The organism is Ktedonospora formicarum (assembly GCF_016587355.1).
Lineage (GTDB): Bacteria > Chloroflexota > Ktedonobacteria > Ktedonobacterales > Ktedonobacteraceae > Ktedonobacter > Ktedonobacter formicarum.
Genome location: NZ_BNJF01000009.1, coordinates 173,015 through 288,357, shown reverse-complemented (window position 1 = coordinate 288,357; position 115,343 = coordinate 173,015). Strand labels below are relative to the sequence as shown.

The 115,343-nt window shown below is 52.0% G+C and carries 100 protein-coding genes and 9 pseudogenes (1 of these 109 cut by a window edge); 49 read left to right on the top strand and 60 right to left on the bottom strand.

The genetic code is table 11. The features are described 5' to 3' along the window. The 5 genes in view from K3T82_RS44295 to K3T82_RS44275 are tightly spaced (at most 51 nt apart) and all read right to left on the bottom strand, a layout consistent with a single transcriptional unit that may run on beyond the window. Window positions 1-505, bottom strand: partial view of an ABC transporter permease gene (locus tag K3T82_RS44295; RefSeq protein WP_220199839.1) — the 5' portion only. The gene continues 281 nt to the left of window position 1, outside the view; the window shows 505 of its 786 coding nt (coding positions 1-505); the start codon lies at window positions 503-505; its stop codon lies beyond the left edge, outside the window. Next, a complete protein-coding gene (locus K3T82_RS44290) occupies window positions 506-1,267 on the bottom strand; it encodes an ABC transporter ATP-binding protein (RefSeq protein ID WP_220199838.1) in 762 nt (253 codons plus the stop codon). A gap of 11 nt (window positions 1,268-1,278) precedes the next feature. After that, window positions 1,279-1,617 (bottom strand): DUF1048 domain-containing protein, encoded by a 339-nt coding sequence (locus K3T82_RS44285; RefSeq protein ID WP_220199837.1) that lies wholly within the window; start codon window positions 1,615-1,617, stop codon window positions 1,279-1,281. 9 nt (window positions 1,618-1,626) lie between these two features. Next, the gene (locus K3T82_RS44280) at window positions 1,627-1,974 is read right to left on the bottom strand and encodes a DUF1048 domain-containing protein (protein WP_220199836.1); all 348 of its coding nucleotides are present in this window, start codon (window positions 1,972-1,974) and stop codon (window positions 1,627-1,629) included. A gap of 51 nt (window positions 1,975-2,025) precedes the next feature. Next, complete coding sequence (locus K3T82_RS44275) at window positions 2,026-2,358, bottom strand: PadR family transcriptional regulator (RefSeq protein ID WP_307811400.1); 333 nt, start codon at window positions 2,356-2,358, stop codon at window positions 2,026-2,028. Between the two features lie 323 nt (window positions 2,359-2,681). Between K3T82_RS44275 and K3T82_RS44270 the strand changes: the two genes are divergently transcribed. The 3 genes from K3T82_RS44270 to K3T82_RS44260 all read left to right on the top strand — a co-directional run bounded on the left by K3T82_RS44270 (window position 2,682) and on the right by K3T82_RS44260 (window position 5,003). After that, a complete protein-coding gene (locus K3T82_RS44270) occupies window positions 2,682-2,918 on the top strand; it encodes a transposase (RefSeq protein WP_307811402.1) in 237 nt (78 codons plus the stop codon). Between the two features lie 276 nt (window positions 2,919-3,194). Continuing rightward, window positions 3,195-3,653, top strand: a complete 459-nt coding sequence (locus tag K3T82_RS44265) for a hypothetical protein (protein ID WP_220199835.1) — start codon at window positions 3,195-3,197, stop codon at window positions 3,651-3,653. 120 nt (window positions 3,654-3,773) lie between these two features. Then, window positions 3,774-5,003: an ISAs1 family transposase gene (locus tag K3T82_RS44260; protein WP_220191658.1), complete on the top strand. Its 1,230-nt coding sequence runs from the start codon at window positions 3,774-3,776 to the stop codon at window positions 5,001-5,003. 56 nt (window positions 5,004-5,059) lie between these two features. On the opposite strand, the gene K3T82_RS44255 is transcribed toward K3T82_RS44260, so the two are convergent. Further along, window positions 5,060-5,428: a hypothetical protein gene (locus K3T82_RS44255; protein WP_220199834.1), complete on the bottom strand. Its 369-nt coding sequence runs from the start codon at window positions 5,426-5,428 to the stop codon at window positions 5,060-5,062. A gap of 10 nt (window positions 5,429-5,438) precedes the next feature. On the opposite strand from K3T82_RS44255, the gene K3T82_RS44250 reads away from it, so the two are divergent. Then, window positions 5,439-5,738 (top strand): transposase, encoded by a 300-nt coding sequence (locus K3T82_RS44250; protein ID WP_268886742.1) that lies wholly within the window; start codon window positions 5,439-5,441, stop codon window positions 5,736-5,738. Between the two features lie 90 nt (window positions 5,739-5,828). Here K3T82_RS44250 and K3T82_RS44245 read toward each other — a convergent pair whose 3' ends face one another. Together K3T82_RS44245 and K3T82_RS44240 are read right to left on the bottom strand one after the other, a co-directional pair. Beyond that, window positions 5,829-6,293: a hypothetical protein gene (locus K3T82_RS44245; protein ID WP_220199832.1), complete on the bottom strand. Its 465-nt coding sequence runs from the start codon at window positions 6,291-6,293 to the stop codon at window positions 5,829-5,831. 630 nt (window positions 6,294-6,923) lie between these two features. Continuing rightward, window positions 6,924-8,057, bottom strand: a complete 1,134-nt coding sequence (locus tag K3T82_RS44240) for a hypothetical protein (RefSeq protein ID WP_220199831.1) — start codon at window positions 8,055-8,057, stop codon at window positions 6,924-6,926. 265 nt (window positions 8,058-8,322) lie between these two features. On the opposite strand from K3T82_RS44240, the pseudogene K3T82_RS44235 reads away from it, so the two are divergent. After that, a pseudogene (locus tag K3T82_RS44235) lies at window positions 8,323-9,485 on the top strand (RNA-guided endonuclease InsQ/TnpB family protein). 377 nt (window positions 9,486-9,862) lie between these two features. On the opposite strand, the gene K3T82_RS44230 reads toward K3T82_RS44235, so the two are convergent. Continuing rightward, window positions 9,863-11,716 (bottom strand): tetratricopeptide repeat protein, encoded by a 1,854-nt coding sequence (locus tag K3T82_RS44230; protein WP_220199829.1) that lies wholly within the window; start codon window positions 11,714-11,716, stop codon window positions 9,863-9,865. Then, a complete protein-coding gene (locus K3T82_RS44225) occupies window positions 11,713-12,717 on the bottom strand; it encodes a toll/interleukin-1 receptor domain-containing protein (RefSeq protein ID WP_220199828.1) in 1,005 nt (334 codons plus the stop codon). Before K3T82_RS44225 ends, K3T82_RS44230 begins: the two co-directional genes overlap by 4 nt. 843 nt (window positions 12,718-13,560) lie before the next feature. On the opposite strand from K3T82_RS44225, the gene K3T82_RS44220 reads away from it, so the two are divergent. Then, window positions 13,561-13,968 (top strand): hypothetical protein, encoded by a 408-nt coding sequence (locus K3T82_RS44220; RefSeq protein WP_220199827.1) that lies wholly within the window; start codon window positions 13,561-13,563, stop codon window positions 13,966-13,968. A gap of 225 nt (window positions 13,969-14,193) precedes the next feature. Beyond that, window positions 14,194-14,349, top strand: coding sequence for a hypothetical protein (locus tag K3T82_RS44215; protein WP_220199826.1), 156 nt, complete (start codon window positions 14,194-14,196; stop codon window positions 14,347-14,349). Between the two features lie 392 nt (window positions 14,350-14,741). On the opposite strand, the gene K3T82_RS44210 is transcribed toward K3T82_RS44215, so the two are convergent. Further along, complete coding sequence (locus K3T82_RS44210; protein ID WP_220199825.1) at window positions 14,742-15,278, bottom strand: hypothetical protein; 537 nt, start codon at window positions 15,276-15,278, stop codon at window positions 14,742-14,744. A gap of 221 nt (window positions 15,279-15,499) precedes the next feature. Here K3T82_RS44210 and K3T82_RS44205 point away from each other — a divergent pair. From K3T82_RS44205 to K3T82_RS44195, 3 genes and pseudogenes are all read left to right on the top strand, one after another. Further along, window positions 15,500-15,994: pseudogene (locus tag K3T82_RS44205) on the top strand (RNA-guided endonuclease InsQ/TnpB family protein); the annotation flags it as partial. 1,057 nt (window positions 15,995-17,051) lie between these two features. Further along, window positions 17,052-18,914, top strand: a complete 1,863-nt coding sequence (locus K3T82_RS44200; protein ID WP_236031734.1) for a reverse transcriptase/maturase family protein — start codon at window positions 17,052-17,054, stop codon at window positions 18,912-18,914. 838 nt (window positions 18,915-19,752) lie between these two features. Continuing rightward, window positions 19,753-20,418, top strand: a pseudogene (locus tag K3T82_RS44195) (RNA-guided endonuclease InsQ/TnpB family protein); the annotation flags it as partial. Between the two features lie 516 nt (window positions 20,419-20,934). Here the strand turns inward: K3T82_RS44195 and K3T82_RS44190 are convergent. Then, a complete protein-coding gene (locus K3T82_RS44190; RefSeq protein WP_236031926.1) occupies window positions 20,935-21,867 on the bottom strand; it encodes a pentapeptide repeat-containing protein in 933 nt (310 codons plus the stop codon). 221 nt (window positions 21,868-22,088) lie between these two features. Next, complete coding sequence (locus K3T82_RS44185; protein ID WP_220199823.1) at window positions 22,089-24,059, bottom strand: hypothetical protein; 1,971 nt, start codon at window positions 24,057-24,059, stop codon at window positions 22,089-22,091. A 288-nt stretch (window positions 24,060-24,347) separates the two neighbouring features. Here K3T82_RS44185 and K3T82_RS44180 point away from each other — a divergent pair, with 288 nt between their 5' ends. Continuing rightward, the gene (locus tag K3T82_RS44180; protein WP_220199822.1) at window positions 24,348-24,548 is read left to right on the top strand and encodes a hypothetical protein; all 201 of its coding nucleotides are present in this window, start codon (window positions 24,348-24,350) and stop codon (window positions 24,546-24,548) included. An 18-nt stretch (window positions 24,549-24,566) separates the two neighbouring features. On the opposite strand, the gene K3T82_RS44175 is transcribed toward K3T82_RS44180, so the two are convergent. From K3T82_RS44175 to K3T82_RS44160, 4 genes are all read right to left on the bottom strand, one after another. Continuing rightward, window positions 24,567-24,800, bottom strand: coding sequence for a carbon storage regulator (locus K3T82_RS44175; RefSeq protein ID WP_220199821.1), 234 nt, complete (start codon window positions 24,798-24,800; stop codon window positions 24,567-24,569). Between the two features lie 44 nt (window positions 24,801-24,844). Beyond that, window positions 24,845-25,312 carry a hypothetical protein gene (locus K3T82_RS44170; protein ID WP_220199820.1) on the bottom strand — a complete coding sequence of 156 codons (468 nt, stop codon included), beginning with the start codon at window positions 25,310-25,312 and terminating at the stop codon, window positions 24,845-24,847. A 176-nt stretch (window positions 25,313-25,488) separates the two neighbouring features. Then, window positions 25,489-26,664: a DNA polymerase III subunit beta gene (gene dnaN, locus K3T82_RS44165; RefSeq protein ID WP_220199819.1), complete on the bottom strand. Its 1,176-nt coding sequence runs from the start codon at window positions 26,662-26,664 to the stop codon at window positions 25,489-25,491. A gap of 136 nt (window positions 26,665-26,800) precedes the next feature. Beyond that, window positions 26,801-27,178: a hypothetical protein gene (locus tag K3T82_RS44160; RefSeq protein ID WP_220199818.1), complete on the bottom strand. Its 378-nt coding sequence runs from the start codon at window positions 27,176-27,178 to the stop codon at window positions 26,801-26,803. A gap of 425 nt (window positions 27,179-27,603) precedes the next feature. Between K3T82_RS44160 and K3T82_RS44155 the strand changes: the two genes are divergently transcribed. After that, complete coding sequence (locus K3T82_RS44155; protein WP_220199817.1) at window positions 27,604-28,002, top strand: hypothetical protein; 399 nt, start codon at window positions 27,604-27,606, stop codon at window positions 28,000-28,002. Between the two features lie 143 nt (window positions 28,003-28,145). Here K3T82_RS44155 and K3T82_RS44150 read toward each other — a convergent pair whose 3' ends face one another. The 13 genes from K3T82_RS44150 to K3T82_RS44090 all read right to left on the bottom strand — a co-directional run bounded on the left by K3T82_RS44150 (window position 28,146) and on the right by K3T82_RS44090 (window position 40,016). Continuing rightward, window positions 28,146-28,739, bottom strand: coding sequence for a hypothetical protein (locus K3T82_RS44150; protein ID WP_220199816.1), 594 nt, complete (start codon window positions 28,737-28,739; stop codon window positions 28,146-28,148). Between the two features lie 119 nt (window positions 28,740-28,858). Next, on the bottom strand, window positions 28,859-30,211 hold the full coding sequence (locus K3T82_RS44145) for a hypothetical protein (RefSeq protein ID WP_220199815.1): 1,353 nt from the start codon (window positions 30,209-30,211) through the stop codon (window positions 28,859-28,861). 135 nt (window positions 30,212-30,346) lie between these two features. After that, window positions 30,347-32,266, bottom strand: coding sequence for an ATP-binding protein (locus K3T82_RS44140; RefSeq protein WP_220199814.1), 1,920 nt, complete (start codon window positions 32,264-32,266; stop codon window positions 30,347-30,349). Between the two features lie 25 nt (window positions 32,267-32,291). Then, window positions 32,292-32,579 (bottom strand): hypothetical protein, encoded by a 288-nt coding sequence (locus tag K3T82_RS44135; RefSeq protein WP_220199813.1) that lies wholly within the window; start codon window positions 32,577-32,579, stop codon window positions 32,292-32,294. Then, complete coding sequence (locus K3T82_RS44130) at window positions 32,576-32,818, bottom strand: hypothetical protein (RefSeq protein WP_220199812.1); 243 nt, start codon at window positions 32,816-32,818, stop codon at window positions 32,576-32,578. Before K3T82_RS44130 ends, K3T82_RS44135 begins: the two co-directional genes overlap by 4 nt. Continuing rightward, window positions 32,811-33,290 (bottom strand): hypothetical protein, encoded by a 480-nt coding sequence (locus tag K3T82_RS44125; protein WP_220199811.1) that lies wholly within the window; start codon window positions 33,288-33,290, stop codon window positions 32,811-32,813. Before K3T82_RS44125 ends, K3T82_RS44130 begins: the two co-directional genes overlap by 8 nt. Window positions 33,291-33,405: 115 nt before the next feature. Continuing rightward, window positions 33,406-33,600, bottom strand: a complete 195-nt coding sequence (locus tag K3T82_RS44120) for a helix-turn-helix domain-containing protein (RefSeq protein ID WP_220199810.1) — start codon at window positions 33,598-33,600, stop codon at window positions 33,406-33,408. Between the two features lie 63 nt (window positions 33,601-33,663). Beyond that, window positions 33,664-33,906 (bottom strand): hypothetical protein, encoded by a 243-nt coding sequence (locus tag K3T82_RS44115; RefSeq protein WP_220199809.1) that lies wholly within the window; start codon window positions 33,904-33,906, stop codon window positions 33,664-33,666. A 120-nt stretch (window positions 33,907-34,026) separates the two neighbouring features. Further along, window positions 34,027-34,638: a hypothetical protein gene (locus K3T82_RS44110; RefSeq protein WP_220199808.1), complete on the bottom strand. Its 612-nt coding sequence runs from the start codon at window positions 34,636-34,638 to the stop codon at window positions 34,027-34,029. Window positions 34,639-34,770: 132 nt separating this feature from the next. Then, window positions 34,771-35,739, bottom strand: coding sequence for a bifunctional DNA primase/polymerase (locus tag K3T82_RS44105; protein ID WP_220199807.1), 969 nt, complete (start codon window positions 35,737-35,739; stop codon window positions 34,771-34,773). A gap of 1,381 nt (window positions 35,740-37,120) precedes the next feature. Continuing rightward, entirely contained in the window at window positions 37,121-37,951 is an 831-nt protein-coding gene (locus tag K3T82_RS44100; protein WP_220199806.1) for a hypothetical protein, read from the bottom strand. Window positions 37,952-38,092: 141 nt separating this feature from the next. Further along, window positions 38,093-38,377: a hypothetical protein gene (locus tag K3T82_RS44095; RefSeq protein ID WP_220199805.1), complete on the bottom strand. Its 285-nt coding sequence runs from the start codon at window positions 38,375-38,377 to the stop codon at window positions 38,093-38,095. A 910-nt stretch (window positions 38,378-39,287) separates the two neighbouring features. Further along, window positions 39,288-40,016 (bottom strand): hypothetical protein, encoded by a 729-nt coding sequence (locus K3T82_RS44090; RefSeq protein WP_220199804.1) that lies wholly within the window; start codon window positions 40,014-40,016, stop codon window positions 39,288-39,290. Between the two features lie 293 nt (window positions 40,017-40,309). On the opposite strand from K3T82_RS44090, the pseudogene K3T82_RS48775 reads away from it, so the two are divergent. The 3 genes and pseudogenes from K3T82_RS48775 to K3T82_RS44075 all read left to right on the top strand — a co-directional run. Further along, window positions 40,310-40,582, top strand: a pseudogene (locus K3T82_RS48775) (hypothetical protein); the annotation flags it as partial. Between the two features lie 420 nt (window positions 40,583-41,002). Further along, window positions 41,003-42,718, top strand: coding sequence for an AAA family ATPase (locus K3T82_RS44080; protein WP_236031919.1), 1,716 nt, complete (start codon window positions 41,003-41,005; stop codon window positions 42,716-42,718). A 196-nt stretch (window positions 42,719-42,914) separates the two neighbouring features. Beyond that, the gene (locus K3T82_RS44075; RefSeq protein WP_220199802.1) at window positions 42,915-43,997 is read left to right on the top strand and encodes a DUF4241 domain-containing protein; all 1,083 of its coding nucleotides are present in this window, start codon (window positions 42,915-42,917) and stop codon (window positions 43,995-43,997) included. 306 nt (window positions 43,998-44,303) lie between these two features. On the opposite strand, the gene K3T82_RS44070 is transcribed toward K3T82_RS44075, so the two are convergent. From K3T82_RS44070 to K3T82_RS44060, 3 genes are all read right to left on the bottom strand, one after another. Next, window positions 44,304-45,266, bottom strand: a complete 963-nt coding sequence (locus tag K3T82_RS44070) for an aldo/keto reductase (protein ID WP_220199801.1) — start codon at window positions 45,264-45,266, stop codon at window positions 44,304-44,306. A gap of 322 nt (window positions 45,267-45,588) precedes the next feature. Next, window positions 45,589-45,789 (bottom strand): zinc ribbon domain-containing protein, encoded by a 201-nt coding sequence (locus K3T82_RS50745; RefSeq protein ID WP_420799414.1) that lies wholly within the window; start codon window positions 45,787-45,789, stop codon window positions 45,589-45,591. Next, window positions 45,692-46,729 (bottom strand): RNA-guided endonuclease InsQ/TnpB family protein, encoded by a 1,038-nt coding sequence (locus tag K3T82_RS44060; RefSeq protein WP_220199799.1) that lies wholly within the window; start codon window positions 46,727-46,729, stop codon window positions 45,692-45,694. The genes K3T82_RS50745 and K3T82_RS44060 overlap by 98 nt, the downstream gene beginning before the upstream one ends. A gap of 195 nt (window positions 46,730-46,924) precedes the next feature. Here K3T82_RS44060 and K3T82_RS44055 point away from each other — a divergent pair, with 195 nt between their 5' ends. The 7 genes from K3T82_RS44055 to K3T82_RS44025 all read left to right on the top strand — a co-directional run bounded on the left by K3T82_RS44055 (window position 46,925) and on the right by K3T82_RS44025 (window position 56,671). Beyond that, the gene (locus tag K3T82_RS44055; protein ID WP_220199798.1) at window positions 46,925-47,128 is read left to right on the top strand and encodes a hypothetical protein; all 204 of its coding nucleotides are present in this window, start codon (window positions 46,925-46,927) and stop codon (window positions 47,126-47,128) included. Window positions 47,129-47,188: 60 nt separating this feature from the next. Next, a complete protein-coding gene (locus K3T82_RS44050) occupies window positions 47,189-48,046 on the top strand; it encodes a conjugal transfer protein TrbL family protein (RefSeq protein WP_220199797.1) in 858 nt (285 codons plus the stop codon). Window positions 48,047-48,082: 36 nt separating this feature from the next. Beyond that, entirely contained in the window at window positions 48,083-48,343 is a 261-nt protein-coding gene (locus K3T82_RS44045) for a hypothetical protein (protein ID WP_220199796.1), read from the top strand. Between the two features lie 91 nt (window positions 48,344-48,434). Beyond that, the gene (locus K3T82_RS44040; protein WP_220199795.1) at window positions 48,435-49,682 is read left to right on the top strand and encodes a hypothetical protein; all 1,248 of its coding nucleotides are present in this window, start codon (window positions 48,435-48,437) and stop codon (window positions 49,680-49,682) included. Next, complete coding sequence (locus K3T82_RS44035) at window positions 49,669-51,510, top strand: VirB4 family type IV secretion system protein (protein WP_220199794.1); 1,842 nt, start codon at window positions 49,669-49,671, stop codon at window positions 51,508-51,510. The genes K3T82_RS44040 and K3T82_RS44035 overlap by 14 nt, the downstream gene beginning before the upstream one ends. Before the next feature lie 62 nt (window positions 51,511-51,572). Beyond that, window positions 51,573-54,671 carry an ATP-binding protein gene (locus K3T82_RS44030; protein ID WP_220199793.1) on the top strand — a complete coding sequence of 1,033 codons (3,099 nt, stop codon included), beginning with the start codon at window positions 51,573-51,575 and terminating at the stop codon, window positions 54,669-54,671. After that, window positions 54,671-56,671 carry a hypothetical protein gene (locus K3T82_RS44025; RefSeq protein ID WP_220199792.1) on the top strand — a complete coding sequence of 667 codons (2,001 nt, stop codon included), beginning with the start codon at window positions 54,671-54,673 and terminating at the stop codon, window positions 56,669-56,671. Before K3T82_RS44030 ends, K3T82_RS44025 begins: the two co-directional genes overlap by 1 nt. Window positions 56,672-56,764: 93 nt before the next feature. Here K3T82_RS44025 and K3T82_RS44020 read toward each other — a convergent pair whose 3' ends face one another. Beyond that, window positions 56,765-57,607, bottom strand: coding sequence for a helix-turn-helix transcriptional regulator (locus K3T82_RS44020; protein WP_220199791.1), 843 nt, complete (start codon window positions 57,605-57,607; stop codon window positions 56,765-56,767). Window positions 57,608-57,719: 112 nt separating this feature from the next. On the opposite strand from K3T82_RS44020, the gene K3T82_RS44015 reads away from it, so the two are divergent. Together K3T82_RS44015 and K3T82_RS50740 are read left to right on the top strand one after the other, a co-directional pair. Beyond that, complete coding sequence (locus tag K3T82_RS44015) at window positions 57,720-58,040, top strand: hypothetical protein (protein ID WP_220199790.1); 321 nt, start codon at window positions 57,720-57,722, stop codon at window positions 58,038-58,040. Between the two features lie 205 nt (window positions 58,041-58,245). Then, window positions 58,246-59,459, top strand: a protein-coding gene (locus K3T82_RS50740) for an ISAzo13 family transposase (RefSeq protein ID WP_420799412.1) whose coding sequence is annotated in 2 segments (ribosomal slippage) — window positions 58,246-58,717 and window positions 58,717-59,459 — 1,215 coding nt in all. Because the reading frame shifts where the segments join, the coding sequence is not laid out codon by codon here. A 252-nt stretch (window positions 59,460-59,711) separates the two neighbouring features. Here K3T82_RS50740 and fxsT read toward each other — a convergent pair. After that, window positions 59,712-62,546: an FxSxx-COOH system tetratricopeptide repeat protein gene (gene fxsT, locus K3T82_RS44005; protein WP_220199789.1), complete on the bottom strand. Its 2,835-nt coding sequence runs from the start codon at window positions 62,544-62,546 to the stop codon at window positions 59,712-59,714. A gap of 1,046 nt (window positions 62,547-63,592) precedes the next feature. Then, window positions 63,593-64,051 (bottom strand): DUF6884 domain-containing protein, encoded by a 459-nt coding sequence (locus K3T82_RS44000; RefSeq protein WP_220199788.1) that lies wholly within the window; start codon window positions 64,049-64,051, stop codon window positions 63,593-63,595. Window positions 64,052-64,207: 156 nt separating this feature from the next. On the opposite strand from K3T82_RS44000, the gene K3T82_RS43995 reads away from it, so the two are divergent. From K3T82_RS43995 to K3T82_RS43980, 4 genes are all read left to right on the top strand, one after another. Next, window positions 64,208-64,504: a GIY-YIG nuclease family protein gene (locus K3T82_RS43995; RefSeq protein WP_220199787.1), complete on the top strand. Its 297-nt coding sequence runs from the start codon at window positions 64,208-64,210 to the stop codon at window positions 64,502-64,504. Further along, window positions 64,504-65,091 (top strand): GIY-YIG nuclease family protein, encoded by a 588-nt coding sequence (locus K3T82_RS43990; protein WP_220199786.1) that lies wholly within the window; start codon window positions 64,504-64,506, stop codon window positions 65,089-65,091. The genes K3T82_RS43995 and K3T82_RS43990 overlap by 1 nt, the downstream gene beginning before the upstream one ends. An 85-nt stretch (window positions 65,092-65,176) precedes the next feature. Continuing rightward, the gene (locus K3T82_RS43985; protein WP_220199785.1) at window positions 65,177-65,428 is read left to right on the top strand and encodes a hypothetical protein; all 252 of its coding nucleotides are present in this window, start codon (window positions 65,177-65,179) and stop codon (window positions 65,426-65,428) included. A gap of 866 nt (window positions 65,429-66,294) precedes the next feature. Continuing rightward, complete coding sequence (locus K3T82_RS43980) at window positions 66,295-66,585, top strand: hypothetical protein (protein WP_220199784.1); 291 nt, start codon at window positions 66,295-66,297, stop codon at window positions 66,583-66,585. 76 nt (window positions 66,586-66,661) lie between these two features. Here the strand turns inward: K3T82_RS43980 and K3T82_RS43975 are convergent, their stop codons facing one another. Continuing rightward, window positions 66,662-66,799: a hypothetical protein gene (locus K3T82_RS43975; protein WP_220199783.1), complete on the bottom strand. Its 138-nt coding sequence runs from the start codon at window positions 66,797-66,799 to the stop codon at window positions 66,662-66,664. 664 nt (window positions 66,800-67,463) lie between these two features. Further along, window positions 67,464-67,766 carry a hypothetical protein gene (locus tag K3T82_RS43970; RefSeq protein ID WP_220199782.1) on the bottom strand — a complete coding sequence of 101 codons (303 nt, stop codon included), beginning with the start codon at window positions 67,764-67,766 and terminating at the stop codon, window positions 67,464-67,466. 607 nt (window positions 67,767-68,373) lie between these two features. On the opposite strand from K3T82_RS43970, the gene K3T82_RS43965 reads away from it, so the two are divergent. The 4 genes and pseudogenes from K3T82_RS43965 to K3T82_RS43945 all read left to right on the top strand — a co-directional run bounded on the left by K3T82_RS43965 (window position 68,374) and on the right by K3T82_RS43945 (window position 74,544). Further along, window positions 68,374-69,009, top strand: a complete 636-nt coding sequence (locus tag K3T82_RS43965; RefSeq protein WP_220199781.1) for an RNA polymerase sigma factor sigma-70 region 4 domain-containing protein — start codon at window positions 68,374-68,376, stop codon at window positions 69,007-69,009. 48 nt (window positions 69,010-69,057) lie between these two features. Then, window positions 69,058-72,632, top strand: a pseudogene (gene rpoC, locus K3T82_RS43955) (DNA-directed RNA polymerase subunit beta'). Between the two features lie 145 nt (window positions 72,633-72,777). Further along, complete coding sequence (locus K3T82_RS43950) at window positions 72,778-72,990, top strand: hypothetical protein (RefSeq protein WP_220199778.1); 213 nt, start codon at window positions 72,778-72,780, stop codon at window positions 72,988-72,990. A 57-nt stretch (window positions 72,991-73,047) separates the two neighbouring features. After that, window positions 73,048-74,544, top strand: a complete 1,497-nt coding sequence (locus tag K3T82_RS43945) for an AfsR/SARP family transcriptional regulator (protein ID WP_220199777.1) — start codon at window positions 73,048-73,050, stop codon at window positions 74,542-74,544. A 330-nt stretch (window positions 74,545-74,874) separates the two neighbouring features. Here K3T82_RS43945 and K3T82_RS43940 read toward each other — a convergent pair whose 3' ends face one another. The 3 genes from K3T82_RS43940 to K3T82_RS43930 form a co-directional block, all read right to left on the bottom strand. After that, window positions 74,875-75,183 carry a hypothetical protein gene (locus K3T82_RS43940; protein ID WP_220199776.1) on the bottom strand — a complete coding sequence of 103 codons (309 nt, stop codon included), beginning with the start codon at window positions 75,181-75,183 and terminating at the stop codon, window positions 74,875-74,877. Between the two features lie 605 nt (window positions 75,184-75,788). Beyond that, window positions 75,789-76,928: an RNA-guided endonuclease InsQ/TnpB family protein gene (locus tag K3T82_RS43935; RefSeq protein ID WP_220199775.1), complete on the bottom strand. Its 1,140-nt coding sequence runs from the start codon at window positions 76,926-76,928 to the stop codon at window positions 75,789-75,791. An 81-nt stretch (window positions 76,929-77,009) separates the two neighbouring features. Continuing rightward, window positions 77,010-77,453, bottom strand: coding sequence for a phospholipase D-like domain-containing protein (locus tag K3T82_RS43930; RefSeq protein WP_220199774.1), 444 nt, complete (start codon window positions 77,451-77,453; stop codon window positions 77,010-77,012). Between the two features lie 338 nt (window positions 77,454-77,791). On the opposite strand from K3T82_RS43930, the gene K3T82_RS50735 reads away from it, so the two are divergent. The 3 genes and pseudogenes from K3T82_RS50735 to K3T82_RS43915 all read left to right on the top strand — a co-directional run bounded on the left by K3T82_RS50735 (window position 77,792) and on the right by K3T82_RS43915 (window position 78,989). Beyond that, window positions 77,792-78,034, top strand: a complete 243-nt coding sequence (locus K3T82_RS50735) for a helix-turn-helix domain-containing protein (protein ID WP_220199773.1) — start codon at window positions 77,792-77,794, stop codon at window positions 78,032-78,034. 141 nt (window positions 78,035-78,175) lie between these two features. Next, window positions 78,176-78,295 (top strand): annotated as a pseudogene (locus K3T82_RS50730) (N-6 DNA methylase); the annotation flags it as partial. Between the two features lie 133 nt (window positions 78,296-78,428). Beyond that, complete coding sequence (locus tag K3T82_RS43915; protein ID WP_220199771.1) at window positions 78,429-78,989, top strand: hypothetical protein; 561 nt, start codon at window positions 78,429-78,431, stop codon at window positions 78,987-78,989. Window positions 78,990-79,559: 570 nt separating this feature from the next. Here the strand turns inward: K3T82_RS43915 and K3T82_RS43910 are convergent. Beyond that, complete coding sequence (locus K3T82_RS43910; RefSeq protein WP_220199770.1) at window positions 79,560-80,288, bottom strand: hypothetical protein; 729 nt, start codon at window positions 80,286-80,288, stop codon at window positions 79,560-79,562. Window positions 80,289-80,501: 213 nt separating this feature from the next. Here K3T82_RS43910 and K3T82_RS43905 point away from each other — a divergent pair, with 213 nt between their 5' ends. The 7 genes and pseudogenes from K3T82_RS43905 (at window position 80,502) to K3T82_RS43875 (ending at window position 85,968) form a co-directional block, all read left to right on the top strand. Further along, window positions 80,502-80,654, top strand: a complete 153-nt coding sequence (locus K3T82_RS43905) for a DUF2809 domain-containing protein (RefSeq protein WP_220199769.1) — start codon at window positions 80,502-80,504, stop codon at window positions 80,652-80,654. A gap of 338 nt (window positions 80,655-80,992) precedes the next feature. Next, entirely contained in the window at window positions 80,993-81,520 is a 528-nt protein-coding gene (locus K3T82_RS43900) for an HNH endonuclease (protein ID WP_220199768.1), read from the top strand. A 469-nt stretch (window positions 81,521-81,989) separates the two neighbouring features. Then, window positions 81,990-82,409, top strand: coding sequence for a hypothetical protein (locus K3T82_RS43895; protein WP_220199767.1), 420 nt, complete (start codon window positions 81,990-81,992; stop codon window positions 82,407-82,409). Beyond that, window positions 82,364-83,407, top strand: coding sequence for a WD40 repeat domain-containing protein (locus tag K3T82_RS43890; protein WP_220199766.1), 1,044 nt, complete (start codon window positions 82,364-82,366; stop codon window positions 83,405-83,407). Before K3T82_RS43895 ends, K3T82_RS43890 begins: the two co-directional genes overlap by 46 nt. 25 nt (window positions 83,408-83,432) lie before the next feature. Continuing rightward, a pseudogene (locus K3T82_RS43885) lies at window positions 83,433-83,873 on the top strand (hypothetical protein); the annotation flags it as partial. A 23-nt stretch (window positions 83,874-83,896) separates the two neighbouring features. Continuing rightward, entirely contained in the window at window positions 83,897-84,583 is a 687-nt protein-coding gene (locus K3T82_RS43880) for a type 1 glutamine amidotransferase family protein (RefSeq protein ID WP_220199764.1), read from the top strand. Between the two features lie 107 nt (window positions 84,584-84,690). After that, entirely contained in the window at window positions 84,691-85,968 is a 1,278-nt protein-coding gene (locus K3T82_RS43875; RefSeq protein ID WP_220199763.1) for a DMT family transporter, read from the top strand. Between the two features lie 245 nt (window positions 85,969-86,213). Here the strand turns inward: K3T82_RS43875 and K3T82_RS43870 are convergent, their stop codons facing one another. Both K3T82_RS43870 and K3T82_RS43865 read right to left on the bottom strand, forming a co-directional pair. Then, on the bottom strand, window positions 86,214-87,179 hold the full coding sequence (locus K3T82_RS43870) for an aminoglycoside phosphotransferase family protein (RefSeq protein WP_220199762.1): 966 nt from the start codon (window positions 87,177-87,179) through the stop codon (window positions 86,214-86,216). Between the two features lie 222 nt (window positions 87,180-87,401). Beyond that, window positions 87,402-88,562, bottom strand: a complete 1,161-nt coding sequence (locus K3T82_RS43865) for an RNA-guided endonuclease InsQ/TnpB family protein (protein WP_220199761.1) — start codon at window positions 88,560-88,562, stop codon at window positions 87,402-87,404. 463 nt (window positions 88,563-89,025) lie between these two features. Here K3T82_RS43865 and K3T82_RS43860 point away from each other — a divergent pair, with 463 nt between their 5' ends. Further along, on the top strand, window positions 89,026-89,223 hold the full coding sequence (locus K3T82_RS43860) for a hypothetical protein (protein WP_220199760.1): 198 nt from the start codon (window positions 89,026-89,028) through the stop codon (window positions 89,221-89,223). 68 nt (window positions 89,224-89,291) lie between these two features. On the opposite strand, the gene K3T82_RS43855 is transcribed toward K3T82_RS43860, so the two are convergent. From K3T82_RS43855 to K3T82_RS43845, 3 genes are all read right to left on the bottom strand, one after another. After that, window positions 89,292-91,928, bottom strand: a complete 2,637-nt coding sequence (locus K3T82_RS43855) for a tetratricopeptide repeat protein (RefSeq protein ID WP_220199759.1) — start codon at window positions 91,926-91,928, stop codon at window positions 89,292-89,294. 23 nt (window positions 91,929-91,951) lie between these two features. Then, window positions 91,952-94,489 (bottom strand): helix-turn-helix domain-containing protein, encoded by a 2,538-nt coding sequence (locus K3T82_RS43850; RefSeq protein ID WP_220199758.1) that lies wholly within the window; start codon window positions 94,487-94,489, stop codon window positions 91,952-91,954. Between the two features lie 255 nt (window positions 94,490-94,744). After that, window positions 94,745-95,632, bottom strand: coding sequence for a GNAT family N-acetyltransferase (locus K3T82_RS43845; RefSeq protein WP_220199757.1), 888 nt, complete (start codon window positions 95,630-95,632; stop codon window positions 94,745-94,747). 585 nt (window positions 95,633-96,217) lie between these two features. Between K3T82_RS43845 and K3T82_RS43840 the strand changes: the two genes are divergently transcribed. Then, window positions 96,218-96,799, top strand: a complete 582-nt coding sequence (locus K3T82_RS43840) for a hypothetical protein (protein ID WP_220199756.1) — start codon at window positions 96,218-96,220, stop codon at window positions 96,797-96,799. A gap of 369 nt (window positions 96,800-97,168) precedes the next feature. On the opposite strand, the gene K3T82_RS43835 is transcribed toward K3T82_RS43840, so the two are convergent. The 5 genes and pseudogenes from K3T82_RS43835 to K3T82_RS43815 form a co-directional block, all read right to left on the bottom strand. Further along, window positions 97,169-98,362 carry a hypothetical protein gene (locus tag K3T82_RS43835; protein WP_220199755.1) on the bottom strand — a complete coding sequence of 398 codons (1,194 nt, stop codon included), beginning with the start codon at window positions 98,360-98,362 and terminating at the stop codon, window positions 97,169-97,171. Between the two features lie 1,559 nt (window positions 98,363-99,921). Then, entirely contained in the window at window positions 99,922-100,224 is a 303-nt protein-coding gene (locus K3T82_RS43830; protein ID WP_220199754.1) for a hypothetical protein, read from the bottom strand. A gap of 570 nt (window positions 100,225-100,794) precedes the next feature. After that, window positions 100,795-101,220: pseudogene (locus K3T82_RS50725) on the bottom strand (ParM/StbA family protein); the annotation flags it as partial. A gap of 506 nt (window positions 101,221-101,726) precedes the next feature. Further along, window positions 101,727-102,314, bottom strand: a complete 588-nt coding sequence (locus K3T82_RS43820) for a transposase (RefSeq protein ID WP_220198502.1) — start codon at window positions 102,312-102,314, stop codon at window positions 101,727-101,729. Beyond that, the gene (locus K3T82_RS43815; protein ID WP_220199752.1) at window positions 102,311-102,859 is read right to left on the bottom strand and encodes a helix-turn-helix domain-containing protein; all 549 of its coding nucleotides are present in this window, start codon (window positions 102,857-102,859) and stop codon (window positions 102,311-102,313) included. Before K3T82_RS43815 ends, K3T82_RS43820 begins: the two co-directional genes overlap by 4 nt. A gap of 195 nt (window positions 102,860-103,054) precedes the next feature. Between K3T82_RS43815 and K3T82_RS48760 the strand changes: the two are divergent. Both K3T82_RS48760 and K3T82_RS43805 read left to right on the top strand, forming a co-directional pair. Continuing rightward, a pseudogene (locus K3T82_RS48760) lies at window positions 103,055-103,240 on the top strand (IS630 family transposase); the annotation flags it as partial. Between the two features lie 29 nt (window positions 103,241-103,269). Next, complete coding sequence (locus tag K3T82_RS43805) at window positions 103,270-104,172, top strand: transposase (protein ID WP_236031917.1); 903 nt, start codon at window positions 103,270-103,272, stop codon at window positions 104,170-104,172. Between the two features lie 383 nt (window positions 104,173-104,555). Here the strand turns inward: K3T82_RS43805 and K3T82_RS43800 are convergent, their stop codons facing one another. From K3T82_RS43800 to K3T82_RS43790, 3 genes are all read right to left on the bottom strand, one after another. Continuing rightward, window positions 104,556-105,152, bottom strand: coding sequence for a metal-dependent hydrolase (locus K3T82_RS43800; RefSeq protein ID WP_220199751.1), 597 nt, complete (start codon window positions 105,150-105,152; stop codon window positions 104,556-104,558). A 165-nt stretch (window positions 105,153-105,317) separates the two neighbouring features. Next, a complete protein-coding gene (locus K3T82_RS43795) occupies window positions 105,318-105,905 on the bottom strand; it encodes a transposase (protein ID WP_236031924.1) in 588 nt (195 codons plus the stop codon). Continuing rightward, window positions 105,896-106,447 (bottom strand): helix-turn-helix domain-containing protein, encoded by a 552-nt coding sequence (locus K3T82_RS43790; RefSeq protein WP_220199750.1) that lies wholly within the window; start codon window positions 106,445-106,447, stop codon window positions 105,896-105,898. The genes K3T82_RS43795 and K3T82_RS43790 overlap by 10 nt, the downstream gene beginning before the upstream one ends. Window positions 106,448-106,932: 485 nt before the next feature. Between K3T82_RS43790 and K3T82_RS43785 the strand changes: the two genes are divergently transcribed. After that, window positions 106,933-107,301: a hypothetical protein gene (locus K3T82_RS43785; RefSeq protein ID WP_220199749.1), complete on the top strand. Its 369-nt coding sequence runs from the start codon at window positions 106,933-106,935 to the stop codon at window positions 107,299-107,301. Between the two features lie 380 nt (window positions 107,302-107,681). On the opposite strand, the gene K3T82_RS50720 is transcribed toward K3T82_RS43785, so the two are convergent. Together K3T82_RS50720 and K3T82_RS43780 are read right to left on the bottom strand one after the other, a co-directional pair. Continuing rightward, entirely contained in the window at window positions 107,682-107,786 is a 105-nt protein-coding gene (locus K3T82_RS50720; RefSeq protein WP_420799419.1) for a zinc ribbon domain-containing protein, read from the bottom strand. A 69-nt stretch (window positions 107,787-107,855) separates the two neighbouring features. Further along, window positions 107,856-108,191: a transposase gene (locus tag K3T82_RS43780; RefSeq protein ID WP_220199748.1), complete on the bottom strand. Its 336-nt coding sequence runs from the start codon at window positions 108,189-108,191 to the stop codon at window positions 107,856-107,858. Window positions 108,192-108,296: 105 nt separating this feature from the next. On the opposite strand from K3T82_RS43780, the gene K3T82_RS43775 reads away from it, so the two are divergent. Both K3T82_RS43775 and K3T82_RS43770 read left to right on the top strand, forming a co-directional pair. Next, window positions 108,297-110,141 (top strand): ATP-binding protein, encoded by a 1,845-nt coding sequence (locus K3T82_RS43775; protein WP_220199747.1) that lies wholly within the window; start codon window positions 108,297-108,299, stop codon window positions 110,139-110,141. 277 nt (window positions 110,142-110,418) lie between these two features. Further along, window positions 110,419-111,375, top strand: coding sequence for a TIGR03621 family F420-dependent LLM class oxidoreductase (locus tag K3T82_RS43770; RefSeq protein WP_220199746.1), 957 nt, complete (start codon window positions 110,419-110,421; stop codon window positions 111,373-111,375). 102 nt (window positions 111,376-111,477) lie between these two features. Here K3T82_RS43770 and K3T82_RS43765 read toward each other — a convergent pair whose 3' ends face one another. Genes K3T82_RS43765 through K3T82_RS43755 form a run of 3 tightly spaced genes read right to left on the bottom strand, consistent with a single transcriptional unit; the run spans window position 111,478 to window position 114,711 of the window. Further along, window positions 111,478-113,526 carry a hypothetical protein gene (locus K3T82_RS43765; protein WP_220199745.1) on the bottom strand — a complete coding sequence of 683 codons (2,049 nt, stop codon included), beginning with the start codon at window positions 113,524-113,526 and terminating at the stop codon, window positions 111,478-111,480. A 1-nt stretch (window position 113,527) separates the two neighbouring features. Continuing rightward, window positions 113,528-114,517: a ComEC/Rec2 family competence protein gene (locus tag K3T82_RS43760; RefSeq protein ID WP_220199744.1), complete on the bottom strand. Its 990-nt coding sequence runs from the start codon at window positions 114,515-114,517 to the stop codon at window positions 113,528-113,530. 17 nt (window positions 114,518-114,534) lie between these two features. Then, window positions 114,535-114,711: a hypothetical protein gene (locus K3T82_RS43755; RefSeq protein ID WP_220199743.1), complete on the bottom strand. Its 177-nt coding sequence runs from the start codon at window positions 114,709-114,711 to the stop codon at window positions 114,535-114,537. Window positions 114,712-115,343 lie beyond the last annotated feature (632 nt).

Below are 115,343 nucleotides of genomic sequence, written 5' to 3'. Positions count from 1 at the left end.
GAATCACTGCCACCCAGGTTAACGCCAGCGTAAACAATGCGAGGATGCCAGCGACAGCCAGCCAGGACAGGATGCTCGCCGAGGAACGAAAGCCCATCAACAAGGCGACCAACATGATGACGATGAGCGAAAGCCCATTGGAGACCATCGAGGTCAGGACATGCCCCCACAGCAGGGTGGAAGGAGCGATGGGCATGGAGCGAAAGCGCTCAATGATGCCCTTCTGCACATCGGTAAACAAACGGTACGCGGTATAGGCGATCCCGCTGGCGATCGAAATTAATAAGATCCCAGGGACCAGGTAATTGACATAATTGTCGGTCCCGGTTTGAATGGCACCTCCAAACACATACACGAAGAGCAACATCATCGCAATGGGCGTGATCGTGACCGTAAAGATGGTGTCCATACTGCGGAAAATATGGCGCATCGAACGACCAAGCATTACGCTCATATCGCTGAAAAAGTGGTGCTGGATGGCTTCCGGCTTCTGGACGGTTTGCATTTACTTCCCCTCCTTCTTGCCAATGATGGCAAGGAAAATCTCTTCCAGGGTTGGCTGTTTTTCCACATACTCCACTTCCGCAGGTGGAAAGAGCTGTTTGAGCTCCGTGAGTGTGCCGCTGGCGATGATCTTGCCCTCATGGAGAATGGCAATGCGATCCGCTAGCTGTTCCGCCTCGTCCAGGTACTGCGTAGTCAGGAAAACGGTCATCCCGTCATCCGCAAGTCCTTTCATCACCTTCCACATTTCGATGCGCGCCTCAGGGTCAAGCCCGGTGGTTGGCTCGTCAAGGAACAGGATCGGCGGTGTTCCCACCAGGCTCATGGTAATGTCAAGTCTGCGGCGCATCCCGCCGGAATACGTCGAGGCCCTGCGGTTGGCAGCCTCGGTTAACCCGAAGCGAGTCAGCAACTCGTCAGCCACCTGGCGCGGATGCTTGACGTGTCGGAGTCTGGCGATCATGATCAGATTTTCTCGCCCGGTCAGTACCTCATCCACGGCGGCAAATTGCCCAGTCAGACTGAACGATTGCCGCACGTGGGCTGGCTGTGACGCCACATCATATCCGTTGACGATGGCCGTTCCCTCGTCCTGTTTGAGTAGCGTGGTGAGGATTTTGATCAGTGTGGTCTTGCCCGCACCGTTGGAGCCAAGCAGGGCGAAAATACTGCCTTTTTCCACCTCGAAATCTACGCCCTTGAGGACGTGAAGCTGTTTGTAGGACTTTTGCAGGCCCTTCACTTTAATTGCTTTTTCCGTCACGATATCCTCTTTTACTCTGTTTTATCCGTGCCCTTGTTCACTTCTTGGTGAACAGATTCTTGATAGATGTCAGCGTACGTTTTTGAATCTTTGGTGAGATCGTCGCAGAAAGCCGCTACATCACTGCCCGTTACATCGAGCACGCCTTTCCCCAAGGCCACGCCCTCTTCAAAAAGATCGACAATCCCCGAGAGCAAACCCGTCCCCTCAGTTAGCTCAACAGGGCCGACCTTAAAGAGATATTTTTGAATCTCTTTATAAACAATCTGATACTCTTGCGGGAGCGCTTTGACACGCGCCACGTGCGCTCGCCACTCTTTTTTGCCTTCGATGATATCCCGTATGGTCATTTTATCCTCCTATTTACCTAATTTTTTCGCGATATTATTGTTGAGTTGTTCGCGCCACTTGTCGCGATAAGACTTTGCCCCTTCTTCTCCGGCCAGCGCTGAACAGAAGCCTTTGATATCGTCACCCAAAACCTCTTGGACACTCTGACCGTCAGCCGCTGCTTCTTCGAGCAAGCCAAGCGCACCGTCGAGAATTGGCATAAGGTTGCGACCGGTGAAATCTGAGTATGGCCAAAGATTGGCCTGAATTTCTTTCCATGCCGCTTGATAATCAGCTGGCAGCTTCTTGGCTCGCGCCTCAAAAGTTTTCAATTCTTTCGTCATGTCGCTGCCTGTAATTTTTTCCCAAAAATTCATCAAAATCTCCTGCCTCTGGATACCCCTGTCCTTCAGGCATGGGGTTCCTGACTATTTTTTCTCCTCTAACTCGTTCATTTTTGATGATACGAATTTCCATTTTTCCCAGAACCTCCGCAGTTCCTCACGCCCCGCGTCGTTGAGCGTAAAAAACTTTCGTGGAGGCCCTACGTCAGAGGGCTTTTTAATGACCTCTACCAGCTTGCTTCTTTCAAGCCGGACCAGGATGGTGTACACCGTTCCATCCACAACATCTGTGAAGCCCAGGGCGTTCAGCCGCCGCGTGATTTCGTAGCCATAGGTTTCTTTGCGGCTTATAATTTCAAGGACGCAGCCCTCAAGCACACCTTTGAGCATTTCCGTTAGGTTTTCCAGCGCAATCACCCCCTGCTATTCTGTATGACTGGTATGCTGTATTACTTACTACCCCTATATAGTAACACTCAGTAGTGCGGGTGTCAAGCGAAAAATAGACGGTTCAGTCAACCAATCTAAAATAAGTAGCTTGTAGGTAGTGTTGCGGCGAGGCCAACCAGTTGGGCTGGTTATGCAGAGCCATCCATTCGTTGAGCAAAAGAGGCTCTTGGACATATTCAGTGTGTCTGCTTGCTTCGGGGAGGAGTGCTTCCTGTGATAGAATACAAGCAATAGAACCTATATGAGTCATCTGGAGGCATTCCTATCGATCATTCCCCTATTAAGGCTCCATTCGTACGATTGGGATAGACGAATTAACATGGAAGAAAGGCCATTCCTACGGGACAATCTTCGTTGATCTTGGGAAGCGACAAGTCGTGCAGTTGTTGGCTGATCGTGCAGTGAAAACCACAAAAGCATGGTTGCGCACCCATCCTGAGATCGAGATCATTTCGCGTGATCGTGGGAAGCTTTTCCGTGAAGCCGCTACTAACGGAGCTCCCCAAGCCCAGCAGGTCGCCGATTAATTTCATCAAAACCTCCGCTTCTTTCCTCCCCCTGTCCTTGCAGACAGGGGGAGGAAAGAAGCGTTCCTTTCTCTGGGTGGAGAGGGCGGTGGAAAGCCCATCTCCTTGACAAAACAGGTTTACTATGAGAGACTGCTTGCATGGATAGAACACTTGTTTTACACCTGCATCCGACCGATGAGCAAGCGGCCCTTTTGCAGCAGACGTTGCACCAACATACCGCGTGCGCGCAATGCCGTGACTGATGAGGGCTTTCACACGAGGTGTCGCAACAGTGTGGAGCTGCATAAGCGCACCTACTCTGACTTGCGTGCGCAGTATCCTCACCTGCCTGCTCAACTGGTGTGTGCCGCTCGTGTCAAAGCCACTGAAGCCATGAAAAGTGCCCTTGCTCGTCTCAACAAGGGGCGCAAAACACGTGCTCCTCGCTCACGTCTCTGTCCTCTCCGCTACGATGCTCGTTCCTCCTGGGTCAAGTGGGAGACGCTCACCTGTAGTCTCGCCACCATCGCAGGGCGTGTCCACCTCTCCTTCGCCGTTCCCGCCCACGCCCACACGTACCTTGGCGGCAAGGTGTGTAGCACTGACCTCTGTTTTCGCCAAGGCACCTACTCGCTGCATGTGGTGGTAAGCCTTCCTGATCCTGTGGTCTCCCCTTCTGAGGAGGTGATTGGCGTTGATCTTGGTCTCACCCATCCTGCGGTGACGTCCAAGGGGTCAAAACAAGTTTCTTGAAGAGTAGACAAATAGTTCTTTCCGTTGACATCAGGGCTTTCCAATTCTAGAAGAGGAGGTGAAAAAGAAGAGCTTTCCTTGTAGAATACAAAAACCAAGACCTACAAAGGAAAACTCTGCATGGACTATAACATATGGACGCTAACAGCGCGAGCCGAAGAGGATCCTGAGAGAGTTCCAGTGACCTCGCTTTATCAGAGCTTACAAGCACTTTCAGACAAGAGAAGAGGACAAGGGAAGCGCTACGAACTCGCCTTGATTCTCTCGCTCCTTGTGCTCGCCAAGTTGGCAGGGCAAAAGACCCTGAGTGGAGCCACCGAATGGATTCGTCATCGCGGAGGGGTTCTCGCACAGCGCTTCGGGCTGCGTCGGGAGAAGATGCCATGCCAGATGACCTACTGCAATGTGCTCGCAAGAGTAGATGACAAGCACCTCGACGTGCTGCTTTCAGCCTTTTTCACCCGGTGGGAGGCCCAAAGCCGCTGTGGGGAGGAACCAAGTCGCTTACACACCCCATCTGCCCAAGCGGATCATGCTCACATTGCCATTGATGGCAAAACGTTGAGAGGGACCACCCAAGGGGCTCATCCTGTACATCAACTCAGTTGTTATGAGGTGGCAACGGGCACGGTGCTGTGGCATTGCAACGTGGGGGAGAAAGAGAACGAAATCAGCGCCCTCAAACCCTTGTTGACCTCTACCTGCGTGAGTGGACGCATTCTGACACTGGATGCTATGCACACGCAACGGGCATTGTGTGCTCTGGTGCAGCAGTTGGGAGGGGACTACCTCCTCATCGCCAAAGGCAACCAGCCGACGCTGCGAGAGGACATTGCGGATCTGCTGGATGATCCCTTCCCTGATCGGCGGCGCTGGCAGCAGGCAGAGACCTGGAGCAAGGGTCATGGGCGGTTGGAACATCGCCAACTCCTCTGTAGTCCAGATCTCAATGAGTGGTTTGGCAGAGATTGGGTCGGTATTGAACAGGTTTTTCGCCTCCAACGAACGACACGCCTTCTCAAGTCAGGCAAGATGCGCCACGAGGTGGTGTACGGGATCAGCAGTCTCTCGTTACGTCAGGCTCCTCCTGCACGAATACTTGAGCTTATCAGGGCGCATTGGGCCATTGAAAATCGCCTCCATTATCGACGAGATGTCTCCCTAGGCGAAGATAGCTGCCAGACGCGCACTGGCTCAGTTCCCAGCCTGCTTGCTCAGCTCAATAGTACGGCATTAAGCCTTATGGATCACCTTGGGGTTCGCAATGTCGCTCGCCAGATGCGCTTCTTGGATGCTCATCTGGATCAGGCTCTCAATCTTCTTCTCACTGGGCAATGTTCCGTTTATTAGAATTGGAAAGCCCTGCCGTTGACATCTGTTGCTCTTGCGTTCTTCCCTCGTTTCTGCTATAATTGTCCCTCGTACGGTGAGTTACACCGGAATGGACGCCTGTGGAGATCCTGTAAGACCTGGTATATCCAGGCAAGTTGTTCGTTGAAGCAGGAACCGAACGCCAGATATGGCTTGTCCCTATTTGGGTAAGTTTCGGATAACGGCACTTCTTGGGCAAGCGGCGCTGGAAAGAGCAAGAGCGCCGTCTCTTCCGTCTGCGTCGCAAGCTGCAAGCCAAAGGCACCAAGAGCGCGAAGCGCCACCTGCGCAGGCTCTCTGGCAAACGGTTTCGGCAACGCAAAGACCATGACCATGTCCTCTGCAAACGCATCGTAGAGAACGCCACTCCTGGTTCGACTATCGTGCTTGAGAACCTGACGCATATTCGCGCTCGTGCTCGCATGCGCAAGGGAGAAGGGCATCAGTGTGGTGAAGGTGGACCCTCGCCACACCAGCCAGACCTGCTCGCGTTGTGGACATCAGGCGCGTCAGAATCGTCGTTCTCAAAGCCTCTTCCTCTGTCGTGTCTGTGGGTTCAGTGTGCATGCTGATGTGAACGCCTCTCGCAACATTGCTGAGAAACACCTTGCCAGCCTCGGCACATCCTTGGCTGGTGGGCCGCCCTCAGACGGCCTCCTGTCTCCGTCTTCCGACGAGGGACAAGCCCTCGCCCTTCAGGCGCAGGGTCTCTGACTCAGCCTTTGTGATGAAAGAGACGCGCAGAGATATTTTCTTTTTGACGCTTTTTCTCTTGGCTTCTCCAGGCGGAGAGACGCTGATTGCTCAAGGTTTTTCGGAGGGTTTCGCCTCGTCTCTGACCCAACCACCGGTCAGTTTGAATGTGACTACTTCCTTGAAATCATGTAGCGCCTCAAGCATTTCCTGCAAGGTCATTTGTTGCTGTGTCCCCTGTTTCCATACTGGCTTGTCGAGTGTTCCAAGTACCAGATAATCATTGCCAACGACTTCTGGCTTTTGCTCACTGAAAAAGATGGCAAGAAAATGTTCCACATCGTCTTGATGTGCAATAAGCAGATCACAGTGTGGGCAATAGCGGCATATTTTGTTGAGAGAGAGCACTTGCATTGGATCGACATGGATGACGAGCGGCAGCTTTCGCTGATGCATCTTGTTGTCGCATTGCGGACACTTTGTCCACCGCATATCCTGGTACGGATTAAGAAAGAAGCGGTAACGAGGTGGTTGTTTGCCGAGTTGTGCCGTGGCTTTCTTCTTCCGTTTGACCATTCTTTCTCCTCACTTTCCCTGGTCACGCGTAGCGAACGCACAGGTCTTCAGTATCTCTATTAAAGACCTCTTTTGTCTAATTCTTCTTTCAAAGCTCATAAACTCTTGTTACTGTTCCGCAGGTTGGTAATATACCTCTCCCATGCCGTATCCTGTCCCTGCTTCTGATACAAGCGCTTGATCCGAGCCAAGTAGCCTGTCGCTTGCTGATAATTTTCCCGTCCGCGCCCATCAATGAGTCTTTGGACCACAAGCTTGATTTTTGCAAGGTTCAGAATTTCACCAAGTCCTTCTTCTCTTTTTTAGACTGGCAACCACCGATGAACAAAATGATGAGAGAGGGATGATCACAGCTTCTTGAACTATGAACATTTCTTGCCATTTGTAGACATTTAATGCCCTTGACTCATCTGCTCTACTTCTTGCTAGTACGGCGAGTTACGTCGGAATGTACGCCTGTGGAGACCCTGTAAGACCTGGGAAACTAGGCAGGTTGTTCGTTGAAGCAGGAACCGAACACCAGATATGGCTTGTCCTTATTTGGGTAAGTTTCGGATAACGGGAAAGAGCCATTGCATCTGGGCAGAAAAACGTTTCGCCGCTTTCTTCTGTATCGGCATGGACCAACATTTACCTTTCTGGCAACGCAAACGTGCGGTCTTGCAAGCGTTTGACAAAGGCGGGACGACGCAGGTGTGGCTGGACCCAGGCCGAGAAACGCTCTTGAAACTCCTGGTTTTTCTGGAAGTGGCTGGCGGTCTCACGCAATTCGATCAAGACGCGAACAGCTTCGTCGTAACCTGCGCCTGAACCACGTGCCACCGCCTGATCGACCTGGTGCCAGTAGTTATCCTGGTGATCATAAATATCTTGGAGGTGCTGCTGATGAATCTCCTGCCGCCGTTTACGTTCCTCGCGTTCCTGCCGAGCCTTTATGGTCCTACTTTCGGCGAAGAGGGTGGCATAAGGAACACGCTCACCTCTTGGAAATTTTGGGCTGGCTTTGCGAGGATTCAGTTCGCGTAACTCCTTGACAAGCAGGCGGCTCAGACCCAGCTCATTGTGTACTAATCGAACCAGATAATCGCTACAGCGATCTGGGGGCAGCAACTTGACCCAGGCGGCAACATCATCGTCAGTCGATGGTGTGGTCGCTTGGCTATGTTGAGCCGCAGCAGCAAGGAGTTCTTGCGGCACCTGTAACAATTCCGCCAATGCTTGCTGCGCTGCTGTTAACTTGCTAAAGGCGGGCGGAACTAGTGGTACATTGATTTCATCGTCCTCTTCTTCATCGCCGTTTCCCATCATGCGCTGACTGGCCAACCAGACAACATAGAGCGATCGCAGGTCGCCATCCATCAATTCGTCGCGAATGCTGATAAGTGATCCCAGTTCATAGTCAATCCACTCGTCAGGACCCTCCATCTCACCAAAGTGGATATCAAGGATATCATAATCTGGGTGCCGGGTGAACGTGACGAACTCATCAAGATCATAACCATTGATGAGTTCGGCTGGCAAGATTCCATGCGGGAAACGCAAAGCCAGTTCGGGCGAGCCCCAGTTGGCCCAATACAGAAAGCCATCAAAAAAGGTGTAGAGCACTTTGATGGGGTCGTGCTTGAAGTTTCCCCACTGATATTCAATGAGGGCATGGGTGAAAGATGCCTCGATATGACTAGAAAGGGCATTGACCGCATCGAGTTGTGCCCGTGTCAGTGGTCGATCGCTGGTCATGAATTCGTATCGTTGATATTCGCTCATCTCGACTTATCCTCTCTATAAGGCCACGGCTAGTACTTATAGAACTTCATCTACTCGCCGCTCAACTACTTCCCTTATATGTTACAATTTTGAAATTTGGTCTGTGTGATCCATTGTAAACATGAAAGAGAACGTAACTGTTTCCGAAAAAATGTGAAAAAGGGATCAATCATGGGCAAGACACCACGCTTTTGGGCTGCTTGACAGATGGGAACGCTTGTTCTATACTTGAGAAAATGTGAGGCAGGGGAAAGAGCAGAACCGTATGATTCGCGCCCATAAGATCAGACTTCATCCCACACCTGAGCAAGCCACGTATTTTGCCAAAGCCGTGGGTACCGCACGCTTCGTGTGGAATTGGGCGCTGGCAGAGTGGAATCGGCAATATGAAGCCGGTGAGAAACCGACTGCCTTGAAGCTCAAAAAACAGTTCAATGAGATCCGACGTGAGCAGTTCCCCTGGACGTGGGAAGTGACGAAGAATGCCTCTGATCAGCCCTTCCTGGACCTGGGAAAAGCCTTTACCGCCTTTTTTGAAGGCAAGGCGCGACGTCCACGCTTCAAAAGCAAGAAAAGAAGTAAACCGAGCTTTTATCTGGCCAACGATCAATTCGAGTTCAAAGATCACCATGTCTGGATTCCTAAGCTCGGTTGGGTGAATATGTCAGAGCAGCTGCGCTTCAAAGGAAAGGTCACAGGAGCACGTGTGACCCGCACGGCAGACTGGTGGTTCATGAGTTTTACGGTAGAAATGCCAGATATGATGCCTGAGAAGCGAAAACCAGCAGTGGGCATCGATGTTGGCTTGAACCGATTGGCCACCTTGAGTACCGGAGAGGGAGTCGAGAACCAAGCCTTCCTCAAAACGGCACTCAAAGAACTGCGTCAGGCCAACAAACGACTGCATCGCCGCAAAAGCGGGTCAAAAAACCGGGAGAAAGCGCGACGTCAGGTGGCACGACTCCACTATCGCATTACGTGCATGCGCGATGATGTGCTCCAGAAACTGACCACCAGGCTCGCGAATTGTTATGGGATCATTGGCATTGAAAACCTCAACCTCAAAGGGCTGCTCAAGCATCGCAAGCTTGCTCGCTCGTTCTCGGATGCTGCACTGGGCAAATTCCTGAACCTGCTGAGAAGGAAAGTCGAGCAGCGCAGTGGACAGGTCATCCAGGTCGGACGCTTCTTTCCCTCCACCAAAACCTGTCATGCGTGCGGATGGAAATGGGAGGACATGACACTCTCTGATCGCATTCTTCTTTGCCAAAACCCACATTGTGCGTATTACCAGTTCCCACAGGATCGCGATCATAACGCAGGCCTGAACATCCTACGCGAAGCCCTTCGCTTGATCGGGCAGATTGATCAAGTCGTCAACGGTACTGGCTTGGACGTGACGTAAACTTGGCTGTGGACTTGACGTAAGCCCAAAAATACTCCGGTATTGAGGCAGTTGGGAGTGAAGCAGCAACAACAAAAGATGTGATAGAGCTATGCTTGCATATGTTTTACTACATTAATTGAAGCAGATACACTTGCCTTATCAGAGCAAGCATTACAAGAACTCCTCGTTGAGGACCCACTCCTCTTTCGCAAGTATAAGTCAACCAAAGGAATTGTAGCAGAGAATATATCATATGATGATCGTGCGTATGTAAAAATACATATTTTACATTCGGAAGACTCTTGAGATGGGCATGTGTTTGGTCATGTGTCCTTACAACTATCCAGTCCTTCCCTGTTCCTTATTCTGGTACTTATACACATTTATGGATGAATAACGCGCCCATACAATTTGCGCTTTACTCGTGATAACCTAACTTCCTGGCCAATGTGTAGGCTTGTCGCGCTTCTCGCGATCTTCCTAGTTCTTCAAGGAGAGTTCCTTTAGCCTGGTGAAGGCTGGCGTCGTTGGAATTAAGACGAAGAGCAGCTTCAAAGGCAACCAAAGCTTCTTTACGGCGACCAAGTGTCCAAAGGGTAAACCCTTTCATTGTCACAGCAGCAAAATCTTTCGAGTCAAGATATACAGCTTGTTCGTAGGCGCTCAAAGCTTCTTTATAATGTTGAAGTTGGGAAAGAGCGCCACCTTTCTGTCTGTAAGCGGCTTGCATATATGGGTCCAAACGAATAACTTGATCAAATGCTATAACCGCTTCCTGATAACGTTCAAGAGTTCCAAGAGTTTGACCCTTATTGTAATAAGCAGAGATGCAGTTGGGGTCAATAGATATAGCTTGCTCATAGGTTGCCAAAGCCTCTTTGTGGAGTTGGAGGTCACTAAGAGCACTTCCTTTGTTGATCAAAAAACCCGTATCACTAGGATCGAGGCGAATGGCGTGGTCATAAGAAACTAACGCTTCTTTGTATCGACCACAAAGGTGGAGTGCGTAACCCTGGTTATAATAAGCCAAAGCAGAGTTTGGATCAACGCGGACAGCTTGCGTATAAGCCGCTAGAGCCTCTTCATACTGTTGGAGTCGACCAAAAATATTCCCCTTATTGATATAGGCATCCACATCATCAGAATCAAGGCGAATAGCTTGTTCATAAGCAAAAAGAGCCTCTTCATACCGATGAAGTTCTCTGAGAGTATCTCCCTCATCTCTCCATTGCTCGGATGTTTTCTGTGCTGGCATCCCAGTATTCCGTTCATCCTTTAGGGGAAGTTTAGAGTCATTAATCAAGCTACTACCAACTAATTGTTTAGACAATTTTTCAAGGTCTAGTTGTTCTTTCCTACTAATCTTCTCCCAGCTTTGTAAAAAAAGCTGTGTTATCAAAGGACGAAATGATTCGATTTCTTCGTCTTCTGATGGAAGTAGCTTTTGAGCCTGAAAGATGAGAAAAATGGTTAGAAACCTTCCCAATGCTTGTTCAAACGGTGAAACAGGTTTGTCTATTATGGAGGTTTTTAGTTCTATCAACCCATCACTATCTGGAGGAACTGGAATATACCAAACAAGGTTATAACGTTCAGAACGATCGACATTCGGGATCAAAGATCCGGCACGTTGCTCAATCCTTTCTAGCTCCTGCTCAACGGATTGCCCATTGTTGCTAAGTGGTAAAAGCTTATTTCCCGCTTCCAGCGCAGTTATCGCCAAAATTTCCTGTACAGCTGAATTAAAGTAGAGATCGGGGATATAGTTTATCATAAATGCATATACCCAGAAAGCGTATTCTGGCATTTCAGCCTTTAGGAATGCATCTGAAATAGAGACTAATATTGTGGTTTCTTCAACCCAGCTACGAAACGCTAGATCTGCTAATTGTTGGGCATAAGCACCAGATTGGGGATTTTGAAGTAGTGTAACCAAATCATCCCAATTACCCAAAATGCGTGCCTCAGATGGTAAATTCCTTCTTTCAGGCTGAGTGATATATAAAAGATGATTTGATCGTCTAATAGCATCTTCCGCCGAAATTTGTGATCCCATTTCTAACACAACACCCACCCAATTTTCATGCCAGTAAACACATGGCACTTTCTGGAAAAACCGTCGTCCACACTTGGGGCAAGCAAACATATTCAGCGTTCCGGCAATTACTGACTGCACCAGGTTTGGAAATGCAACTGCATCAATCTGTGGAGAATAGTCAGCCTCAAATGAAGCGTTACAATTTGGACAGGTAAGATCCATTTTAGTTTTCATGTTTTGTTCCTTTTTCTGGCACGAAGGACATCTATGGAACGGATAGGATGCTCTAACTGAAAGGGATTTCCCTCTATCCATGACTGATTATTTTCTATGAGATTATCTAGACGGCAAGAGAGTTGACAAAGATAGAGAAATCCTTCCGAAGTTTCAAGTGAAAGGCGGAAAGCTTCAGTTTCTCTCGGGCCAATTACAAATTGTGTGTTTGTTCCCTTGAGTAGATCTATTTCATCGGAATCGGCTATATCAGCAAAAAGATCATATTCGCGAAAAGGAGCGCCTGGTTTTTTTAGTCGTACTTTTTCTATTGGATTTCGCTCATGGATATGCAATACAAGTTTTGCAAGTTTAAATGTCTTTTTGTTGGAGAGATTTGTTATTGAAAAATGAATTTCTGCTCTGCTTGACCAAGGTGGTGGCACAATAAAATCGTCGATTATATGAATTACAGCTTCTATTGATTTTAAAGATATTCTAGCGGTATTCTGCGTAACAAAGTAATTTGCATGTTTCATGACATCACTAGGTGATTGACGTTGAAGCAATGCATCTACTACTCGATGAATACCTTTCGCGACATCTTCAAATGCACTATCACGATTCTGCCAGACAGTAATAGGGCGTGCATTAGATGGCAACATTGGCATTTGACTAAATGGAGTATTGCTCCAATCAACTGGACGGAGAAGTATGGGGATAACATGAGCTTCATTTTTCAGATGACGTTCAATGATGCATATCATTTCCTTGCTATAACAATAGTCTGAATTGAGAAAATGAGCACTTACCAGCAAAAGTATTATATGAGCACTCTCCAAGTGAATTTTGGTTTCTTGCTCCCTAGGAGCACCAGGGCTAATTTCGCCATCATACCAGACGGTAATGAGACCCTCACGACGTAATCCTGCCAGGTGACTATCCAGTTCATCACGTAATGCACGATCTTTGTGCGCATAGCAATATAAAAGTTCGAGAGGCTGCAACGACTTTTCTGCCATAGCACACACTTTCTCATTTTATTCGCCAAAAATGGTATTTACTTGTTAAATGCTACTTTAACTAAATAAATCACCCTTAGTTTCAAGAGGATAGTTCCGACTTCATTTCTGAGCAGAGAACTTTCCTCTTTCCCTTCTATCAAATGGAGCGGTTCTTTATTCAATAGCGTCCCCTTCAGACGTAGAGAGCATCCTATTGCACTGCGTCTGATATTTTTTTGCAGCCAATGCCTGCTACTTTGCGACTGGTGACAGCTTAGGAAACTGATCTCTCTTGTTGCGCTCTTGAACTAGCGGATAGTAGTCTGTTTCAGCCGATGTAACTGGGTTGAGTGGCTCTTGAGCTTCATGATCATGCGAAGATTCCATACTCGTTAGAGATCCCTTTCTTGTTCGTTCGGAACAATAGCTAATCATGCGCCAACATCAAATTCTGATTGGTGAATCGCTCGATTTATTGCGGGATAACTTTTAAGATGTCGCTGTGTTGGATTGTTATATATTCTTCCCATCAATGCATACCTATATACGTTAGAAAAGGAAATATTTAGAGCATAAATAGAAAAACAAAATATTAGATAACATTTCTGCTTCTGTCTCCTCTCATGAGAGCAAGCCATTTCAACCTACAAGGCATAAAATATTCAAGAAGAAATGGCAGTTCTGGCGAGCGTCGTGAATGCTTCTCGTCAATCAGAATGTTGGCATTGATTTGTGGCTCGGTCCCAGCATCGTAGATAGTTGCTGTAGTGTACCTTTTAAGGGAACCGTAAGACAAAAGCCTTATTGCTCCCTCTTCTTTTTGCCCTGCCTCCATACAATATAAAGTAGAAGGAGGTGGATATGTCGAAATGGAGTGAAATGATTACACGCTTCGAGCATGTAACGGACAAATTGGGCAAAGGGATTGATGATGGAATCCTCACGACTGTTGTGGCATTAAATGTGCTAGGTATTCACACGACTGGCTCATGCGAAGGGCATATAGAGTGGGGCTTGCCCTATCCCTGGATAGATATACAGCCTGAGCTTGAGGGAAAGCATCAGCTCTATGAATATCTGAAACACTTTTATCAATCAAACACGATAGACTTCGATAGGTCGCTTACGTTTCACGGCTACCGCTTACGAAGCCAGGGGAGCGCGTTTTCGAGCCTCTTTACCGAGTCGGAGAAACAGCGGAAGCTTGAAGCCTATCAGGCAGAAATGAATGCCTTTGCAGCGTATCTGAAGACGCTTATTGATGCATAAAACACGGAACGCGGGTGGCCCGCGCCATGCACGCGCCAGATTGGCGTGTACACGTCGCGAATCCACCCACGCTCTTCTTGCTCGATGCCTTGCTCTATACGTGCCCTCGCGCCCCTACAGAGGGGCTAGCCTTGGCGCTCAAAGGACCTCTCGGAGAAAGTCCATGATCACCAGGGCATCCACCCGGCTGCGGTGTGCCACGACCCCCACCATGTTCGTCAGGAGTTGCAAGAGGATCGCGTTGGACCTCTCCGTGGGCATCGCCTTGAAGAAGTCCCTGATCCCGTCGAGGTCGTTGCTCCCGACCAGCGCGATCAGTCGGGACCACTCGGAGTCGGTCAGGGCGTGCGGCGGTTGGCTCATGATGAGCACCTTCCGTAAGTCGACGAGAAATGCATGACACGAGCAATCGGCATGGCCTATCCTTCTCTGTTGCTGAAGGAGGGTTCATTTGTGAGAGATAAGCGGCCAACTCGTCTCGTGGTTCCTCCTGTCTCCTCCGCGATGTCTCAACGTACTGACACACGGGGGAACCACATACGGGGATGAACCAGAACCCGGTCACCTGCTAACTCGCGTGCAAGTTGAGAGATGACAACCAATTAACTCAGGCCACCAGTATAACAGTGCGAGTCTTCAGAAAACAAGCGCAAATGATCCCTCGATAGGGAAGGTTTGGGATTTGTGCAAAGAAAGAGAAAGAGCCAGGCTATGCTATGTCGTAACAGAGAACCTGGCTCTTTCGCGAAAATTATACTACAGACAAGCAAGCGCTAATGTGAATAGAGCGCGCGCCAATTGCCTCCGTGATGAGAACAACTCCCACTTCTCCCGCCTGAGAGGCTGTAGGTCCCATCGCTACACTCCATCACGTAGCCTTTTCCATCCCAAAAGCTGGCAATGCAAGCGAAGTAGCTACAGAAGGCCGATGGTGGGGAATAGATAACAGCTCCCGGATTAAAGTTATAGCCCCATGGGTTCCCGTTTACCCCTGTCGGAGGTGGTGGTGGCGGCTGAGTAGGCTTGGGTTTCGCAGGTGGTGATGTCGGTTTTGGCGGCGGCGGCGGTTGTGTTGGCCTGGGTGAAGGTGTTGCAGTCGGCTTTGGTGAAGGTGTTGCTGTTGGACTGGGCGTCGCCGTTGCTTTTGTCTGTGTAGGCGTCGCTACAACCTGCGCCATCGTCTTGGTTTGTTGTTTTGTGGGTACTGCCGCGGCATTGCTTGCCGGAGTTGGTGGCAGTGTCGCTCCCCAGGCCGTAAATGCACCACAGCATGCGCAGGTCGAGAGCAGAAAGGTCCCAAAGATAAGCATAATACGGGCAGCTAGCCTCTGGCGTCCGAACCAGCCCCAGAAACCAGGTTTGCGTGGTGGAGTGAGTAGAGTAGAGATTTCAACAGTTCTCAAAAAGAGAGGAGAATGGAGGCAAAGAGTGGCAAGAAGCCCAGAAAGCACCTGTCTCGTAGACAGATGCGAATATATGTTCTACACTCGAAGAAAGAAGAGATTTTGACATCTCCCAGGAGCAGTGGGTAATGATTCGCGCGCATAAGATACGCCTGCATCCGACAGAAGAGCAGAAAGACTATTTCGTCAGAGCTGCAGGTGTTGCTCGTTTTACATGGAACTGGGCACTGGCTGAGTGGAACCGGCAGTACCAAGCAGGCGGGAACCCAACAGCCTTGAAATTGAAGAAGCAATTCAACCAGATCCGACGGCAAGCATACCCCTGGACCTGGGAGGTCACCAAGAACGCCTCCGATCAACCGTTCCTCGATCTGGCAAAAGCCTTCACCGCGTATTTTGAAGGCTTGAAACAGGGAAACAAGACCGGTCGGCCCACATTCAAGAGCAAGAAGAAAAGCAAACTGAGCTTTTATCTGGCCAATGATCAATTCGAGCTTGGAGACCATCGGATCTGGGTCCCCAAACTCGGCTGGGTAAATATGGCAGAGACATTGCGCTTTGTGGGCAAGGTCACAGGCGCGCGCATTACCAAAACAGCCGACTGGTGGTTTGTCTCGGTGCGCCGCTTCGGCGCACAGTGGATTACCTCGGAGAGGTAGGAGGTTGAGAGCGGAAACCTTCTAGGACACCCACCCTACCTAGCGGGAAAACCCAAAGGGGAAAGAAGCATGGTGGGAAGTGCGCCCAAAGAGGCACATGATCTTCTGTCGTGCGAGAGCGCGACCTTACTCAGGCGAAGTAAGTAACGCAGCCCCTTACTTCCCGCCGAAAGGTTTGGGGGGACTGTAGCATGGGGTCAAAAGTCTATTGAAACCCTAACACCAAGGGTCAGAAGATAGGCAGCGAGGTCGTCTATGGTCAAGGCATGATTGCTTCAACTCTAGTCGTGGCGGAATACATGCGTCCTGTGGGAGTGGTGTCATCGCCCATGTCTGATGGTAGCCATGAACTTTCCCGGCGTGGTTACAGCCTGCATCAGAGCCAGCTCGTAGGGAACGAGAAACGACGTACGGAGGGCCTAAGGACGAAGCGAAGATGATGTGTAACTTGGGGATCGCCTACCATCCGAGAGGGTCAGGGCGACGGAGTGGTAATAGTATTGCGCCCATGTGGCATAGAAGTCTCTGCCTCGGAAGAGGTATCACTGGAGTAATGTGATTAAAGCAGCATCTTATCTACTCTCACAAGAAAGTAGAGACACCTTTACCCGAAAGGCGTGAGGGGACAAGAGCATGATGTGAGTAAGGCCGATGAAGTTCGAGTACCGCGAGCCAGATGTCGGTCAGCTAGGTCGTGCGTGGTGAAGACCGCATTGTTTGAAACCTAGTCGTGGTGGACCAGGCGCAGCCCACAGGATACGGTATGATCGCCTGTGCTGGGTGTTGTAGGAAAAGCTACTATTTTCCTGCAAAACTCCCACCCAGACCAGCCCACAAGGAGTGGGAAACGACGGACGGGACACCTGAAGCACGAAGCGAGACTTCTAGAGCAACTTGGGGATGGCCTACAGCCCGTGAGGGCCAGGGTCACGGAGGAGTCGTAGTACTCTCTCATCAAAAGTTTTTTTTTTTTTGAGAAGGAAGGACTCTAGGGAATCTGCTTGAATTTGAGGAGGTTGACTTGGAGAAGTCACAAAAGACCTTACACAGACTTGAGCGCCTACGACACCTGAATACAGACAGGAACTGGGTAAATGATGACCTTTATCGATTACTGTACAAAGAAGATTTGTACATCGTTGCCTACGAAAGGATCAAATCGGCCCCAGGAAATATGACCCCAGGATCTGATGGAAAGACCATTGACGGAATATCCATGAATATGATCCAACAGATCATCGAGGAGATGCGAACGGAACAATTCCAGTTTAAACCCGTCCGAACCGTTTACATCCCCAAATCAAATGGGAAAATGAGGAAATTGGGGATTCCTTCAACACGCGACAAAATTGTGCAAGAAGTGATCCGTACCATTCTTGAATGTCTTTATGATAGCCCACATGGCCCCTACTTCCATGAAACCAGTCATGGCTTCCGCCCAGGCCGCAGTTGCCATACAGCCCTGCGAGAAATTCGAGGGAAATGGCCTGCTCTCAACTGGTTTTTGGAGGGAGATATTCAGGCGTGTTTCGACGCCATCGACCATGAGGTTTTAGTGAGCCTCCTTCGGAAGAAGATTCAAGATGAACGCTTCCTTAATCTCATCTGGAAACTCCTTCGAGCAGGATACCTGGACTTGCAAGAAGCGAGACACGACAGCCTGGCAGGAACCCCACAGGGCGGATTAGCCAGCCCAATCTTGGCAAACGTCTATCTCCATGAACTCGACGAGAAAATGGAAGAGATACGCAAACGCACGGAACGAGGCGGGGCAAGAAAACACCCCAATCCGCTTTGGAGAAAATTGTCAGCACAAAAACTACGCTTAGCTAAGAAAGGAGTAACGCGCACCAAAGAATTTAGAGCATTGGTACGTCAAATTAGAAGTATCCCTGCGGTAGAAGTGAACGATCCCAACTTCATTCGCATCAAATACCTGAGATACGCGGATGATTGGCTGGTCGGAATCTGTGGCCCTCGTACACTTGCGGAACAAGTGAAGGAAGAATTGAAAACCTTCCTGAGTCAACGTCTCAAGCTCACCTTGAGCGAAGAGAAGACCCAGATCACCCATGCCCGCAAAGAACAGGCCCACTTTTTAGGAACGCGATTAGCCATTGGCAGAGAAGGAGTCCAACGCGTCGTGACGACCAACAATGGCTCAGGCAGACCGATTCAACGTCGATCCACTGGCTCAGAAATCGTTATGACAGCTCCACGAAATGAACTGGTCAAGAAACTCCACGCCAAAGGGTTCTGTACAACTACAGGGCACCCAACAACGAAGCTCGCATGGATAGACCTCGACGCAGATCAAATCATTCCTCTTTTTAATGGCATCAATCGGGGGATACAGAACTACTACCGGTTCGCGGACAATTTTGGGCATCTCGCCCAGATCCAATATATCCTCAAATTCTCACTTGTGATGACGTTCGCAGCCAAATACAAACGCCCGGTCGGTCAAATCTTCAAACGTTTCGGCAAAACCCCAACCATCATGATCAAGGCAAAAGATGGAAAGAAAGACCGACGCGTTGCCTTCTATGCGAACAGCGACTGGAAAAAGCAACGCAATGGCTTCCAGATCGGGCAGGAGGAAGTGGACCGTCTCCAATGGAGCATTACCATGCGAACCCGCTCAAAACTAGGAATGCCCTGCTGTATTTGCAACAGTGTCCAACAAGTAGAAATGCATCATGTCCGCCATATTCGCAAAACAGGAGGCAAGAAACCTGTAGGAGTCAATGCGATCCTACAGATGCTGAACCGGAAACAAATCCCTGTCTGTAAGACATGCCATCAGAAGATTCATCGCGGAGATTACGACGGATTGAATCTCTCAGACTTGGCATACAACCCGTACAAACGGGAAAAAACGTAGGAGATTCCGTGAGAGCTGGATGCGGTGACAAGCCGCACGTCCAGTTCGGGAGGGGAGGGTTGGTGTTCTTGAGCAATCAAGACCTGGCCTTCTACCTCACGTTCGCCAATGGGAAACCATTCGTTGAGCGAAGTACCACAGGAGGCCAGACTCAGGAAATGATGGTTGACACGGATGTGTCATGAGACCATCGTGGGAGTTGCATTGAAAAGATGCGGGTCTCTGGAGAGCCTGGTGCATAGAAAGTGTGCATGCCATGGTTCGTTCGGGGGAGGACGGTTGGAAACGTGCCGAGAGGTAACGCGCTGGCCGTCTATCCTACAGCGACGAAGGTCGAAAGGATGTAGACTGAGGTGTCGCAAGTCCTGTACGCATGGTGAAGCCTGAATTGGTTGAAACCCAGTTTCCAGCGGTGCAAAACCACACCCGCCGCAGCATCCTTGAAGCGGTGACACCGTATGACACATCTTAATCGAGACGGATGTGGAAGCTCTCTACGGTGAGCGACCTGCAATGACCAGGTTGAAGGAAACGAACGGGACCCTAAACGTACTGACCGTCCACTGTGCGCAAAGGCGGGATCGCCTACCAGGGGAGACCCTCATGGCGACGGAGCCGCCGTAGTAGCCAAATGCTCAGGGTAATGCCTGAGACAAGACGAAGGGCGGCAGGGAGTACCGACCGGGACCTGAGTGGGGACGCGAAATGCGGAGAGCCTGCTCAGAAGAACGGCGGGAAACTGGAGAGCCGTGTGCAGCGAAAGTTGCAAGCACGGTTCGGGGGAGGGCCGATGGAAAAGGGCTGGCTGAACCAGTACCTCGCCAGCGGCCTATCCTACATTCAGGTCGAACTCCCGGAGACGATCCCGGCGAAGAAATCAGCTGCCTGTGGCATCGATGTCGGACTGAACCGGCTGGCAACCTTGAGTACCGGGGAGGGATACGAGAACCAAGCCTTCCTCAAAACGGCACTCAAGCAACTTCGTCAGGCGAACAAGCGGCTCCATCGTCGCACACGCGGCTCAAAAAATCGAGAGAAAGCTCGCAGACAGGTGGCACGGCTACATTATCGAATAACCTGTCTGCGCGATGATGTGCTTCACAAATTAACGAGTCAGCTTGCCAACGCTTACGGGATCATTGGCATTGAAGACCTCAATCTCAAAGGATTGCTCAAGAATCGCAGGCTTGCTCGTTCCTTCTCGGACGCAGCACTTGGCAAACTGCTCCAGCTATTGACAAGCAAGGGAGAGAGCCAGGGCGCAAGGATCGTGAAGGTGGGACGTTTCTTCCCATCGAGTAAAACGTGCCATGGGTGCGGATGGAAGTGGGAAGAGATGCAATTGTCCGATCGCCTTTTTCTTTGTCAAAACGCCACGTGCGCTTATCACCACGTTGCGCAGGACCGCGATCTGAATGCGAGTCTCAATATCTTGAACGAAACCCTTCGCTTGATCAATACACTCGATCAAGCCGTCGGCGGCACTGGCTCGGACGCGACGTAAAACATGCCTGTGGACTTGGTGGAAGACGGCTCCCGCTTCAGTGGGAACGCAACTGGGTGTGAAGCAGGAACAACAAAAGATGTGGCAAGGCATGCATATGTTTTACTACATTAATTGGAGCAGTGTGGTTGCGTTACATCATTGTTATACATCCCTATAATCACATCCCTTTCATCAATGTACGCATATAAACGCATCGATATGTTGGTTTTTGGGGATAAACTGAGGATTTGTATATCCAGATCCTCTCGTGTCTTTATTGCATGCGCTCTGGCTGCTTAGATGGCCCAAGTCCTCAAAGAGACAAGAATTCCAGAAGATGAGACTGGACTTGATACCCCAAAACGACAAGAAAATTCACAATTGCTGTTTTCTACATTCTGATGGGATGAAGGTGGCCATCTCTATGTATCGATGGACACCTTCATGGATGAAGCACTTTCACTGTTATACATTCAGAGCGTTTCCACTACTCGCTCCTCATCCACTCTCCACATGCTTTTCAAGAGAAGTTGCCTATTCAGCAGATTCCACTTGAGAGATTTGCTCACCATGTTCCATCAGCTCTACTTCGCTCTGTGGAGCATGAGATTTGTAATACCGCAACTTTCCTTTCAAACAAGGATACGTGCTCAACACCCGGTAGGCCCAGGCAAGCAAGCCTGGATACGATGCAAAAGCTTCGATAAATCCACGCCAACACGACCCGTAGCACTGCTGTACATAGCGTGCAGCCATCTGGCGAAGGATGGCTTCTTGCCTGCCTACCTCACCAAGAAACGCATGCTCCGCCAACACATGCCCTATCAAAAAGCGCTCATCATCAAAATTCGCCTGTGCAAAATCGGCGTCGGTGAGGTCCGCACCTCGCATATCGACGCCATTAAAGGTGGTTTCCGCAAAGTCGCACCCACTGAAATCGCCAGTGAGGTACCCTCCTGAGAACTCACCATCACGAAAGGCCGCCTGAGAGGCTTTACATCCCACAAGAGAGCAGTTGGTGAAGCAACATTGCTCCCAGCTCGCAAGTAAGAAGGTATTTGTGAGGGTGCAGGTATGAAAGCGAACCTCCTCCATGCGCACAGTCTCCATAAACTGGGCATTGTAGAAGAAGCAATCGCGGAATGTAGCGTCGCGTAGCGTACAGGCATCGAAGGATGCCCCATCAAAGCGACAATAAGAGAACTCAACGTGTGCAAGGTCCCACCCCGAAAACTGAGTACCGGAGAAATCACAGTGGGAAAACGTCATTCTCCGAGCTGGTTTGATGTGCCATTGGCGTCTTTCTTCAGAGAAGGAAAAACAGGCTGGATAGTAGGAAAGCACACTCCCAAATCGCGCATCAGAGAGATCAGCATTCTCATCGAAACGACACTGCTGCAACGTCTGAGGGGTCGTAGCCAGAGCCATCGTCAGGAGCAGGTCAGTACAGGACATCGACGTGAGCATCTCGTTCACAAACATTCTCCTTTATGGATACAACACGGCAGAGAGCCGTCTATCTCGTTTTTTTCTCAACCGTAAGCAGACAAACATGATCAAAGAACAGGTTGGGTCGGGGGAGCGCGAGGCACCACATTCCTCCTCTTCAAGAGCGGCATCCCTGTACGCCGTTGCCTTTACATGAAGCAAAGAGCCTTTACACATGACATCAGGATGTCGATATGACACTATGTATTTGAATGAGGTCTTGTAGCGGCGTAGGTATAGGCCAGACGCTCAGCGAGTGGTCCATTCACCCACAAGGAGATGGTATTTTCAGCAATGCCCAGACCCTGGATTATCCGCTGAAGTTCTCCGGGCAAATCAGAGATGCGCCAGCCAAGCGCAGCACCAGTCAGAAACAACTCTGCACCCCCACGCCCCACCGTAATACCTTGAAGGTCGGAGATTCCTTGTAAGGGGAATGAGGCTGGGAGCGTTGTTTCAATAGGTGTTCTCTGCAAACCAGTACAATCAAAAAGGTAGTTGTAGACCCTCCTTCGAAGTCTTCCCTGTTCATCCTGATGCGTGACTTCAACGAGAGATGCATCCTTTATCGTGCGGTATCGGCGCGCCTTGCCAGGAATCGAGGTCGTTGTAGGAGTATAGACACCTTGATAGCGCCTTCGATTGACCTGATCATATTCCTGTGGGGTGGTTGCTTGCTCATTGTAGATGGTGCTTTTCCTGTTGTGAGGCTGGCATCCTTCGGGATACGCGCTCAGGGGACCTCGCCCATCCACCAGTTCTTTGAGGGTTCGCATCGTATCGCCATTGCCGATATAGGCAATTGACTGCTTTCTCCCGAGCTCATTGAGTGGAAAAGCGAGGGGATCAGCACCAAAATCATCCCACAGCTCATAGAGCTTTTCGATAGCAGTGAGGGTCAGGACTCGGGGGAGCGGAACGTACATCTGAGCCAGGCGTGTGCGGAGCCACTGACACTGGGCTCGTACGCCAGGCATGGACGGTACTGCCTCAAGACGACGCAGTGCCTCATCATGCCAGCTGAATTGATGGCGAATCTGGCGGAGGGTCGCATCCAGTTGCGCCTGGGCCTCCTGGTACACTCGTTGTGAGGAGGCGCCAGGCACCTTTGATTGCTCTCTCCCAGGGCCCGTCAACAGAAAGACAGCGGAAGCATCCATTTCACGCCTGTCTCCACTGCGCATGTCCATCAGGGTAAGCCGTAGCCGTCCATTGGCTGTTTGACGCATTGTTGACACCTCAACACGTTGATTGACAAGATAGGCATCAACGTTACAGAGCAGGTTCGTAGCCACCAGGTCACCCAGACGAGGGCCAGCGATATACCTGGCAGTGCTCCCATCCTCACAGGGCACGGATTTGATATCTGTCTGCAGCAAGAGATCGACATCCAGGTTATTGAGTTGCTGTCGCCCAATGATCCGTGTTGTGGGTCCTGCAAGCAGGGGCAGCGGGGCACCGTGAAAGTCGGTGATGAGGGAAGAACTATTAATGTAGAGTGGACGGTTCCGCCACGGCTTCCCAAGGCTACTGTGCTCCGTTACCACAGTCACGGAAAAAAATGCGCCTAATATACTGGCAACGATAGATGCGAGAGGTCCCCCCCCCACCAGGACCACCTGTGCACGGAGAGGGGCTTCCCCTCTTTGAGCCTGGCGATCCATCGCCTCCAGAAGACGAGCAGATGAGGCTTCTACATGTGTATCAAGCCCCCGCATCCATTGACGAAGGAGGACCTTCTCCTCAAAGATTGCGGAGAAAATCGGTTCGAGGAAATCGTTCGCACAGTTAAAGCGCCGGTCAAACACTGAGGGAAGCTGACGAAAGTCTTGTGCCTGCCACCCAAGCTGAGCGGCCAACTGCATATTGTGGACAAGGGACCGCATACGAGGGCTGATGGAATGGGAGTCAAGCAGCTGGCGCAAACATGGAAGCATGGGACGCAGGCGCTTCTGCCGCTTCTGCAGATGCAACTGAGCAGGGGAAGGGCAAGAATCGAGAGACATATGTGCCATATGTGTCAGCAGAGCATCACGCAACACATCAATAGCAGCAATGTTCTTATTCTGATAAATGAGCTGTTCGATCTGCGCGCGTTGGTCGATCCTGCTTTGCATTTGGCGCACAGGGCGAAGTGAGGTATGCGAATCCGATGAGGCATTCTCTGTCATGGGGAACTCCTTTCCACGTTTGAGAATTGGCGCCTGGGTGGAAGGGCACACAAAAAAGGAGCCACGATGAATGTCGTGGCTCCCAAATGGCATTTGGTTGCGTTTGATTGGCATTGATGGTGCGCGAAGCCGCTCATGGGCAGCATATGAGGAGAAGAGAGGAGGCAGGAGACCACAGAACGGTCTCGCACGCAGTGCAGCGTCCACCCTCTCTTAACTCATTCTTACTGATTATTCAGGCCCTGGTGCCTCCTCCATTGCAAGAGCACACGTTGTGCAGGAGTGATAATGGTGGAGCAAGAGGCGAAAAAAGTGCGTGCAATAGCCACATGGCTGGCAATAGATCGAGGTGGGGAACGCTTCCAAATGGCAAAGATCACCCTGCATGGACCTGATGTGTACTTCGAGGCAGCGTCTGAAAGTGTGCACATATCAAGACCTGGCACTCCTTTTCGTGCTCATTGGGGTGGGCACGCAACCAGTCAATAATCGGGTTGGCTTCGCTGGTCAAGAAGGCGTTCGTGTGCTCATCACATCGTTGCTCTGGCTCGCAACGGTTCCTTGTCCTTCCATGGTGCCCGATTTGTGCGTCGTGCGGAGCAATTCTTCACGCACAATCGGCACATGAGGTGGTGCCTCCACTCCAAGTTTGACGCGTTCGCCTTCAATGGCGAGTATAGAAAGGTGGATAGTGTCACCAATCCTAATTCTCTCACCTACTTTTCTTCGTAGTACAAGCATATGGATACCATCCTTTTCCATTGTTCTCTCAAGAGGCCATCTTGCTATAGAAGTTCCTCAACCGTGATTTCAGGCGGGATCTCAGATACATCCACGCCCTCCCAGAAGAGGTCCTTCATGATCTCACCCAAGGCAGCGAGTAAGTGCTGCTGCGCTGTCTTGCGCTTCTGCTCAAACGCATGGCTTCCTCTATAGCGTGCAAACTGGGTAAACACGGAGGCGAGAGGATGATGTTCGCTGAATTGAATGAGGTAAATTAGAAATTTGAGCTGGCCCTGTGTATCAGGAAGTACCACGCGAAGCTGAGGGGTAGTATGGGCAAGACTCAAATGATAGAGTGCCTCATCCTCCTCAGCATACCGAAGGATCGTCACCTCTGGTTCGTCAAGAGAGCGCTCAGATCGCTGGTGGCGCCCTGACGTCCGCTCTCTTTCGATGGATTGCGCCTTGTCTTCCATTTCTACACCAAGCGTACGTAAGAACTGCACAAATTCGTCGCTATCTGGATTCATACACCATACGCATGTGCTCTCACTTGAGGCAAAAGCACATGCTCCTCCTTCCCTGGATACAAAGTATTGTTCATGTTCTCGTTATTTCCACACTATCCACACGTCCGCATACCGTTTTGCCCTGATGCCACCGTTTATGTGAGCGCAGCAGATCCATGTTCCTCTAGAGCTTGCGCTCATTGCAGACGAGGTGTGGATTGGGTCGTGTCTGACGCCCTGGTGCTCAATGGCATCATGACGTAGTGATACTGCGTGGAGGCAAGGGCCGGGGTGATCTCGATAGGACGAAGGGGACTCACCACCTCTAAGGCAATCTCTGGCATATCGAGTACCGCAAGCACATCCGCCAGATACCGGGTATTCAAGCAAATCTCCTGCTGATCGTCTCCAGAGATGGTCGCAGGAATGACACTCACATTTGTGCCCAACTCCTCAGCGGTGGCCTGTAATGTCACAGTACCTGGTTCCCCTTCCTGAGTCTCCTGTCCACGCAGCGTCACCCGTACCAGATTGCTCCCATCTCTGGCAAACGGCTCGACTTCCTTGACCGCTGCAGCAAGCGCCTGTCGCTCCATGACAGCCCGTGTCCTCCACACTTTGGGAAGAACAGCCTGATAATTGGCATAGGTCCCTTTAAGCAATGGTGCAAAGAAATCCAGAGATGGTGTATGGAATCGCACCAGATTCCGGCGGGGAGTTATGCACATTTCCACTGTCCCCGCTTTCGGCAAGATGCGAGCAAGTTGTTCCATGACGCGTGCTGGGATAAGGAGTGCTTCACTTAGATGCTCGGCAATCGGCAGGTTGCGTACTGCCAGGCGAAATGAATCAGCAGCCACACAGGTCAACTGCCCGCTTTTTGCTGTAAGGTATACCCCGGTGAAGATGGGGCGACTTGTGTCCTGGGTTGCGGCAAAGGCCACCTGTTCGATGATCTCTTTGAGCTCAGTTGCCTCCAACACGATAGGTTCTTGCTCATCGTCAAGAGCTGGCATCAGGGGAAACTGCGAAGGATCCATCCCATTGATATCCGCACTCGACCGCCCACAGCTGATATGGCAGACATAGGTGTCTTCTTGCAGAGCAAGTGAGACAGGATTTGCCTGCAGGCTCCCAATATAGTCCGTCAGGAGTTTGGCAGGGAGTGCGATAGATCCATGCACTTCAATGGTGGCTGCAAGCCGATACACAATACTCACGCCTTCCCCATTGGAGGCAGACACCTGGAGTAGCTCACCATCAGTGGCCACATGGACATTTGCCAGCACCGGAAGCGTGCTCCGACGTGGAAACGCATGACCAACAATCGTCAGAGCACGTGCGAGCTCTTGTTGGGCACAAGTAATCTTCATAAAATTTCCGTTCCTTTCGGCTCAGACCTCTTTGGAGCAAACCGGTACAAGGGAGGCATCACAGCTCTCGCTTCTCTCCCTTGCCAGAACGTATACTCGCTCTAGTCTGAGCACCACTGGCCGATAGAAGCATGAACTAACGATTTAAGAGACGATCCGGCAATGGATCATTCGAGATGATGTCAATGAACGCACGAATCCGCGCACTCATGCTCATAATTCGAGCAATGGTTGAGAGGGGCACATCACGGTAGGTGAAGTACTCCTCTTTCGGCAGGCGCAGCATATCTCGTATGGATTGATCCCGTTCCGGGTAGAGATCCAGGTACACCTGTAGCACATCTTCTAGATCGACAAGCCTCCCCCGTAACGACCGCCAGTTCGTATATGCCTTACTTGCCGTGTACATGTCCTCAAAGACATTTCTATACGCGGTGCCAGGGGCCCCCTGACGCCCTAGCTCGATCTGTCGTATTAAATGCCCCTCAATCTCTTGTTTATTTGGATAAATCATCGTAATACTCCTTTTTCTTGCCATGCATCATCTCAGCCCGCAGGCATTGGCATAGAGGCAAAGCGTATGCAAGCACTTGCCCTCCGGGTGCAGCAAGTTTTTTTGCGTGAAACAGTACATTCTCTCCCCACTTCTCTCTTGTGCTGGTGGCCCGAAGAAGCTATACTTTAAGCGAAGTTCACGTCCTTGTTCGCCCCCTCTTTTTATGAGGTGTCGAACCCCATGCGTCAGGTGTATCGTGTGTGACCTACGCGTGCTGGTTGCTTCGGCGTTTGTGGCTCGCTTTTGCTCGAAGACTCTGACGCCTGAAGTGAGAGGAACATAGCAAACACACCCATTGTGTGCTTGAAGTCACGAACTTCGGTACAACCTGCTGCTACAATCCCGTAGAAGCAGTTCCTACCCGATCCTGGGAGAGTGCTCACATGAGTGCACAGTACGATGGTGCCACGATCATCGTCGCAGCCCACGATGGTGAAACGATCGTGACCACGAATACCCGTCTGGAGTACGACAACAACGACCTCTCGTCCATCGCCAGGAGCTTCGTGGCGGCGGTCAACCTCGTCTCGCAGCACACCGCCTTCAGTTCGCTCGACGATCTGGTGACCGCTCTGGGGGACATCGCCGAGATGATGCGGCTGCGTTCCAGTGGCGTGATGTACGAGGTCATCGACGTGACCCCGAACAACAGCAAAGCCGCGCTCGCCGATCTGGTTCCCGAGACGGCCAACGAGTGGGTACACGCCATCGTCTCGAAGCTGGCTTCGTACCTTCTCACCGTCGAGTACAAGGTCATCCTCATGAGGATGACCATCAACTAGATGCACCAACGCGACACCAAGCACACAGGTGTGCCGCCCGCTCTCTCACGAGAGTGGGCGGCACATCGCCTTAGCAGATCCCTCACACGCACCCTTCCCTCATGCAAAAAATCTTGCCGCACCCTTGCCCTCCCTATTGGCACTTACCAGGAGGGATGCTCTCGCAGGAAGCGCAGTTGGGCACGAAGAAACTGCTCATTGGTGGAGTGCATGCCATGTGTGCGCTCGAGTATCTGCCGTGCCATCTGCTGCTGTTCAATCGAGAGTGGATAGCGTCTGGTCGCCTGATACGTCATGGAGGCATCAGTCCCATACCACTCAATGTGGATGACAGGGCTTGCCTCAAGGGCCTGCAACAGCTGTCGATCCTCTTCATCAGTTGGGTTGAGGAAGCACTCCAGAACAAAGGGACTCCCAGATTGCACCTGGACCCCAATGAGGCGATCATGCACCATCACCACTCGGCTGGTGAGACGATCATAGAGGAATAGATGGAAAACTGTGAGTGGGCCTTCGGCCTCGTAGCACACAAAATGTGTCGTTAAGGCTACCTGAACCATGGCGACCTGTGGTGTGGTCACGGGTGAGCGAACCACAAAGCAGGGAACCAGGAGCAGTTCTTGCGAAGATGGAAGGGTCATCTCTACCACTGTCGTAAGCATGCCTCCATCACGCATGGTGTTCAGGGCGGCAAGCAAGGCCGGCGGAAGTTCTGGGTGATCATCAAAATCATTCATCACATAACGCTCTTTTCTCAATAGAAAAAGGGAACACTTCGAGGTGAAGTGTTCCCTTTTTTTGTCGCGCTCTCTCATAGTTCTGAGAGAGCTGGGATAGGAGGCGGGCTGAGGCCTCGCTATTGTCTCGCCGTCGCCCGCTGAAGCCCCGGCATCGACCCTGGATCGACTCCATCCCATAACGAACCTGTCATGAGACGCCCACCAGAGAGCCGTTCGGTTCGCCCCTCATGCAGGGTCGCAAAGAGGGCAGGATCCATATCCAGACCGAGTGTCGCACGCGCCTGACGAACCGAGGTTTCAGTGGGAAAGTCGGGGAGACCTAACTCACGGGCCGAACGCGGTTCCTCATCCAGGTCGAGGAGTGTCGCACGGCAGGAGGTGGCAATGGCACGTAATTTCGCTTGAATCTCGCTCAGGCTGCGCTTGCGCGCCTCTGGTGATAACTCCACAATCGCTTGCAGCTGCATCATCATGCGCCCAATATCGTCATCATCGTAGAAATTGAGCCCACGAATACGCTCGATGAGATGTTTAAGTTGTGTCACTGACTGGGGCGCAAAGCTTTCGCTCGCGCGACGTTGCAAGGTTGCGAGCACATCACAGACCGCGTTATAGGTCTGTGAGCGCAGTTGACTCACAAGCGATGTGCACAACGAATCCAGCACCGAGAGGCGTTCCTCTGCCTGTAACCGCAAATCGCGCGCAATGGCTTCCCGCTGCCATTCCTGCTCACGTGCCTGCCGTCTTGTCTCATCCACAAACGTCCCGCTCTCAAGTGTTGCATGCTCCTGCCCAGCATCTGAGGCCACACGAAACTGGAGGAACTCATCAAAGGGCAGGAAGGTAAATGCGAACGTCGACTGAATACGCTCTGGCGTTGGCATTTGTGCACTGATACGGTTACAATAGTTGGCCACAAAGGCTTCAAGTGGTTCTTGTAAGAGGCCTGGGCGCGTCGACTGAATACGGTGGTAGGCATCGCGTGCAATCACATCGTATTTCTCCAGGAGCTCTCGCTTGATTGGCTGATAGTTGCGTACGATCTCATCACGTAACGCAAAGTAGGCCTGGCGAAACTGCTCCATTTCCGCTTTACACACCATATAATTGGGATAGGGCACAAAGGCGCCAAGCTCTGTGCGAAACGCACGCTCTTTGAGGCTCGAGCGGGCTCCGCTCTCAATCTGGTTCAGTTTCTTTATATACCGCTCAGGCAGTAGCCGCTTTTCACCGAAGACCAGAAGCTTCTGTAACGCCTGCCGCACGTCGTGATCCTCGACCGTCACCCCAAGATCTTCCAGCTCGAACCTGGTGACAAAACGGCAACGCCGAATGTGCAGGCGAACACGTACAATACTGCTTCTTAGCTCGTCGACCGCTCGGTATTTCCCAAGCAGATGCGATACAATCTCCTGTTTGCGCGATGGGCCATCCACAGTTCCCTGCGGTGCTGGCATCGTCTGAGCCATGATCGTGCTCCTTTTTTCCACTTCACCAGTGCTCTCCGTAAGAGGTCATCAAGAGATATCTCACAAAGAGCCCACAACGCCATGCTTTCAATCGATTGAAAGCATGGCGTTCAGACAACAACGACGTAGAGACGCCTAGAATGTGCGGGGTTGACGCGGTCCGGCCTGGAAGGACAACGCCTGTTCCTTCTCCTTGAGCGTTTCCTGTAATGCGCCACGATTACGCCAGAGGGCCGCATAGTCAGGTGGGCAGAAACGAAGGTTGTTACAGGCATCGATAGCCTTAAGCGTAAACCATTCGGCCATCTCTCGCGTGACCGGGCGCAGGTTCGTACACGCGATCTCGGCATCCTGTCGCTCAATACTAGAGCTCCCCCGCAGCGTAGCCTGCCACCGCGACTCTCCTACCAGCGCTTCCAGATCGCTTGCGCTATAGCGATCGGTCTGCGCTACGAGCACCTGTGCTGCATCTGAAGTCATACGCACGCCCTGGAGCTGGGCCTGTTTTTCCAGGATGCGTCGCCGCCCCTGCTCATCTGCCAGTAGAACGGGAATAATCGCGTCCATACGGCGCAGTAAGGCCGGATCAAAGAGATCGGGGCGATTACTCGCCAGGACTAAGAGCACGCGACCACGCAGGGAGGGATCGCCTGCGAAACGCAACATGGCACTAAAGAGATTTACTGATGTCGAGTTCCCTGTAGTGCTGCCACCGCGCCGGGAGAGCTCTGTCTGATCGGCCTCATCCAGAAAGATGAGTACAGGGGCCAGGGCACGGGCAAACTGGAAGAATTCCGCCAGGTTGCGTTCCGAAGAACCCACCCATTTATCCAGAATGTTTTCCATAGTGAGGGCAAGTGCGCTAAACCCGATTTCGCGCGCCAAGGCCTGCACATAATAGGTCTTGCCTGTGCCTGGTGGACCTACAAGCAGGAGCCGGGAGAGGACATCCTGTGTCCGTCCTTCCTGCATGGGACGCAGAATATTTTGCCGTGTCAAATTGATGACATGCTCCATCCCTCCCAGGTCAGCAAAGCCGCCTGGCAGCGGCTCCAGCATCGTCGCGATCTCACTATATTTGGCCGTAATGATATCGTCTTTATACGACTTCACCAGCTCCCTGGTAATGCCCGTTGGGCCCTGGCCTTCTTGCGCCTCCATGGCTCCAAGCAAGAAGATGTCCTCCACATCGTGCAGGCCAATCCCGGCGGTCATCCGTGCGATATCGGCGAGGGTGAGATCCACCAGCGGAAGAGGGGGAAGCTGTTGCTGTCTGCGATGCTCTTGATACCAGGTGATGTAGGCCAGGCGCGTCCGCTCATCGGGCAAATCGATCGGGATCACCTTGTAGCCGCTATCACTGTCACGCAAATCCTCATGTAGATCAGAGAGACGACGCGTAAGGAGAAACACCGGGTTGCCCTGGCTCATGAGCGTGGGATCGCTCCCCCAATACTGAAGGGTGGCAAGCACATCGAGCGCCTCAGGAGACATTGTCGCCTTACTGCTGGGGGGACACAGGTAATCCGCGCAATCAAGAATTACCGCCACCCGTTCCTTGCCATCCTTCGTTGGATCATGCAGGTCTCGTGCGCGTAGCAGGTGTTCTAAGAGCGAGAGAGCCTGCTTAGGCGTACGCGCCGATTGAAACACATCCGTTGACGAAAGGACTCCCGAGGCATCCAGGGCCGCCGTATAGGGGTCGTCACTGGGAAGACTCCAGGCGGATCCGAGCAACTCCCTGGCGCGCGCACGCATAGAGGTTCCCGATCCTCTGCCGTGCTCACGCCCCTCAAACACGTCATCGAGCGGAAAACAGATGCCAGATGCACGATGATAGTAGACGACAATCTCAAATTTGCTTGCCAGTGACTTTTGTAAGAAGAGCAGCTGAGACACATCGCGCGCGGCAATCCCATGAATATCGCCACACAACAGGAAGCAAATCCCAGCTGAAGAGATGTACATCTCACGGAACTTGTGATACCACGTGGGGATCAGGTCAGATTCCGGAGCAGGTGCAGGCACGCTGGCCGCATCATGTATCGAGTCCATACGTTCTCCTTGGCAAGACACTTGATCAGGGACAGACATACTCTTGTTCAATCTCAACCTGGAGCCCATACGGTGCAAGACGTTGCAGCAGACGGTCACGCGGGAAATCCAATGCACGATCCCCATCAGCTGGCCACGCGCGATTGGGGCGTTTCTTTTCACGCACCACACAGTGTTGACAGGTTCCAAGCTTCACAGACCCATCATCGTCAATCCTGACGTACAGCCTCTTTCGCCTGCTGCGAAGCACCACTCTGATGAGGACCAGGAGCATCAACAATGAGAGGGCAAACACGACTAGCATTCGAATCATTTCATGCCTCCTTGTACGTTCGGTTCTTGCAGCTGCCGCTGTCTCTGTGCCTGTTTTTCCCCTTCAACCAGGAGCAGTTCGGGCTTCGGCGTGATCTGGACCTCATCCAGAACAATGCCAAACTGTGCCAGCCGCGCATGGAGCTGCTGGTCGACTTTGAGGCAGGCATTTCCTTCAAAGCCGAAAAAGTCGGGTCGGACCGACCCATCATCGAAGATGGACACCACCACTTTAGGCATACAATTCTCCTGAAATCACGACACCCTCCTGGAGTGCCTGGACGGATACATGTTGAAACTGTTCAAGCCGCATCGCGGCCATATAGGCAAGCGTGGTGTAGGTTCTGATGATACGCCGCTGTATGGCCTCGTAGAACTCCTCAACGCGATAAGGATCACCTACACAGGTAAGCACCCCGGTCTTCTCGTCAATAGAGAGGCCAAGCCCACGATCCAATGCCTGCTTGCCCGCCTGGCGTGGGATGTGAAGCGCAAGGCCCGTATTCACGCGATGTTGAATTTGATAATAGTCAAGGTAATACGGCTTCAGCTCTCCCTCATACTCACTGGCAACCATGGTCACGGCCTGGCGAAGCAGCAGAATGAAAGGAAGCTCGGCAATGGTCATGTCATCTCCCTGCCGGATAAGAGCGAGGAATTCAGGGAGGTTTGGACACACAATTTTCGTTTTTGCCTCAACAATATGGCTCATAGTTAAGAAACTCCTTGTCTACACATTCGGTACCAACACAAACCGTCCGATAGGACACAATGAAAGCCACCATGCTTGTTCTGCACAGTGGCTTTTCTGGGGCAAGCTGGGTGGATCATGGCGCACTAAGCAAGGCATCAAGCGTTGCGCGTCTGACCCGATAGGCTTGCCGTTTGCCGCGATGGGGTAAGGTAATGGCTTCGAGGGCACCCATTTTGATCCAGCGCCTCACAGTGGTATCATCGACCCTCAGGAGGCGTGCAACTTCTCTCACAGTCAACAACTCTTCTTGTCGATTGACCTGCGTCATGCGTTCCTTCTCCTCTCCATCTCAACACAAGAGATGCGAGCAAATGCGTCTACGAGAAACATCCTACAAATTGAGAGCACAACCTGGGTGAAGTGCGTCTTTCGACGTTCCAATGACATATATCCTGACCGGAGAATCTGGGTCTGTTTCTTTCGGGGGAGGTGCACGTATTGAGGAAAAGAGAAACCTCTGGTGGTCAAAGGCGCTTCGTCCCTGCTTGACCACAATCACCTGGTCATGATAAGCATGCGAAGCGCGGGCAAGCATGACAACCGTGTCGCCAGCAGCGAAGACAGCGGAGTGCATCCTTCATCTCCTTCTGGGGACAAGTGGAAAGAAGCCAGAGAGACAAACAGGAGAAAACGGAGGGGCGCACAAGAGGGGGCAAGCAAACGGGGAGCAAGTGTATATACACATTTTCCGCTTTTATGTCGTCTGGCTTTTTGTATCAATGATGCGTGGGAAAAGTGACGCATCCACATCCTCAAGTATCGTGGCACCAAGCCCAATCACCCGCTTCTCTAAGGAGCAAAAGATTTCCAGCATATGCGTCAAGGCAGGGCCAGGGTGATCAAGCACCTCAGAGCAGAGCACAGCATCAAGCGTCAGGAAAAAGGGATGACGAGGGGTTATGTCAACAGCAAGCTGTATATCGGTGACGGCGGCAATACACACCTGGGCCTCACTGGCCTTCTGTGGGAGAGGCGTCATGGTGAACCGATCGCGCAAAGGGCTTCCATCTCCCCATGCCTGAGCCTGCTCCCATGCTTTCAGGCAAACAGCCTTCTGATGACGTTTGACAAGCCAGAGGAGATGTTGATGAGGATTCTGGTGTAACAGATGCTCAATCCCCATAAGAGCAAGAGACACGATCATGTCCTCGTCAAGAATGAGCAGCATCCCTCCCTGCTCACTGCGGGCAAGGGCTTGCTCTAAGACCGCGAAGACTTTGCGCAAGTGCGCACTCTTCTTCCATTGGGTAGGGACAGCTGGCGATAGTGGGAACGTGTGGGAAGAGTCTGGGATACGTTTTTTCACGCAGATTCTCCTTTCTTTAGCAGAAAACCTGCTATTTTCTAGCAGGTCTGCGCTGTTTTCTCTGTGTACATTTTTTGCGCTACGACATGCTCACTCACGAACAAAAACGCCCTCAAGATGGAAGCATAGAGCTCACACCTCCACATACCCTTGCGCAACCAGTGCTTTTGTCGACGAGGCAAAATCGCCCTGATGGGCAAGAATGGTATATGCGCCAAATTTATCGATGCCCACGCGCGCAACAAAGGGCGTTGAGGTTGAGAACACATACAAGTAGCCGCTCCCTTCAAAGTTGGTTGTCGCACTGATGCCAAGCGTCTTCCCAGGTCGTCTCCAAAAATCCTCCTGGCCGATCTTTTTCACCCAGGTCCACCCATATGGTTCCAAAATCTCAGACCACGTTGCCTGCTCATTAAAGATCGTGCCTGGCCGACGCCCCTGACTCTGCTGCGAGGGTATGCGAGGGGGCTGATGCACTGGCGGTGGTATCTTATCAAGCGTGCGAGCAACGGCATGAAGTAGCGCACGCTCTTGCACGGTAATCGTGACGATGGTGGACAGGTCTCCTTGTACCACCCGATAGGGACGCCCGCTGGGATGCACCCCACCAGATGAAGGAGCGCCGATGCCATACCCTCCCTCTCCTCGCGTTTCAATTGTGCTCTCGACCCAGGGAGGCGCCTTTAATGGGCACTGGGCTAACTTTTTACTCCCCTCAATGACACGGCATCGATAATAGAGATGCACCCCTCTGGGCGAGAGCTCCTTGTAGCCCTGCTCAATTTTCTCCAGGAGTGCGGTCAGTTCTTCCTGTCGTACTCGCTCAACAAACTGCGCATAGATGTCATGGGCATCAAAATCAAGCATCTCTAATCCCCCACTCACGCTTCCAGTAAGAAACGCGATCCCATGATCCTTGCCATAAAACCAGGTCCGAGCATGATTCAACGTTGGCAGGCTCACCTGGTACGGCTTCCATCGAACAGCCGGAGCTTTCCTCCCATCAGGCACAATAGGAATGAAGCTAATACGCGCTCGTAACGCGGCAAGCGCGGTTTGATACACAGCAAAAGAAGAGGGAGATGATTTAGAAGCAGTCATCACACACAATTCTCCTTGTTGTCTGACTTGTGACACCACAAACATACTGGCCTTTGCCTCCCAATGCGGAGACGTTAAATGTTAAAATAGATGTTTGTCGATATAAATCAAACAAAGAATGGTGCACACAAAGAACGCGATGAGCCTGAATCATCGCTTCAACAAAGAGGGATAAAATGCACAGTGGCCTGAGCACTCATGGCCGTAAAAAGTGAAGCACCAACGATTTTTCTATTGCACCCTACAATATCTCTTTTACATGCATTGCATATAAACACACAAGTACTCGGAAAGAATGGAAGAAACAAACGACAACAATAACGACCACAGTCTTGCTTTACAATCTGCATCCAACAAGTACGCACAACAATATACTTCTCAGAAGTTTTCTCTCTACAACACCGTCCCTAACAAGAACTATCTACCGTAGTTACTTTCAGCAGCGAGCACACCTACAAACCAACCTACATACATAAACAGACGTTTGTGCTGATCATCAGGAGAGTTCTTGCTTCATGTGAAGAAAGCCCTGCAATCCTTCTTCCAGCTCATCATTGCTTGTGCCGTTTTCAGAGGACAGAACAATGATGCTTGGGAAAGCGAGTATCCACTTTACAGACACAAAGCTTTCCAGGGTGGCACGTTGGCCAGTAACAGATGGATCATCTGTTGTCCCTATGGGACTGTTCTTTTTCTATTCACTTCAACTATACAGAACAGGGCCCGTGACCAGGTGGGGAGGTCGTGGGTAGGAAGGTGAAAATAAAGCCAAATTGCTCCGTAAAATGGAACACAACTCTAGGATAAACGCGCTTCTATCCGTGAAGCGCGCCTCCCGCCAATGTGGTGGTGCCGCGTCCAGTACAGGTGGCTTGATGGGCATATACAGGGAAGAGATCGCCTCACAGCACTACGCAATTATAAGGAACGAATTCTTGTGAGGCAGTCCTATGAAACGCCCATCATCCACAGAGCAGGCAAATAGGATCACACAAGTGGAAGAGGAGGGATATACCCAGGCACTCTTCCTCTTGTGTTTTCAGTAAGACACAATTGTCAATGACGATATGGATGATGAGAAGAGACGAACAAGCTCAACCACATGGTGGGAGCGAACGTCATCATCAAACACACATACCGGTATCAGGGCCATGCTACAAGCCTGGTTCCTGACAAGCTCAACCTCACCTGGGAGCGTCAGTCACCAGGACTCGCAACGCGAACGGGTTTCCGGGCTCCAGAGAGGGAACCATCACATCCGCTCGCGCGCACCTCTGCCTGATACAGAAGCAGAAGCGCGACAGGGAAGGCAAGGGAGGGCGTCCCTTGCGAGCCATACGACGAGATGAATCTACAAGAAACGAATGCTACGCGGAAAAAACTAGTGATGGGGAAACGCCAGATAGAGTGCACCGAGTACACCTGCCAGGAGGAGGAACCAGACCAGGAGGCACCCCACGGTATTTTTGCCGGTGGACACCACAGCATCGAGAAACGAGTTTCTTTCATCCCACCTGGAGAGAGAACGTACAGACAGTTGATGCTGTCGGTTCTCTCGCTCTTGCTCCTGAATCAGTTGGACGCGTTCGGCAAGCTGATCTTCGCGCTTCTTCACACTCTGCTCATATTTGTCTGCCCACGCGTTGGCCATACGGTGTCCGGACTCAAAGAGGCTCTGGCGCTCTCGCTCGCCATGCAAGACCAGCTCACCCAGATCATGAATGATCGGGTAGGCAGTGCCAAATGCTTCTTCAGCGTCCTTGCGTTGGGCGGCAATGCGTTGCTGTTGTACGACGGCTTGCTGCTCATCTTCCTGTTTCCAGAAGTGTTGCAGGTCCGAGCGTACAGTCGTGAACTGCTGTTGCAGATCGGAGGCGAACAGCTCAGGGTAATTGGGACTCATCGGCTTGCCTGCGACCTTCTCACGAAGGAGAGCGGTCGCTTGTTTCCTCGACCAGTTGCACATCGCCGAGAGCAGCGAGGATGCAGCGGTCGCGCGATGACGCCTGGCATCGAGCAGGGCCTGCGTGTACCGCTTTTCCGCTTGCTCCTCCTCCGCTTGTAGCTGGGCATCGTCAAGTTGCAGTGGCGCATTGAGCACCACCGATAAAAAGGTATGCTGGGCATCCTTTGTCGCTTTGGTCTGCAGCTCTGTCCAATCGAGAGACGCCGAATGTGCCAACGAGTCGGGGTTGGTGATTGCCTTGGTCATGGAAGTTCCCTCTTCTTTCTTTTACATGTGCGATTTCATTGTGTGTCTCGGGACGAGCATGACGAAGGCATTTACCATCGCATGCATTCCTCCCGATGTGCGATGGTGCGAGATAGACAACGTTACTACGATAAGAGTGCCCTACAACGATGCATCCGGTACAATCAGGGTGCGTTGCAGACGCTTCAACCGTTGATGCAGATACTTGACATCAGCAGACGTGACAGGAAGCGTCATCTGCTCAAGCGCTCCAGTAGGGGCGCGCCGAAGGTGCTTTACGGTCTCTCGAATGTCAATGCGGAGTTGTCCGTAGGCATCGAGGAGAGCCATATTGTCACGTTGGTAGGCCGCAAGGGCAAGCGCGCGACCGGCTTGCTGACATTGACGTTGGATGTTCTTGAGCAACTGTTTTTTGGACTGTGCCATAAAAAGTGCAACCTCCTTGTATGCTCACCCACACACCCGGTCTTTTCATGCGCGCAGTCCCATTCACCGCGCACATGACCTTCCTCCTGGGGTCAAAGCTGTGCGGGTGATCTATTCAACACTCTCTCATCCAATCCATTTTAGAAAGGATGACTTGACTCTAACATCGTGGCAGGGGTACCCCAGAGGAAGACGGGGAAATATGGCAAGGGAGGTGGGGTGAGAGGAAGGGGGAAGAGAGTAGTCATGCATCGGATGGGTTCATGTTATTACGTTGTGCTGTGAATGCTGGCATCGTGTGATGGCACATGGAAAGGGCTTTCATACAATAGCACCTCGCTGATATTGGGAACCTTCATTCTCAGAGACACCCAGCATGTAGACAACACAGAACGAGCTTACATACTCATCATCCCAGCATTCCTTATGCTGGCACGGCAACTTGCCTCCCAGGGAATGGGGCTGAGAGATTGGAACCCCCTCTTGCAGCATTGAGACCATTTTGCGACTTTTCGCTTGATCTGTAGCAGAACGGCAAGGCTGAATGGTCTCTGGCTCTGTATATTCTCATGTCAGTTCGAAGCGACTGGATACCTACTGAGAAACGGGAGCAGAGAAATGGATTTCCTCGGAAATTGGGGTAAGAGAGGACTAGGACCTCCTTGTGTTTGAAAATGGTTTTCCTCTATAATGGAGGTGAACAATTATCTGTCACCGAACATGCTGGCTTGCGCTGGCAAGGTGATCGGTTTCTTTGTGGTTTGTCACCGTAGGTTCGCTGTCTGTCCGGTACGTTGAGACATCGCGGAGGACACTCGGAGGAACCCAGAGATCGACTGGCCTATCGTCTCATCAGATGAACCACCTTTCCATAACGAGAGCCACGATCCGGCACTCCTGTGGAATGAGATCAGGCTACCGATGAGTGTTCAGTACATAATCCAGCGCGAGAATGATGGCATTCTCGCCCGACCCAGAGGGGTTGGTTGTCATGGGCAAAGCGGAGGAAACGACCGTCGAGGTTCAGGATGAGTGGGGTCGGACCCACTCCTTGCGGGTCCGCAGGGACCCGACGACGCGCAATCTGTACCTCGTACGGGAGTACCGCCCTGCCAGCATCACCGTCTCCGACGAGGGTACGGTGACACTGGGCTTCGGCGGCATCGAGATCGTCCTGGCAGCGTACGCCGGGGCGCGGACCGTCGAGCGGCGTATCAGTGGGCAGCTGGTCCCGGCGGCCTACGTGGACGAGGAGGTGTGCTTCAACACCTGCTCGCACCCGATCGTGAGCCTCTGCGCCGACGGGACAACGATCTTCTTCCCGAAGAGCTTCGCTCTTCGCAGCGCGGTCACCGTCAGCGAAGAGCAGCCCGGCGACAAGATGCTCGGCGGGGTCCCGCTGCTGGGGGAGCGCTTCAACGAGGGTCCCAGCCTGCCCGTCCGCAGGCCCGCAGGCATCTACATCGTCCCCTCGATCACGAGGAGGGCGGTCGGACGGCTCTCGCCGCCCAACATGATCAGCCCGGAGCACGGCAACGACTGGACGACGGGCGCGATCCTCAGCGCCAGCGGAGGGAACGTTCCCATGCTGACGCGCCGGTTCCGGCGTTTCGTCGCCTAGAGGGAGTACTGAGCACATCAGTTGGGGAGCCGCGCGGCGCGCGGCTCCCCAACCGTTTTTTGAGGCAGTCCAACGTTTCTGGTCAGTCGACCCAACGGAGGTATGTTTACAAGAATGCGAGCGAGAAAGCCCTGCTCATGGATGGCAGGGATGCATCGCCGTTCCTTGAAAGGCTGAGGGGAGGGGCGGATCCTCGCAATAGCGGATGTTGGGGCACTTGACGAGATGTTCCCATTCTGCTATTCTATGGAACATACGATCTAGACCCAAAGCGCCATACACAAAAGAAATGGGATGCGCGAAGCGCCAGGCTGCAAGCGACCACACACAAGCACCCACTGTCCGTACCCCCCACATTTCTGCTGGAACTGCCCCTTGTAGTGAACGCCGGGCAGGCCAAGCGGGTGCATGCCCATCTGGAAGCGCGCTACAATGCCATCCTCTCCCTCGGGCAGAAGCGTCTGCGCCACATGCGGGCTGATCCCGCCTGGTAAGAGGCCCGCACCTTTCCTCGTGCCCACAAGGCGGAGCGAGCGGCGACGTTCTCCTCCTTGCGCAAAGCCCATGGCTTCACCGAAGCAGCCTTCTGATCTTCTTTCATGTGAGCAGTCCCATACACCGCATACATGATATTCTTCCAGGAGTCAATCGGTGCAGATGACATGTTCAACGATATCTTGTCCAACCCATACAGAAAGGATGACTTCACGTTAACATGGTGGCGGGGAGACACCAGAGGAGGACAGGGGAATATGGCAGGGGGAATGAGGTGAGAGAAAGGGGGAAGAAAGTGGTCAGGCGTAGGATATGGCTCATAAAATTACAAGAAACCGAGCGAGAAAGCCCTGCTCATTGATGGCAGGGATGCATCGCCGTTCCTTGCAAGGCTGGGGGAGGAACGAATCCTCACAACAGCGGATGGTGGGCACTTGACGAGATGTTCTCGTGCTGCTATCCTATGGAACGTATGATCTAGGCACAAAGCGCCATGCACGAGAGATGACATGAAGAAGCCTCAGGCTGCAAGCGACCAGAAAAAATCAGCAACGTTCCGTACAACGACCTTTCTGCTGGAACTGCCCCTGGTGGTGAACCAGGGGCAGGCTAAGCGCCTGCGCGCTCATCTGGAGGCGGCCCGACAGCTCTACAATGCCATCCTCTCCCTCGGGCAGAAGCGTCTGCGCCGCATGCGGGCTGATCCCGCCTGGCAAGAGGCCCGCACCTTCCCTCGTACCCATAAGGCGGAGCGAGCGGCGGCGTTCTCTGCCTTGCGTCAAGCCCATAGCTTCACCGAAGCTGCCCTGCATCAAGCGGTCAAGGGCTTGCGCGTTGGGTGGATCGCTGAGCACATTGAGGCGGTACTCGCCCAAACCCTGGCCACCCACGCCTATCGCGCCCTCAATCGCGTCTGCCTGGGCAACGCCAGGCGAGTGCGCTTCAAAAGCCGAGGGCGAGGCTTCTGCAGCATCGAGAACAAGCGCAATGATACCGGTCTGCGCTTTGTCCTTCAACCACCCGAGAAGGGAAACGCCGGGTTCCTGCTCTGGAATGGGGATCGTTTCCCAGCTCTCATCGATTGGCAGGATGAAGTGGTGTGCCATGGTTTGAAGCACCGCATCAAATACGCTCGCCTCCTCCAACGTCCCGCCAGCAGCAAGAGAGCAGCTGGTGCCGATACCGAGGGGTATCGCTACGTTGTGCAACTGGTCCTGGAAGGGGTCCCTCACCACAAGCCCAAACACATCATTGGCAAGAGCATCGTGGGAGGAGATCTTGGCCCATCGACCCTGGCGCTCGTCCCCCAGGAAGGGGAAGCCAGTCTGCAGGTATTCTGTGCGGAACTGGCACCTGATGCGAGAGCCATTCGTCGTCTGCAGCGGCAGATGGATCGGCAAAGACGAGCAGGCAACCCGGAGTACTACGACGAGAAGGGACGCATTAGGAAGCGGGACACCAAGAAGCGACCGTGGAAACAGAGCAAGCGCTACCAGGCGACGAGGCGACGCAAGGCGAGCAAAGAGCGCAAGTTGGCGGCGTATCGTAAGAGCCTGCATGGTCGCAAGGTGCATGAGGTGCTTGCACTGGGCAAGACCATCATCCTCGAAAAAATCTCCTACAAGGCATGGCAGAGGCAATTTGGCACGAGTGTGGGACTGCGAGCTCCAGGGATGTTTGTAGCACTGTTGAAACGCACCGTTGCAAGTACGGGCGGCACCCTGGTCGAAGTCCCCACACGCACCACGGCATTGAGCCAGTGGTGTCATGGCTGTGGCAAGAAAGTCAAGAAGCCCCTCTCAGAGCGCTGGCATCAGTGTGCCTGCGGTGTGGGTCCTGTGCAACGCGATCTCTACTCAGCGTTTCTTGCTGCCTACCTTGATCCAGCAGACCCCATTCCCTCGTGTGCCCGATACCAGGTGTATTGGGAAGGTGCGGAGGCGCGCCTGCGGGCAGCACACGAGTGTCTGATCCAACGTGCGAGAGAGGGGCAGGATCTGCCCCAAAGCTTGGGTCTGACCCGAGCCAGAGCGCGTCTGCCCAAAAGTTCAGAGGAACCACCACTAGAGCCTGCTCTTCACCCTCAAGGAGAAGAACTGGAAGCGTGGGACGAACCTCTGGAACCCCGCTGCTTGAGCGCGCGGGGAGCACTCAGGTTGTGCTGTAACTTCTGGCATCGTGTGATGGCGCATGGAAAGGGCTTTCATGCGACAGAGACTTCCTGATATTGGGAACCTTGATTCTCAAGAGAATTCATCATGCAGGAAAAAATGACTGGCTTCCGTTCGCTCGGGCCAGTGGCTTATTAAGGAGAAAGGCATGTAGCATGAAGAACATGCTACGATGCTATTGAACATTTTTATTCTGGCAAACTATTTTTAAAACAGAGAATAGTATTTTTGGGGAAAGGAATTGTGAAAAATGAGCTTTTATGATTATTCCATTGCTTTTCAAGAGAATCAAGTGCTTAATTATAGCACAAACTTACACTATGTTTTGCACTGCCAGCAGATAGGAAGCCTGTCCCTTCCTTCTGGAAAAGTGATTGCACGAGACCCGCTTATCCATACCGATGGGTTGGTCCTTGATCCGGGCGTTTCGCCTGGCAGCTACCCGGTCTTTGTCACCACTGCTTTTCAAGATTGTGTCTCTGATATTGCCTTTGCGGCTCTTCGCTTCGCCCAGACCGAGCCGGTGCGTTGGGAACCAACACATGGGAAAGACGAGCAAGGGCGCCCCTATGGATATGGAGTCGACTCCGCAACCGGCAGCTTTATGGATAGTATCACTGGGGACATGATGAATCAACTGCTCTTAGATGACGACGAGCGTCTGTGGGGGCTGCATGAATTTCGACATGAACGACCATGGACAGAGTTTGTCTTACCACAAGAAAAAGACGCAAAAGTCTACCTCTTTCGCTTAAACGGGGACGGTGGCTATCCTTCCTACTATGGCTATGATGCACATGGCATGATTGTTTGCATTGTCACTGATTTCTTTGGGCTTGAACGTCAGGAAGTATCGCTCTGGCCCGCAACGCTGCCAGCCATCCCCACCGGCTTCGACGCTCAGTTTTTTACCTGGCTCAGCAAGATGAATAGCTTTCTGCAATTTCCTGGCGGCTGGGGTGAGAGAGAATCACTCTCACAGGATGATCTCCAGTTTTTGGAACACTCACAAGGGACCTTGCTCCCTGAAGATTTTCGCCTCCATTACCTGCACAGTGGTTCCTGGTTGTGTAAACACGAACCGTTGCAGGAGTGGTGGCCTCTTGTTGAGGCCAAGGCGAGAGCAAATCTCAAGACGGAGAGGCCTCTTCTCCCAGTTGTATGGGATTGGAATGGAGTCGCCGTTTGTGATGAGAAGAATCATTACAGCATCTATGAGCAACAGAATCAAGGATGGGACAGCCAGGATAGAGCCTTTGAGTATCCTGATCTCAAGACCTATCTTATGGAATTGATAATGCGAGACCTTGGTACGTTGAAAGAGAATCTTTAGAACAAGGGGAGATGAGGAGAACTGACCTTGCCTATCCGGAAAGTTTCGCAAACTGTATTGAGGTCAGTCAATCACCATCATTCTTTCAGCGACATAGGCAGTCCCGCGAGCGTTCCTATTTCCACTTGTCGAGTACTGGAATTTGAAGTGACGCTCATCTGTTACATCTATCAGATGAAGGTGCGGCAAGGATTTTTGCGTGAGGCAGCACCCAGGCAATAAACCACAGAGTAGCGGTTACAAGCGGGAGAAGAAGTGCTTGTAACCGCTACTCTGTGGTTTCTAATTGCTCACATAGTGCCAGGCCTACAGGTCAGGGTTATTCAACCTGAGCATGTGTTCTCCTGTCAGATGAACGTGCACTGCCCCGAGGTTCTCGTCCAGTTGTGTTGGGTTGCTGGCGGCGATCACGGGAATGACAGCGGGCGTACTCTGGAGAAGCCAGGCTAAGACGACCTGATTGGGCGTGACACCGGTTTCAGCTGCCACAGTTGCCAGTGCTCTCAGTCGAGCCTCAGTTTCACTTGAGTGATATTGTGGTGGCAACGTGATATCCTGGCGAGTGTATGCCCCAGAGAGGAGCGGGGAGTAGGCAAGCAGTGAAATATCCTCATGCTCCTGGCAATAATCCAGCAATTCCTGGGAGGCCGCAAGTTGGGTCTCAAACGTCGCTCCTGCTCTGGGTTGCAGGTAGCTATAGCGCTGCTGTACACAACAATAGGTGGCCCAACCATGCAAGTGGCTGAGGCTGCGGGCCTGCTCAATGCGCCATGTCATCATATTGCTACAGCCAATGGCACGAACTTTTCCGGCGGTGATGAGACGGTCAAAGGCGGTAAGCGTTTCCTCCAAAGAGGCTTGCCGATCGTCGATGTGTGCGTAATAGAGATCAAGGTAGTCAGTCCCCAGACGAGTTAAACTGCCTTCGGCAGCTCGCTCAATGGCGCGAGCAGAAAGTCCTTCCCAGCTTTCTCTGCCTCCACCAGGCTGGGTAGGTCGGGCTCCGACTTTGGTTGCCAGAATGATCTGATCCCGGTTCTTACGGCTCTTGAGCCAGCGCCCCAGGACCGTTTCGCTTTCATCGCCAGTCGCACCGTTGATCCAGAAGGCATAATTGTTCGCGGTATCGAAAAAGCGTCCTTCAGCCTCAAAATAGCGATCTGCCAGTTGATAGGCCATTTCCTGGGTCGTCAATGTGCCAAAGAACATACAGCCCAGGCAGAAAGCGCTGACATCTAAGCTGGTTTGTCCGAGAGAGATCTGTTTCATGGGTATACTCCTGATAAGAAGAAGTTATGCCTGGGCAGGTTCCAGGCACGTAGGGATACTGTATCCCATGAAACGTTTGTCCACATCCACCGGAAGAAGGATTTGCGCGATGGAGTGTGTTGCCAGTGGTTTTACCAAACATCCCAAACGGGAGGGTCTCTATTACCGTTCTCCGAAACTTACCCAAACATGGACAGTCCACATTTCGTGTTCGGTTCCTGCTTCAACCCTCGAGGGGGTACAACGCAGATTGCAAGCTTTTCGCTTGTCTTACACCTGCTCCACAGGCGTCACTTCCCGCAGAACTTGCGGTACGCCACGTTCATTGTGCCAACGCCGCGAGATTGTTGGCGGCATTGGCATCTCGGTCTTGCACGCTTCCACACTCCAGGCAGACAAAGACTCGATCTGAAAGGGTGAGCGATTCATTGATCCAGCCACACCACGAACAGGTTTTTGAGGAGGGTTCCCAGCGCGAGGCCAGCAGCACCTGCACCCCTACCTGTTCGGCTTTGTAGAGCATCTGCCGCTTGAACTCGTACATGCCCACATCGGCAATCGCTCGAGCCAGCCTGCGGTTCTTGAGCATGCCTGCAATATGCAAATCCTCTAAGACGATCACACGCGGCCGCTCTTGATCGGGCGCGGGTTCTCGCCACGATCTGGGCGGTTGCTTGGTGCAAAGCGTCTTGGCGCACGTTGGCGATCCGAGCGTGCATCCGTGAGAGGCGCAGCTTGGCTTTCTGGCGATTGCGTGATCCTTTGGCCTTGCGACTCTGGCGCCGCGAGAGGCGTTTTAACATCGTGAGTTTCTTGCGCAGTACCTTGGGATTCTCGAAGGTGCGTCCATCAGAGAGGGTCGCCAGCCGCTTGATCCCTAAGTCAACCCCAATCACGTCACCTGTGGCTGGCTGGGGGTCTTTCGCTTCCCCTGCTTGCTCGTGCACACAGATCGAGACATACCACCTGCCTGCTTGCTCACGGATGGTCGCACTGCTGATCTTGCCATCCAGAGGGAAATAGCCGTGCTCTTTGAGTCGGAGCATTCCCAAACGAGGCAATTGGATGGCACCCGCAGACACCCGAATGCTCCCGGTGAAGCGGGCACCACCGATGGCTTTCTTCCGGCTTTTGAAGCGGGGATAGCCACACGAGCCTTTCCATGCACCCCCCTTTTTGAGCCGGCACTTGCGAAAGAAGTGCTTGAAGGCGGCATCCAGGTCACGCAAAGCCTCTTGGAAGGCGCACTTGCTGACCTCGCGCATCCAAGGCTCAGAGGGCTTGAGAGCATTGATCTCGCGATGCAGATCGATGGCGGTGGGCGTTTTCTGCCCAGCTTTGTAGGCCTCTTGTTTGCGGCGAAGACCATAATTATACGCCCAGCGAGCGGCTCCAGCATGTTTACGGCAGAGCGTCTTTTGCCGATTATTGAGGTCAAGTTCGCCCCGATACCCACGGATCATCCGGTTGCGCTTCCTCCCTCTGTGTCGTAAGTAGAACAAAGATACCAGAAAAACACAGCTTTGGCAAGAGGAAGAGATGTCACTATTTGCCTACACCTATCTAAAGAAATAAAAACGAATTATTACCCCTCCACTGTCCTGGATGAGCTCGACGAAAAAACTTGCCGCACCCATCTGATGATGGGTGTATTGATTTTGACAACATTGAAGGCCAGTCACGCCGTTGATAAGGCCCATGCCTTCCACCTCGTTCAACACCATCTCACTCACATCCTACCCATCGCTCCCTCCCCACGCTCAGAAGGGTCTGCTCTCCATCTTCTCCCCCAATGCTACCAGCATACGACTGCTATGCTCAGCATCGAAGCTTTCACGGCAGAAGGAACCATCTGTCATTGACAAGAGCAAATGATTTGCATTAGCAACGAATCGGTAGACATACAGCGGAGAGGAAATTTCATGGACCCTATTGCATTCTGGGATCTGCTGCAAAAGATTTTCACGTCGCCCAACAGCCTTTTCGGGACTAGCACACTTGGGCCATTGGAGCCGCTGCTCATCACCTACCTGAAGAGCACGCCGGAAAACTTGACGGCTGGCAATCCGGTTGTTATTGGGGCATGGGGCACGATGCTCGCAGTTGCCGATGCCTTCTTTGCGCTCTTCATCATTGTGGGAGCTATACAGATCATGATTTCCAATAGCACAGGAACGCTCACGATTCCGCTCAGCCAATTTGTTCCAAAGATCATTACGACCGCTCTGATGCTGAATCTAAGTTACTTCTTCTGTCGTATGGTCCTTCAATTGAATAACGTCTTGTGCGGATCAGTAAATGCCAACCTGGATCGATTTTTTCAGACGATCAACAATGGTGCCAGGATCACCCAGGGGCAAAGTTTGCTGCTGTACCTTGGGATCCTTATTCTCCTCAACGTGCTTCTCTTCCGCTTACTCTTTGAAGCCTTCGATCGACTGGTACTCTGGAATCTGCTATTCGTCCTGAGCCCCATAGCCATCTTATTCTCGTTTTTACCACATACCTCGTCTGTCTTCACCTTTTGGGCACGCCTGTTTCTGGTCGTGACATTTACGCAGTTTGTCCAGTTTCTGGCCTTTGCCCTGGGGCTCGCACTCCTGGCAAGTTTTGGGCAAAACGGTTTTGATAGTCTGCTCCTGGCTATTGCCATGCTGTTTCTGGTCACCAAGATCCCGTCTTTGCTCGCACGCTTTTCGGCGATGCCTGTGCAAAGTGGGCAGGGAATCGGGCAAATGATCGGTACCATTGTGGTCGGTGCCAGATTACTCTCAGTCTAAGCTTTCAAACCCATCATCGAAAAGGAGGTTTACCCGATGAATTATGGAACACTCAAGTCGCTCAATGGCATTTTGGGCAATCTGCAAAAGGATGCCGCCGTCATTGGGCTGACTATTGCCGGCCTTATGATTGTGGTCTATGTCATCATCATCATGTTTGAGAATGATACCAATGTCGTCGCACACCAAAAGCGCTGGGAAAACTTACGCAAGGTGTTTCTATGCGCGGCACTTATCGCAGCGGCAGGGGCTCTCATTTCCTTTGGACAACAGCTTGGAAGTGCACTTCACCCTTGAGCGCCAGTGGATTCATAAAATCTGGAGCATTACAGAGAGGGTGGCAGAGCGCAATCGGCCATCCTCTTCACACAAGAGGAGCATCACATTCATGTCAGAAGCATCACAGAGGTCAATCTTTGAGACCAGTCCGCTTGTCAAAGAGGTCCCTGGACACCTTTTCACCTTTGAAGAGAAGATTTTTGGGATGAGCCTGCAACAATTGCTCACGGATCTGGGTGCGCTCACCGGCAGTTTTTCGCTGACTGGCTCACTCCCCTTGCTTCCCCATCTCATTGTCTGTGCGTTGATCACGCTTTCCACCATAGTTCTGGTGCATGGACGGGTCCAGGGTATGTCAATTGGCTACTGGCTCTATGTCCTGCTACGCGCAAAGATGCTTCCCAGGCGCACCACCTGGCAATCACAACACATCGAAAACCCAGCTTCACACGAAGAACCAGTTCCCTCTGTACAAGCCACCTGGATTCCGCTGGATACGATCCACAACGGCATCGCAGAGCAGAGCATCCAGCACAAGAAGACCACTGTGGTGCGTTACTGGATGGCTTATGAGGTTGAGGGGAAAAATATCTGCCTGCTTCCCGAGAACGAGCAACTCCGAGTGTTTCGTCGCTTTGAAGGATTTCTCACAGGCCTGGAGTTTCATCTCCACCTGCTCTCGCAGACCGAGCACATTGATCCAGTGACTGCGCCTGCACTCCTTGTACAGAAGGAAGCCCTGCCACAACTCTCAGGGACCCCTCATCTGCAGGCGCTTCAACGCGCAAGCGTACACGCTCAGGAGCAGCACATGCGCACCTGCACTCGTACACGGCACTTTCTCATTCTTTCCGCCTCAAGTGCAGAGATGGCATGGCACACGCCAGATGAGACATCGCGTTCCATTCTTTCCGCCATCTCACGCCTCCTGCTCTTTCGAAAAACGCCCCAGGTAACACGGACCCAGGTACTCGACCAGCTGCGCATTCGCGCCTCCATTGTACGCAAAGCGATTCAGCACCTGGATATGCGCATCTGGCCCTTGAAGACCAGGAACTCTTGCAGCTCTTTGCGCGCTGTCTGGCACCTGGCAGTCCAGAGCCCACCTTTATGCCAGAACTCGTCGAGACCACGCCCACACAGCAGCAACAGTCAATCCCCCCGCACACCTCGGAAAGACATGAACCGCAAGCAAGAGATCGCGTGTCATCGTCGATTACCTCCACCCCTCGGCGAAACTGCAAAATGCATCATCACCAAAAGACTCTCGCTCAACACAGCAGGCCGTACAGAACACTACAACCCAACACCGCTTTCCCAAACGACTCCAGGGGGTGCATGGGATGTTTTACTATAGCAGCCAACACGCCCAGACACGGCTCGAAGCAGGCACGCTTGCCGCCGCCGATCTGCTTGCCCCAACGAGTGTGACCCTGCATCCAGAGATCCTGGAAATCCAGGCAGGGCGGCATACCCGCTATCTCCAGCAGGTCACCATCACTGGCTATGGACATCACCTCCTCTGCGGGTGGGTCAACAACCTTCTTGATCTGGGCATTCCACTTCTTGTCTCGACCCATCTTGAACCCAACGATAGCCGCGCCATGATTCTCAAACTTGAGCATGCACTCACCAAACTCGAAAGCAAACGCCTCTCAGATCAGAAAACACTGCGCATTACCACTGTTGATCAGCACCTGGAAGCAGACCAGATTCGCCAGGTAACACGTGCCCTGGCGTCCAGACAAATGAAAATTTTTGATGTCTCCATGACTATCGGCGTTCATGCCGGAAGTCGTGAACGGCTAGAGCAACGCTCGCGCTATGTGCTTTCCCATCTACGGGAGATGCAACTGCAGGCACGGCCCGCGCTTCACCAACAAGATCTTGCCTGGCAGAGTTGTTTGCCTGTTGGCGTCGATCGTTTACAACACTGGGTCAAGCTCACCAGCGATGTGCTCTCGACAATGCTTCCCGGCACACGCGGAGTGGTTGGCACTCCCACGGGCCTGTTTCTTGGCTATACAGGCAGTGGCATGGCCCATCAGCCAGTCTATCTCAACCCGTGGTCCTCTCGCAAAAAAGTTGGCAATCCCCATATCGTCGTCATTGGAGACACGGGCCAGGGAAAGACCTGGGTTGGCCTGACCATTGCAACCGGCTTTCTTGGGCTGGGACTTGCTGATGTTGTGGTCCTTGATAAGGACGATGATTATCTTGCCCTCCATGATGCCCTCCATGGAGAAAGTCAGCGCTATAACCTGGCACGCAGTTGCCCGATCAACCTCTTTGATCTTCCCTTTGGGCCTGGGGCTATTGATCCAGATGATCCAGCGGACATGCTCGCGGAATTTTTCGATAACTCGCTCATGACTGGCCTCACCCTTCTGGTAGCAGAAGAGGATACCCCTCTTACCAGGAGCGAGGAAGCTTACCTGATGGCAATCGCACGGGCAACCTATGCAGACAAAGGCATCACCCATGACGCCCTTCGACGCCACCCGGAGACGGCTCTCTTCCCAGCCCCCACCCTTGCTGATTTCATCGCAATGATGCGCAGCATCCCAGCCTCATCGGAAAGCATGCGGCAATCACTGCTCGAACGCTTAGAAAAAGCATCCTACCTCTTTCAGGGTGGACAAACCAGCATCTCACTGGAAACGCCGCTGACCATTTTCTCGATTAAAGAGCTCCATCCTAAATGGTTTGCGCTCATGACCTACGTCGTACAGAACTTTCTCACCCGGCATCGAGCCCTGCGCCAGGACGACCGATATCTTGCCTACATCGTCGAAGAGGCATCGTATCTCCTGAAGCATCCAGCCGGGCGACGCTATCTAGAAAGTGGCAGCCGAGGCTTTCGAAAACTGGGGATTGCGCAGATCACCCTGAGTCAACATCCACAGGACTTTTTGGAGGCAGGGCAGGTTGTGCTCGCCAATGCAGGAACGGTCTTTTATATGGGTATGCAGCGCACAGCCGTCGAGAAATTGCACCTCCCAGAAGAATTAGAGCGCATCCTGCTCGAGGGGATCCCGGGTCAGTGCGTCTTACGCATTGGCAACGAATACGCCCCCATGACCATATGGTCCAATCCTGTCTACCAGGCCATATTTACCACCGACCCGGTCGAACGACGAGCGATGAGGCGCAAGGCACATGAGCAGCACCCAGGAAGGGCTTGAAGTCCTCCTCGTACAACCATGAAATGCGTCCATTCTCGATGAGCAAGGAAGGGGGGACACCGATGGAACACACAGCCGCGCTTTCATCAAGAGACCAACGCACCGAGCAAACGCACGTGGCACCAGACGGCGAGCTCGTGACACCGCCACTGGGGGCACAATACCTCCTCCTCATTACACCCAGCGATGAGGAGGAGCGCCAGGCATCGGCCATGGAAAACTTTTTTCAGGCCTGTGCCTCTGACGAGCCCTTTGCAGTAGAGCTCGTTGGGACTCGCAGAGAGCAAGGCTTTGTCCTGCGGGCCTCCTCTGCCGAACAGCTCCTTCTGCTCAGCAAACAATTCTCGGCACAGTATCCACAGGCAGACCTCTCGCGGATCGCGCCGGAAGCTGATCCCCTGCTTCTGCGCGAAGGGGAGCATGCAGTGATTGGGGAATTTGCCATGACCCACAAGCCCTGGATGCCGCTCAAAACCTTTAGCGGAAGGGAACTTCTTGAGCCTGGTGCAGACCCACTTGCAGGTATTCTCGCAGCAATGGAACCCCTTGGCTCTGGGCAACGCCTGATTGCGCAACTGGCGCTTCTACGCGCACCGGAGCACTGGATTGACCGCTATATCCGCAAATCGGTCGAGCATCCACTGCAAGGGGAGCGTGATGCTCGACTCACCGGGGCACGTGTGCCCTCCTCTGGCACCAACGAGATGCAGAAAACCCTCCTGCTAGTTGCGGCTCTCTTTGGAGCCCTGCTTGCCTATCGATGCTACATCACGCAGGCCTGGATCCAGCTCATTCTTCTCCTGGGGGCAGCTCTTGTCCTGGGGATCGCACTGCTCTGGTGGACGAGCACACATGCACGCCAGGAGATCTATGATATGCAACTGGTTACAGAAAAACTCTCTCGCCAGGCCTTTTACACCTCCCTGCGCGTCATTGCCATTGGGCAGCAAAGCACCTCAACCAAAGAGCAGTTACAACGCCATATCACGCGCCTTGCCGTCGCCTATCGACAGTTTACCGTACCTTCGGCAAATAGCCTCGCGCTCAAGCGCGTACGCTCCATCCAAACAAAGCAGACACGCGCCCGTCAGCTTGTTCATCCACACACGGCATTTCCCTATGCTCATCCACTCCTTCGCGTCCTGTATGGGGGCGTGCCAGGTCCAGATATCTGGAATGGGTTAGAGCTGTCCGGAGCCTTTCATCTGCCCCAGGCCTTTACGGATCTTCCCCTCGTCCGAAGGGTCTCTCTCAAGCAGCTCCTGGCATCACCAGAAATAGCACGACAGATGGAGCAGGCACGCGCCCCACTTCCTCCGGCCTTTATCGGGTATTCCAGACATCGAGGCTATTCGGTTCCTGTCTATCTGCCCTATGCCACGCTTTTTAGCCACAAGTTCCTGGTGGCACGTTCCCGCTATGGGAAGTCAACCTTGATGCAGCTCCTTATCCAGGCAGCCATGCAGGAAGTCCAGGATCACACGCTACAGCCAGGCGTGTTTGTGATTGACCCCCATAAAGATCTGATAGAAGACCTTCTCAAACTCATCCCGGCTCAGCGCGTCAAAGACGTGGTGCTTTTGGATCTCACCGATACAGACGCCGTCCCGGCGCTCAATCCCCTTGATGCCACCATGGGCTTTACCCGAGATCAGGCGGTGGCCAACTTGCTGGCAAGTTTTGAGCGGGTCTGGTCTGACTTCTGGGGACCAAGAATGGCCTATTTCCTCAAAGCCGTCTGTTTACTCCTCTATACGCTGAACCAGCAACGCGTGCGCCATGGGAAGGCCGATCAGCAATATACCTTACTGGATATTAATCCACTACTTCAGTATCGAGATTACGCCATTCAGGTCCTGCAAGAGCTTGATATGCGTGAAACCTGGCATCAGGAACTCTTTGCCTGGTGGGTCAATGTCTACTTTGCGCTTCCCCCTCAAAGTTCGTTCCGCAATGAGGTCATCATGCCCATTGTGAGTAAACTTGGCGTCTTTCATGATAATCAACAGATGCGACGTATCGTCGGGCAACCCATCACCAAAGCCCCTGTACATGTCGCCATTACTGAAGGCAAGATTGTGCTCTGCGCCCTCTCCTCACGCGATATGGATGATGCCTCAGTCAATATTTTGGGGAGCACTCTGATCAACCTGTTACACCGCGCCTTCCATGTGCAGCAAGATGTGCCATTACCACAGAGGCGACAGGTCTTATGTGCCGCCGATGAATTTCATGCTCTTGCAGGAGGGGACTGGGATCGCTTACTCTCTGAGGATGCCAAGTTTGGCTGTTCGCTCCTGCTGGCAACACAAAACCTCAAACGGCTGAACAAAATACGTGATGGCTTACTCGAAATGGTCTTTTCGAATTGCGACAACATGTTTGCCTTTAACGTCTCTGCCGCCGACGCCAAACTCCTTGAAGAGGAATTCCGTGGGGTGATTGAAGCCAAGGATATTCTCAGTCAGCCCAGGCTCCATAGTTATGCGCGCCTCTGCCTCCCAAAGCATCCGGTACAAATTGTCTCAGTCACGCTCACGCCACCTGCAAGCTGGGCCCATACGCCGTCGCAGGCACAGCAAGTTGCAACAATACGCCAGCAGCATCAGCAGCAGAACACATCAGCCGCTGACATTGACAGCCACTATGCCGACCATCTGGCCCAGTTTTTGGATATCACGCCACTTGCTCAAAAATTACAGCGTGATGCCCGCGACCTGAAAGCCGCGCAGACCAGCAAGCAACAGCGAGCGCATGCGGAACAGCTCGCCGCAGATGTCCAGGTGATACGGCAACAGCCCCAGGCACCACATTGGCAACAAGCGCAGACATCTTCTCCAGCCGACCAGTTTCCAAAAAACCGCGAACATGATGGGACCCCGGCATCGATAAGAAGTAGCCTCGCAGGAGGATCTGGGAAAGGAGCAGCAACGACACCGGACCAGGAAGAAGAGCACATCGACACGCCAGGCGATGGGAAGAGGAATCATCCACGCAGCAAGCGCAAAAAGCAGGCCAAAGAGCCTGTTGGCGTTGCGCCACCGTTTCCGCTTCTCCCCAGCGACCCTGAGCAAGAGCCAAATACCTCTCAACCTCGTTTCCCGATGCGGAGCGCTGGTGGAGCACTATCATGGAGGAGTGAAAGAGAGCGAGGCGAGTGATGGAACAAAACGATACTCCAAAGGAACCAATGGACATCTGGCCCCCGCTCTACCGCAGAGATCTCGAAGCCTTCCTGGCACAGCATGAGTATAGCGAGCGTCACCTTTTCCTGCTCTCCTGGCTCATCTGGCTCTCACTCCTCTCGCAGGAAGAACTCTTCCGTGTCCTCTCAGCGCACAGGCAAAGTTCGGTTGCAGTCATCTCCAGACACACGCTTGCTCAACAGATCAGGGCAATGACCAGGCTCAAGTTGATTGATACCATTGTCCTTCAAGAGCCTGAGCAGGGGAGATACCGCCGCTACTATGTCACCGATTGGGGGCTCTATCTCTACAGTGCAACCGTCATCCCGACTCCCCCTCTCACCCTGGCCCGACTGACCAAAGCCTATCCCGTCGAACGTGATGATCTTCTTGCGCGTCTCTCCCAGCCACACATCCACCTGACGCTTGCCGAACTGATCACCCGGCTTATCGCTGAAGCAGAGGACCATGGAGATCACCTGGTGAGTTATCAACAACCCTGGTCGCATATGTTCCACGTTGGGGAGCGACGCCAGCGTCTGCGCAGTGACGCCGCCCTCCTCATTGAGCATGCCGGGGCAACCTATGCGTTCCTCGTCCACGTGGATACTGGCCCCCATCACAGGGCAGAAAAACAGATCGGGGCGGATCTTCGCTCACTTCTTGATCTACGTGCAATGAGCCTTTTGTACCGTCAAAGCTGGCCCCATCTCCTGATCGTGACCACAGAGCATCGCCTCACACTCTGGGCATCGCTACTTGCCGAGAGTGCGCTCAAACGCACAACCAGACCGCTCGCAGGCGGTCTGACAACAGGCGAGGCAATGGAGCATGGACTCTATGCTGCTATCTGGCGCGACCTTGCGACTCTGGCACATACAAATAATCCCACGCACATCCCACTAATCGCCTTCCCTGCGCTTCTACGAGAACCAGCCTCAGAAGCACTTGCCGAATCCATCTCGCAACAACACACATTCTCTTCCATACGCCTGAAAGAGGCGGCACTTCCCCCTCCACATGCACACGAGCACCTGACACGCTATGTGGGCGAATCACTGCAAGATGAGGCCGCCCGTCTTGACAGAGAACAGATACAGCACTTCTTCGTCAGGCAAAGAAAAACGCAGGAGAGCGTGTATGGAGCAGGATTACTCACCCTTGCACTCACCGCTCAGGAGAAACGCCTGCTCGCCTTCGTTGCCCATCATCCTCTGCTCGACCTCCAGACCTTGCACACCCTCCTACGCCCTGATGGGGTACCTAAAGCGATCAAATCCACCCAACACGATATCACCCATCTTTTCAAGCAACACTTACTCGATGCACGGCTCTGGCCCACCACCAGTATGCCCCCACAAGAGCAAGAACGCTACCTGCTTACATCAGCGGCCTTACACTATATGGCTGTACGCCAGGGAGAGCCTTTGAGGTATTATGTTGTCCATCCCAAAAACCGCACGAGTGATGAGGAACAACTCTGGAGACAGTGGGGGGTAGCGGGCCTGGACCGTCAAAAAGGGCATACCAGCAGCCTCTACAGGTTCATGCGCCAGCTCCTCAAAGGCACACACGAGCGAGGAGAAATGCTCTACGAATGGAAAAACGCGCAGACCTCTATACGCTGGTATAGAGAGATGTTTCTGCAAGGCACAGGTCGTGCGAGACCAGACGCCGAACTCGTGTTCGCCCCATCCCCCACGGCTCAGCGGACCACTCTGCTGCTCGAATATGATCGCGGCACGACCGGAACACTTGAGTACCAGCGTAAATTCAACGCCTATCTTGATTTCCAACTCATCACAGGAAAGGCGCTCCCCCTCATTCTCGTCGTTACTCCTACACAAAAATCGGCCCAGAAAATTCAGCAGGTGCTCACCCAGCTCGGGAGCGCGCTACGCGTGGTGGTCCTTCTGGAGCAGGAGGTCCTCGCACAAGGACTCACTCTCGCATATAAGTCGCTGTACTCAACGTAGAGGGGAGTCAAAAAAACCTTTTAGGGACTCTCGAAAACTAAAATATCCCAGAGATGATAGAGAGCACCCCTTTGAAAGATGCGTCAAGAGAGGTTACTCTGCCGAGAGAGGTTCGGAGAGAACCGCTAATTTGGCTGCCGTATCCGTTCCAGGGACAGGTGTATAGATGATCATCTGTAAATCTGGGTGATCTGCAACCTGGAAGGTCTTTGCCTGCAGAACCAGGAGTCCCACCAGAGGATGGAGCAGGTGCTTGTGTTCAGCCTGAACCCCTTGAACATCATGACGGGACCACCACTCGCGAAATGCTGGACTCACCTGCTCCAGATCATGGATTAATTCAGTCAGCCAAGCTTCTCCGACATAGCGCTGGGTACTGGCGCGAAAGAGAGCAAGGAAGCGCTGGGCCTCCCGTTCCCAATCCACAGCCATTGCACGGTATCGTGGATCAGTAAAGAGCAGCCAGAGGATATGACGCTTTCGGGAAGCCATTGTGCCGAAATCACCAAGCACCCGGCAAGCGGCCTGATTCCAGGCAATGATATCCCAACGAGGGCTCAAGACCCAGGCGGGGTAGATACCCATCGTATCAAGAATGAGCTGGAGAGCGGAATCAATGGTCTGAGTCAAGGGCAGTGGGTCCGCAGGCAGTTGTTGACGTGCGAGAATGAAGAGATGGGCTCGCTCATCTGCATCCAGTTGTAAAACACGAGCCAAGCTTTCCAATACTGATCCTGACACGATAATCGCACGTCCTTGTTCCAGCCAGGTGTACCAGGTTGCTCCGATGCCTGCTAACAGCGCCAGTTCCTCTCTGCGCAGCCCTGGGGTTCTACGACGTGTTCCCGGCGGCAATCCGACGTGCTGTGGGGAAATGCGCTCACGACGAGTCCGCAAAAACTGGGCCAACTCTGTGCGTCGTTCTTTCTCATTCATCGCTCTGCTCCCTTATCCTGGTAGCTTTTATACCAGAATATGTTGACTCCTGGTTCTAGGAGAAAAACACTGGTAGGATTTTATCACAACTTATAAAGGAGAAAGAAGGAATATGCTCATCACCATTGTTCTCGCTTTCTTGGCAGGTCTCAACGCGGGGAACGGATTGCCTCATTTCATCACAGGAATTACTGGCCAGGAGCACCCGTCGCCTCTTGGAAAATCGGCTGTGGTCAATCTACTCGAAGGATGGAGCGCATTTCTCATTGGAGGCATCTTCTGGTATTTTACCTGGCTGCAGCATGGCGACCCGATCCTCGCGTATACCTTTGCGGCACTTGGAGTATTCACCATTAACCTCTTTCATGCACGTGTTTGGCGTGCCAATCCTGAATTTTACAAACATATCCTACCTAGACAAAAAAGCAGCTGATAGCTATCAGCTTCGGCGATCACGCTTCACGAGTGAAGCGTGATCGCCGAACTCGCACTAAAGGTTTTGGAAGCCTGAGCAGAGTGAATGGCGACAATTTTTTCGATATGCTGCCGTTAGCATAGATTGTTCTAAAAATAGTATCGTGATCCCTATTGCTCTAGAGATGATATATTGTAGCAAAAAAGCTCTGGGAGGCATAAGGATGGAACTGGTCAAGGATGTGAAAGAGTTGCTCGTGGAAACCGCAAAATCTCTGAAAGGGAACGCACGCCGCTTGTTTATGGCTCGGACGGTACGCGCCTTGAAAGAAGGAGGTCAGCGACTGGCAGAACGGGAGTTAGGATGGAATCGTGGAACGATCCGCAAAGGTCAGCACGAACTGGAGCATGGGATTATCTGTCTGGATGCATATACCTCACGAGGCCGCAAGCGGAGTGAAGAGCATCTGCCCAACTTATTGAACGATATCATTGCTCTTGTAGATGGGCAGAGTCAAGCTGATCCACAGTTTCGCACGAACCGTCTGTACACGCGCCTGACGGCAACAGAAGTACGCCGTCAGTTGATTGCGCAAAAAGGCTACTGTGACGACGAATTACCCACAGCGGAGACGATCTCCGTCAAACTCAACGAACTGGGCTACTCCCCGAAAAAGGTGGCGAAAACGCAACCCCAAAAAAACTTCCCGAAACCGATGCCATCTTCGACAAACTGAAACAGATCAACGAGGAGGCGGATGAGAACCCACAGATGTTGCGGATCTCAATGGATGCGAAGGCGGCGGTCAAGGTTGGTCCTTTTGCACGGGGAGGCAAGAGTCGCGTCCCAACCAAAGCCGCCGACCATGATTTTCAGCCGACGGCCGCCGTGACTCCCATAGGTATTTTCTTGCCCTCCTTTGATGAGGTCTTTTTCTATGGGGTAACCTCGAAAGTAACCAGTGATTGTCTGGTAGATCGTTTGATCGATTGGTGGGAGAGAGCAAGAGAGCGCTTTTCCCAGATCACAACACTCGTCATCAATTTGGACAATGGTCCAGAGAATCACAGCCGGCACACCCAGTTTATGCAGTGTCTACTGGAATTTGTGGAGCGGTATCAGATTACCGTCCGTCTGGCATATTATCCGCCGTATCATAGCAAATACAACCCGGTCGAACGGTGTTGGGGGATTTTGGAGCAGCATTGGAATGGCTCCTTGCTCGACTCGGTAGATGCGGTAATCCAGTATGCCAGCACGATGACCTGGAAAGGGAACCATCCTGTGGTCACATTGGTGACGACTACTTATCAGACAGGAGTGAAGCTGACCAAAGAGGCAATGGAGGCGGTTGAAGCTCACCTCCAGCGATTGCCTTCCCTGAAAAAATGGTTCGTGGATATCCCGTATGTTCTCCCTTCTGTGTGGGATAATTAATTTTTAGAGAATCCCTTAATGTTTTCAACTCTCCCTCATCTCCACCAACACAAAGGCTAGAAGTGTTACGTACCTGATAGACTGGCTCTTGGCCACTCTTGGGGCTTTGTTCCTATTGCCTTAATTGTGGCAATAGAATAAATAGACGAGACCGTTGCTTTAAATTTGCACAGTAGGGGAGGATACAGTTTCGAGATGGCATAGTCAAGCTAATTTGGCTCTACATATAAAGCCGTGAATTAAGTTGCTGCTCTAAGTCGAATACCACTGCTTCTGCAAACCGTGGAGATGTAGCGATGAACATGGAGCCTCTGTTGCTTTCGACCCCACAAGTGCCATAGCCACCTGCTCTGCTTCCTCACGCTTCCCCATATCTGTTAGTAGAGAAACATAATTGCTCCGTACAAGCTGTGCGCGAGGATTCTCAAATCCCAACTTCTGTTCTCTGAGCTGTAAGGCTCGCTGATATAAGGGCTCTGCCTCGGCATACTTGCCCTGCTCATGATAGACCTTCGCGAGTCCATTCAAAGGGTAGGCCATCAGATGATGCTCAGATCCTAACTTCTGTTCCCTAATCCTCACGGCCCGCTTGTATAATTCCTCCGCCTCGGCATACTTGTGTAACTCTCGGTAAAGGTTGGCTAAGCCATTTAAAGGATATGCGACCAGAGGATGTTCAAGTCCCAACTGTTGTTCTCTGATCCGCAAAGCTTGTTGATATAACGTTTCCGCCTCTGTATATCTGCCCTCATCGGTACGAAGGTTTGCCAAGTTGTTCAAAGAAGAGGCTCCCTCGGGATGCTCAGGTCCTAGTTGCTTTTCAGTAATCGACGAAGCGCGTTGATATAAGGGCTCTGCCTCGGCATACTTACCCAGTTCTCGATAGAGGTTTGCCAGACCATACAAAGAATAGGTCACCAGAGCATGCTCGGGTCCCAACTGCTGCTCTCTAATTTCCAGGGTCTTCTTGTATAACTCTTCTGCTTCTCTATATTTGCTTTGTTGATAATAGAGAGTCGCGAGCCCGTTCAGAGGATAGGCAACCAGAGCATGCGCCGGTTCTAATTCTCGTTCTATAATTCGCAATGCACGCCAGTACAACCGCTCTGCATCAGTATACTTCCCCTGATCAACATAAAGGTTTGCCTGGTTAACCAAAGGATAAGCGACATCAAGATGCTCACGACCCAATTGTTGTTCCATAATCTCCAATGCATGGTGGTATAAAGGTTCTGCCTCGGCATACCTTCCTCGTTCTCGGTAGAGTTCCGCCAGACCATTCAAGATATAGGCGACATTAAGATGTTCACGGCCTAATTTCTGCTCCACAATTTGTAATGCTTGTTTGTATAAGGGTTCTGCTTCTATATAACGTGCACGTTCCTTGAGATACCATGCGGTACGATAGAGTAAATGTGCTGCTTGGGGACTCTGTATTTGATACTCATCAATATGTTTAGCTGAAAGCAAAGCGTGCGAGAGCACACGCTCACATTGCAACCAGGTAGCATGCTCTACATCTGGAAATATCAGGTTGACCGCACTCATAGCTCGTTCTGCCCACAAGCACCTTTCAGCCTTTTCTAGCGTGTCCTGAAGTACTGCTTGGACTAGCCGGTGAATAGAAAATGTTTTCTCTCTAGGATCTCGCCGTATTAGTGAATAGGCTCGTAAGGCTTCGATAGCTTGATTGAACAGCAATGGATCCGAGACTACTGTAGCAAGTACTGGTCCAAGCTGTAATGCATCTCCCATCAGAATTTCTTCGGCAATGGCATCAGGGGAAAAATATGCGAACAGCCGTAGTAGTTCAGCCGCAGCAGGATTTCGTTGTTTCACTTTATGGAAGGACAAGGACCAGGTGGTGGTCACTGACTCTGGATGATCGACTCCCAATCCTCTGCGTTCTTGCAACATTATGGCCCGATGTTGCTGGTAGATCTGCTGGTAGCTGGAGAGCGGCATTGCCGTTGCTTCTAAATAGGCTCCTGCTTGAGCTAGAGCCAGGGGCAGTCCCCCCAATTCTTGGCTAATTTGCAACGCCTGTTCTCGCTCCTGAGGCGAGGCTTGCAATAGTTGCGCCTCAGGAGCCAAGAGAGCGGCACGTCGCAACAGAAATAAGGCTCCTTGTTCGGGAAGTAAGTTCTCGATTTCTAGTCGATGAGCCAATGACCCTACTGCCGTTGCCCTTGTTGTCAAAAGCAGATGCCCTCCCAAGGATGGAGGCAAAAATTCAGGTAATAGTGACAATTCATCAGCGTTGTCTAGAATGAGTAGCCAGCCGTGGTGCGTCTGCAACCATGTCTTGACTGACTGTACAATAAGACCTTGCTCTTTTTCCTCTCGCTCTGGTAACTGCAAGAACGTGGCTATGGCAATGAAGGAAGAGATGAGTGCCTCCGTGCTTTCTGCACGTGCCCACAGGATCTCCTGATAGTCCTGGCGAAATCGATAGGCATATTCTACTGCAATCTGGGTTTTCCCAATACCTCCTAGCCCGCTGATTGCTTGAGGCTGAGATATTATCATCCCCTGAAACCGGGCGTGAATTTGGGAAAGCAACTCGTCACGTCCAAGAAAGAAGGAATTGTGAGGATAGGGGATCATCCAGGGAAGTTTAGTAGAGAGAAGCAAAAGATCGTAGATTATACCTCGCAAACCCGTAACAACTTGTTGCCATGCATCATCAGTAGACTTCCATTGATTGATGGGACGTGCATTTGCGGGTAACGGTTGCAGCCCACCAATAGGCAATTCCTGCCAGTTACAAGGACGCACCACAACAGGTATCACTCGTGCCGTGTTGGTCCCATGTCGCTTTAATGCCTGCTTCATTTCAACACTATAGCAGTAGTCAGAGGCAATAAAGTCTGCGCTAATTAGGAGGATAATGATCGAGGCTGTATTGATATGCTCATCAATAGCTTTCTCGGAATTTGTGCCAGGAAGGATCAGATGATGATGCCAGACTGAGATGAGCCCTTGTCGCTCAAGTACACTGAGGTGATTTTTGAGTTGCTGGAGGTATCGTTCATCCTTTTGAGCACAGGAGATGAAAACTTCAACAGCCATGTGAGACAATGACATGTTCATTTCCTTCTTGCTTCATTGTCCGCAATTGCAAAGGCAAACATTCTATCAATCTCAAAAACGAATCAGCCTATTGAAAAAATCTTGTTTTTCAACGAGTAGATAGGCGAGTAGAAAGATCAAAAGCAAACAGCGAATTGGCTACACCTTGCTTGTTGTAAAATCACCCAAAAAGCGAAAAGGGATCCATAATTTCTCCTGTTGGCCCCCTTCTGCGTCCCCATCCCCACTTTTGAGCAACCGCCTGAGATTTTGCCCTGCCGCCAACCACCAGACCCTCACAGTTCACTTTCCAGAGCTATCGCAAGCGGAACCGTTATATGACACGCCACTCTTTGGCCTCTGCGAATAAAGGTTCAACCCACACTTTTTGCCTATGCAGTGCTTTCTGTACACCTCAGTTTGATAATGCTCTTCCAATCGTTCCAGAAAATGAGCTTGAAAGAAACGATGGACCGACGAACTGAGGAATTGTGAGTGCACAGCCGCTTTAGGAGACAGGCACTACAAAGTGGCAGCATCTGCCTTCTCCACTTTGTATCCCATCAGCGTGAGGTGCAGTGGCTGCTCATTCGGGCAGACGTAGCGATCCTGAGCAGCATCGTAAATGAATCGGGAAGAGCCATAGTACTCTCCATGCTCATTCTCTCAATCGAAGAGAGGAAGCTGCGCTCGTATGCCTGCCTCTTCAATTGCAATCACCTTCTTCTGAGAATGTGATTGCAAAAAGCAAAAAGTAAGGGCCACATACTTATGGCCCTTTACGAACAACATTTTAAGTGTAACCAATTTTTAGGCAAAAGTCAAGCATACAGAGCATATTAGCATATTGGGTGTGATAGAGCAAAACCGCTCAACACCCATCGAACAAGTTAGACAAAATAACATGTCCTCAAGCTCAAAAAGGCTGTAAGCCCCCTATAAAGCCACGTCAAAAAACCATCAAAAGAGGTTCAACTCTCTCCATCAAATGTTCAGCAAGCTCAAAGCAGGTCATACAAATCTACTTCGGGCCTGTCTTTATATTCGCATACATATCTGGTTTAACCTAACATATACTGCGCCTTAATCCAAACTTTTGTTTGGCTTAACTTCTTTCCTATCCCGCCCTTCGCTTCACGAATGATGCCAGTTCGACGAGCACGATCTACTTCAAACGAGTCACCAATACTCATTAAATAAGTACTGCCCATATTCATAAAAATTAGACTATAATTCTTTCTTTTTAACACATCATCCAGGCGTTGACTCACTTCGCCTCGTAGCTCAAGAGCACGAACTTTATCCATCTTTTGATCATATATTTCTATCAAATCATCTTCAGCAATCAGGCCATATTTAGCTGAAACAATGAGAATATCTATCTCTCGTTGCCAATACCCTTCTCTCCTCGCCTTTTTAATGATTGAATAGACTCCGCCAGTATAGCGTTCAATCGCAGGAAGCAGGCCTAAAGAAGGATTCTTACTACCAGAGCAGCTAATTAGCATTAACCGTTTCATAGAATGCCCCACAAACACAAAACACATATTTACTGCTTAATCAAACTCGTAGATTTCAATGCAATTGTAGAGTAAAATACAAATGTTTTCCAATTCTTGCCAGCCGCCCCTCGGGAGTATTTCTGGCAAAGTCAATATGATTGGAAGGGGACGTCTATGAAATTCCTTCTCTCTGATTGGTGTGGTTTATCGTGGACAGATTGGCAACCATTCTCTAACAAAGAAGCCTTCAGGCAACTCCCCTCGACACCTGGACTTTACCGCATTCGCGCAGCAGGCATTAATGAACTTTTTTATATAGGTGAGACAGGGCGAGATCTTCGCGGTCGTCTAGGAGACCTTCGTCGCAATACCATGAAACCTGAAATGCCATTTAACGATCCTCACACAGCAGCCCCTCGCTTTGGTCATGGAGGCATGCAGAACCATATCTCGACTTTGAATGCTCAGTAGTGTCTCACGCATTAGCCGATGACAAAGAAGAAGCAAGAAAGCAACGAGAAGGTCTAGAGTTCTATCTGCTCTGGCAATATCGCCTGGAATTCGGCTCATCAACACGATGCAATCACGGTCGCTTCCATGCACGATACACAAAGTCAACAGATAGAAAAAGGAACATCAGGGGGCAACGCTTACCGAATGATGCCTTGGATAATCTTGCAAGCAAATCAAGTATGCCACCACTCCAACCACAGGCAAGCCCGCACGAAAATAATTGGATGGGTTTACGCTGGAGTACACCCAAAGAATTGAGGGGCACCAATCTGCAAAATGAAGATACATCACCTGGGGTTTATAAAATATTTGATCCTAATACTCTTGAAATCCTGTATGTTGGTGAAACAACTGACCTTAAAAGTCGCCTGAAAACACATGCCGCAAAAAATTGGCAATGCCAATCACCACATTTCTCATTTGTACGCCTCTCTCACGATATACAAAAGCACCAGCTTCGAGAACGAGAAAGCGATCTACTTGGTGGCTTTTATGCTCTCACCTCTACACTACCAAAGTTCCAATTAATAGATCACAAAAAGTAATACAGAATTTTCCTATCCTTCCTGTTTTACGGGTGCTAGACAGAATAATCCTTTAGACAGTGTTTACATACAGGAGATATCCCCAATGACAAAAACACAACTGAACACGGGTGAATTTTGGAGAGCGCTCATCCTCTTTAGGAAAAATGAGGCAACATATAAATTAGCTCTCGGGCAGTGTTTAACGCACTTTGTCGAACAAAATCAAACACACATTTCACGCTATGAACTTGCCGAAAATTTTTTTGATGTTTACTTGCTACGTCTAGCCAGCGGGAGACCCCAACTACGTGCAGTAAGCAAACAGACAAAGATGGAAACCATAATCGAGCAATAGAATAATCAGAAATTGACACGTGAAAACGCAATTTCGCAAGTAGAAAGACAAGCCTTTGGTGATGTCCTGGCTCGCTTCCATACGCTCAATGACAATAGAATACCAGTATCCTTTTATACACATCAAAAAGGAAGCCTGACTCTTACTGATGATATATTCAAAGTATTTGCTCTTACGCAACAATACGAATTGCATGATGAATTAGACACGAAATGGACGTTACTTGAGCTTGGCTTTGAACAAAGAAAGACTCACACCAGGAACATCTTTCCGCGCAAGAGACGCCCTGGAAGTCATTGCTCACTACTTTCGTCGAGAGTTTGGATATGATGGACCTGGTTACGTAGCAGATGAAGCCCAAGGTCGAAAAGACCGAATCTTTTTACTTGTCGAAGGTGACAGCTGGATGAGGAGCGATATGCGGTAGGAGCTATTGTCTTTCGGTGGCGAAGATATGCTCATGCGCCTGAGCAGCTCATCTTACACTGGACGTGGCTACATCCCTTCCTCCGACGAGCAGGGATATTTACTACCTATTGGAACATCTTCAGAGAGGTCTACGGAGATTTCCGCGTAGATTATCCCCGCTCCAAAGCGATGGATGCATTCCTCGTAAAAGTGAATGCACTTTCTCTTGAAGAGGGAGAAGATGATTAAAAGAGAAAAGTGACCTTCAAGCATTGAATGGTATTAGTTCATTTGATATATTGTAAGCTTGTATTTTGGGTAAAAAGGAGCGTCAATAGTGAGTAAAAAAACTAACATTCAAGCAAGAGAAATATCTTCTCGGCCATATCCAGGCGAAGCCTGTGGATGAGGGGGTCTTTGAGGCGGACATTGTAGGGCTCATAGAGATGAGAATCTCATTGTCTCTGTATAAACATATTGAGACGGAAGAAGCAACACCCGGCGAACCGTTGAGTGTGAACATTCAATTATATGATGATGAGACGGTGACAGACGACGACCCTGCTATTGATTATCATGCTCCCCTTGTTGGGATAGATGGCGAGACAGGCGGAATCACCTACGATGAGATAGAAAAATTATTTCATATTGATCCCGACAAACCTATGTGGCAGATTGACACCTATAATTCAACATTCGACGACAACGACGCGGAGCAATGTCTCACAGGTATGGCAACAGAAGAGTAGTCAGCAACATCCAGTTTTGATTTGAGATATAAAACACAATGGAGGCACCCCGCCGGGGTGCCTCCATTGCTAGTTGTTAGCTTGTCTTCTTGTTGCGGAGGTTCTTCGCCTCCTGGCGAAGCTTTTCGGCCTTCGCCGGATCAGTTTCCCGATTGGCCTGGTAGTCCTTCGTCTGGGCCTTCTGCTCCAGATCCTTGTTCGGGTCCTTCGACATGCGCTGTTCCTCGTTTCTGCAACTAATAAGACAACAACACAACAACTTCCCTCAGTGCAATACTGTATCTCCTCTCACCTCAGGGCTGGTCTCTTTTCCCAGCCTGCAAGCCAGGATAAAAACACAATAACGTCACACTGAGAGCTTTTTACCTCGCGCCTATGGCAGCGGTGGGTAACATATGAGATCAGTGGCGCATAGGCTGCCTACACAATCTCTCACTCTCCTCGCATATTATCTGCAATAGAACGTCTATATACAATCCCTATGGGATAAACCTCCCTTGCCTCTGGTTGATACACTAAAGACCGATTGAAGACCAGGCGACGCGCAACAGGGAACGCATCATCAAGTTCCGCCCATAGTAAAGGGCCACCTGGTTATTCATGCATCTCATGGTGTTGGTGGAGCACACCAGCTACAGATACCTGGCTGTAGCAGAGGAGCGGGTTCGATTCTCGAGAGATGCCTTAGCAATGCCGGGAGATGGTCATTCCTGTTGCATTCCTCCCGATTTTTTGTTGCCTATTCTACAGGCGTGCAGGGCTAGCATTTTCTACGTTGGAGGAGAAATGGCAATATGGAGGGAGGCCGCGGAGCCCACGATACGTGGGCTCCGCGCTCATCACCTCCTTCTCTTCACTCGGCCCCTCGGACTTCTCGGTCAGCCCTGGATGAGATTGCGGTACTGCTCCAAGAGCTCTTCTTCCGCGCTGGAGCGCTCGCTGTAGTCACGCTCCCGCACGTTGGTCGGGTTGCCCCCTGCGCTGCGGTACTTCCGGGCGAGCGCGTGGAACTTCTTGGCCAAGACGCCGTACTGCGCCTCCAGGGGGGCGAACCGCGCCTTCAGATTCGTGGAGCTCTGAAGCAGTTCACGGAAGCGGTCGTTCAGCGAGCCGTATTCGTCGCACAGCCCATGGTGCTCAGCATCCAGTAGGGCGAGCGCCACATCCGGATCGTTGTCCAATTCCATCACCCTCTCAGGGTCGCGGATTTCCTTTGCCTTGTGAAGAGATCGCGGCATCCGTAGCCAGCGATGAACGCTGTAGCACGCATGGACACCTGAACACTTCAATGGTAAATATACATGTGTTGCTCATGGGATGCAAGCGAATTCGCGAAGGAAATCACAAAGCCCTATTCCCCACTCAGATCAGATTTCCCCTCCTTAACAAAGAAACCCTCGAATGCTCATAACAAGCCATTCAAGAGCTTTGGACAAATTTTAGTTTAGCATTCTTTCTTGTGTTTTGCTTGCATTGTGTAATAGCAACCTGCGAAGCCTGCCAACCCACGAATTCTTCTCTCTTCTGCCTCAACAAGAGAACCGTCTTTGATGTCTTTGACAAAGATAGATGCCAGAATATGATCCTAATGATAATGCGCATGTGTCAGGCATGGAGAAATGCCGCCCATTGAAGTGCGCGTCTTCGTCTACCTGAACCTCTTTCCCTACCCTACCCATCCACTCCCACCCTTGCTCTCCCTCTCCTCACCCAGCACCAACAGGTCCTTTTTTCTATGCTTGGGATGGAAGCAGTTTGACAGCCTCCATGCAGAAAGGAGTAAATTGCATGCATGCATCCTACAATGAGACCACAACCCCAAGCCCATTACCGTATTGGGCAACACTTACCCAGGTGAGTCAAGCCACAGGCGTTTCACGCAGTGCCGTTCGCTCTGTCGCACGCAGAGCCCTCAAGCAAGAAGAGCCATGGGTCAAGAAAGAAGATGGCAGAATTCTGCTCAATACGCACCATGACACCTATACCTCTCACGCCAGGCGCTGGCAAGAGGACACCTGGTCCACCACGTTCCTTGATGATCTCGACACTGAGGACCAGGACAAGCAATTCACCACCTCCAACACCCAAAACAGTTTCTACTGGTATCCTTCCCTTGCCACTGAAGGCTATACTCACTGGCCACAATTTTGTCAGTGGCTCGCCTCCCAGGGGCTCTATGTCACACTCAATCTCCTGGTCGGTGAGGAAATACTGCACTGGACATGGGGAGAGCATCAGGGAACAGTGCAGAGTGCCAGCGTGAGAGATGCGGTAATTGCCGCCCTCACCCATAAGCTTACTAGCTCGCCTGCGCCTGCGTCCACTGAGGTCTTACCTCCAGCATCCACACCACCATCATCAAGTGAGGAAACACCCCACTTCTGGCCCTTCAAAAGAAACAAGATAACAAACGTTCTCAAATAAGTAGCACCGCATGAGCAATCAGGTAGCCTATGGGCAAAGTGATTGCTCATGCAACCTTTTCTCTTCCAGACACTGATCGCTCACCTGCACGAGCACCTTTCATCAACACAGGAGAGGAGGCACGCTATGCGCTTCGATGCCATGAAGACCCTCACCATCGGGCTTGCCAGCCCAGATATGATCCGTCAGTGGAGTCATGGGGAGGTACAAAAGCCGGAAACCATCAATTACCAAACACAACAACCTGAAGAGGATGGGCTATTTTGTCAACGCATCTTTGGACCCACCCGCGACTGGTCGTGCGCATGTGGAAAATATCAGCGCATCCGTACCCCAGGGGTCATCTGCAAGCACTGTGGCGTTGCGCTTGCGCCAGCATCGGTTCGTCGATCTCGTATGGGCCATATTGAGCTTGCAGTTCCAATCGCACATCCCTGGTATGTCCGCAATCATACCATTGAACGACTTCTCGGTCTCACGTCCAGGCAATTACGTGCCCTCCTCGACTACCAGTGTTACCTGGTTCTCTCCATCAACGAAGAGAAATGTGGGAAGAGTACGCTCCCGGAAAAGGCAAGCGAACAAGAGAGGACGCTCCATCGTCTCCTCTTGACCCTCAAACCAGGGGACCTCCTTGAAGCAGAGCACTACCACGCCCATGCCTCACGCTTTCCGGATCATGTATATATGAAAACAGGGGCTGAGGCGGTATGTAATCTCCTCCAGAGCCTGGACCTTGATGCCCTCGCAGGCCAGCTTCGTGAAGCACTCCAGAGTTCAGAGACACAGGACCCAAAGGTATTGAAACGTCTCCACGTGGTGGAGGCCTTTCGCGCCTCAGGGCAAAATCCTGCCTGGATGATCCTTTCCGCTCTTCCTGTCCTTCCCCCCGAACTCAGACCAGTTCTTCTCTTAGATGGGGGTCGCATCGCATCCTCAGATCTCAACGATTTGTACTGCCGTGTGCTTCATCGAAATACCCGCCTCCACCATTTTCTCCAGCACCATGCCCAGAAGCCATGCTCAATCATGAGCGCCGCTTACTCCAAGAAGCCTGCACCGCCCTTTTCGATAATGCGCATGCACACAAACAGCTCACTACTGCACACCACCACCCGCTGAGAAGTCTCACAGAGAATGTGCAAGGGAAACATGGACGCTTCCGTCGCAACCTTTTGGGTAAGCGCGTCGATTATTCAGGCCGTTCTGTCATTGTTGCGGGACCCAATCTTTTGCTCCATGAGTGTGGCCTTCCCAAAGAGATGGCATGTGAACTCTTTCAACCCTTCCTCATGCGTAAACTCATCGACCGCCAGTATGCACGTAGCCCCAAAGCAGCCAAACGCCTGGTGGAGCGACGTGATGCTATGATCTGGGATCTGCTCGATGAGGTACTCTTTGAGCACCCGGTCCTCCTCAATCGCGCACCAACCCTCCATCGTCTCAGCATTCAGGCCTTTTATCCGCGCCTCATAGAAGGCAAAGCCATTCAACTGCATCCCCTGGTGTGTTCTGCCTTTAACGCTGATTTTGATGGTGATCAGATGGCCGTTCATGTTCCCCTCTCAGAAGCAGCGCAAGAGGAAGCACGTCATCTTCTTCTCTCAACCAAGAACCTACGCCACCCTGCATCAGGGGAACCGTCCCTTGCCCCCAGCCAGGAGATGGTACTCGGCTGCTTCTACCTCACAGAAGACCGCCCTGGTAAAAAAGCCAGACGCGCCTTTACCGATCTCAACGAAGTGCTACTTGCCTATACCACTGGTGCCCTGGATCTGCATACCACCATCCTCGTGCGTGTCACACACTCGCTCGTATACGCGACCCCTCCACCCACCTCCCCTCATCCCCCTGAGCGAGGGCGTATTGAAACCACTGCTGGACGGCTCATCTTCAATGCCATTCTTCCCGAGCCATTAGGCTACCGCAACTATCCCATGACCAAAGAGGCACTTAAGGCCCTCATTGCAGAGTGCCTCCTCACCTGTGGTGAGGAGACCACAGTTCGTCTGCTCGACGAGATCAAACGGATTGGCTATTCCTATGCCACCAGGAGTGGTCTTAGTTTTGCTCTCAGCGATATCACGATTCCCCCGGAGCGGGAAGTTCTCATCCACCAGGGGCAATCACAGGTAGAGGAGGTTGATGCACGCTATCACGCAGGCGAAATGACGTACGAGGAATGGTATCGCCAGGTGATCGCGATCTGGACCGAGCACACTGAGCAGATCAGCGAGAAACTCAAAGACGCGCTTGACCCGTATGGCCCCATCATGACCATTGTGAAAAGTGGCGCAACCAAAGCTAAATTTCAGCAAATACGCCAACTCAGTGGCATACGAGGACTGCTGGCCACTCCCTCTGGCAAAATTATTCCCGTGCCTGTGCTCAGTAACTATAAGCTGGGTCTGCTGGTCTGGGAGCTTTTTATTGCCGCAAGTGGCGCAAGGAAAGGGTTTATGGATCGAAGTCTGAATACCGCGATGAGTGGATATCTGACGCGTCGCCTGGTGGAGGCAGGAATGGAAGTGGTCATCACCCAACACGATTGCCAGACATCAGCAGGCCAGCTTCTTACCCAGGCAGAAAGTCAGCGTCTGGGCCAGGCCAGCATGCGAGACCAGCTTCTTGGGCGCGTGCTCGCAGAAACGGCAGGACCATTTCCACCCGGAACGCTATTGACGGAAACACAGGTAGATCATTTACTTGCCACCAACATCGAAAGTATGCGCGTTCGGTCCGTCCTCTTCTGTCAGTCACCATACGGTGTGTGCCAACAGTGCTATGGGGCAGATCTCTCCACCGGCCAGCTTGTGGTAGTGGGGCAGGCTGTTGGAGTAATAGCCGGGCAATCCATTGGAGAGCCAGGAACCCAGTTGACCATGAGAACCTTCCATGCAGGAGGGATTGCGCATAACGCCTCTGATATCACGCTTGGTCTGCCACGTATCAATGAGCTCTTTGAGGTTCGGACCCCAAAGTATCCAGCGCCACTCGCCACCAGGAGTGGTACGATACACGCCATTGAGACAGATGCAACGACGGGAACGCATCGCCTGCATCTTGTTTCTGGACACGACACATGGACCACTGTTGTTCCTCTCGGGTCAACGCTTGCCGTACACACGGGCCAACAGATTGAGCGTGGAATGCCCCTGACCCAGGGCCCACTTGATCCACAGGAGCTCTTCCAGCTGCTTGGGAAAGAGGCCCTACAACGCTACCTGCTCCAGGAAGTTCAGCGTGTATACCTGGGGACAGGAGCCATCATCAACGACAAACACCTGGAAGTTATCCTTCGACAAATGGGGCGTTATGTCCTGGTTGTGGACGAAGGAGATACCAATTTGCTCCCTGGCGAGGTCGTCGATGCCTTTGATTATACCCAACGTGTTGCCGCAGTACTCGCCCAGGGAGGGCAACCAGCACTGGCCAGACCACTCTTCCTTGGTCTCACCAAAACCATTCTTCAGGCCAGAAGCTGGGTCGCAGCCGCATCCTTCCAGGACACAAGTCGCGTCCTGGCTCAGGCCGCCATCAAACACCTACAGGATCCATTGATTGGTCTCAAGGAACACCTTATCCTTGGGAAAAAACTTCCAATTCCCATCGTGTATACTTAACGACACATACACAGGCATCATACTGTTTTGAGCAACACACCCTGGCTACTACCAGCACAAATTCGCTTGAAGAGATTTAGATTATTCGCTCACGATGCATTCCTTTGGCGTCTGAGAAGAGTCATTCCCATGAAAGGGCCGAAACATGCGTCAGCCTTCATCTACTCACCTGTCTCGACGACACCTGTTTCTCGCGGGAACAGCTGGACTGCTTTGTGCCGTACTGACGCTTCTTCGGATCTCGCTCCCCACAGCCCCACTCTTCTCCCAGTTCGCCCAGTTTTCACCTGTTGATCGAGCAATACTCCTCATAAAACTGCTCTCTCCGCTGTTTCTGTTCTTCCTTGCAGGCGGATGAGCCTATTTCTTCCTCCTGGTGTTCAGCCTGAGACGCTCACAACAGAGAGCCCATCTCATGGAATCAGCCTCTCCATCAGGAGGGACGTTTGCCCGCTTTGCCCCAACAGAAAGAACTGGAAGCAGGACGCAAGCAAGGCCTGTTGCCGTGCCCCCATTGTTTCAACTCGACCCCGCTCAGCCTCTGCCACTTTCGATGCTACCTCCACACCCCGCTACACCAACCACTTCTGTATGGCCCTCAGAGCCAGAGAAAGAGGAGACCCAAAACGAGGAGGCATCTGCTGGTGCACAGCCCACCTCACCTGCTCCAGCCGATCATCCCATCACCCCAGAGCCCGTCGAGGACCCATCTGAACAGCCAAAAGAGCAAGAGCAGACCATCACCATATCCGACCAGCAGCCACAAGCAGATGAAGTGCAGGTCATCACGACTCCAGGCAAGCAAATAGAATCCTTTTCACTGCAGACACCAGGGCAACCCCCTGAAACCGACACGCCAGTCACGGTGTCGTTGTTAAAACAGGTTCGTGTCTGGGTACGAGCTGAGGATGGAACCACCATGGAAGTGAAGCTGCGCAGGGGCGAGAATGGTATTCGTCTCCTTGTTTTTGCCTATATCGCCTGGCGTCAAGGAGAGGCTGCCGATAGGGATAAGTTACTCACCTATGTGATCGCTCGTGGCAAACGGCGGGATATGAACACCGATCAGCTGGCTGAGGTCTTTGATGCCGCAAAAAAATATCTGCGGCAAGATCTGGACCGGGCGGTGAATGCCTTAGAGCGTGCGGGGCATCCTGTAGAAGAAAACCTTGATTTTTTTCGCAATGAGCCCGGATTTTACTGGCTGCACCCCTCCTGTCGCATCACAGATCTTGAAGCGATTGACACCTACTATACGAAAATCCTTCTTGCCCGCAAGGAAGGATTACTGGATGACAAGCTCGATGGGTCACTGCCTCCCTGGGTGATCGAAGCCTGCCAGCAACTTCTCCAAACCTACACGGGCGACTTTCTTCAGACACAGATCGAAAAGTTTCCAGAGGAATGCGGCACCTGGATACGTGAACCATTAACGCTCTATCGTGACCGCTATCTCGACGCGCTGTTGATCCTGGCTAACTACGAAAGTGCGTTAGGACGCAACTTCTTAGATGAGAAGCTCACTCCTGAGCAGAAAGAGGAACAGCGTAGACAGCATAGTGCCAGAGCGGCTCAGCTGTTCTTTGACTACGCCATGTATGCCATCAATAGTGTCCGGGACCGCAAGCTCAAATTCGCGTACAAAGCAGGGAAAGACGGGGAGCGCGTCGTCATGGCTGCTCGTGCCATTCGCCGATGTGTCGTCGAACTCGGCAAACTTGGCAAACCCGATATGGTTGACCAGGCCTATCTCGCCTTTAAGGAAAGAATGGCGACACTTTCTGAAGGCACCTGGAAGCCCGACAAAGACACCGAAAGCGACGTCGCCAACGCCAAGAAAACAACAAGCGAGTATCGCTTCTCCTTTCAAGCTGCCACATCCCAACAAGAGCATCCTCACGAGGAAGCCTGATGGAGATCCATCCAGGATACACGCGAAAATAGTAACTATTCAGAAGGCTCACGTAGAAGAGGCAAATCACGCCTGCTCTTGCGCCCTTGATCTCGGCGTGACCAGGAATGCAGCAACAATTTCCTACACTAAAGCTGAGCGCCTGCATATGCGACGACTGCTATGTGCTCTTCCTATGTAGGTGCAGCGCAGGCGAAAGCACTGCTGGCACCCCGCAACCGGCCCCCCCAACACGTTCTACGAATAGACGCGAACGAGCCGGGCACGCTCATCTCCGTAGAGATGGCGTACCCGGCTCGCTCATCCGAGCGCTAGGCGGTGCGACTCAGCTCAGTCGCTATGCACCCGTGCTTCCATCTTGAAGTCCATCTCGATCGACGGCGCTCCGTCGTGCTCCATGAGAGCAGCCATGACCGTGACGTTCTCCGCGATCGTGTCCTTCAGCGTCCCTTCGTCGTTGCACTCCTGATTGTTGGCCCCACCGAAGCAGCCGCCGTTGATGAAGAAGACGGTGCACAGCCTGGCCGGATAGCTGACATCCTTGATCTTGTTCGCGAGATCGGTCGCCAGGGCGTTCAGGCTGTCGGAGCCCTGAAAGACCATCGTCCTCTCCGCTGTGAACTCCTTCGTGGTCGTCATGCTGCTTCCTCTCCGCCCTCTCGATGAGAGAGCCTGTCAGAGTTTGGATCGTGCGGGATAGGAAACCCAGACGATGGGGCATGTCCGGTCTCCTGAAGGCAACTCATCGCAAGCGATAAGTACCCAACAGGGAATCGGAGGTAGCCTTTCCGAACTTGCTGACATGAGAGAAAAACGTACACCAGGCGCTCTCTCACCTATGGATGTCGCAAGCTTCCCCAGGAGCCCCATGAATGCAGCGAATGGACGCGCTCCAATGGGTCTACAAACTAGCAGGAAGAGACAGGCTCCATAGTTCTATCAATTACGTGCAAGTATAGCAAATAGACAGGGAAAAATCGAGGGAGATGGAGGGAAAGAATGAATGCGACCTTCCTCCCCATATTTAAAAAGTATGGGCATCCAGCGGCGGAGTTTGGGAAGCACATCCAAGAGTGACATCGCGCATGCCGTTCTCCGAAACTTACCCAAATATGGACAGTCCACATTTCGTGTTCGGTTCCTGCTTCAACCCTCGAGGGGGATAACGCAGATTGCAAGCTTTTCGCTCGTCTTACACCTGCTCCACAGGCGTCACTTCCCGCAGAACTTGCGGTACTCCGTGTTCATTGTGCCAGTGCCGCGAGATTTTTGGCGGCGTTGGCATCTCGATCTTGCACGTTTCCACACTCCAGGCAGGCAAAGAGACGATCCGAAAGCGTGAGTGCCTCATTGACCCAGCCACAACACGAACAGGTTTTTGAAGAGGGTTCCCAGCGCGAGGCCAGCAGTACCTTCGCCCCTGCCTGTTCGGCTTTGTAAAGGATCTGCCGCTTGAACTCGTACATGCCCACATCCGCAATCGCTCGGGCCAACCTGCGGTTCTTGAGCATGCCTGCAATATGTAAATCCTCGAGCACAATCACACGCGGCCGCTCTTGATTGGGCTTGGTTCTCGCCACAATCTGAGCGTTCGCTTGGTGCAAAGCATCGTTACGTACATTGGCGATCCGGGCATGCTTCCGCGAGAGGCGCTGCTTGGCTTTCTGGCGATTATGTGATCCTTTGGCCTTGCGGCTATGACGTCGCAAGAGGCGCTTCAACGCCGTGATCTTCTTGCGCAGCGCCTTGGGATTCTCGAAGGTGCGTCCATCAGAGAGGGTTGCCAACCGCTTGATCCCTAAGTCAACCCCAATGACATCACCTGTGGCTGGCTGGGAGTCTTTCGCTTCCTTGGCTTGCTCATGCACACAGATGGAAACAAACCATCTGCCTGCTTGCTCATGGATGGTGGCACTGCTGATCTTGCCGCCCAGAGGGAAATAGCCATGCTCTTTGAGCCGGAGCCTTCCCAAACGAGGCAACTGGATGGCATCAGGAAACACCCGAATGCTCCCGGTGAAGCGAGCGCCACCGATGGCTTTCTTGCGGCTTTTGAAGTGAGGATAGCCACACGAGCCTTTCCATGTGCCCTCTTTTTTGAGGCGGCACCTGCGAAAGAAATGTTTGAAGGCGGCATCCAGGTCGCGCAATCCCTCTTGGAAGGCGCACTTGCTGACATCATACATCCAGGGCTCAGAGGGCTTGAGGGCATTGATCTCGCGATGCAGATCGATGGCGGTGGGCGTTTTCGCTCCTGTCTTGTAGGCTTCCTGTTTGCGGCGAAGGCCATAATTGAAGGACCAGCGAGCGGCCCCGGCATGTTTGCGGCAGAGCGTCTTTTGCGTGTTATTGAGGTCAAGTTCTCCCCGATACCCACGGACCATCGGTTGCCCTTCCTCCTGGTGTTGAAAGTAGAACAAAGATACCAGAAAAACACAGCTTTGGCAAGAGGCGGATAGATGTCATTATTTGTCTCTATATGTCTCAATAATAGAAAACGAATTATCCCCCCCACCACTATAGAAGAGATAGCAGTTGGCATGGAAAAAGCCTTTTGTGCAAATGCGCAGTTCCACATGATCCTGACACAAAAAGGCAATGAAATCTTCAATCACATGTAAGGTCTGCTCTTTGAGGCCAACATCTGGGATTTCTTCGATAAGCTCTTCGTCTGGCTTATTGCGCACTTTGCATAGGCCAGTAACCTCTCTCACCTCTGGTTCATCGCCAAGTAAGAGCCGGAAACTCTCCATCTTATTGATGCCATCTGCCAGCAGCTGCCAACCCTCAATATTGAAATAGGCAGTGGCAATATCGAGTGAGTTCCCTTGGGACCGGGCGAGCAAAGTGTTCAATATCTCATCCATCCTGCATTGCTGGTTATCAATCACAAAAGGTATCGATTGCATATTTCATGTACTTTCTTCTCTACCTTCGCGTTACATAACGTAGCTATGGGAAAGTTTACTTGCGGCCCTCCAACCAGGCTTGTTCCTCTGTACAAATATGCTGTTGCTTGGGCCACTACCATGGCCTGAATACTCATTCCATACAGTACTCTAACCAAAATGTTCACTTGAAACTGAGCTTAGGTCATACGATAGATACCTCATTTACAATGAATTAGGTACCTGGTTTTATACCTACCATTATAAACACCTGTTCTTAATGGTAGTACATATACCCAAGTATTGTCAACCCCTAAAATCTGATACACTCGCTCAAAATAGGTGTTAAGAGCAGGTGCATGATACGTCTACGAATAAAAGAAATTGCAGAGGAAAAGAACGTCAGTATGACACGCTTATCCAAGCTCTCAACTGTAGATTACAAAACAGTTAGAAAGCTATTTCGTGACCCCAATTCCGAAATAGGTTTATCGACACTGGATAAGTTAGCTTGGGCATTACGTGTAGAGCCTGCCGATTTAATCGAGTATACTCGAACGCCTCCACTCATCTGGCAACAAGAGCAGACATTTAACGAGTAGATATCCTCTGACTTCTAACAGCTAATAATCTCATGCAGAAAAGTTCAAAATAAACACAAGTATCCAAGACATCGAGCCGACTCTCAAAAGACATGAATTCTCTTTCTTGTTCCGCAACCTTCTTGGGTGGAATCAAAGACCTGTGATGTCCACACTCTCCTGCACCTGCCAACTGTCATTTTCTACGCCCAGGGCGTCAAAGCCAATGTCCTGTTCTTAGACCGCAAAATGGGCGACGAAGGGCATCTGACCAAAGGCCTCTGAATTTATGACTTCAGAACAAACCAGAGCTTCACTCTGCGCAACAACGCACGAAAAGCCCCTCCATAGTGTTATACTTGCTACAGAAGAGCTACTTATTTGAGTCGAGACACATTTATTAAAGGACCCTGTTATGCGCAAAGCACTGCTTCTCATATCATGTATCAACTTTGTGGCACTGGGAGTTGATGAGATATTTTATGGCCTACTTGATCTAACAAAGCATCCACAACTCAACTTCTTCGATAAAATAATTAAGCTGTTCACACTTGCTAGCCTCCTCATATCGATGATCCTTCTTATGATCTATATAATCCGACAGCTATCAGCTCAAGACCAGCAACTCAGAAAGCAAGGAAGAAAAAATACATCAGGCAGAAACATTTTGCGCATGAAAAGCCAAAAGATCAGGCTCTACAAACGGGAGGCTCTCTTACAAAAGGCCCTGTTCTTGAGTTTTCCTATTTTCGGATTAATTCGACCTGTGGCGGATTTGATGTTCCCTTATGCAATGGCACATTCTAAACCAGTTATGCTCCTACATTGGGTTAGCGTTCTTGGCATGCATCTTTGTTTGCTCATTTACGCCCTTCTTAGCAAAGATCTAACCCATCAAGCCAGGCAACAAGATATACATGCTCATCACCATATCGAGTCGCCAATGGCTCATCTACCTCTAAAATCACAGGGATAAGGCAGTAGGTTTGGAGAAGAAAAATCATACGAAAAAGCCCTCCTATAGCACTTTGTTTGCTACAGAAGAGTCATTGAAACTGCTTGAGATGGGTGATTAAGGATTCGGACCCTATACCTACTGCATATAAATGCTATGTACCAATTGCCAAATATCAAAATCATGTGTCGGGAAAAGAAGGATAAATAACAAAAGATAACTGGAGAAACGAAACGAAATAAAAGTGATACTTTCTGATCCAAATGTCGGAAAGTGCTGAAAGCTTATAAAGCCGCTTAAATAGCCGATTTGAAAACAAAACTGCTTCAAATACCTCCATTAAAAGGCTTTGAAATCTAAGCTAGAACAAGCGGACAGCAAACGCTGTGCCTAAACATCTCTCCTGACTCCTAAATGAACCGCAAGCAACATACTGAACTCCTACCACGCCAGGCACATCCAAAACATAAGAGGTGAGACGCTTTCTATGATGAGACATGCTCCCTGGATATTCTATCCACTCTCGTGAGTTATAGAGCAACCTCACAAGAAGCATGCCTCATCATTGTCACATCGACCTATCACCAGGTGCTAGAAACCTACTTGTTTCACACAGACAAGAGGGCTGGTCGCAAAGTTCGTGCCCCCAGCAATGGGATCTGGATAGACCGCAGAGGCACACCCACGCACGCCAACATCAGGTGCCCAGAGCATGGTGCTATGCGTAGTTCCCTGCGAACTCATTGGCAGCGTTGGTACTGGAGTACTATCACCATCACGCTGATCAGTGGGAGAGCGCTGCATCCACCCGGTGAATGTGCATGGGCTCGCACTCTTCCCATGAGGAAGACACCGACCAAGCGGAAGAATATCCACCCAGTTTGTCCCACACACATCCGAATAGAGCAGATGCACAATGGCGAGCCGCTCACTCTCTGGCTTCCCATCAATAGTGATGTTCGTAAGAGCCAGGCCAATGTTTGCTGCCGTTGGGTGCAGGAGAGCCAGACGTCCACCAGAGAAAGTGCTTTGTTGACACGAGGTAGACGTCGGCTCATACGAGCCATCTTTAGGATACGCTCCCAGACAGATCCCGTCCGCTCGAACTGAATCACACCGACCGGCAGGATCAACGTTATCACATCCGTTTTTCAGACAAGGTGGCTGTATGTGCTGCTGCTTGGGCGCTCCTTGATGGGTCGCGGCCAGAACTGAAGTCACCCCCAGAGGAAGCACAACACAAGAAACCAATAGGCAAACGAGTAGTACGCCAGCTCCATACCAGAGGCGCGACCAGCGCGTAACGTGCAGTGTCCTCATCCTTTCATCTCCTCTAAGTTTTCTTACTTTGAGCATCGATCATATTTCACACCCTGCTTGTCTGGTTGTTTTTGGCAGAGTAGATCGTCTCTACCACTCGCAAGAGACAGCATTGCTTTGCAGTGTAGATCATGGAGAGTGTGAGCAAGCTGGCATCACGGCACGGTGAGGGGAGGCAAAAGGGAGAGAGGAGGCAGTCATGATTATCTTCAGATGAATACCATCGTAAAAATTATTACGGTTTCGGTCTTTAATTGGAAAGATATTCCTTGCTACGCCATTGGCTGTGCCATTATCGCCTTTATTGGTGTCCTTCAATTACATGAATGGCCTCTTCAGATGCGCCATAATACATGGCGCATCTGAAGAGGCCATTCATGGACCAGATCATCAAGCAGAACCGGAGAGAGAATGCAACTGAACAAGATTGGATACCACCGACAGATCTTTCTGTACAAGTACACATCGACCACTCAACCTAACTCATCTTCTTCATAGCCGATGTCATGCACTTCGAGCAGATCTCCAATTATGATATACTCAAGAACAATGGATTTCAGGAGGCCTTCTATGCCTACACAGGGCCGCTTTACAGGGATACCTCAATAGTTTAAAGGCCCACGAACGAGGCAGGAAGAGATTATTGTCACGTTGCCTATAAGGCTTGAGAAGAGCTCTCCTATTTCAACGAAAAGGTGAAAAATATGCCTTTCTCTCTCATGTCTCCTGTCTCTCCACAAATCGTGGCCATCGGAGTCCTTCTCTTCCTCATCCTGCTCTTTGTGCCCTGGGCCCTATTTGGACGAAGCCGCAGGCACCGTCGCAAGAGACATCACGAGGCCATCATGCCCAGAAGAAGACAAAGAGGGGACCATGGAGCACGAATCGCAAAAAAACATGGGAAGGAACGAAGTGGTGAATGGGCCAGAGTCCAGGATGAGCATCTGCTTCGAGAACCTGCCTGTAGAGCCTGTGGCTATAAGGGCAAAAAAGTCCAGGTCCATCATATCAAACCATTCCACCTTCATCCAGAACTGGAGCTTGATCCGAGCAACCTGATCACACTTTGTCAGGCAAGAGGCAAGCATCATCATATGCTCCTGGGTCATCTCAACCTCTGGGCATCCTACAATGCCGAGATTGAGGACGATGTCAGGCATTTTTATGGCCAGAGTGCCAGGCAGATCAAGGCAAGCCTGGCGTGGAAGACGAAAGTGACTCAACGCCCATAAATCTTTTCTGGTCACAGGATTGCAGAAATGGGTCTCCTGTAGAAATCATTCTTGCGAAGGCTTGTTTGAGACATCGTCGATCCATCCTTCTGTTAGGGCGGCGCGGCTTCAATAAAACTGCACTGCCCTGATCACCACCACCTCTTCAGAGTATGCTTATCTAGTAGAGACACAAAGCCGCTCTTTATTTCATCCTCTTCAATTATCATCTCGCTTCGAGTTTAGAGCAGCATCGATGGAGTGTGGGTGAAGGCATACCTCTTGCGTCTTTTCCATATGCATTCCTTTGTCTTCCTCACTACCGCTTGCCCCTCGTTTACCTATTGTATGACTGTTTTTGGCGCCCAGCCTCCCCCAACCTCTCCCTACCCTCCCCGGTGCTCCCACTCCCCATCAGATACACTCGCACTTAACGGAAAAATATCATGGTGCATCCTTTTGCAGAATAGCGCCACTAGAGGTGAAAACTATGGGTCGACGACAACTCGTCATTGAGCAAGCCTCTCGCTACAGAAAGAGGCTTCCCACTCGGGTACGTGTCCATGTTGATGATCAGACACCAGTTGGGCCATGGGTAATGACACTGGCAGCACACTTACACTATCCTCTGGTTGATTCTTTCGGAACTCCAATCACATACCACTTGCGGTGCGTCTCGCGAAAAGGCCTCCTGCTGCCGTCAGGCCGCTTTGCCGATGTCGAGTTTCCTTCTGGGAGCCATTTCGTCCTGGAACCTGAGACCTATCACACAGAAGAGATGCCAGCTACCACGTTTGACCAGCACCATTCCACACCTCAAGCAGACTCCACCTTGCGGATTTCGCGACGACTAATCATCAGGAGTTGTATGCTTGCAGGCATGAGCCTGTTTGGGCTGGGTTCGGGGTAACAACCGCCTTTGCCCAACGCCTCCTAACGCAAAAGGTCAGCCTTCCAACTCACAAGCAGTTAACACCAGCCCCCTTTGGCATTTCCGCCCAGGCTATCTTCACCCAGCATCAACAGACTGTTAAAGCGCTCACCTGGTCTCCTGATGAGCAGATGCTCGCCAGCGGAGGCAATGATCACCTCACGCTGGTCTGGCAACTGGATGGCACGCTCCTGCGCACCCATATGCTTGATGCACATGTACGCGCCCTTGCCTGGTCGCCCAATGGCCTTCAGCTTGTAGCAGGAGCCGGCACGACAGTTACCTTCTTTGACGCGCATACAGGCACGCAACTCGCCAGGAATACTGAGCACCATACGGATGTGGTGACTGCGCTTGGATGGGTCCAGGGGCCATCTGGGCTCTTGCATGCCGTATCCGCCGGGGCAGATAAGAAAGCGATTGTCTGGAATGGGCAATCTCATCAACCAGAAAGAACCTTTCGGCGGCATACCGCAGCAATTGAAGCACTCACAACATTACAAGGCACAGTCGTGACCGCATCGCAGGGTGGGGTCGCTCGGGTCTGGAATGCGACGAGTGGACAAGAGATCCATGGGTATTACTTTGATACACAGCAAACCCTCAGAGCGGTCGCTTTCTCGTCTGGAGGCGCCCTTGCAACGGGAAGTGACGATGGCCTCATTCATCTGTGGAGTGATGGACGCACCTGCATACGCCAGGTGCAAGATGCCTTCGGGATGCATTGTGTCGATACACCAATACGCCTGCAAGGGCACACACATCCAGTACAGGCGCTTGCGTTCTCACCTGATGGCACGCTCCTTGCGTCGGGAGGAGAGGATAGACACCTCATCATCTGGTCGATACCAAAGAAAACTCCACTCCTGATACAAAAGCAGCAAGAGGGACTCACAGCACTTGCGTGGTCCCCATCGGGTCAGGTGCTTGCCGAAGCCGTGGGAACACGCGTCATGCTCTGGCGCATTCACCAGTAAACAAGCAGAAAGGAAAATCACCTTGATGCGTACATTTGCACGCGACCTGTTTCTGTCTCAAAACCTCATGCCAGGCAACACAGTATCGAAGATAAAACAAGGCGTGGAACAGGAACATTTCTCCAGGGCCTATCAACCTATTATTGGTATTCCGATCCCGATTCAGCAAACCGCTCAAGGTCCCCTTATGCTTGCAGATGCCGTTGGTGCATGGGCAATTGAGCGTATGGGAGGCAGGGTCTTCCTCATTCCGCTCTGGCCGTTTCCACCTCATAAGCACATGTATCACTCACTCTGGCCGCTTGTGCAGTCCATGGATGGCTTGCTTCTGCCTGCCAGCACTCAAGGAGCGCACTGGTCTATCCACTGGCATCAACGTGAAAGCCGTCCAGGACCGCAGATCTGGTCCCTCACCTGGGAGATGGCGCTCATGCAACTGGCAACCTTCATTGGCATGCCCATTCTTGCCATCGCCGATGGAGCGGAAAAATGGAATGTGGCTCTGGGTGGAATGATACAAGAGGTGCCAGCCAGCGTATCGCCCCAGAACCCACTCCACTTGAGAACTGGGAACGCCATATGATCCGTGTCCGCAGTCAAAGCCGCCTCGCCTCCTATCTTCAACCAGCCGTACGGGCACAGGAGGGCGAACCAGAGCCGTGGAGGTTGTCCTTTATGCCCCATCAAGCAATAGAGACTGTGGCACCGGGTTTACATCCCTGTGCACAGTCCAATGCAACCTCAACCACCGCCTTCGAGCGCACTGATGCCACCTTTGGACTGGGCATACTCGGTCGCCTGGACTGGGGGCTAGATCAGACATACGGGAGAGTCCTCTTTGAGGCCTTTGTGCAGGCTTGCCATGCCTTTGTGCAGGCGCGGCAGCAAGATAGAGCGTGGGAAGCTGCACGCGATACGATCTGTGCGGCCATCAATGAGCAGGTAACCCACAATCATCCTCTCTTATTAGCCCCTCAACTCCACCTGCAACAACAATCGCAAGAACTGCATCCGCCAGCCCAGCATAATGCCGCTATGCACGCCTCAACAATCCTCGCTTCAGTCCCACATAACATAGCAAGGCTTCAAGAACGCTTTCATGTGCGCCCACATCCACCGACGAAAGAAGAGTTAAATAAATTTCGCAGGCAACGCTTGAAGCTAGCATCCAGGTAAGGATCAGACGCAAAGCAGGTCAGCGCGGAGGTTGTCTCATGCCAACACATTCGTTTGGCTGCTTGCTGACGTCATAGGATTGCAGAAAAAGAAGGCAGGTATGCTCAATGTATGTCACCAAAATTCCCGTCACCATGCTCTCTGGCTTCGCCCCTCCACAAAGGCAACCAGCACACCCTCGCTGGTTTACAGGTTGGTCGCGCAGACACATGCGCCTCTGGGGCTATAGTGCATTCCTCTGCATGAGCCTGCTCTCAGCTTCCTTTTTCCCCATTGCCAAACCGGTGCTTGATCGGATGGATAGTGCTATCTTTGTTGCTATCCAAATGGGCTGGCTTGTACCTCCTGCCATAGTCTTGCTCCTCTGGTCTCGGCACCACATAACCCGCGCAGTTATCCTGCATGGCATTGCACTTGGCAGTTGTATGGGCGTCGGACTTCTCTGCCTGACGCTAGCTATGGCTTCCACCAGTATCACAGAAACCGCCATGTTTTCATGTATGAATGGTATCCTTGTGGTGCTTGTCTCATGGCTGGTGTTTCGCCAACGTGTGCAGCGCCTGACCTGGTTCGCCTGCCTCTTTTCGATAGCAGGCATCCTACTCCTACTCTCTATCTCAGAGATGCACTGGCAAGGAGACCTGCTTGCCTTCCTTGGAGGACTCCTGCTCACAGGCTGCTCATTTCTCCTCGAAAAGTGGTGCCTACCATCTCCAGACAGGCAACCTCTCTCGCGGCAAGCGATATTAGGCATTCAATGCCTGACAATGGCTGGGGAAATGCTCCTGTACGCGCTGCTCTTTGGAGACTGGCAATCACTCCAGTTCGCCTACCCTTCCGATCTGTTCGCCTTTACTTATATCAGCCTGATCACCACGCTTGCCCCCATGGCAACCATGATCGTCATGAGGCGCTATGTCAATGGAGTAACGCTCACATTTCTTTCTACTATAGAGCCAATCGCAGGGGCAATTGTGGCATTTTTCTTTGTCCATGAACGCTTCCCACCTTTGGCCTATCTTGGAGCCGCACTCGCCGTAGGAAGCATGCTCCTGCAAGCGCTTGCCAGCCGTGCCGACAGATCATCGGCACCTTCCAGCAGTGCTGTTTCGCCACAAGCGCCTTTTCAAGCTCTCTATGCACAGACAAGGGGGCGAATTCATCTCAGGAGGAGATTCCCAATGGGAAGACGCGCTCATCTTGTGCTCACCTCCCTCTGGTCAAAACCTCGTGGGGCAGACTTCATCACTCTCCAGCGCGCCACAGGGATCCCTTGTGGATGCCTTCATCGCCTGCTCACCTCTCTACAAAAGCAAGGATATATCATGCGTTCTCGCAGTTCACACAAACTAAGTCGTTACATGCTCCACCCCGCATACAGATGAAGCTGGGTGCGGCAAGTTTTTTTGCGTATAACTCATCCAGGGAAATGGAGAATGGGACAATGGGAGGAAGCGGCGCGCGCAGGAAGAAAAAGAGAGATGATGGATCTCTCTTCTCTCATTGGGAAGCCCCTCAAGAGGCTGTTATGGGGAGCGTGTGCTCTTCGGTGCCAGCTTCGCCCCTTGTCTTTTCTGACAAAGCTTGACAGATTTTACGGCTTCTATATAAACTGCCAGCTTGCGTAGCACTACCCCAACAAGCATTGTGCCGTTTTGAAAAATGGCTGACCAAGCTCACTTGAGCCGTAGGCATAAATATACAAACCAGTTGATACGCGCTCGATAAAGCCCCATTCCCAAATAGTAGCTTCATCGAGGCCAGATTCCTTGGCAAGAAGCTCACAATATTCGTAGGCTAAAGTAAGAGGATCGGCTGCTGCAAGCAACTCCTCATTCCAATCCCGCATGACCACCCCAAGGTCATATTCTGGCTCGCAGAGGAAGCCCTCTGAATCAACAAAGACATAGCCCAACTCAGCTCCAGCACGTGGGGCAAGCACCTGAAGCGCGTTCGCCGGATGAGGGTCTCCGTGTACGACGACGCATCGTTCACGATCATAAGCATCCATGCGCCGACGTGCAAACTCCAAGGCTTGAGAGACAATTTTCTCAGAGCATGGCCGTTCAAGTTTGACCCATAGCTCGCTTATGAGCTGAGCCAATGTCTGCGCTTTATACTCCGAGGCTTTCATAGTCTGATCCGCACCAGATGGTACGAGCCATGCTTGTTTCAGTACCTGGCACAACAATCTTATTGCCTGCTTAGGTTCCAATTTACTTTCTTGTATAGATAATCCAAGCTGCTCGAGAAGCAAGGCGCGTCGCTCATAGTCAAACTGTAACACTTGGACATAACCGTGCCCATTCGCACGGATAAGAGTATCTATCTCTTGCTGAAAGCCAGAAGATCCGGGCTGGCTCGGCATACCTATCTTTATGACCGCATTTCCGCTCGCAGTTTTTACTGGAGCTACGTATGCCGAAGATCCCCCGGATAGCGGTTGGCCAATGCGAAGCTCCCATTCTCGCTCAAATTCGGCAATAAGGCCGGGGAGATCTTTGAGCCACTGTCTTGTCTGGGAGCTTGATTGCTCGGCCCTCAGCCGAACGCGTTCAGGCACAACAATACTGCGTCTATGATCAGTTCTCTCCATGAAGACAGTGTATCATGTGGCTTGTCTGTTGCCCAGGTTATAAAGCTAGCCTTGAATTGGTGACACAATTTTTGAGTATGAATCTACTGTAGGAGGTCAGCCTCACATAATCAATCCGTTATCCAAAACCTAGACAAATAGGACAGTACCTATTGATGTTTGGTTCCTGCTTCAGCCACCATTGCTTGATGTCTCAAGTCTGACATGATGTCCACAGGCGTCTCACTTCCCGTGTAACTCACGATAGTTCTCATGTTCTGCGAGCCGTGCGAGGTTCTTTGCAGCATTCGAGTCTCGATCAGCGACATAGCCACAGTCCTCGCACACAAACACACGCTCATTCAAACCGAGCGTTTCGCGCACTGTGCCACAGCAGCTACAGGTCTTCGACGACGGCTCCCAGCGTGACACGATGACGACCCGCACACCTACAGAGGCTGCCTTGTACTCAATCTGCCGTCTGAACTCGTACATGCCCACATCGGCGATCGCTCGGCTTAACGTGCGATTTTTGAGCATGCCAGAAATGTTGAGGTCTTCAAGCACGATGCATGCTGGACGCTCGCTCTCTGGCTTGGTTCTCGCCACGAGCGTGCTTGTGACTTTCTGGAGGGCGTCTTGGCGGACATGGGCAATGCGTGCGTGCAACTTTCTCAGTCGCTGCGCTGCTTTTTTTCGGTTGTGAGAGCCTTTGTGCGTGCGGGAATGGCGGCGTGAGGCACGTCGTAACGCCGCGATCTTCTTTCTCAGTGCCTTGGGATTGGCGAAGGCCCGTCCATCGGAGGTTACCGCCAGCGTCTTGATGCCAAGATCGACGCCAATGACCGGACCTGTCGCAGGAGCGGGATCGTCTTGCTCTGAGGGCACAGCAAGGGACACATACCAACGACCCGCCTTTTCCGAGAGGGTCGCACTCTTCACGGTGATGTTCATGGGCAGGTAGTTGTGCTCTTTCAAGCGCAAGAGACCCAGACGAGGAAGCTGAATGGCATCAGGAGAGACCCGAATGGAACCCGTAAAGCGTGCCCCACCAATGGCTTTTTTGCGTGATTTGAAGCAGGGATAGCCACATTTTCCCTTCCAGGTGCCCGCTTTCTTGAGGCGACACTTGCGGAAGAAATGTTTGAAGGCAGTGTCCAGGTCGCGCAGTCCCTCCTGAAAGGCACACTTGCTCACCTGATACATCCAGGGCTCAGATGCCTTGAGGGCATTGATCTCGCGATGCAGATCGATGGCCGTGGGCACGTTCAACCCAGCCTTGTAGGCTTCCTGTTTACGACGAAGGCCATAGTTATACGCCCAGCGAGCGGCCCCGGCATGTTTGTGGCATAACGTTCGTTGGGTATTGTTGAGGTCAAGTTCGACTCGATAGCCACGTGTCATGGGTATTTCGCCCCTTTGCATCGAAAGTGGAACAAATATACCAGAAAATCATCGCTTTGGCAAGAAGGCAGAGCCAAATATATATTTGCATATAATTGGCTACATATGTCTAGAGACTATAAAACTCGATATACCCCCACAAGAAAATTCTCAGCGCATGAACGCAGTTTGCAGCAGTGGCTTGCTTCCCAGGACGCCGCCTCACGCAAAAAACCTTGCCGCACCCGATGAAGCTTCCCCAAAAAAGCATACAATACATCTTCACCAATCATCGTCCTTATCAACTCAACAATAGATAAGAAGGTAGTACCTTTCTATAGAAATTGCAAGAAAACATGATGATGCCAATAAAATCATCTATGATCTCCTATGAAATGCTCATAACAACAGGTACACCCAAAGCAGAGAAGCAAAACTATGGGAAGAAGTGCCTTTTTGTAAGCATATTTTGGAGTAAAAGAGTATGCGTAAACAACTCATTCGTTGGATTTCACCGCTGCTTATTTTGGCAGTCATTGTTGCCGCAGTGGTCATCGGTTCAGTTATGGTCACAGTCACTCACGCTGCTGGAGTAAATGCCCCACATCATCCAGCAACAGAGCAGACTACACCAACACCACAAAGCCCAACTATACATCCCGATCACTATTGGTTCGACTGAAAATAGTATCGTAAGAAAAAGGGAGGTTCCACGGAGCAATCAATTTCTTGCTTAAGATTGCTCCGCTCCTATTTCATCACAGATTGTAACCACAAAGTTACTTCAACAGCACTTCCATGACCCATAGCTTCTAGTTCCTGTTCACATTGTGTACCAAGTCTATATGCTTCTGACATCCTCCCTTGAATGGCAGCAACACGTGCCAGTCCATAGCGGGCAAGGATATTGAGCTCTTGGTCTTCAGTAGGTACGATGCTTATCATTTCGCCAAAAGCTAACTGCGCTTTCGCTAAGCATTGCTGTTCAAGCTGAACATTACCATATTCATATAATGCCTTGGCTATAACTTGTGTACGACCAATCTGACGTGCTAAAGTCAGGGCCTCGTTTAAATAGTTTTCAGCCAATTGAAGTTGACGTTGCACAACTGCTGTCTGACCTAGATTGAGAAGCAGAATACTGATCCACTCTCGATGCCCGATACGACGTGCAACTGTAAGTCCCTCCTGGAAATAGATTTCTGCTTGAACGTAGTGCCCAAGCTCCATTTCAGAAGCCCCAAGATTGGCTAGCAAAGCACTGATACGTTGGCTATGGCCAATTTGACGTGCTAACTCTAATCCCTCTCGAAAATACTGAGCCGCCTTAGAATGATTCCCCTGTTGACCAGCAGTTACCCCAAGATTCATAAGTAAAGTGACAGCTGTTTGTTCATAGTCTTCAAGCTGAAGCACAATTTGAAGACCTTCCTGGAAATAGGCTTCTGCTTGGGAATACTTGCCGCGCAAGCTAGATACAGGGCCCAGTTCTTTCAGAAGACTACCCATAAGCTTCTTATCATTACATTTCCGTGCAATATCGAGTCCTTCTTCTAAATATGCTTCTGCTTGAGCGTAGTTGCCTACTTTCCAAGCTATGCTACCAAGATCACGAAGAAAAGCGCTCACTTGTTCAAGGTCGTGAAACTGGCGGGCCAGAGCTATGCCTTGCTGAAAAATAGCTTCAGCCTGGTTAAACTTGCCCTGTTGCTGGAGGATCTGGCCCATGGAGAGGTAAATCGTGGTGAGAACACTTTGATTATTCAAACGTGTTGCAACCTGCTCGGCACGTAAAAGATACTGTTCAGCCTGTGCATAGTATCCACGTACCTGGCAATACGGAACGAAGGCAATTACAGCACGCACCAGTTCCGATTGCATGTTCAGCGCATCGGCTTGCTTAAGCGCAATAGCGATCACCGCGCGTTCCTGTTCGAGGATATCGTAAGAATTGCTTTGGCTTTCGAGCAGCGATACAACATAGGTCACAAGGGTATGATACGCAGCATCCGCACCTGAGGTCACAAGCAACCGGTCATAGGCATAATCGCGAATCGTCTGATGGAGTGTATAGCGATTGGTTCCATGGCTTTCCAAAATTCCTGAATCCACCAGAGTATCAAGCACCTCCACCTGACACGAGGTCACAGCGAGCGCTACCTCCTCAGAGAAACTCTCCGGCTTCGAGGGAAGAATAGAGAGCGTATAGAAAGCGGCACGGGTTGGCTCATCGAACTGCTGATCAGTCATGGCAATGACGGATTGGAGTGATTGATGTGAATGCCGATTGGGCTGAGCCTGTGCCTTGTCTGCATCGGTGGATACGGACAGGTGGAGACGTTCCTTCGCGCTTTCAAGACGTTGCAATGCCTCTGTGATCCGACGCGGTTGCCCGCTTTCCGCTTGCTTGCGGACATAATTCCCGATGAGCGTCAGCGCCAGAGGGAGCCCTCCAACCGCCTGAATAAGCTCATTCGCCTTCTCTGGCTCCCGCTCAATCACCTGTGGTGCCAGGACTTGCAACAGGACCATGCTCTCCTGTTCACCCAACTCGTCAACGTGTATCACGCCATCGACAGACACGCTGGTTGCGATTTCGGGGAAACGGGTTGTCATCACATAGGCACAATGTGGGCCACCTACTTTCAGAGCAAGCACATCCTCCACACGCCACACATCATCAATAATGAGTAAGAGAGAACGAGTACCAATAACGTTATGAAGCGCTCGGGCACGAGCATCATTGCCATCGAGCGATGAGAGTTGTGTCGCAGAAAGGCCAAGCAGTTCCCCCCAGCGATTGAGAAGGCCGGTCATATCTGGATGCGGTCCCAGAGCCGCCCAAAGAATACCATCACAAAATCGTGCGCGAATGGTATGAACATGAGCAAGCGCTTGCGCAAGTGACGTCTTGCCGATGCCGGGCAGGCCATGGAGTGCAATCATTTCTCCTTGATGACCAGTACACACCATGTTCCTGATGCGTGCAAGCACCTCCTCACGGCCAACTAGCTGCGCACCAGAGGCAGCAGGAATCACAGGATCAATGGCTGCCTGTACGTCTGGCTCCCTCGTGGGAAACGTAGAAGGCATGGTCGGGACATGATCCGCCCTCACCACATGATCCTCGGGAGGAGATTCGTTCGCGTCGGTAACTGGAAAGGACGCTCGAACCAGTTCTAACTCCTGGGAAGTTTTTCCAAATAGTCGGCAAAGCTTGCGACAAAAATAGGGGCTGGGTGTGGTAATGCCTCGCTCCCAGCGACTCACATTCACGTGTGTTGTCCCCAGTCGTTCGGCCACGTCTTGCTGAGAGAGCGCGCGCGCACGTCGGGCTTCCGTCAGCTTGAGGCGCGGTTGTGGCTCCATTTTTCCACGATGTTCCATAAATCACCACCTTCTTGGGCAAACTATGCAAGCTGAGCAAGCCACTGTTGGACCTTGCCTGTCCACCCATGCCCCATATGCGCAAAGAGGCGAAGACTTTGCTCCGCGTGCTGGCGTGCGCTTTCCAGGTCTCCAAGAGCACGACAGGAGCGTGCATAGCCGAAATGCGTCAATGCCATCATTTCCTGATCGGTTCTACTTTCATCGAGCGCATTTTGAAAGAGGGCACTGGCATCATGCACCCGTCCTTGAGCCAGGGCAATATCTCCAAGCTCACACAAGGCATTACAGACGATACGGTAACTCTTTACTTCTTTGCCCAAAGACAGGCTCTGTTGAAGCCACTCATCTGCCTGAACATAGATCCCCTGTTTGCGCCTTACGCTCCCAAGGGTCAGGAGTAACACTCCCTGCCATTCACGAACCCCAATGTCTGTTGCAATAGTGAGCCCTTCTTGCAGATACGCTTCCGCAAGCTGAAGCGCCTGTGGTGTTTCACGCTGACAATAGAGTTCTCCCAGGTTGACCAGCAGGACACATTGCGTTTCACGCGCATTGGTCTTCCTGGCCAGCAGTAACCCTTCCATCAGTGCTTTTTCGGCCTTCTCTCCCTCTCCAATGGATCCCAGATTGACGCCAATATTGATATATAACGAGCTGGCCAGGTGCTGATCTCCCAGTTCGCGTGCAAGCTGAAGCGCGTCCTCAAGATATTGAGCCGCCTGCTCGTACCGACCCTCATAATCAGCGACCGCACCCAGTGTCTTTAAAATCCTGCCCACAGTGTGCGGATCACCGCATTGCCGTGCCAGGGTAAGCGCTTCATCAAGAGCCTCTTCCGCCTGCTGATACTGACCCATTTTCACATAGATCCAACCAAGCTCACTGAGGCATTGGCTCATGCTCCTTTTGTCTTCTTCCTGCCTGGCCAATGCCAACGCCTGAACAAAGGCAGTCTGAGCCTCATCATATCTGCCTTGTGGTCGTAAGACACATCCTAGATCAAAAAAGAGCGTGATCAGTGTTTCCTGGTCTTGCGGAAGAAGCTGAAGCGCATGATGGAGATAGCGCTCCATGGCACGATACGCCCCGATAGTGAAGAAATACGTAAACGATGCCAGCAGGATCTGAAGAAATTCCGTATGCAGGAGCAGCGTCATCGCGAGATCGAGCGCGACACCAATAAGTGCCTGCTCTTGCTGACATTTGCTCTGATCAGGGTGTGGCAAGACCACCTTCTTCACCACATACGCCACCAACCGTCGAGCGGGTGCAGCAGTATCAGGACGCTTTTCCCGTTGATAGGAGGCATAATCATGGATGGTTTGGTGCATTTGCAGGCGATCTCCAAAGACAGGCGTCAGCAGCCCGGCATCGATGAGCGCGTCGATATGCTCAACATCACAGCCAGCGACCGCAAGCGCAGCTTCTTCGGAAAAACTGTTGGGCTTTGCAGGAAAAAGCGAGAGGGCATAGAGGGCGCCACGAGACGCTTCACTCAATTGCTGATCTGAGACTGCGATGATCTGAGAGAGAGAGACGGTATTAGATGAGAGGCTGGTATGCACTTCCACAGGACCTCGAAGTTCACTGAGATGCAACCGGGTCTCCACATTCTCAAGTTGCTCTAACGCACTACTGATCCGTCGAAGCTGGCGACCGGAGGAGCGGTGGCGAAGATAATTGCCAATGAGCGTGAGGGCAAGTGGCAGCCCGCCAACCGCACGAATCAGTTGCTGGATTCTTTGCTTCTCTTGCTCAACCATGACCGGTGCCAGAAAGCGCAAGAGCGCAAGGCTCTCCTCTTCAGAAAATTCTTCAAGTGTGATCGCATTCTCAAAGGCCAGGAAATTCGCCACTTCGGGAAAGCGCGTGGTGAGCAGGTACGCGCAGTTAGGACCTCCAATTTTCAGCGCCGTGGCATCGGCCAGGCTCCAGGCATCATCAATAACCAGGAGCAGGGAGCGCAGCCCAATTGCGTTACGGATCGTGCGTACCCATGCACCCTGCTCGTTAGCTGCATCCATCTCAGATGGAGAGAGACCAAGAAGCGTTCCCCAGTGATACAGGAGAGCAGGGATATTGGCGTGGGGTCCAAGCCCTGCCCACAAAATGCCATCGCGAAAGGAGGCCTGTACCTCACGATCATGGGCCAGAGCCACCGAGAGCGCCGTCTTGCCCACTCCGGGAATACCATTGAGCGCAGCCGTCAGGGCTACATTCTTCCCGCGACACAGGCAACGCTTGATATGCAGAAACGCCTCTTCGCGGCCGATAAAATGGGGGAGCGATGGAATCGTGGGGTCAAAGAGAAACGCAGCATGGGTGTTTGTGGCAGGAACCTCATCTTCAGCAAGAAGCAAGTCGTGCTCTGAGAGCGAAAAGAGCGCACATAACTTACGGCGCACATAGGGATGAGGAGTCGCTTCTCCTCGTTCCCACCGCCCTACGGTCAGCTTGGTCACCCCTAACTGGTCTGCAACCTGCTGTTGCGTTAGATGCTGTTCTTCACGGGCCAGCGTCAGCTTCCTCCGCTGGCGAGGAGCCTTCTCTGCCGACATCTTTTCTATCCTATAATAGCAAGCACGTGTTCCCATCCATAGTCATACGATGACGCTATCTACAACAAAAGATGCCAAGAAACCTTTTTTACCACTATACAACAAATATGCAGCCTGGTAAAGGATGCCTCAGAAGGCACGTGATAAAAGCAGCTATACAGCGGTGAGGTTCTATCTTACTTTTGGTGAGAGCTGGGCGTATCCGATGTGCTCATTCTTCACCAGCGTTCTTCATCTTTTGATGGTGGATTGGTCTCAAAGCAGATCTGAACCCGAAGCAATAGAGCATTGCGGGTCAAAAAAGGGTGTAGATGCACTGGAAACAAAGGTTTCAACATAGGTGATTCGAAAACCTGCTTTCAGCAGCGGTGCCAGGGAAGGGTGCGGACCAGGAACATCAATGCGCAAAATATCCGCCCGTTGACGTGCCCAATCAACCGCTGCCAGCACACAGCGTACAGCGTCAGTTGGTGTCCGCGCGCCGATGGGGCCGAGGGTACATGCCTCGGGAAACCAGAGAGTACCAGCTCCCAAGCGAACATAACCATAGCCGATGGTCGCCCCATTGTGCTGAAACCAGAGTGGAACTGCCCGCTGCTCGCTGACCCAATAGGCGTGATCCTGTGGGCGGTGGCGGCCACTTACCTGAGCATCCCATGCTACTAATTCCGGATCACCTGGATGAGCTTCCACAACCTTCAGATCGGTAGACCATTGTTCACCTGGTATATGTTTCTCCAGACGCAGACAAAAATTGGGCCATTGTGGGCGCATACCTGAGCGAATATAGAGGGCAAGCGCACGCGGATCCGTCGAACTCTGTGTGCAGCGTACGCCATCTGGCGAGGATGGCAGGACAGAGCGCAGGAGCGTCTGTCCGAGGCGAAATGACTGCTGGTCAGGACGCACAAAGAGGTCTGTCAGATAGGTCACCTTGTCGCGTGTTATCGCAGCAGCAAAGGCGAGCACATGGCCGTTATCCTCCGCAACATACACTGTCCCGGTTCGCAAGATATGCGCCAGCATCGTTGGGCGAGCATCAGGCAGAGGAGGGGGAGAAGATTCACCAAGAATTTCATTTTCGTAAAAAATCTCGAATGCCTGGACGAGATCATCTGCATACGCAGGACGAAAAGTAATCATTGAGTCCACTCCTTGGAGAACTTACAAACTGCGTTCTTGCTCTTCTCTCCCTAATTTACCACACGGAGAGCGGATAAGTATCACCCTCCAGCCACATCCCAGTCTGTTTCTCTTGCCCCTCTGGCCGATAATGGGGGGGGTGTTTTCCGTTTGGTATGTGCTTTGAAGCGCTGCACTTCGCTGCTTGGGGAACGAGTCCATGCTCTTCCATATCCAGGACACGCCACAACCGAGACACTACTCTGATTAAGGCGCTGGAGAGCACATGCTTCCATTGGATGCTCATTTTTAGGAACTGTCCCACTTGTAGTGAAAACACATCAGCAACAGCGGTTTGGCTCTTCTTTCTATGCTCAGAAAAAGGAATGAGCACGTTGGATACGCTCAGCCTTCGCCAAAGTGAAACAGAACCTCGCTGGTGGATAAGAAGCAGCAGACGAACCACTTCATTATGATCCTCAGGCCCGAAAATGATACCTCATGATACTGCAAATGATACAGGACGATGTTCCCTTTTCGCTCCCCTCTCAGGCATAGTTGTTATAAGAGAAATCATCTCTTTGAGCAAAGAGGAAGGCATAGGCTATGTCCATTGAGATCTCATCCCCAGGCACGGAACCACAGCCACTCCAACACCCGGGCACACACAACACCATAACGCTTTCGATCATGTGTCTTGAACCTCACGATACCATCGACGTAGTGCTCAATGGTTTACACGGGCATACAGCTCCCGTGCTTCTCGTACTGTCCTCACAAGGCGAGCTATTCCGCCAGGAGAAACATTTTGCCATGCTCCGCCTCTGGATGACCGCCTATGAACCTACCTTTGGGCTCTGCTTTATCTTCCCTTCTCGCCAAACAAGGGAGAGACAGCTGGCAGCGCATTATGGCTTTCGATACGCATCCTCCATCGACGAAGCCATCCAGTGCCTTCTTCAAACACGTTCGCTGGACGACGGTTCTTCTCGACACGCCACCACTACATTTCCTCGCAGTTCTGGTCCCCTTTTACACATGCCCCTTTTTTACACGACACGAAAGCAAGCAAACGCAACTCATTCCTCCCAACACCTACCAGAAAGGGAACAGTCATATCACCTCATCGTGATGCTCGCCATCCTCATTGTAGCAAGTATCCTCCTGCTTCCTCTGCTTTTCCTGTGACGTTCCCCGCGTAAATGCGGAGACCAGACCACTACGCCGTTGCCAACGTTGGCAGCCTTCCGGCCAGAATGTTGATGGCTACGTTTGTAGCCCTGCCCAGTTTGGTGCACACTCGCACGAGTGCTACCATTCGGAGAGATCTTTCGTCTTGACGGTCCCACATCCTGAACACATTTGGCTGGCGTATTTGGGATTGACACTGAAGGCTGCTCGCCCAGCATACCTCTGTCTCAGCCGGCAGTTGCAGCAGCTTGCCGGCATCCCGCTTCATGCGAGTACAGGCAGGCCTGCGCTGAAAACGTCGGCATGACACATACTCATAGAGAGGGGGCTGGCCTTCCAAGGTAAGGCCAGCCCCCTCTCTATTGTTTAAACTGATGGATCGGTTGCAATCACTGGAAGCCCTTGTGGGTCGAGGGCATAAGTATTGACCAACCACCCTGTCCCTCCCATCGGAGCGTTAGCCCCCTGATCCTGAAGAGGCACACGAACCAGGAGCGCCACCATATGGTGCAGACGCGGCTGACCGGATGCGGGATCTTGATCCAGACGCTCAGTGCGTTTCCCGCTTGCAGCGTCAATCGTTGATTGGAGCAAGGCAAAGGACACATTGATCCAGGCGAATTGCCGCTGTTTCCCCTGGACTGACACTGTCTGAAATTGCACCAGTGAGGCATGAGCATTCACGACTTGTTGAATGATCTTGCCGGTCCGTATCTTCTCATAGAGTACATTGTTGATCACACGCACATCATTGTTGGCAAAGCGGACCTGTCCCCCCGGGGTCAGAAGGAACGTGGAGCCAGTCAGCGTCCCACTATGATTGGTGGGAGTACCAATATTGCGGTAATCATAACTCATCTCCCTATCGGTAAACGTAGCCCCTGTTCGCAGCGCTTCCATGGCGTCACCCAAAGAGAGACCAGCCTGGGTCCATCCTAACTGCGCAAGCACCTGGGGCGAAGGAACATCATTAGCTGGTGGCACATTCGTTCCTGGTGTCCCTCGCCCTTGAGTGGGAGTGGTCGTAGGGGTGGCGGCAGGAGGACTCGCTGTCGCCTTTGGCGTTGGGCGCGAAGGCGATGGCGTTCGCACCACTGGATCCCCTTGAGGAGGCCGCGTTGTCTGTGCCGGAGGCGTAGTGGGTTGCGCAAACACGATCAGACTCGCCCCCAACACAGTAAGAAGGGCCACCCCAAACAAAAGCGCCATTTTGACGAGAGAAAATGGACGACGTTGCCCCTTGCGCGGTGAAGATGGTGAGGACCCCTTCGCCGATTGCGCCCCCGTTGCATCTGCCTCCCGAAGCGTTGCCATGGCGGCAGAGTTCTGAAAGGGCAACACAAAGGGGGTACTCAACCCTTCTTGCTCGTGCCGCTGTTCATCCACATGAGGGAGGTGTACATCATCTTCCTGGTCCTGAATATAAAAGAAGGACGGTTGTTGTTCTTGCTTGTCACCCACTGTACCAGGAGTTTCACTGACAGGTGAAGCAGAAGCAGCCAGCACAGCCTGTTCTTGAGGACTGCTGCTCGTAGAATCCTGTTCGTTTTCTGATGCCACGGACGATACCTCGTTTCTTTCGCATATATGGAGCTCTACATGAAGCATTGAGGAAAGACACTTTGGATGTGTGTGTTGGTATATTTTCTGCCTCATTCACACATTCCCAAAGAAGAGTCTAGCAAGTGGCCATGGAGAACTGATGGGGGGAGAAGAGGAGCGATGTTGGGAAGGGTGGAGAGGTAGAGGGCAGGAGTGGAGGAGGCGTGCACCTCCCCACCAGATCCTCCCACGCATCCCTCCTGAGTACCTTTTGCTTGCCAGGGGTGGGCATATACAATAGAACGACGATTCTCGTTCAAGCACATACAAGCACAGTTATATCATACTTGTTTGATGGGCGTTACAGACGAGGTTTCTTAGTCCGTTATTGTGCTTGGACGTTCGCTAGTGTTCGCCTCTTTGGCTGTCAAAAAGGCTTCTTTCTCGCGAATGCGTTTTTGATAACCATATTTAAAACATTGGTGTCATTGATCAGCCCAGAGAAGAGCAGCGGATTCTGGAACTGATTGAAGCCAAGACATGGCCCAAAGGGTGGGACAGGACTGAACCACGGGCAGATAACTGGGTTGAACCTCCACCTCTCTTTCTTCAGACATCATGGGAAGATATGAGCATTGCATCATAAAGGGGCGCGAAGGAAGTGTATCGTGCCCCTAAATAACGCGTTATTTGTTTGGTATGAGTTTTTGAGGTTCATTTGCATAAAGCGTTGTGTGACCACAATTCATACAGGTAAATGCTTGAGTATCGGATATGTTCTCACCTTGATGGAAAAATGAAGCAGAACGTCTAGGCTGCTTGAGCAGGATTTGGCCAATATATTGAGCCTGGGCCAGGACTGAGACCCAAACACGTTCTCCTCCACATTCAGGGCATCGTGTGATCATTGATTGTCGTTGCATCGTAAGCTCCTCAGTTGTCATTCTCTGTAAGAAACGGATCAGGCATAGAGAATATCAAACAAGAGCGCGAGCAGGATAGCTTCTCAAGTAGCTATCCTGCTTTTTCTGAAAAGGATGGAACATGTTCATGAGTTGGGTCAAATCAATAGGCTTCATTGTCGTGCTCCTTGCTCTTCTGACCGGGTGCAGCAACAATTTTTGCAAAACCCCAGAGAGACAAGGGAAGAAGTTGGCTGATTGTTTCCCTGCTATGCTCGTGTGCTTACCATTTGCAAAATTTCGTGGCAACCCTCTGCTCGCCGGGCTGACCAGGCTGTAACAATTGCTTTCTCTGCGGTTGAAAAACAGAGAAACCTCCTATAGCAATTTTGCTCTTTGCCGAAAAAGGAATCTCTCAGTGGGCCTACATTGCTTGTGGTGACGGCTTGTGATCTGGATGCTATCACACAAAAACGTGTCGCACCCCTTCTGACCCACAATGTGCAACTGGGAATTCGATGGATGGCAGAATCATATTCCAGCTATGAGATCAAAGAGGTTCTCACAAAGAATCTCAAACAATGTGACCTTCACCACTTCCTATGATGCCACGATCCAACAAACACCCAAGTTTCCCGATTTGCTATCTGTTCACAGTGCTATCAGGAACGAATGCTACTCATCAAGCACCCGACTTGCGGCTCTGGCGACCTGGTTCGCCCTGACCGGCTTGTGAGAGGGCGGCGGCGTTCGTTGTTGCTCTTGGGGAGAAGACAGCACCCATTGAGCCGAGGCGGCTGGTGCCCAGGCGGAGACATCTTTGCCCCGGCGAAGCCTGTCCCACTCGATAAGGATGCGGCGGGTAGCTTCGGCACGGCTGAGCCCTCCCCACTCTTTGCAAAAGGTATCGAGCGCTTGCAAGGCTTCATGCTGCCTGGGCAGGCTCGTGTTCCAGTACACATCATCATCGTTGCGCATTTAGTATCACTCCTGCCAGCGATTCTCATCCAGCGAGGCGGCAAGTTCGGCATACCCACAGATACTCGCATGTTCCGGATCAGGCACCGTAACGATCTGGCATTCCTGCAACGCCTGACGAACTACTTCTTCAAAGTAATAGGCCCCTCCACCTCCAAGATAAATCTTATCAAATTGCGTCCCGGCGGGAGCCCCTTCCACATTCCACATCCCAATAAGAAATGAGGACAGGGAACGCGTCAGGCGCTTGAGCGAGCCTGTAATCACTTCGGCAATCTCCTCATCTGGAAGGGCGTTTGCCCCAGTGGCGATGTGCGGATAGGGTTGATGATGCGCATAGGCACCCAGCAGCGCGTGCGCCTTCTCGATAGGGAGCTTCCGATGATACTTCCAGACCAACTGCTGAAGATCCTCCACCAAATGACCAACACCGAATTGTTCGCCTTTACACAATGGGATGAGCAGCCGTTGCCCATCGGCAGCCACCAGATCGGTGGTGCGTTCCCCCACATCGATGACCGCCTGCTGACTGCTTTCATCTCCGCAATGAATGAGAATCCCCTGCCCCTCCATCGCGACATAGCCGCACTTGACAACAACCTCACGACTCCGCCCATTGAAGCTGAAGCGATAATGCCGCGAGAGCGCCTGCCTGACACGCTGCCGTCGTGTGCGTTCGTAGAGGCTTACCGGCAACGCCGTCACCAGGCGCAACTCAAAACAGCGCTCCGGAATAAGGAGGCAGGCCAGGCAGAGGAGCAAGATCTGGGCGTGCTCAGACCAGTACCGGCGTTCGTCATTAAACGCGTTGTGGCTATGCGTGCCATGCGCGAGCAAACGCCCAAGGAAGTAAGTATGATCCTCCAACGAGAGCACATAATCGCCTGGCTGAAGAACATCGGCGAGTTTGGCATGTGGATCGCTGCCCTTGAGAAGAGTAGCAACCTCGCCGTCCGCGAGAAAGCTTGGGAGCGTGATGAGGTCCTGCGCCAGCATCAACCCATCGGCGGGTAGCAGTTTTATGCCCGCAAATCCAGAACCAACCTCAAATCCGGCATAGTAGAGAGGAAACGTAGTCTGCATACTTCAAAATCATCCTTTTCATGACTCATACTCTGATGCACAAGCTCAATAAAGTGGTGGACCTAATCCACAGAGTGATGTACAACTACTACAACATGCCATCAGTACAGGAAAGTGGAGTACATGCCCACAACGTATGGAACATGTACTCAGCCCTCACTTCTCCTCATGCATCGCCTGTTCTTGAGCATACCTCTGCACAGGAGGCAGGAGAGGGGCAGGCAAGAGAGAGGGAAGGGGAGGTAGAGAGTGGACAAGAGCATAAGGCAGGTGATTTCTTCGAGATGAGGGCAGGCGGCTGCTTCTCATGAGACAGGAACTCAACCCAAATGGAGGCAGGAGATAGGTACATCCCAGGGCTATAATTAGTTCTAAATTCTTTAAACAGAGAGTGACAACTAAGTGGTGCATCCACCAAATTAACGGACATTGGCCGGGATGGCAATCCCAGATGAACGACGAGGGCGATGACGCCGCTTTCGCCCCCAAACGAAAGGATGACGATGAGCGTTCCAGTAAACTGTCGCTCGATCAATAGCATCACAGACCTGTTCCCAGGTCTCGAAGCGCCGCCCTTTGAGCGCCAGGGAACGCAGCGTTTTCCACCAGGGCTCAATCAGGTTCAAGTAAGCGGCATAGGTCGGCTGGAAGACGAATTCCCAACGCGGATACTGCAAAGCAAACAGCAGGACATCGGTTGCCCGATGCATTGCCAGATTATCCAAGATCGCGTAGATGCGTTCGATGCTTTGGGGAACCCACTGCTCAACCTGGTTGAGAAAATCGATCCAGTTTTCCGTCGTTCGCCGGTCGTAGGGCCTCGTCAACGCCTCGCCAGTGGCAGGTTGAAAGGCACCAAAGATATACCCCTTGGCCCGGCGTCCATAGTCGATCTCCTGGCTGGCCCGCTCGGCGGGCTTGCCCTTCTCTGGAGCGGGCTGAGCATGAACCAGTTTCTTCCCCAGAAAACTTTTCGCCGACTCAGGGCCCATTTCATCGAGATTCACGACGGTGCTCCTCTTTGGTGGAACCGTGTAGAGGGTGGTGATGACCCCCTTTTTTTGGCGAAGTCGGGATCAACCCGTTCGCCAAACCAATGCTCATCTTTGCGCCATCGCAGCCCTTCCGCCTGCAAGATTTCGTTGATCCGGCTGCGCTTGATGGCGATCCCTTTTTCCTCATTGAGGTACACCTCAAACCGATCTAGGGTCCAGTGCCCAAAGGGCAAACCGAGGTCATCGGGCTTGGTAAGAGCGGTCGCCACCACGACTGAGACCTCCTGGGGACTATATGTTGGCGGTCGCCCGGTTCGGTCCTCATCAAAGAGTCCAGGTAATCCTGCCTCGTTAAAGCGATGGAGCCAGTTGCGCACGGTATTCTCCGCGACTCCTAACCGGGTTGCGATCTGGGGAACACGCTGTTGTTCGCTCGCCCATTGCACTATCTTGGCTCTTTCTACCTGCCTTGCTGGCGCTGTTCTAGAACGGCTCAAATGCTCTATCATCTTGCTTTCTTCGTCAGTCATCGCTCGTACTTGTAAAATCTTTGGCATGGAACACCTCACTTTTGAGATGTTCCTATTTTACCATTACTTGGTGGATGCACCACTAAGTACAATCAAATAATTTTCTTGGTAATGCGGGTGTGCATTGAGGGTGGACCATGCCCAAAATGTTGCATGATTGTACTTAGTGCAGGTTCGAAAGACCTGTTGTGTAAAGAGGAGAAAACCTGATAGGGTGAGGACATGAAAGTCCCTTTGTATGTCGGAGCCTTGGGTCCAGCCGAGCAAGCAGGGATAGAAGCTGGATTACGTTCCTCGGATGCCTTTACCCTGCGTCGGAGCCAGATTCTGTTAGCCTCCAGTCGAAAGCAACGCCCATCGAAAATCGCCCGCAATTTGAGCTGTGCCACACAAACCGTGCGTAATGCCATCCATGCTTACGCGCAAAAAGGGGTGGATTGCCTCAAGCAGGAATCTTCCCGGCCAAAAGCGTGCATGCACAATTTGACCAGGGCAAATGTGAAGCATTGCGAGCTCTATTGCACCAGAGTCCTCGAACGTTCGACAAAGCAACCAGTTGTTGGACGCTGGAGTTAGCTGCAGAGGTCTGCTTTGAGCAAGGGTTGACGGCAAGCCAGGTGAGTATCGAAACGATCCGGCTTGCAATCAAGCGGCTTGGAGTTGGCTGGCAGCGTGCGAAACATTGGATCACAAGTCCAGATCCAGCGTACTTGAAGAAAAAGAAACGGCGCGATGCGCTGGTTGTTCTGGCGCGGCGACATGGCTGGGAGGTTGGCTATCTGGATGAGGTGTGGTGGAGCCGACTGAGCCAACCGAACCTGTACAGTTGGAGTGAACAAAACGAACCGTTGCGGCTGCAAGAACTCTCCAAGGACAAGAACGATCCTGATCCCAAAGCGCTTGCCTGCTACGGCGTGCTCTCTGCCACCAATGATCGCATGTATCTCCGCTTCGTCGCAGGACGCCCAGTCAGCCAGGTGACCACCGATTTCCTGGAGTGGCTGTGCGAGCAGGTCCAAGCACAGGGCAAAAACGTGCTGGTGCTGATCTGGGATAACGCCTCCTGGCATGTAAGTAAGCAGGTCAGAGTCTGGCTGCGCGAGCACAATCAGACCGTGCTACACGAGACGCAAACGGGGAAAGCAGGCGTGCGTATCATCCCATGTTGGCTCCCCACCAAGAGTCCTTGGCTCAACCAGATTGAGCCAAAGTGGGTCCACGGGAAACGTGCCATTGTCGAACCTACTCGGTTGCTGCTGACTGCAAAAGCACTCAGACAGCGCGTCTGCGATTACTTCGGCTGTGAGCAGGCTGAGTTACTGACACAAAAGAGCTCGTGATTCTGTATGTGTTCTTACGTCTGGCACATTTGGCTTCGTCGAACTCGCGTGATGGAACGGTTTACCGAAAAAACAGACAATCTCTGAGCAAACACACACAAGCAGACAAGTACAGATGGAGGGCAAGAATGATACATGCAAGAAGAGGCATTGATACCTTCTCACATGATGGGGTGGATAGTGCTCTTCTCTGGAGCAAAGCAATATCCGCCTTCTTACCTCATCAAGGTGTTGCTAGACGGTTTCAGCGTTGAGCACTTCACCAGGTTGCATCTCGCGAATAGTCAGTCCAGCAATATCTCTGGTTGCTTCTCGCAGTGCTTCTGGCGTCCCTGTTAAAAACGGAAAGGTTCCATAATGGAAAGGAATGACATAGGAAACATTCAGAAGTTGAATAGCGTAGGCGGCCTCGACTGGCCCATCGTAAAGCGATCTCCGATGGGCAGGATCGCCAGGTGTGGATGATACAGGTTGCCGATCAGTTGCATATCACCAAAGACAGATGTATCACCCGCGAAATAGAGGCGGAGCCCTTCTTCTGTTTCCAGTACATAGCCAGCCGCTTCGTGAAAATAACCGACATGCTCATCATCTACCCAGACATAGGCATGATGGAAGGCCAGGGTCATCGTGATTTTCTGCCCGTGAACCGTCATGGAGCCTCCCCTGTTCATCGCTTCGGTCGTGCTGACTCCATGGCGTTCCTCAAGAAAGCGCAGGATCTCTGGTGGAGCAACGACGACAGCTCCCGTCTTTTGCACAAGTTGAGGTAAATGCCGATCCAGATGATCGGAGTGACCGTGCGTGAGCAAGATAAGATCAGCTTGCTCTTGCTTTTTGAGTCCATCAGGACAAGCTGGGTTTTCTTCCAGCCAGGGATCAATGAGAATAATCTTTCCGCTGCGTGTGGTCACTTTGAAGCTCGCGTGGCCCAGGTATTGGAGATGAAGACCTTGGGGAATGCGAAGAGTGCTTGTCATAAAGAAGTGTGTTCCCTGCTTTCTATGAGCATAACGAGTGATTGTCCCTCCTACTTTACCACATGACTCTGCCTGGCACAACTTGATGAGCTACGCCGGTTTCTCCTCGTTGGTAACGTCTCTCACACAACAGGTTTCATGAATCTGCACTAAGTGGTGCATCCGCTAAGTAACGCGGATAGATGCGACCACAGCAATGCCAGGAGATCGACGCGACTGATGGCGCCTGCGTCGTCCCCACACAAAGGGATGCCGGTGCGCATTCCAGTAGGCGGTGGCCTGTTCCACCGCCTCAACAATCTCCTGCCAGGTTTCAAAGCGCCGCCCTTTCAACGCCAGAGAGCGTAATGTCTTCCACCACGGCTCAATCAGGTTGAGGTAAGCAGCGTAAGTCGGTTGAAACACAAATTCCCAACGTGGATGGGTCAGGCAGAAGAGCAGCACATCAGTGGCCCGATGCATCGAGAGATTGTCCAGAACCGCGTAGATCCGCTGAGTATCAGACCCAACCCAACTCTCTACCTGTTCAAGAAACGGAGTCCAATACTCCAGAGCTCGACGAGGAAACGGGGCGGTGAACGCTTCACCAGTAGCTGGACGAAACGCCCCGTAGATGTAGCCTTTGGTCCGACGTCCATAATCGATTTCTTGTCTTGCCCGCTCTGCTGGCTGCTCTGCAGTGGGCAACGCCTTGATAAGGCGGCTTCCAGGATGGCTCTTGGCGGCTTCTGGTCCCATCTCATCTAAACACAGGACGACGCTGTTGGCTGGTGGCTTGGTGTAGAGGGTCGTGATGGCCCCCTTTTTTTCGCGAAGTCGGGATCGACTCGCTCACCAAACCAGTGCTCTTGTTTGCGCCAGCGCAAGCCCTCCTCAAGCAGCAGTTCTCCCAGGCGGCTGCGTTTCATCTGCAAGGCTTTCTCCTCCTTGAGATAGGCGACCAGCCGATCAAGCGTCCAACTTGCGAAAGGAAGGTCAAGCGCCTGGGGATCAGTCAGCGCTGTTTGCACCGCCAAACTGACCTCTTCCTGGTTGTAGGTAGCTGGGCGCCCCGAACGCGGACGTTCTTTGAGTCCCTCAACTCCTTCCTCATTGAACCGTTTGATCCAGCGCCTTACGGTTTCGGCGTCCAACTGGACCAGCGCAGCAATGGCTGGGGCATGCATGCCATCAGCAGCCAATCCAATGATGGTGGCGCGCTGCCTGAATCCAGCCGAAACAGTTCGCGCGGACCGCCAGCGTCCGATCGTTTTGCGTTCTTCTTGCGTCAATTCTCTCAGGCTCAGTGGCTTCATCCTGGTTCCCTCCTCTTCCCTATTCTATCACCTCCTTATTTAGCGGATGCACCACTTAGGAACGTGCATCCCCCTGCCAAAGGAGTGGTTTTCTGGTATATTTGTTCTACTTTCGACATAGAGAGGGCAGAGCAACAGATGGTCCGTGGGTATCGGGAGAACTTGACCTCAATAATGCACAAAAAACACTCTGTAGTGTTTTCCAACTTCAACACGTGAGGATGTGTTCTCACTTCTGAACACCAAGCATCCAAGCAGAGAAGAGCGGCGAAGTCCAGAAACGCGCAGACCTCTCAGAAGATACACACTAGGACTGATGTGGGCAAAGCAAACAATCAGGCGAAAACGAGACGATGAATCTCTGGTTCGAGAGAGAACGAGCGTTTTCCTACGACGCTCGACGATGGTATTGAAGTCGTCGCAACCGCTCTTCAGAGTGAGCTTGCTCTCGCATCAGCTCCACAAAGACATCCAGAGGCAGCAATATGTCGACAAGACTTTTGATGGGAATCTGCTTGAAGAAGGTGGTTCCAAGAAACACATCAAAGCAGCGCTCCGTCGCATTGACCACCAGTGAGACAGACTGTCCAACCAACGCAAAGGAGGAGATCGCTCATAGCGATCGCCAGGAAGTTGAACGATACGTCCGCGAACTTGCCTGGAGTCCCCTTGCCACGCAGGCTGCGACTCTGCTTCGGTTGGTGAGCATGCCGAACATCACCGAAGAGGAAATCAAGCTCCTCGCCGAGTTGCTGGTCGAGTCCCTGACCGGCAACAATGCGATCAAGATGCTCATCAGCGCGTTGGCTCCCATGATGGACAACCCGCAGGTCCAGGAATCGTCAAGCAGTTGATCGTGGCCATGCCCGAGGATCGAGCCGAGCGACTCTTCCAGGCGATGGGCACAAGAATGCCCTGCAATATCCGAATCAACACATCTAACGGAGAACCTCAGAATCCTGGGAATTACACCTTGACTTTGATGATCCATTGTATAATGAATGCGAAACAAGAGAACAGTCGCCTCTCTTCCAAAAACGAGGAGGAAGCTTCTGGATGTGTCAAGAACCTCGCGTCTCTGCGGACGGAGGCTTGTCTCTCACCCACGAGGGCTGAGACAAGAGGCTGCTTGACGACAGCACGAGAGATATTGATGGCAGCGTTCCAGTCAGCAGGTGCAGCGTACCCACGCTGGACGCACTGAAAATGAGCCTGACACTTTCGATTTGCCTTTTCACAATGCCCGCACTGATGGGCGGGTCCTGGAGGTATTGCGAGGATCAACCACATGGAGCGGCACACCAGCCAGAGCGGCCTTGTAGGAGAGAAAGAGCCTCAGTTGCCAGAAGGGCCAGGAGCTCTGACGAGCGCGCTGCGACTTTCTTAACCGTGCGGGTACGGATGTGTCTTACGTCCTCAATCGCGAGAGCGTGCTGGCTGGCTTTGGCCTTTTGAACAATTCGCTTGCTGATAACGTGATTGGTGTTGCGACGAAAGCGGGCTTCGCGTCCGTAAAGCTTTTTGAGATGACGTTTGGCGCTCTTGGTCCCGCACTTTTGCAGGCGTTGGCGCGCGAAGCCGTGCGTTGGCGGGTCTTCTCGACGGCGTCCCCGCTGAAGATCTCACCTGTGCTGTCAGTGGCAAGGTTCACCACGCCCAGACCGACTCCCAACGTCTTCGTTGACTCATCGGGCACAGGGAGAGGAATATCGAGCGTCACAGCCAGGTAAAAGGAATGCGCCATTGGTCCCCATGTCTCAAAGGACAGGAGCATCCTGGCGCAGTTCTTGGTGAAGCGCCAGCTCCTTGCACACTTCTCTAGTGCGAGCATGCTTGAAAGATGGACAAGATGGGGAAGAGACTCCAGCAGGTCAAACAAAGCAAACGCAGGTCAGAGAGCATACCTGCAAAAAAACGCGTTCCTCGCCTTTCTTACAAAAAAAACAGGCAGCCATTCACTCAGGGCAGAGCGATCCTAGAGGCTTTCCCAGAGAGTATCATCGCCTGTGATCAGGAAGGGAAGATCCTCTGGATGAACGCTGCCGCCCACAAACTTTTTGGGGTGCCCTCTGAAGCGCCCTGTCAAGGAGCAGACTATCAGCACTTTCTGGAGCCCTACATACGCGCGGACCCGCAGCAATCACACGCTTCCCCAGAACAATGGCTAATGAACCTCGTGCTGAATAAGGAAGCAGCCTCCAGCGTACCAGAAGATGCGATCGTGTTGCACCTGCCCTTTGGGCGCGAGGTGGCTGTCACCCGCTGGAATGTCCCCATCGATGAGGCCCAGAAGCACCTGATGGGAACCGCCTATACCTTCCATAATCTCACCAACTGCCATCAGAGAGCCCTTCACCTCCAACGTGTCCACGAGGCGATTCTGACCTTCTCCACCGCTATCGGGCGGATTCCAGAGCAACTCGATCTCCCCTGGCCAGAAGAAACCCTCCTGGCACCTCCGGTCGTCTTCGTGGCCCAACAGCTGGTGGATATAATCCGTTACGTCCTGAGTTGTCGGCGGGTTTCGTTGCTCGCCAAGTGCCCTTCCGCGGAGTATCTGTATTTTGTGGCGGGAAGTGGCATTTCTCCTGAGCAAGAGCTGCTTATCCGGGAGAAAGAATGGAAACGCGTGTCCCTCTTAGAGGTGGTCGATGAAACTGCGAGAGCTCGCCTCAATGCCAACCAGGTGGAAATTCTCACGTCTGATCACCTGCCTCTAAGGCCTGTGCACCCAAGAGAAGGAGACGTTGAGAACCTCCTGATGGTCCCTATGTTTCTGCAACGGCAGTTGGCTGGGATTCTGATTGTTGTCAGAGCGGCGGATGAGGGAGCGTACCTGCCAGAAGATGTGGCGCTGGTAAAGGCCGTCGCAGCGCAGGCCAGATTGATCATTGAGGGCCTCTGCTGCTTGCACGCTCAGGTCGAGACGCAAACAAGAGCCCGAGTGCTATGCGAAGTTCAACATCTTAGTAATGATTTCCTGACGCTGGCCAGTCATGAACTGCGCACGCCGCTGACGGGAATCATGGGCAACTTGCAATTAGCGCAGCGCCGGTTAGAGGCGTTGAAGTATCAGATCAATGTGCAAACCGAGCACGTGAGTGAGCACGTTGCGTGTACGCAGCAACCCTTAGACTCTGCCGCGAAGAGTGCCAGCCTGTTGCAATGCATGATCAATGACCTGATCGACGATGCACGTATTCAGACGAACCAGTTGGCGTTGTCGCTAACCCCCTGTGATCTGCTCACCTTGCTAAAAGCAGCCGTGGCCAGGCAGCAACACGCTGCGCCAGAGCACGCCATTGTGTGGAAGGAGCAACCAGCAGAGCAATCAGTGCCCATCTTTGCCGATGAGCAGCGGATCATCCGGGTACTCACCACCTATCTGTCCAATGCCTATCGCTCTTCCCCTGGAACACAACCCGTAACGGTGGCGTTGACGGTGGAGAATGCGGTCGCTCGTGTTTCGGTGTATGATGAGGGTCCTGGAATCCCTGCCGACGAGCAGGCTCATCTATGGGATCGCTTCTATCACAGTAAATGGAGCACTGTGCAGAATGAACTAGATTTAAGCTTCGGACTGGCCTTATATCTGTGCCGGGTGCTCATTGAGCAGCATCAGGGCAGTGTTGGAATGCAGAGTGCTCCTGGTGAGGGGACAACCTTCTGGTTGACCTTGCCCCTTGCTAAATGAGTGCGAAAAGCGATGATGCTTCCTTTCACATTCCAGAACTTTCTCCCCAACTTCGAACCTGTTGATTCCAATGAGGAATGGCGATTCATCCCTGCCATCAACGAGCAGGACCTTCTCGCTCAGTCTTCTGTAACTTGGTGAGACCTATTTTTCACCATATCGAGGCTGAGCCTGAGACTGTTCTGGCAAATAGCCGTGGATGTATGACAGAATTTGAACAGGCAGGCAAAATTGTTGGTGAACAGAGCTGTATCAAAGGAATCAGGAGAGAAGTTATATGCCACACGTACGACCGTTTCGCTTTGGCGTCATTACAGATGGTGTCCCTAATCGCGAAGAATGGATTACACGGGCACGAGAGGCCGAAGATCTGGGCTATTCTACCCTCTTGCTGCCAGATCACATTACCAACGAGTTTTTCCCTATGGCCTCTCTCATGGCAGCGGCGGACGCGACGAAAACCCTGAGAATTGGCACACTGGTCTATAACAATGATCTTCGTCACCCGGTTCTTCTCGCGAAAGAGGTGGCGGCGCTGGATATGCTCTCTGGTGGACGTTTCGAACTGGGCATTGGAGCGGGCTGGAATCGACCGGAATACGACCAGGTTGGTGTGCCCTTTGAACGTGCCGGGCTCCGCATTGAACGCCTGGAAGAAGCCTTACAAATTCTGAAACAAAGCTTCAGCGATGAACCCGTCAATTTCACCGGCAAGCACTATAGCGTGACCAATCTCAACGTGACACCAAAACCCATTCAGCGTCCTCACCCACCGATCGTCATGGGTGGTGGTGGCAAAAAACTCCTGAGCCTGGCCGCCCGCGAAGCTGATGGCATTGGTCTGCACGTCAAGGTGAATGATAATGGCACCGTCGATGCCACAGAAAATATTGAGGATACCCTCGCCGAAAAAGTCGAATGGATTCGTGAGGCCGCAGGCGAGCGTTTTTCGTCCATCGAATTGAATATGCTTCTCTCTGGCTTCGCCCTGGCACGCAATCAGCAGGAAGCTGCAGAGCACTATATCCGCGAAAACGAACTGAGAGATGTCACGGTTGAGCAGGTGCTTGCCAATCCGTACGTCATGCTCGGGACCACCGAACACATGGTCGAGCGTATCCAGCGCTGGCGAGAGCGCCTGGGCGTCTCCTACTTTGTTCTCCGCGCCGAGTATAGGCGCGCCGAGTGTATACGCGCCTTCGCGCCGGTTGTGGCCCAACTAGCAGGGAAATAAGCACATGCAATAGGACGGTTCAGATCTCTCGTTTTGTCTGTGAGGAGGGTCCGAACCGTTCTTTACTATGCGTCTTGTTGCTCCTCTGCTACGTGAGAAATGCTACGTCTGATCTTTGCGCTGGCGTTTGCGAGGACCCGTACCATTCCCCTGGTCCAATGAGCGTTTCTTCCCCTGCGTATCCTCCTCATCATCTAACACATAGCCAGAGGTGGGGTATGGAGAGGTACTCCTCATTGGATAGGGAGAATATCCAGATTCGAAAGCCGTCTGGGAAGAGCCCAACGATGGGAACGGAGACTGGAACGTAGGCAGCTCTAAGAGACCCACCGGGGGTGGCTCCTCCTGCGATGAGGGAACCTCTTCGGAGAGATCCCAGAATGAAGGGTCCTGTGAGGACGGTGTTCCCATGACTATCTCCTGCGATGATGAGTACGGAGACAGCGGCGAGTGGCCTGGGGAGGCTGGTAAAAGGCCTGGTAACTGCTCTGGCGTTGATGGATGCGGTAATACACTGCCTTCATGGCTGACCTCATCCTCAAAATGGAGCAGCGCAGGCAGTGGTGTGGCCGTCCTGGGCGTGGTGGCCCGCTCCAATTCGATGCTTTCAGCTCGCTCGCCTTCCACCTCAACATACTGAATAAGCACCTTGGAGAGATTAAGCGGCATTTGCATTTTCAGCTTTTTGATGAGACGATCTGCTTGAGCCTCAAACTGCACATGAAACAGGCGAGCAAGATCGTTATGCAGATCTTGCAACGATGCCATGCTCTCCTGGGGAGCCACGGCGATCCATTTCCAGCCCGACGCGACCCCAACGATTTCGGCGCTGAGAGGGAGGCCTGCCAGCATAATTGTGCCTTCCAGAGCGAGCGTGATGGTCCGCTCCTCGCTTTCTGCAACATCCTCCAGTTCAAGCGAGGCTCCACCAAGGGTGAGCGGTCCAATCGAGAGTACCTCTTCGGCTGGATGGGCAATGAGGGTGAGAACGCCACGATATGGGTAGGAGTCGATAATCAGATCTGTGATGGTGGCATCGATAAAGCCGGGTGCCTGCGGACAGAAGCTACTCACCAGCGCTGCCATGCTCATGGTTGCTCCTTGGGCGAGGCTACCACGAATGGTCAGGCCAATACGAGGCGCGAGGCGCGTAATGAGATTGAGTCGACAGCCAAGCAGGTCCATATGTGTCTCGGCACAGAGATACGAGAATGGGCGCCCCTCCATCTCACTATTGACGCCGATATTCACTTTGTCGATGATCATTGATGCAAAGCCCATTGCCCTCAGGCTGATGTCAGTCTGGATGCCCAGGACCTCACTATCTACCCACTGGACCAGTTCCAGCAGCGTAGGAAATGCTCCAGAGCTTTTGAGCACCTGAAATTCCATGATTTCGTCTTCAACCAGGTGAAGCAAGATGGGATAGCTGCGCTCGCCGATGCGCAGATCCCCTTCCAGGCGGCCATTGAAGGCATAGCGCAGACGTCCACCTCGTCGAGTGAGGGAGGTAGCATTGAGGACGACACGTGTATTTTGAAAGACGGCTTTATTCAGCATGATAGTCCAGTCGGTGCCGGTCTGGGAGGAAAAGGCGATGGCGGTCGAGCCCGCGAAGTCGCAGGTGACCTCCAGGCTAGTGATCGGCGCAACTTTTCCGGCGAGCAGGCTCAAGGGCAGGGGCTCAATGGTATTTTCGCCAGCAGGACTCAGCAGCATGGCGATGTCGAGCAGCGAGAACTGCCTGGTGGGCCGCGTCTTTAAGACAAAACTCATGCTGGTCGTATCCGTAGCGCTGCCCTGCATCTCGAGCGTTGTGGAGGCGATGGGGAGGGTTGCCTCCACGCTCATGCTGATACTGTAGTGTGATCCGGTCGTCTCGGTATAGATGACGGTGATGCCAGTGATGGTGAGGCCACAATTGAGCCCACGCACACGCAGAGGGCTGTTGGTGGCTCCCTGGATTATGATCTTCTCAGGAGAAGACTCGCTTTCGTAGCGAAAGGTGGTGAGACGTATCGCCAGTTGCTGCCCGTCGAGTAGACCGATAAAGTCCTTGAGCATCTGGCCGATCTCCATGGATGCTGTGAGCGTGAGTGTCTGCGCTGTATAGCGCGCCTGCAAAGATCGGAAGAGACTCTCAAGTGGCATATTATACTCCTGTGTGGGTAATATTTTCCATTGCATCAGTATTTCCATCATAATAGGAGACACTAAAAATGCCAGCAGGATTGGCACTGGTGGGTGGGCGATTGGATTGGGCTGCCGAGACCTTGAGCACGATATGGCCGTCGTTATCGTCATCGCCGCCGGCAATATAGGAGTTGTTTCCCAGATAGTCGACCTCCTCCGATTCACCAGTGAGATAGTGGCTGATATTGCCAGCATCCAGGCGGTCCGTTACCGCCTGGTGAGGATGGTCATACTGGTTATCGGTGCCACAGGAGATGAAGACTGCCTCGGGTCGCAGGCAGTCAATAAAGTCCTGGGAGGAGGAAGTATGGGCGCCATGATGGCTGGCTTTCATGGCCTGTACACGTCCGTTCGCATTGTCGGCATGGTTGAGGTAGTCGCACAACTCATCCTCCTGCTGCGTCTCCAGGTCACCGCCGACGTAGTAGCGGAAGTTGTTAAAGGTGACGAGGAAGGCAAGGCTCTTCTCATTTCTAGGATCAGCCCCATTGCCGCCGATACCCGCGCTGACTGTGCCGCCATGCTCTGCGACGTGCGTATTGGCGGCGATACAGATGATAGATGGTGCACCTGCTGGCACAGGATTGGGGTTCCAGAGAATCTCTTGCAACACCAGCCATCGTGCAGCCTGATTGATGGGATTCCCATCGATGGCAGGTGCATGATAGGCGGCGGCTGGCATAGTTGGGGCCAGGTTTCCAGCTCGCACACGATTCGTGGGTCTTCTTCTCTGACTGAGGTCGACATTTTTCAGAGCAGGGGCACGTCTGGCACCGTCGCGCTGGTAGCCGGAGACAGCTCGGACATAGCGCGTGTACCAATCATTCATAGCGTCCCCAGCCTCGGGCCAGCCTTGATCGTAACAGCGAACGCTGTCGCGCTGAGGCTGCAAGAGGATGTGGCAGAGGCCGCCGACATGATCTTTATCATAGTGGGTGACAGCCACCACATCAAGATCGCGGCCCCCTAACTTGTTATCGATATACGTCCCAACGTGAGGGCCATGCGTGAGCAGCCCCCATCGATCAGGCAAGAACGAAAGTTGACGGTAATATTATGGATATTTTTTTCGCGGGCGATGATCAGCGTGGCATCGCCAGAGCCCTTCACGTCGATATGGTGAATCGCTAATGACCAGGGCATACGTATTCCTTTCTCTGCTCGCTTGCCAGGATGCACCTTTATCCAGGTGAGCTTTTTTTACACGGAAACCAGGCGTTTCCTGCATAAGCTGTAATATCGTTGTTGGCACCTGCGCTGGCACGACAAGCATCCTATCAAAGGAGTCCTCGAGGAAAGGCAGATTGTTGATAGATGTGAAATGGAGTTCTGCGGTGGAGCGCACGCGAAAGGAGCGTTCGAGTACGCAAACCCCTCCTTGTCTGGAGGGCAACACCAACTTCCTGCGGTTGGTTGCGGAATGAATAGCGTGCAGCCAAACACTTGAGGTTATCCTCGCATTTCCGCAGCTCAAAAGCTGCGGAAGCCATCGGTAAAGCTTTTGATGCCATGACCACCCTGCACCTCAATCGAACCAGCATAATCCTATAACAACAACGAAGATACAGCAGATGTCGATCTACAAGGGATAACTCAACCATAGGCATAAGCAAAGCATACGGTATTTTGAAAGGAAATACAAGCCTGGGAAGCAGAATGCGTGCTATAAGAGCTGGATTTTCTCGATGGGAACCAGTATGATTGTGATAGTTATGCAGTCTTTCCAAAGGTCTAGTTCCGCCAGGGAAGCACTTTATTCATCCCATCTGATCGCA

Bases quoted from the DNA above. Each gene is read 5' to 3' on its own strand.
- K3T82_RS43905 (WP_220199769.1), top strand. From the start codon at position 80,502: ATGAATACCATCGTAAAAATTATTACGGTTTCGGTCTTTAATTGGAAA.
- K3T82_RS44280 (WP_220199836.1), bottom strand. From the start codon at position 1,974: ATGAATTTTTGGGAAAAAATTACAGGCAGCGACATGACGAAAGAATTG.
- K3T82_RS44115 (WP_220199809.1), bottom strand. From the start codon at position 33,906: ATGCACTCCGCTGTCTTCGCTGCTGGCGACACGGTTGTCATGCTTGCC.
- dnaN (WP_220199819.1), bottom strand. From the start codon at position 26,664: ATGAAGATTACTTGTGCCCAACAAGAGCTCGCACGTGCTCTGACGATT.
- K3T82_RS43765 (WP_220199745.1), bottom strand. From the start codon at position 113,526: ATGCCACTTGAGAGTCTCTTCCGATCTTTGCAGGCGCGCTATACAGCG.
- K3T82_RS50745 (WP_420799414.1), bottom strand. From the start codon at position 45,789: ATGCTCTACAAAGCCGAACAGGTAGGGGTGCAGGTGCTGCTGGCCTCG.
- K3T82_RS43930 (WP_220199774.1), bottom strand. From the start codon at position 77,453: ATGCAATCGATACCTTTTGTGATTGATAACCAGCAATGCAGGATGGAT.
- K3T82_RS44070 (WP_220199801.1), bottom strand. From the start codon at position 45,266: ATGAAACAGATCTCTCTCGGACAAACCAGCTTAGATGTCAGCGCTTTC.
- K3T82_RS43950 (WP_220199778.1), top strand. From the start codon at position 72,778: ATGCGTCAGCCTTCATCTACTCACCTGTCTCGACGACACCTGTTTCTC.
- K3T82_RS44130 (WP_220199812.1), bottom strand. From the start codon at position 32,818: ATGCCTAAAGTGGTGGTGTCCATCTTCGATGATGGGTCGGTCCGACCC.
- K3T82_RS43915 (WP_220199771.1), top strand. From the start codon at position 78,429: ATGCGCAAAGCACTGCTTCTCATATCATGTATCAACTTTGTGGCACTG.
- K3T82_RS43865 (WP_220199761.1), bottom strand. From the start codon at position 88,562: ATGACACGTGGCTATCGAGTCGAACTTGACCTCAACAATACCCAACGA.
- K3T82_RS44080 (WP_236031919.1), top strand. From the start codon at position 41,003: ATGAAGAAGCCTCAGGCTGCAAGCGACCAGAAAAAATCAGCAACGTTC.
- K3T82_RS44210 (WP_220199825.1), bottom strand. From the start codon at position 15,278: ATGCTTATCTTTGGGACCTTTCTGCTCTCGACCTGCGCATGCTGTGGT.
- K3T82_RS43965 (WP_220199781.1), top strand. From the start codon at position 68,374: ATGCATGCATCCTACAATGAGACCACAACCCCAAGCCCATTACCGTAT.
- K3T82_RS43800 (WP_220199751.1), bottom strand. From the start codon at position 105,152: ATGACAAGCACTCTTCGCATTCCCCAAGGTCTTCATCTCCAATACCTG.
- K3T82_RS43840 (WP_220199756.1), top strand. From the start codon at position 96,218: ATGTCCATTGAGATCTCATCCCCAGGCACGGAACCACAGCCACTCCAA.
- K3T82_RS43850 (WP_220199758.1), bottom strand. From the start codon at position 94,489: ATGTCGGCAGAGAAGGCTCCTCGCCAGCGGAGGAAGCTGACGCTGGCC.
- K3T82_RS44075 (WP_220199802.1), top strand. From the start codon at position 42,915: ATGAGCTTTTATGATTATTCCATTGCTTTTCAAGAGAATCAAGTGCTT.
- K3T82_RS44095 (WP_220199805.1), bottom strand. From the start codon at position 38,377: ATGGCACAGTCCAAAAAACAGTTGCTCAAGAACATCCAACGTCAATGT.
- K3T82_RS44135 (WP_220199813.1), bottom strand. From the start codon at position 32,579: ATGATTCGAATGCTAGTCGTGTTTGCCCTCTCATTGTTGATGCTCCTG.
- K3T82_RS43780 (WP_220199748.1), bottom strand. From the start codon at position 108,191: ATGGCGCATTCCTTTTACCTGGCTGTGACGCTCGATATTCCTCTCCCT.
- K3T82_RS43815 (WP_220199752.1), bottom strand. From the start codon at position 102,859: ATGCCAAAGATTTTACAAGTACGAGCGATGACTGACGAAGAAAGCAAG.
- K3T82_RS43935 (WP_220199775.1), bottom strand. From the start codon at position 76,928: ATGGTCCGTGGGTATCGGGGAGAACTTGACCTCAATAACACGCAAAAG.
- K3T82_RS44025 (WP_220199792.1), top strand. From the start codon at position 54,671: ATGGAACAAAACGATACTCCAAAGGAACCAATGGACATCTGGCCCCCG.
- K3T82_RS44060 (WP_220199799.1), bottom strand. From the start codon at position 46,729: ATGATCCGTGGGTATCGGGGCGAACTTGACCTCAATAATCGGCAAAAG.
- K3T82_RS44220 (WP_220199827.1), top strand. From the start codon at position 13,561: ATGTCGAAATGGAGTGAAATGATTACACGCTTCGAGCATGTAACGGAC.
- K3T82_RS44245 (WP_220199832.1), bottom strand. From the start codon at position 6,293: ATGGTCAAACGGAAGAAGAAAGCCACGGCACAACTCGGCAAACAACCA.
- K3T82_RS43910 (WP_220199770.1), bottom strand. From the start codon at position 80,288: ATGAGGACACTGCACGTTACGCGCTGGTCGCGCCTCTGGTATGGAGCT.
- K3T82_RS43995 (WP_220199787.1), top strand. From the start codon at position 64,208: ATGAAATTCCTTCTCTCTGATTGGTGTGGTTTATCGTGGACAGATTGG.
- K3T82_RS44140 (WP_220199814.1), bottom strand. From the start codon at position 32,266: ATGGACTCGATACATGATGCGGCCAGCGTGCCTGCACCTGCTCCGGAA.
- K3T82_RS43875 (WP_220199763.1), top strand. From the start codon at position 84,691: ATGTATGTCACCAAAATTCCCGTCACCATGCTCTCTGGCTTCGCCCCT.
- K3T82_RS44150 (WP_220199816.1), bottom strand. From the start codon at position 28,739: ATGAATGATTTTGATGATCACCCAGAACTTCCGCCGGCCTTGCTTGCC.
- K3T82_RS44105 (WP_220199807.1), bottom strand. From the start codon at position 35,739: ATGACTGCTTCTAAATCATCTCCCTCTTCTTTTGCTGTGTATCAAACC.
- K3T82_RS43860 (WP_220199760.1), top strand. From the start codon at position 89,026: ATGCGTAAACAACTCATTCGTTGGATTTCACCGCTGCTTATTTTGGCA.
- K3T82_RS43830 (WP_220199754.1), bottom strand. From the start codon at position 100,224: ATGCGCAACGATGATGATGTGTACTGGAACACGAGCCTGCCCAGGCAG.
- K3T82_RS43785 (WP_220199749.1), top strand. From the start codon at position 106,933: ATGTCGACAAGACTTTTGATGGGAATCTGCTTGAAGAAGGTGGTTCCA.
- K3T82_RS43775 (WP_220199747.1), top strand. From the start codon at position 108,297: ATGGGGAAGAGACTCCAGCAGGTCAAACAAAGCAAACGCAGGTCAGAG.
- K3T82_RS43755 (WP_220199743.1), bottom strand. From the start codon at position 114,711: ATGCCCTGGTCATTAGCGATTCACCATATCGACGTGAAGGGCTCTGGC.
- K3T82_RS44185 (WP_220199823.1), bottom strand. From the start codon at position 24,059: ATGACAGAGAATGCCTCATCGGATTCGCATACCTCACTTCGCCCTGTG.
- fxsT (WP_220199789.1), bottom strand. From the start codon at position 62,546: ATGTCATTGTCTCACATGGCTGTTGAAGTTTTCATCTCCTGTGCTCAA.
- K3T82_RS44145 (WP_220199815.1), bottom strand. From the start codon at position 30,211: ATGGCTCAGACGATGCCAGCACCGCAGGGAACTGTGGATGGCCCATCG.
- K3T82_RS44100 (WP_220199806.1), bottom strand. From the start codon at position 37,951: ATGACCAAGGCAATCACCAACCCCGACTCGTTGGCACATTCGGCGTCT.
- K3T82_RS43895 (WP_220199767.1), top strand. From the start codon at position 81,990: ATGGGTCGACGACAACTCGTCATTGAGCAAGCCTCTCGCTACAGAAAG.
- K3T82_RS44255 (WP_220199834.1), bottom strand. From the start codon at position 5,428: ATGCGTCAGGTTCTCAAGCACGATAGTCGAACCAGGAGTGGCGTTCTC.
- K3T82_RS43975 (WP_220199783.1), bottom strand. From the start codon at position 66,799: ATGTCGAAGGACCCGAACAAGGATCTGGAGCAGAAGGCCCAGACGAAG.
- K3T82_RS44035 (WP_220199794.1), top strand. From the start codon at position 49,669: ATGTTTTACTATAGCAGCCAACACGCCCAGACACGGCTCGAAGCAGGC.
- K3T82_RS44160 (WP_220199818.1), bottom strand. From the start codon at position 27,178: ATGATTTATCCAAATAAACAAGAGATTGAGGGGCATTTAATACGACAG.
- K3T82_RS44260 (WP_220191658.1), top strand. From the start codon at position 3,774: ATGGACTATAACATATGGACGCTAACAGCGCGAGCCGAAGAGGATCCT.
- K3T82_RS50735 (WP_220199773.1), top strand. From the start codon at position 77,792: ATGATACGTCTACGAATAAAAGAAATTGCAGAGGAAAAGAACGTCAGT.
- K3T82_RS44090 (WP_220199804.1), bottom strand. From the start codon at position 40,016: ATGTGCTCAGTACTCCCTCTAGGCGACGAAACGCCGGAACCGGCGCGT.
- K3T82_RS44050 (WP_220199797.1), top strand. From the start codon at position 47,189: ATGGACCCTATTGCATTCTGGGATCTGCTGCAAAAGATTTTCACGTCG.
- K3T82_RS43855 (WP_220199759.1), bottom strand. From the start codon at position 91,928: ATGGAACATCGTGGAAAAATGGAGCCACAACCGCGCCTCAAGCTGACG.
- K3T82_RS44125 (WP_220199811.1), bottom strand. From the start codon at position 33,290: ATGAGCCATATTGTTGAGGCAAAAACGAAAATTGTGTGTCCAAACCTC.
- K3T82_RS44230 (WP_220199829.1), bottom strand. From the start codon at position 11,716: ATGAAAACTAAAATGGATCTTACCTGTCCAAATTGTAACGCTTCATTT.
- K3T82_RS44045 (WP_220199796.1), top strand. From the start codon at position 48,083: ATGAATTATGGAACACTCAAGTCGCTCAATGGCATTTTGGGCAATCTG.
- K3T82_RS43945 (WP_220199777.1), top strand. From the start codon at position 73,048: ATGGAATCAGCCTCTCCATCAGGAGGGACGTTTGCCCGCTTTGCCCCA.
- K3T82_RS43880 (WP_220199764.1), top strand. From the start codon at position 83,897: ATGGAATGTGGCTCTGGGTGGAATGATACAAGAGGTGCCAGCCAGCGT.
- K3T82_RS43870 (WP_220199762.1), bottom strand. From the start codon at position 87,179: ATGGAGAGAACTGATCATAGACGCAGTATTGTTGTGCCTGAACGCGTT.
- K3T82_RS43790 (WP_220199750.1), bottom strand. From the start codon at position 106,447: ATGAAGCCACTGAGCCTGAGAGAATTGACGCAAGAAGAACGCAAAACG.
- K3T82_RS44120 (WP_220199810.1), bottom strand. From the start codon at position 33,600: ATGACGCAGGTCAATCGACAAGAAGAGTTGTTGACTGTGAGAGAAGTT.
- K3T82_RS44015 (WP_220199790.1), top strand. From the start codon at position 57,720: ATGCTCATCACCATTGTTCTCGCTTTCTTGGCAGGTCTCAACGCGGGG.
- K3T82_RS43985 (WP_220199785.1), top strand. From the start codon at position 65,177: ATGACAAAAACACAACTGAACACGGGTGAATTTTGGAGAGCGCTCATC.
- K3T82_RS44170 (WP_220199820.1), bottom strand. From the start codon at position 25,312: ATGAATCCAGATAGCGACGAATTTGTGCAGTTCTTACGTACGCTTGGT.
- K3T82_RS44240 (WP_220199831.1), bottom strand. From the start codon at position 8,057: ATGAGCGAATATCAACGATACGAATTCATGACCAGCGATCGACCACTG.
- K3T82_RS43845 (WP_220199757.1), bottom strand. From the start codon at position 95,632: ATGATTACTTTTCGTCCTGCGTATGCAGATGATCTCGTCCAGGCATTC.
- K3T82_RS44190 (WP_236031926.1), bottom strand. From the start codon at position 21,867: ATGCTCACGTCGATGTCCTGTACTGACCTGCTCCTGACGATGGCTCTG.
- K3T82_RS43940 (WP_220199776.1), bottom strand. From the start codon at position 75,183: ATGACGACCACGAAGGAGTTCACAGCGGAGAGGACGATGGTCTTTCAG.
- K3T82_RS44180 (WP_220199822.1), top strand. From the start codon at position 24,348: ATGGTGGAGCAAGAGGCGAAAAAAGTGCGTGCAATAGCCACATGGCTG.
- K3T82_RS43900 (WP_220199768.1), top strand. From the start codon at position 80,993: ATGCCTTTCTCTCTCATGTCTCCTGTCTCTCCACAAATCGTGGCCATC.
- K3T82_RS44175 (WP_220199821.1), bottom strand. From the start codon at position 24,800: ATGCTTGTACTACGAAGAAAAGTAGGTGAGAGAATTAGGATTGGTGAC.
- K3T82_RS44030 (WP_220199793.1), top strand. From the start codon at position 51,573: ATGGAACACACAGCCGCGCTTTCATCAAGAGACCAACGCACCGAGCAA.
- K3T82_RS44285 (WP_220199837.1), bottom strand. From the start codon at position 1,617: ATGACCATACGGGATATCATCGAAGGCAAAAAAGAGTGGCGAGCGCAC.
- K3T82_RS44155 (WP_220199817.1), top strand. From the start codon at position 27,604: ATGAGTGCACAGTACGATGGTGCCACGATCATCGTCGCAGCCCACGAT.
- K3T82_RS43770 (WP_220199746.1), top strand. From the start codon at position 110,419: ATGCCACACGTACGACCGTTTCGCTTTGGCGTCATTACAGATGGTGTC.
- K3T82_RS44020 (WP_220199791.1), bottom strand. From the start codon at position 57,607: ATGAATGAGAAAGAACGACGCACAGAGTTGGCCCAGTTTTTGCGGACT.
- K3T82_RS44000 (WP_220199788.1), bottom strand. From the start codon at position 64,051: ATGAAACGGTTAATGCTAATTAGCTGCTCTGGTAGTAAGAATCCTTCT.
- K3T82_RS44040 (WP_220199795.1), top strand. From the start codon at position 48,435: ATGTCAGAAGCATCACAGAGGTCAATCTTTGAGACCAGTCCGCTTGTC.
- K3T82_RS44225 (WP_220199828.1), bottom strand. From the start codon at position 12,717: ATGGCAGAAAAGTCGTTGCAGCCTCTCGAACTTTTATATTGCTATGCG.